The sequence below is a fragment of the Methylobacterium sp. HJ2 genome (genome assembly GCF_056431005.1).
In genome coordinates this window covers 1-109753 of sequence record NZ_JBWJYM010000004.1, presented here as the reverse complement: position 1 = coordinate 109753, position 109753 = coordinate 1, and the positions used below count along the sequence as shown (strand labels likewise).

The following is a 109753-nucleotide window of genomic DNA, read 5'->3' as shown; positions in this document are numbered from 1 at the left end:
CGATGACGCCCGACGAGCGCAAGCTGCGCGGGCCCCTGATTAACGGTCTGCGCGACCGGGTGCAGACTGCGCTCGCCCGGCGGCGCGAGGCGCTGGCGGAGGCCGCGCTTGAGGCCCGGCTCGCGGCCGAGCGGATCGACGTCACCCTTCCGGTGCGGGAATCGCCCGAGGCGCGCGGCCGGATCCACCCGATCTCGCAAGTGATCGATGAGGTCACGGCGATCTTCGCCGACATGGGTTTCGCGGTGGCCGAGGGCCCCGACATCGAGACGGACGAGCTGAACTTCACCGCGCTCAACTTCCCGCCCGGCCATCCGGCGCGTGAGATGCACGACACCTTCTTCCTGGCGCCCGACCGCGACGGGAAGCGCAAGGTGCTGCGCACCCACACCTCGCCGGTCCAGATCCGCACGATGCGCTCCCAGGAGCCGCCGATCCGGGTGATCATCCCGGGGCGGACTTACCGGCACGATTCGGACCAGACCCACACGCCGATGTTCCATCAGGTCGAGGGGCTGGTGATCGACAAGTCGGCCACCATCGCCAACCTGAAATGGGTGCTGGAGGAGTTCTGCAAGGCCTTCTTCGAGGTGGATGCCGTGAAGATGCGCTTCCGCCCCTCGTTCTTCCCCTTCACCGAGCCCTCGGCGGAGGTCGACATCCAGTGCGCGCGCAAGGGCGGCGAGATCCGCTTCGGCGAGGGCACGGATTGGCTGGAGATCCTGGGCTGCGGCATGGTCCACCCGAACGTGCTGCGCAATTGCGGCCTCGATCCCGACACCCACCAGGGTTTCGCCTTCGGCGTCGGCCTCGACCGCATCGCCATGCTCAAATACGGCATGCCGGACCTTCGCCCGTTCTTCGAGGCCGACATGCGCTGGCTGGAGCATTACGGCTTCCGGCCGCTCGACGTGCCGAGCCTGGTCGGCGGGCTGACATCCTGATTCCATCGGCGGCCGCGTCCGGCCGCCCGCGCATCCTGAACGGCGCGCCGACCTGCGGGGCGCGAGCCGAGGGACATCCCCGATGAAATTCACGCTCTCCTGGCTCAAGGACCATCTCGATACCGGCGCCGCGCTCGACGAGATCGCCGAGACGCTGACGCGGATCGGGCTCGAGGTGGAGGGCATCGCCGACAAGGCCGCGGACCTGAAGCCCTACATCGTCGCGAAGGTGCTCAGCGCCGAGCAGCATCCGAACGCCGACCGCCTGCGGGTCTGCTCGGTCGATACCGGGACCGGAGCGCCCGTGCAGGTCGTCTGCGGCGCGCCGAACGCGCGGGCGGGCATGAAGTCCGTGTTCGCGCCGCCCGGCACCTACGTGCCCGGCAAGGCCATCACCCTATCGGTCGGCACCATCCGGGGCGTCGAGAGCCGCGGTATGCTCTGCTCGGGGGCCGAGCTCGGCCTCGGCGACGATCACGACGGCATCCTCGACCTGCCCGAGGACGCTCCCGTCGGCACGCCCTACGCCCTCTATGCCGGGCTCGACGATCCGGTCATCGAGATCAACCTGACGCCGAACCGGCCGGATTGCACGGCCGTCTCGGGGATCGCCCGCGATCTGGCGGCGACCGGGATCGGCACGCTGAAGCCGGTGCCCCGGCCCCCCGTGCGCGGCGAGGGCCCCTGCCCCGTGCCGGTGACGCTCGCGTTTTCCGAGCACGATCGCGATCTCTGCCCGCTCTTCGCCCTGCGCCTCGTGCGCGGCGTCCGCAACGGACCCTCGCCCGAGTGGATGCAGGCGCGGCTGCGGGCGATCGGCCTGCGCCCGATCAACGCCCTGGTCGACATCACCAACTACATGACCTTCGACCGCGGCCGGCCGCTCCACGTCTTCGATGCCGCCAAGGTTGCGGGGGGATTGGTCGTGCGCCGGGCGCGGGAGGGCGAGAGCCTGAAGGCGCTCGACGGGCGCGTCCACGCGCTGAGCGCCGAGATGGTGGTGATCGCCGACGGGAACGGCGTCGAGTCGATCGCCGGCATCATCGGCGGCGAGGCGTCCGGCTGCGACGAGGGCACGACCGACGTGCTGATCGAATCGGCGCTCTGGGATCCGGCCAACATCGCCCAGACCGGCCGCCGGCTCGGGGTGGTGACCGATGCCCGCTACCGATTCGAGCGCGGCGTCGATCCGGCCTTCGCGCTCCCCGGCCTCGACCACGCCACCCAACTGGTGATGGACCTTTGCGGCGGCAGCCCGAGCGAGGCGCTGATCGCGGGCGAGCCGCCCGAGAGCGAGCGCACCATCGACTTCCCCTGGACGGAGGTGCGTCGGCTCGCCGGTATCGAGATCCTCCAGCCCGAGATGCGGGCGATCCTCGAGGCCCTCGGCTTCCACGTGGCGGGCTCGGGCGACCGGGTGACGGTGCTCACGCCCTCGTGGCGCCCCGACATCGAGGGCAAGGCCGATCTCGTCGAGGAGATCATCCGCATCGCCGGTCTCGACCGGATCGAGCCGAGGCCCCTGCCCCATTCCGCGACCGTGACGCGGCCGGTGCTGACGCCGATCCAGAAGCGCACCCGGCTCGCCAAGCGCGCGCTGGCGAGCCGCGGCCTGATGGAGGCCATGACGTGGTCGTTCATCCCGCACGCGGATGCGGTGCTGTTCGGCGGCGGCGGCGCGGATCTGGTGCTCGCCAACCCGATCGCCTCGGAGCTCTCTGACATGCGTCCGAGCCTCGTGCCGGGTCTGGCGCGCGCGGCCCAGCGCAACGCCGACCGCGGCTATCCCGACGTCGCTCTGTTCGAGGTCGGCCAGTGCTTCGGCAGCGATCAGCCCGAGGGCCAGAGCATCCGGGCGGCGGGCCTGCGCCGCGGCAGCGCCGGCTTCACGGGCGCGGGCCGCCACTGGGACGGCACCGCACCGGCCGTCGACGCGTTCGCGGCCAAGGCCGACGCGCTGGCGCTCCTCGCCGGCCTCGGCATGCCGACCGGCGGCCTGCAGGTCGTCGCGGGCGGCCCGGCCTGGCTGCATCCGGGGCGCTCCGGCACATTGCAGTTCGGGCCGCGGAACCCCGTCGGCTATTTCGGGGAGCTACACCCCCGGGTCGTCAGGGCCCTCGACCTCAAGGGCACGCTGGTGGCCTTCGAGATCGATCTCGGCGCCCTGCCCCTGCCGAAGCATCGGCCGACCAAGGCGAAGCCCGCCCTGGCCCTGTCGGACTTCCAGCCGATCGCGCGCGACTTCGCCTTCGTGGTCGGGCGCGACGTGCCGGCGGGCGAGATCGTGCGCGCCGCGCAGGCGGCCGAGCGCAAGCTCATCGCCGGGATCGACGTGTTCGACGTCTACGAGGGCACCGGCATCCCGGAGGGCTCGAAATCCGTGGCGATCGCCGTGCGCCTCCAGCCCGTCGAGCGCACGTTGACTGATGCCGAGATCGAGGCCGTCAGCGGCCGGATCGTCGCCGAGGTGGCGCGCAAGACCGGCGCCAGCCTGCGGACCTGACATACGGCCGGTCGATCGACAGGGCGACGGGATCGGTGGGCCGGATCGGGCATGAGGCCCTGCGGCAGGAGGCGAGCATGGACGACGCGGCCCTGATCGAGCGTCTGGCGACGGCGCAGCATCTCCCGACGGAGGCTCTGCGCGCGGCGCTGGCACGTCCGGAGGCGATCGCGCCCGAGACGCTGCGGCTCCTGGAGGCGGCGGCGTCGGGCGCGGATCTCGACGACGACCAGCAGAGCCTCCTGTTCTGGGGCCTGCATGTCCTGGCCCATGCCCGCGACACCCGGGCGCTGTCCCCGCTGCTCCGCCTGCTCCGGCAGGACGAGGAGACGGTCGATTCCTATCTCGGCGATGCCGTCACCACGACCCTCGCCAAGATCGTGGCGAGCCTGTTCGACGGCGCGATCGATCCGATCTACGCCCTGATCCTCGACAGCACGGCGGACGATGCCGTCCGCCAGGCGCTGTTTGCCGCCTGCACCACCCTCTGCCACACCGGGCGGATCGACCGGGAGGGGCTGCGGGCGCTGCTCGTGCGCTTCGACGAGGCCAAGGCCGCCGTCGAGGAGGGCGTGGCCTGGATCGGCTGGGAGGAGACGATCGCCCGGCTCGGCTTTCGCGATCTCGCCCCGCGGGTCGAGGCCGCGCGGCGGGACGGCCGCATCACCGACGAATTCAGCGACCTCGCGTGGTTCAAGGAGACCCTGCGCTTCGCCGAGCGGCATCCGGGCGATGCGAGCCGCTTCGATCGCTGGAGCTACGGCACGCTCGACGACCCGCTGGCCGATCTCGCCTGGACCGAGGAGGGTGCGGGCGAGCCCCAGCGCAACCCCTACAAGAACGTCGGGCGCAACGACCCCTGCCCCTGCGGCAGCGGCAAGAAGTTCAAGAAATGCTGCCTGCCGCGGGTCGAGGTCGCCTGATCAGGCCGCGGCCGAGCCCGTCCCGCTGAGGGGGTTGGCCTCGTCCCAGGCGTAGTGCAGCGTCTCGAAACGCATCGAGCGGGCATCGACCATCAGCAGCCGCCCGACCAGCGGCTCGCCGAAGCCGGCGACCGCCCGGATCACCTCCATCGCCATCAGCGAGCCCATGACGCCGGCGAGCGCGCCCAGCACCCCCGCCTCGGCGCAGGGCGGCACGCTGCCGGGCGGCGGCGGTGCGGGGAACAGGCAGCGATAGGTCGGGTTCGGGCGCCCGTCCGGCCCGGTCTCGTGGGCGCGGATCGTGGTGAGCGAGCCGTCGAACTGGCCGAGCGCCGCGGTCACCAGCGGTCGCTGCGCCGCGAAGCAGGCGTCCGAGACGGCGTAGCGCGTCGCGAAATTGTCGGAGCCGTCGGCCACCACGTCGTAGCCCGCGATCAGCGCCGCGGCGTTCTCCGGCGTGATCCGGAGCGGATGAGCGAGGACCTGCACGTGCGGATTGAGCCGTGCGACGGCGTCCGCCGCACTGTCGACCTTCGGCCGTCCGAGGTCCGCGGTGCCGTGGATCACCTGCCGCTGCAGGTTCGAGAGCGAGACCGTGTCGTCGTCCGCGATGCCGATCGTGCCGATCCCGGCCGCCGCGAGGTACTGGATCAGCGGCGCCCCGAGGCCGCCCGCCCCGACGACCAGCACGCGGGCCCGCTTCAGCCGGGCCTGTCCGGGTCCGCCCACCTCGCGCAGGACGAGGTGGCGGGCGTAGCGTTCGATTTCTGCGGGGTCGAGGGCCATGGCGGTGAGATAGGCGTCCCTGCGCGCAAACGAAAGCGCCGCCCCGGAGGAGCGGCGCAGGCGTCTCGACGGATCCTGTCGCGTTAGCGCGGAGCCAGGATCATGATCATCTGGCGGCCCTCGAGCATCGGCTCGCTCTCGACCTTGGCGATCTCGGCGGTCTCGTGCTTGACCCGCTCGAGCAGGCGCAGACCGATGTCCTGGTGCGCCATCTCGCGGCCCCGGAAGCGCAGGGTCACCTTGACCTTGTCGCCCTCCTCGAAGAACCGCTGCACGGACTTCATCTTGACGTCGTAATCGTGCTTGTCGATGCCGGGGCGGAGCTTGATCTCCTTGACCTCGACCGTCTTCTGGCGCTTGCGGGCCTCGTTCTGCTTCTTCTGCTCGTTGAAGCGGAAGCGGCCGTAATCCAGCAGCTTGCAGACGGGCGGGACGGAGTTCGGTGCGATCTCCACGAGATCGAGACCGGCCTCTTCGGCCAATTGGAGAGCATCGAAGAAGGGCACGACGCCACGGTTCTGCCCGGTGTCGTCGATCAGCTGCACTTCGCGGACGCCGCGAATGTCCCGATTGGCGCGCGGCCCGTCCTTCTGCGGGGCCGGCATGGCTCTCATAGGTCTACGAATGGCTACTATCTCCTGATGCAACGACGAAACGGCGATCCGGGACCCTCATCCGTAGATGGCCCGACCGCCGACCGCACCGGCCATATCCGGGCTTTACTACCTTGGCCGAAGTGGGGCGCAAGTCAACACCTGGACCGTTCTGCGAAGTGCCGTTCCGGCCGAATGGTTCCTGAAATCTCGGTCTCACATGTGAGAGTGCGGCGTGTTTCCTTCAAGGTCGGTGCGCCCACCCCGCGGCCCGGACGTCAGGGCGCGCGGCCGAGAAGACGGGCGTAGATCGCAAGGGTGTCGCCGACCATGCGCTCCAGGGAGAAATGCGCCTCGACATGGGCGCGTGCCCGCCGCGCCAGCGCGTCCCGGGCGCTGGCGCCGAGCGCCAGGGCCTCGGTCAGGGCGCCGGCCAGCGCCGCGGCGTCGCCTGCCGGCACCCGCCAGCCCGTGCGCTGCCCGGGATCGACGTCGGGCGGGCTCAGCACCGTCTCCGGCACCGCGCCGAGGTCCGACACCACCACGGGCGTGCCGAGCGCCTGCGCCTCGACGGCGGACCGCCCGAAGGCCTCGGGCTCGACGGACGGGACCGCGACGGCCGAGGCGGCGCGGAAGGCCGCCGGCATGTCGGTGCAATGGCCGACGCGGCGGACCAGGCCCTGGAGCCCGCGCGCCCCGATCAAGGCGTCGATCTCGCGCTCGTAGGCGGCGCGACCCTGCGGGTCGCCGGCCAGCACCACGGCGAGGTCCGGCACGCCCCGGTCGCGCATCAGCGCGGCGGCCTCGATCAGCACGCGGTGGCCCTTCCACGCGGTGAGGCGCGCGGCCAGCAGCACGACGCGCTCGTGCGGGGCGACGCCCCAGGCGCGCCGCAAGGCCTCGACACGGCCGGGACCCACGGCGACGGGCGTGAAGGTCGAGAGGTCGGTCCCGCGATGGATGACTTGGACGCGGTTACCCGCCTGCTCGGCGTGCAAGGTCCGGATCAGGTCGGCAGTGTACGCGGAATTGGCGATCACCACGTCGCCGCGCGCCATCACCGAATTGTAGAGCACCTTCACGCCGGTCCGCCCGGAATAGCTGCCGTGATAGGTCGTCACGAAGGGAAGCTTGAGGTGGCGCGCGGCCCCGAGCGCCACCCAGGCCGGGGCCCGCGAGCGCGCATGGATGATCTGGACTCCCTCGCGGCGGCACAGGCGCGCGAGGCGCGCCACGTTGAGCGCCATCGCCGCCGGGTTCTTCGACGCGGCGGGGAACGGCACCCAGGTGCCGCCCTTGGCCTGCAACTCGCCCACGAGCCGTCCGCCCTCGGTGGCGACCAGGGCCCGGGCGCCCGCGGCCGCCAAGCCGGCGGCCACGTCGACGGCGGTGCGCTCGGCGCCGCCGGCCTCGAGCTCGGGGATGATCTGGAGCACGCACGCGCCGGCGAGCGGCGCTGCATCGGTCGGGAAGCCCGTCGCCGGGCGCGACTCGCTGCTCATCGGGTCTGCCGCGCGCGGGGCAGGAGGATCGAGGGGGGCGCCGGAACGCTGCGCAGCCCGCGACCCACGGCTTCGATTACACACATTGCCAGAGCATCGCCGTCCCGCTTTACGCTCCGGTAAACGGATCGCGAAGCCGAAGCGTTCAGGACGAGAATCGATCCGATCGGAGAATGCGATGACGGAATCCGGAGAGCCCGAATTCATCGAGGTCGGCGCCGACAGGCGCGCGATCGCCGTGCGGGTCCGCGACGGCGCGGGGCCACCCGTCGTCTGGCTGGGCGGATTTCGCTCCGACATGGGAGCGACCAAGGCGACGGCGGTGGACGACTGGGCCGCCCGAACCGGGCGGTGCTTCGTGCGGTTCGACTATACCGGGCACGGCCGCTCGGGGGGCGACTTCGCGGCCTGCACCATCTCGACCTGGCTGGCGGATGCCGAGGCCGTGATCGCGCGCTTCGCTCCGGATCGGCCGGTGCTGATCGGTTCCTCGATGGGCGGCTGGATCGCCTGCCTCGCGGCGCGGGCCCGCCTCCGGCGCGGGGAGACGCCGGCCGCGGGCGTCGTGCTGATCGCACCCGCCCTCGACTTCACCGAGGATCTGATGTGGGCGACGTTCCCGCCCGAGATCCGGGCGACGCTGGAGCGCGACGGCGTCTGGATGCGCCAGAGCGCCTACGCGCCGGAGCCCGACCCGGTCAGCATGGCGCTGATCGAGGACGGGCGCCGCAACCGCCTGCTGACCGGGCCGCTCGAACTCGGCTGCCCGGTCCATATCCTGCAGGGCATGCGCGACCCGGACGTGCCGCACCCGCACGCCTTCAAGATCCTGGACCGTCTTCCGGCCGAGGGGACGGTCATGACGCTGATCGCTGACGGCGACCACCGGCTCTCGCGACCCGAGGACATCGCCCGCCTCGTCGCGGCCGTCGCCGAGATGGCCTGATCCGAGAGGGGAAGTCTCGCTCCCGGCTGCGTCGCGGCCGGGAGCGGATCCTGGCTTATCGCCTGGGCTGCCCGGGGTGATCCCGGGCGCCGCCGGCGCCCCGTCAGTGCAGGCTGACGGGCTGCAGATCGTGCGCGAAGGCGTTCGCCAGCACGACCTCGCGGGAATCCGCGAGCAGGATCGGCGCGCCGCTGGCGGAGAGCAGGGCGAACAGGTCGAGACCGGGGGTCAGGTCCGGTGCCTGCGGAAACATCCGCTTGACCTCGTCGGAGCGGATCGGGCGCACGTAGGCGATGTGCCCCTCGCCCAGTGCCGCGAGATCGGCCGCGTTGAACTCGGCCGGATCGAGATCGGCCGGGGTGAGGGGAGACGAATTCAGATCGGTCATTGCTGGCCCTCCTTCCAAGGCAGAGCATCACGCCCCGGGTGTCCCGAAGCGACTCCGGAGCCTGAACAGGATGTGGGTATCGGCCGCCCCGCAATCAATCGTGCGCGAGGATCGCGCTCGGTCCCGTGCTTCGACGGCGTGCGCGGTGATCAGTCGCGCGCGATGATCGCGATCCTGCGCACCACGCGCTCCGGCTCGGGGCGCACGAGGTCGATGGAGAGCAGCCCGTTCGCCAGGTCGGCGCCGAGCACCTCCATGCCGTCCGCGAGCAGGAAGGCCCGCTGGAACTGGCGCGCGGCGATGCCCCGGTGCAGGAACTGGCGCTCGCGCTCGTCGACCTGCCGGCCACGCACCACGAGCTGGTTTTCCTCCAGCATCACGTCGAGCTGATCGCTCGTGAAGCCCGCGACCGCCAGCGTGATGCGCAACCGCTCGGGCTCCCGGTCGGTGCGCGCCACGCGCTCGATATTGTAGGGCGGATAGCCGTCGTTGGCGGCCTTGGACACCCGGTCGAGGGCCTGCTCGATCTCGTCGAAGCCGAGCAGGAACGGGTGGCCGAACGGAGAGGGACGGGTCATCGTCGGCAAGCGTCCTTGAAGCGGGGCCCCGGAACCTCGCGGTCGTTGGGCGCCCCGTCGCCGTGGAGCCCGCGCGATGCAGCGCTCCCGCCCCGCGGATCTGCCGGGACGGCTCAGATATGGCGGACCCGCCCGCGGCCATCAAGGGACGGCGCCCGGCTCGGCGCGGGCCGTCGCGGACTCTGACAGAGCGAGGACTAGGCTGGCGCCGGGTCCAGGAACAACTGGCAAGCGGACGCGGGGAAAACCGGCAACGGTGCGACCCAGGACTTCACAATCTCTCAATAACAGTTTGGAATTGCTCTGATTTTCTCGCAGAGCCTTGATCCGATGGGGTGTCCCGCGATATCGCCCCGGTCGGGTTGGCTGGACGAGTGGGCGAGAGCCCGACCGTCCGGACCGCCGCAGCGGAGGCAGCATGACCGAGTCGTCCCATCCGCCGGGCCACAACGCTCTGCCCCGGGTCGCGGACGTGTGCGGGGACGATGCGGATGTCCTCGCGCTCTCGGTCGTCCGGTTCGTGGCGGCGGGCTACATGACGCGCGACGTGGCCTGCTGGGACGCCGCCTTCGACGGGGCCGAGCGCCTGCTCGGCGTCGATGAGGGCGCGCGGTTCGTGTCCTGTGCCGTCGCCCTGATCCGGGCGCTGCGCGCGGAGCGGGAGGGCGACTGGTCGTTCATGCCCGCGACCTGCTGCCGCGTCACCGGGCACGAATGCGCCCTGGTGGCGCTGATCGATTGCGGCCGCCGTCGCCTCTGGGACGAGGCGGAGCGTCAGGCCGCCGCGATCACCGGCCAGGCGCAGGCGCCTCGCCTGGTCGCGGCCTTGCGCGCGGCGAGCGCCGTGATCGAGGCGGCTTCGCAGCGCCTCGACGGCCCGGGCAGGCCGCGCGGCGCCGCTTTGCACTGAGGGGGGATCCCACGGGATCGGGACGACCGGCCGTTCGCCGGAACAGGAGAGGGAAACCGGATCGTGATGGGGAGCATGGAGATGTGGATGCGGGGCGTGCCCCTGCACCGTCGACGGATCGGCCGGCTGGCGCTCGACCTGGCGGCCTGCCTCCTCCTGTCCGGGCTCTCCAGCATGTCCGCACTCGCGCAGGACGCGGCGTCCGAGAAGCTGCCCCTGAAGCTCCAGCTCAACCGGCTCGAGCCCGCCGGCGAGGCCTGCCGGATCACGATGCTGATCGACAATGCCCGCGGGCCGGCCCTGAAGACCTACAAGGTCGATCTCTTCGCCTTCGACACCGAGGGCGTCGCGCAGAAGCGCGTCGGCGTCGAGCTCGGACCGATCCCGGCCCGCAAGACCACCGTGAAGCTGTTCGAGTTCCCCGGCATCGCCTGCCCGAAGATCGGCCGTGTCCTGCTCAACGACGTGATCGCCTGCGACGGCGGTGACGCTGGCCGCGAGGCCTGCCTCGACCGCACCGAGACCGAGACCAAGGGCACCGTCCCGTTCGACCGCTGAGCGCGGTCGCCCGATCCGTCCCCGGACGCGGCGCCTCGTCTGGACGACCGTCCGGGCCGGCCTCGCCCGGGGCGCCGGACCCGAACGAACCCCGCTCCCCGGTGGATCCGTCCGCCGGGGAGACCACGCCGTTGCCGCGCGCGAGCGCCTGACACCGAGGAGTCCGACATGGATCCGACCGCCGCCCCGATCGACGCCGCGCACGACTTCTCCTTCCTCGGCCTGTTCCTGCAGGCCGATCCGATCGTGAAGGGCGTGATGATCCTGCTCGCGGTCGCTTCGATCGCCTGCTGGACCGTCGTCTTCGAGAAGGTCGTCCGGCTGTCCGCGGCAAAGCGGCAGGCCAAGGCCTTCGACACGCTCGTGCGCTCGGGCGGCAGCCTGGAGGCCGGGGGGAAGGGCATCGCCGGGCATGTGGTGGCGGCGGCCATCGAGGCGTGGCGCGACCAGGACGCGAGCGAGACCCGGGCCGAGCGGCGCGACCGCATCGAGCGGGCCATGCGCGCCGCCCTCGGCCTGGAGATCAAGCGCCTGCAGAACGGCCTTTCCCTGCTGGCGACCTCGGGCTCGACGGCCCCCTTCATCGGCCTGTTCGGCACGGTCTGGGGCATCATGAACTCGTTCTCGTCGATCGCCCGCAGCCAGGACACCTCGCTCGCGGTGGTGGCGCCCGGCATCGCCGAGGCGCTGTTCGCCACCGCGATCGGCCTCGTCGTCGCGATCCCGGCGGTGATGGCCTACAACAAGCTGAGCGGCGACATCGCCCGCCTCCAGAGCGGCTTCGTCTCCGGCATCGGCATCCTCGGCAACCGGCTCGCCCGCGACCGCGCCGGCCCGCACCGCGCCGCCGCCGAGTAGTCCCGCCGCACCGCCACGCCGCGGCGCAAGCCCGCTCGATCCCTCCGCCCTGCGGACGGGAGGCCGGGAGCGCCGCCCACATTCCGGAGGCCGCCACATGGCGATGGGTTCGATCCGTTCTGGCGGGGGCGACGACGAGGACGGCCTCGACGCGACCCCGATGTCCGACATCAACGTCACCCCGATGGTCGACGTGATGCTCGTCCTGCTGATCATCTTCATGGTCGCGGCGCCGCTGATGACCACGGGCGTGCCGGTGCAGCTTCCGAAGACCGCGGCGGCCAAGGTCGGGCAGGCGAAGAAGCCGCTGGAGGTGACGGTCGACAAGGACGGCCAGCCCTCGATCGCGAAGGAGATCTTCACGGTCGAGAGCATCGCTCCGCGCCTGCGTGCGCTCGCCGAGGAGAACAAGGATCAGGTCGTGCTGGTCCGCGGCGACCGCGACGTCCCCTACGGCAGGATCATGGAGGTGATGGGCCTCGTCGGCCAGGCCGGGTTCTCGAAGGTCTCGCTGATCGCCCAGGCGCCCGGCGGCTCGACCGCCTCCCCGGCGCCGGCGGCGCGCTGAGTTCGAGAGCGGATCCGATGGCAGCGGGACTCCACGCCGACGCGACGGCACCGTTCACGGAGCGGCGCGGCTCTTCCGGGCTCGTCGCGGCCTTCCTGGTGGCGCTCGCGCTCCACCTCGCCGTGCTCCTCGCCGTGGCCTTCCTGCGCCTGACGGCGCCGCAGCCGCCGGGCGAGCAGCAGGTCACGATGGACTTGGCGCCGCTGATGACGGAATCGCCGACCGAAGCGCCGAGCATCCAGCAGCAGCAGGCGGAGATGCCGCCCGAGGCGAACCCGGTCGAGAAGCCGACCGAGGCCGAGACGCTGCCGCCCCCGCCCGACGTCGCCGCGGAGAAGCCGGTCGAGACCGCGACCGAGGCGCCGCCGCAGACACAGGCCCTCACCGAGGCGCCGCCGGACGCCGTGCCGGTGGAGCCCGAGAGCCAAGTGATCACCTCGACGGCGCCGGAGGCCGAGGCGCTGGCGCCGCCGCCCCCGGTCAAGGCCGAGGAGCCGAAGCCGGTGGAGCTGGAGAAGCCCAAGCCCGATCTCGCCAAGCTCAAGGCCGAGCGCGAGGCGAAGCTCAAGGCCGCGCGGGAGGCCAAGCGCCGCGAGGAGCTCGCCGAGGAACGGCGCGAGGCTCTGAAGGAAGCGAAGCTCAAGGCCGCGCGGGAGGCGAAGGCGCGCCAGCAGCGCGCGGTCGCCGGCGAGACCCGCAGCTCGGCCGCCTCCTCCAGCCAGAACGCGGCCGGGCGCGCGGCCTCCGGCAACGACCCGAGCGCGATGCGCCAGTGGACGGGCGCGATCAGCTCCGCGATCCACGGCCGGATGAGCACCAGCGCCGCGACCGGCACCGCGGGCGGCACCGCGCTCGTGCGGTTCACCGTGATGCGCTCGGGGCAGGTGACCGGCGCCGGGCTCGCGCGCAGCAGCGGGATCGGGCCGATCGACAGCGCCGCCCTCGCCGCCGTGCGGGGCAGCCTGCCCGCCGCCCCGCCCGGCGTCAGTCAAGCGAGCCTGACGGTGACCATCCCGCTGAACTTCCGAGTGCGCTGAGCCGGCCCGTGCGACAGGTCGGGGTTTATCGCTCGCGCAAGGCATATATCAGGAGTTGCAGAAGCCTATTTCACAGGTGATGTGCAGGCCGAACGTTCGCCTTTTCGGTCATCTGTGCTACGTCATCTCTGAACGATCCCGCGAACGTGCCTCGGCGCTGTTTGCCGGGACGGAGCGACGGCCCCCTCCCCCCTCCCCAGGGCCGGACCCGCATCAGCCGGCTTGTCCCGCGCATCCTTCGCGCGCCGGATCTGCGGCGGGCAGAAAGGGATACGATGAGCCAAGAGACCGAGACAGAGATCGAGATCGAGGACGACGAGAACGAAGTCCGCGACCTCGAGGCTGAGGCGAAGGCGAAGGCCGAGAACCGCGCCGAGCGTGCGGAGCGGGCCGAGCGCATGGCACGTGAGGGCGCCCAGGCGATGGCCGAGCACCATGCGCAGATCAAGGCCGTGGACGAGCGCACGGTGCGCCTCCGGTCGCTGCGTCTCGCCCGGGAGGCTGCCGAGGCCCAGGCCAAGACGGCCAAGGCGGCGGCCGCCGCCACGGCCAAGAAATCCGCGTCCAAGGCGAAGCCGTCCTCCAAGAAGGCCTGAGGTCCGACCGATGGCAGACCTGCGCAACCGCCGCGGCTCCGATCCGAGGCAGACCGCCGAAGCCGCGTTCAAGGCGGTGACGACCCGCAAGCCGGACGCGCCCGCCGCCCCCGCAGCGGTGGCGCCGCCGCCGCCGGGCGCCCGCGAATCCGTAACGCTCCGTCTGGACCGCGCCGTGCTGGAGCATTTCCAGAAGGACGGCCCGGGTTGGCAGGACCGGATCAACGCCGCCCTCAAGGCGCTCGTCGCCGTCTGAGCCTGCTCCTCTCGCGATCAGCGCAGGCCGCGCCGGGCGCGGTTCACCGCCCGGTCGAGGGCGCCCAAGAAAGCCGAGCGATCGCGGGCGGTGAACGGCTTGGGGCCCCCGGTGACCATGCCGGCCTCGCGGAGATCCTGCATCAGGTTGCGTGTGGCCAGCGCGAGGCCGACGCCGGCCTCGCTGAACGGCTTTCCGTTCGGCGCGAGCGCCGCCGCGCCGGCCTTGACGCAGCGGCTCGCGAGCGGAACGTCCGAGGTCACGACGACGGCGCCCGGGCCTGCGCGCTCAGCGATCCAGTCGTCGGCCGCATCGAAGCCGTCGCTCACCACCACGAGTTCGATCCAGGGCTCGCGCGGCAGGTTGAGAAAGCTATTGGCCACCACGTAGACGTGAACGCCGTAGCGCCCGGCCACGCGGAAGCACTCGTCCTTCACCGGGCAGGCATCGGCATCGATGTAGAGCGCGGGGTTCGCCGCGACGGCCTCGGTCGTCATGATCCTAGTCCTTCGGAACGAGGCGGGCGGAAAAGTTCAGCCCGATCAGGATCGCACCGAGGGCGAATTGCCACTTTTCGATGTCGCCGCCGATCGAGATGACGACGGCGTGCCCGATCACGATCAGCCCGGCGAGCGGCAAGCCGAAGCGGAGGGCGCCGCGCAGCACGCGCAGCCCCGGCGCAGGACGATCGGCCCGAGGTTTTGCCATCAGCTCCGGCCTGCCGTGACGATCTCGGGGACCGGTCGCGCCGGGGCCGACGCGTCGAACGTCGCCGCGGCCGGCCGTTCGAGGGTCGCGATGGCCAAGGGCTGGCCGCGCCCGCGCAAGGCGTGCGCGCCGAGCGAGCGCGCGGCGATGCCCGCCGGCAGCGCGGGCAGCCGGTCGAGCAGGTCCTGCGAGATCAGGATTCCGGTGCCGAGCGGCCGGCACAGCGCCTCGATGCGTGCGGTCACGTTCACCGCGTCGCCGAAATACGCGATCTTGTGCCGGTCGACCCCGACCTCGGCGGTCACCACCGAGCCGCCGTGCAGGGCCGCGCGCAGCCGCGGCACCGTGCCGAAGCGGCCGATCCAGGCATCGGAATCCGCCTCGATCCTGTCGAGCACGTCGAACACGCAGGCCACGCAGCGGGCCCGTTTGAGACCTCGCTCCATCGGCCAAGTGATCATCGCCAGGTCGCCGATATAATCGTCGATCGAGCCGACGTTGCGCCGGACCGGCTCGGCCAGGGCCGTGAAGATCGCGCTGAGATATTCCTGCGCCCGCAGGTCGCCATGCGCCTCGGCGAAGGCCGTCGAGCCGACGACGTCGAGGAACAGGAAGATCCGCTCCTCCTCGACCGGCCGGTGATAGCGGCCGGCCATGAGGTTCACGAAGACCTCGGCGCCGATCAGGTCGCGCATCCGGATCACGAAGACGAGCAGCGCCGAGACGGCCAGCGCGTAGGTGAGCATCCGCGGCGTGGTGCGCACGGCCTCGTGGAGGGGGTCGCTGGTCAGGCCGAAGGTCCAGACCACGAAGCCGCCGACCGCGGTGCCCGCGACGATCATCGCCACGTAGGCGAGTTCGGCCGCCGGGACGAACAGCAGGGCCGGCAGGCGGCGGATCCGTGCCTGCAGGCCGGCCAGGATCAAGCCCCGGTCGAAGGCGAGGGCCGTTCCGCCGACGCACAGGCCGTAGGCGAGCCCGGCCAGCGGCGAGGTGCCGGCCACGAAGATGATGTTGTAGACGAGCCCCGCGCCCGCCGCCGCGAGGAGGATCAGCGCCCAGAACCAGCGATGCTGCGGCAGCATCCTACGCCCCCCGTGCCCCAAGCGGCGACAGCCGGTTCCGCCGAGCGCCCGGACGGAGGCGCGGCCCTGGCCAAAAGTCCAACGCCCGCGGCGCGTCCCGCCCCATTGCTCATAGCCCCTTGATGGCGTGAATAAGGCGCCGCACGTGCCATGCCGGGTCCGCGACGTCGATCCGGTGCGGGGATCGGCCGGGCCGGCGACCTCGCGCGGCGTCCGGGCGACCGACACCAAGGAGTTCCAAGATGCACGCCAGAAGCTTCGGCTCGACCGGCGTCAGCGTTCCCGTCATCGGCCAGGGATCGTGGCGCATCGACGTGACGGCGCGCGCTGCCGCCGTCGAAGCCCTGCGGGCCGGCATCGACGCGGGCATGACGCATCTCGACACCGCCGAGATGTACGGCGACGGCGAGGCCATCGTCGGCGAGGCGATCGCGGGCCTGCGCGAGGAGGTCTTCCTCGTCTCCAAGGTGGTGCCGGGCAACGCGACGCGCCGGGGCACGGTGCGGGCCTGCGAGGCCTCGTTGCGCCGGCTCGGCACCGACAGGCTCGACTGCTACCTGCTCCACTGGCCGGGCCACCATCCGCTGGAGGAGACCATCGCGGGGTTCGAGGACCTGCGTCGCGACGGCAAAATCCTGTCCTGGGGCCTCAGCAATTTCGACGTGGACGATCTGGAGCGCGCCCTGCGTATCGCCGGGCCGTACCGCATCGCCTGCAACCAAGTGCTCTACCATCTCGGCGAACGGGCGATCGAGCACGCGGTCCTGCCCTGGTGCACGCGCAACGGCGTCGCCCTCGTCGGCTACTCTCCGTTCGGCAGCGGCGATTTCCCCGATCCGGCGAGCGTGGGCGGCCGCGTGCTCTCGGGCATCGCCGAGGCCCACGCCACCACCGCCTACGCGGTCGCCCTCGCCTTCCTGACCCGGCTGGAGAACACCTTCACGATCCCGAAGACCGGCCGTGCCGCGCGCGCGATCGAGAATGCCTCGGCCGCCGACCTGCATCTGAACGCCGCCGAGATCGCGTTGATCGAAGCGCATTTCCCGCGCGGGCCCCGGCCGCGCGCCCTGCCCATGCTGTGAGCCGCGGCAGGGACCGCGCTAGTCTCCGATCCCGAACAGCTTCTCGATGAAGTTGCGATCCTCGCGCGGGGCGGCCTCACGCCGGCGGGGCGGCGGTGCCGACGCGGGCGCCGGCGCGGTGCCGAAGATCTGGCCCAGAACCGTCTCCGGGCCACTCGCGCTCGCCACCGCCGAGGTCGTCTCGGGTGCCTTGCGCCAGCGGTTCAGGCCCGGCAGCGGAACCGGCGCCTGGCCCTTCAACGCGGTGGTCATGTAGGTCTTCCAGATCTCGACCGGCAGGTTGCCGCCTGACGCCTTCTTGGTCGGCTCCCCGTCGTCGTTGCCGAGCCAGATTCCGGTCACGAGGCTGCCGGAATAGCCGATGAACCACGCGTCGCGAAAATCCTGGCTGGTGCCGGTCTTGCCCGCGAGGTCCCAGCCGGGGATCTCCCCCTTCTTGGCGGTGCCGATCACGAAGGTCTCGTGCATCATGGCATTCATCATGCCGACCGCGTTCGGGTCGATGACACGGCCGAGGCCGCCATCCGTGCGCTTGTAGAGGACCTTCCCGTCGGGGCCCTTCACCGAGGCGACCACGTAGGGGATCACCCCGGTCCCGCCATTGGCGAAGGCCCCGTAGGCGCCGACCATCTCCAGCGGGGTCACCTCCGAGGTGCCGAGCGCGATCGAACCGTTGGCCTGGAGCGGCGACGAGATGCCGAGGCGCTGCGCCGTCTGGACCACGGCCTTCGGGCCGACCTCCTGGCCGAGCCGGACCGCCACGGTGTTCAGCGAGAGCGCCAGCGCGGTGCGCAAGGTGACGGGTCCCTCGTAGCGGTGCGAGTAGTTCTCCGGCTGCCAGGTCCCGATCTTGATCGGCGCGTCGTCGCGCACGCTGTCCGGCGTGGCGCCGCGCTCGACGGCCGCGAGGTAGACGAACGGCTTGAAGGACGATCCGGGTTGGCGCTTGGCCGTGGTGGCGCGGTTGAACTGGCTCTGCGCGTAGTCGCGCCCGCCGATCAGCGCCCGGATCGCCCCATCCGGCCGCATCGACACCAGGGCGCCCTGGCCGACGTTGTAGCGCCCGCCCTGCTTGTTCAGCTCATCGACGAGCGCCTTCTCGGCCGCCGCCTGCAGCCCGGTATCGACCGTGGTCTGCACAACGATGTCGCTCTCGAACTTGCCGACGAAATCGTCGAGCACGTCCATCACGAGATCGGCCACGTAATTGGCGGAGCCGCCGCCGCGCGCGTTGGCGGGCCGGGCCGGCTGGGCCAGCGCGACCTTGGCGTCCTGAGCCGGGATGAAGCCGAGCTCCTGCATCGCCGCCAGAACCTGCGCCGCCCGCACCTGCGCGGCCGGCAGGTTGCGGTTCGGCGCGAGGCGGGACGGTGCCTGGACGAGGCCGCCGAGCATCGCCGCCTCGGCGAGGCTGACGCTCTTGGCGGGCTTGCCGAAATAGCGCTGCGCCGCCGCCTCGACGCCGTAGGCGCCGGCGCCGAAATAGACCCGGTTCAGGTAGAGCTCGAGGATCTCGTCCTTGCTGTACTTGTGCTCGAGCCAGAGAGCCAGGATCGCCTCCTGGATCTTGCGCGACGCCGAGCGCTCGGGCGTCAGGAACAGGTTCTTGGCGAGCTGCTGGGTCAGGGTCGAGCCGCCCTGCGCCACGCCGCGGCGGGTCAGGTTCTGGCCGATCGCCCGCAGGATGCCCACCGGATCGACGCCGAAATGGCTGTAGAAGCGCCGGTCCTCGATCGCCACGAAGGCGCGCGGAAGGTAGGGCGGCAGCTCCTTGATCCCGACGACGCGTCCGCCCGTCTCGCCGCGATTGGCCAGCAGCGAGCCGTCGCTCGCCAGGATCGCGATGTTGGGCGGGCGCTTGGGCACGCTGAGCTGATCGATCGGCGGCAATTGGGAGGCGTGATAGGCGACGAGGCCGGCGATCCCGATCACCGCCCAGAGGCCGAGCACGACGCCCGCATAGACCACGCGCCCGAGCACCGAGGCGCGGCGCTTGGGCAGCTTGCGCGTCGCCGCGCGGCGCTCCTTCGGCGCCGCGCCGGCACCGGGCGCCGTCTTTCGCTTGCTGCCGCCCGCCACGCCGCCTCCCGCCCGATCCCGTTGCGACAGCCTCAGGTCGAGGGCGCCGGGTGCCGAGACGCGCCCCTCGGGCACGTCGAAATTCGGCTCCTCCCGACGATCCCGTCCGCGTCCCTTCGCCATGCGCTCGTCTGATCCTGAGGCTGCACCGGATGGGCCGGCATTCCCCTGGGGCGCCGCCGGCTCTCGTGCACCCGCAACGGCACCGTAAATGCGGCGGGTTTAAGGGGCGTTAACCTGCTGTTTCCCAAGGTCTTGAAGGGGTTATCGATTTTGCGCACCCCGCGCGGCCGTCACCTCGGGTGTGCGGCTCGCCGAGGCCGGCCGCCGCGCCGGTCACACCCCGAACCGGGGAATTCGCTAAATTGCGAGGCAATTCCGGAAGACGATCTTTCGAGGGGCATGCTTGGGTGTCGTCACGAGGTGAAACGATGATCAGCGCATTGCAGATTGCGGCCCGCGGACTGCGCGACGCCGAGACACGCTTCTCCGCCGCCAGCGGCGACTTGGCCCGTCTCGGCACAGGGCCGGCCCAGCCCGGCTCTCCCGGCGCCGGCTCGGTCGATCCCGCCGGGACGGTGGTCGATCTCGTCGCGTCCCGGGCAACCTTCGAGGCGAACGCAGCGGTGCTGCGCAGTGCCGAACGGATGTCGCGCTACCTCCTCGATATGCGGGTCTAGGATCATGTTCCACGAACGGCGTTCGGTCCCGCGCGCGCGGATCGAAGAGAGCGGGCTGATCACGATCGACGAGCACACGTCGATCCCCTGCCTGATCTACGACCTGTCGGAACGCGGGGTCCGTCTGGTCTCCCTCGACGCCACCGCCGTGCCGGCGACCTTCCTGCTTGCAGCGACCCGGTTCGCCGAGGCCGTGGTCTGCAGCGTGGTCTGGCGGACCCAGGAGGAGATCGGCGCCCGCATCGACGGCGAGGCCGCCTGAGCCATGCGACCCAGATCCATCCCAAGCCCGATGCCGGTCGCTGTCCCCCGACCCGAGCCGCGGAACGCGGACCTGCCGGGGCGGCGGCGGATCCGCCGCCGCGACGTGCTGCGCTTCGGTACGCTGATCGTCCAGCCCGACGGCACCACCCGCTCGTGCCTCGTCTGGGACGCGTCCGAGACCGGGGCAAGAATCGAGATCGAGGGCCTTCCGGACCTGCCGGTGGGCCTGCAGATCGCCCTCGGCGAAGAGCCGCCCCGGGTGGCCACGGTGGTCTGGCAGGAGGGGCGGACGCTCGGCCTGCGCTTCGACCAGGAGGAAGGCGCGACCTGAGGGGCCCCGCCGCGCGGCCGGCTCGACCGCCGCGGCCGATGAACCGATCGCATGCGGGCGGGTTCTCAGGGAGCCCCGCCCTCGCCGAGACGCGCCCGATGCGAAGCCCGATCGCCCTTCTGCTGATCCTCGCGGCCGTACCTGCCGAGGCGCGCCCCGACACGACGGCCATGACCTGCGGCCAAGCCCGCGGCGCGGTGCAGCGCTCCGGCGCCGTCGTCCTCGGCACCGGGGGCCCGACCTACGACCGCTTCGTGCGCGATCGCGGTTTCTGCGAGGCCACCGAATTCACGAAGGCCGGTTTCGCGCCGACGCGGGATAACCCGCGCTGCTTCGTCGGCTATACCTGCTTCGAGCCGGGCGCGAGCGACTGGCCCGGAGAGTATTGAGGCTGCGCACAAGAACGCCCCGGCGATCGGCCGGGGCGCTCCATGCTTCGGCAAAGGACCGATTTTACGCGGCCTTCTGCACCTCACCCTCGATCGCCGGGGCCTCACCCGAACGGCCGGTCGCGATCTGGATCTGACGCGGCTTCTTCGCCTCCGGGATCTCGCGGACGAGATCGATGTGGAGGAGGCCGTTCTCCAGCACCGCACCCGTCACCTGGACGTAGTCGGCGAGCTGGAACCGGCGCTCGAAGCCGCGGGCGGCAATGCCCTGATGCAGGACCTCGACGCGCTTAGCGGCATCGGGCTTGCGCTCGCCCTTCAGCGTCAGCGCATTCTCCTTGACCTCGATCGACAGATCGGCGTCCGTGAAGCCGGCAACCGCGACCGTGATCCGGTAGGCGTTCTCGCCGGTGCGCTCGATGTTGTAGGGCGGGTAGGTCGGCACGCTGTCGGCGGCTACGAACTGGTCGAGGGCCGAGAACAGGCGGTCGAAGCCGACGGTGGAGCGATAGAGGGGGGCAAGATCGAACTGACGCATAACATATCCTCCGGAGAGCAACATGCTTCTCTGCATTGGTGCTGGTCCGCCCGAGGGCCGGACCGTCCTCGTGCCGCCGACTGGCCGGCACGGTCGGAATATCGGTGCGGCCGAAAACTGCTTCAAGACCCGCAACCGCCTCTCCTGGGGCGCCGATACGATTTTTTTGTCCCCGCAGCCGTTGTCGCCGCGAACCCGACCTTGAGGCCGACGAACCGATGCTGACTCTCGACTCGACGCCCGGCAACCCGGTGCCGCCCTACGGGACGCTGATCGCGGTCCAGACCCGGGACGGCTGCGCTCTGCGCGCCGCCTATTGGCGCGCGTCCGCCCGCAGCCGAAAGGGGACCGTCTGCCTGCTCCAGGGCCGGGCCGAGTTCATCGAGAAGTATTACGAGACGATCGCCGAGCTGATCGCGCGGGGCTTCGACGTGGTGGCGTTCGACTGGCGCGGTCAAGGCGAATCCTGCCGGCAGGTCGACGATCCGCATAAGGGTCATGTCGCCCGCTTCGACGATTACCGCCTCGACCTGAAGGCGATCGAGGACACGATCCTGCTCCCGTTGATGCCCGAGCCCTATTTCGGCCTCGCCCATTCCATGGGCGGCTGCGTCGCGCTCACCGGAGCGCTCGAGGGCTGGCTGCCCTTCGCCCGCCTCGTCACGGTGGCCCCGATGCTGTCGATCCGGATGGTGCGCTGGCCGGCGACCGCCTCGGCGCTGGCGCGGCTGCTGCAGCGTCTCGGTCTCGGCCGGGCCTACATCCCGTTCGGCAAGCCGGTCTCGATCGCGACGAACCCCTATCCCGGCAACCGGCTGTCGCGCGATCCGGCCCGCTACGCCCGCAATGCCGCGGCCGCCCGGAGCGTCGGGGCCGGTGCGGTCGGCGATCCGACCGTGGCGTGGCTGGCCGGCGCCTTCCGGGCGATGGCGCGCCTGCGCGATCCGCGCGCCGCGCCGCGCATCGCCACCCCCACCCTGATCGTGGCCGCAGGCGCCGATCCCGTCTGCGGCACGCCGGCGGCCGAGCGCTTCGCGGCGCGACTGAAGGCGGGGTCGATCCTCGTCCTGCCCGATGCCCGGCACGAGATCCTCACCGAGCGCGATCCGATCCGTCAGGATTTCTGGGCCGCCTTCGACGCCTTCGTGCCGGGAAGTCCCGTGCCGGGCATCCCGGTGGCGGCAGGTCCCGAACGCCGACGGGAGGGCGTGGCGCGCCACCCCGTACCGGCCGAGATGGCGTGAGGCTCAATCGTCGCTCTCGGCGCCGAGATCCTTCGGTCGCACGAAGCGTTCGATCCGGCCGGATCCCCAAGGCATGTCGGCCCAGGATGGGACGTCGAGATCGATGACGGCGAGCGACGCGGTCGGGAACTGCGTCTCCAGCCGCGCGCGCACGTCGCTCTCGCCGCTTCCCGTCAGGTCTACCGCGAAATCCTGCAGCCCGGGGTTGTGGCCGACGACGAGCAGCGTCGCGGCGGCGTCCGGAGCGGTCCGGATCGCATCACGGATGCGGCCCGCGCTCGCTTCGTAGATCATCGGGACGATGTCGCGTGGGATGTCGCCCAGCACGTCGCGCACGGCGTCCCAGGTCTCGACGGTGCGCCGCGCGGGAGAGACCAGCGCGTGGTCGGGACGCAGGCCCGCCTCGGCCATGTAGGCGGCGATCCGCGGAGCGGTCTGGCGCCCGCGCGGATTGAGCGGCCTGTCGGGATCCGCCACTCCGGGCGGCCGGTCGGACTTGGCGTGTCGCAGCAGGATCAGGCGGCGCATCAGCGGAACCCGACAACGGCGTGCGGAACGTAGGACGCCTCGAGGGCGGCGATCTCGTCATCCGTCAGGGCCAAGTCGAGAGCCGCGACGGCGTCGTCGAGATGCTGCGGCTTGGACGCCCCGACGATCGGAGCGGCGACGCCCGGCTGCGCCGCGACCCAGGCCAGCGCCACCTGCGCCCGCGGCACCCCGCGCGTCGCGGCGATCCGCGCCACGGCCTCGACCACCTGCCGGTCGGCCTGCGCGGTCGCGCCGTAGAGGGTCTCGCCGAACGTATCGGTCTCCTGCCGGGCCGAGCCCGCGTCCCAGTCGCGGGTCAGGCGTCCGCGGGCGAGAGGGCTCCAGGGGAGGAGGGCTATGCCCTGGTCGGCGCAGAGCGGCAGCATCTCGCGCTCCTCCTCGCGGTGCAGGAGGTTGAGGTGGTTCTGCATGGTCGAAAACCGCGTCCAGTTGTGCCGATCCGCGGTGAAGAGCGCCTTGGCGAACTGCCACGCAAACATCGACGAGGCGCCGATGGAGCGGGCTTTCCCGGCCTTCACCACGTCGTGCAGCGCCTCCAGCGTCACCTCGATCGGCGTGTCGTAGTCCCAGCGGTGGATCTGGTAGAGGTCGACGTAATCGGTGCCGAGGCGCTTCAGAGAGGCGTCGATCGCCTGGAAGATCGCCTTGCGCGAGAGCCCTCCCGCATTCGGCGCGTCGGTCAGCGGGTAATAGACCTTGGTGGCCAGCACGATCGCGTCGCGATGGGCGAAGTCCTTCAGCGCGCGGCCGACGATCTCCTCGGAGGTGCCGTCCGAGTAGTAGTTCGCCGTGTCGAAGAAGTTGATCCCGAGATCGAGCGCCCTGCGGATCAACGGCCGGCTCTCGGCCTCGGGCAGCGTCCAGGGATGGGGGCCACGCTCGGGAACGCCGTAGGTCATGCAGCCGAGGCACAGGCCCGACACGTCGAGGCCGGTCCGGCCGAGCTTTCTCATCTTCATGCCGCGCGCATCCCGCTCCCGCCCCCGTCGCCCCCTATCTGGGCCGGCGGGGCGCGATGGCGAGGCCGTTCAGCCGCCGCGGCCCTCGCGCCGCATCATGAAGGCGAGCTTCTCGAACAGGCTGACGTCCTGCTCGTTCTTCAGGAGCGCGCCGTGCAGCGGCGGGATCAGCTTGCGGCCGTCGCGCTCGCGCAGCGTCTCCGGCGAGATGTCCTCGGAGACGAGGAGCTTGAGCCAGTCGAGCAGCTCCGAGGTCGAGGGCTTCTTCTTGAGGCCCGGCACCTCGCGGGTCTCCAGGAAGACGCGCAGCGCCTCCTCGACCAGCCGGTGCTTGATGCCTGGATAATGCACCGCGACGATGCGCTGCAGCGTCTCGGCGTCCGGGAACTTGATGTAGTGGAAGAAGCAGCGCCGCAGGAAGGCGTCGGGCAATTCCTTCTCGTTGTTCGAGGTGATGATCACCACCGGGCGCCGCTCGGCCCGCACGGTCTCGCCGGTCTCGTAGACGTGGAACTCCATCCGGTCGAGTTCGGTCAGGAGGTCGTTCGGGAACTCGATATCCGCCTTGTCGATCTCGTCGATGAGCAGGACCGGGCGCTGCGGCGCGGTGAAGGCCTCCCAGAGCTTGCCGCGCCGGATGTAGTGGGCGATGTCCGACACGCGCGGGTCGCCGAGCTGGGAATCGCGCAGGCGCGAGACCGCGTCGTACTCGTAGAGGCCCTGCTGCGCCTTGGTCGTCGACTTGACGTTCCAGGTCAGGAGGGGCGCCCCGAGGCCGCGGGCGATCTCCTCGGCCAGAACCGTCTTGCCGGTGCCGGGCTCGCCCTTCACCAGCAGCGGGCGCTCCAGCACGATCGCGGCGTTGACGGCGGCGGTCAGGTCCGGGGTCGCGACGTAGGTCTCGGTTCCGGCAAAGCGCATCGTGGGCCTTCCTGATCAAGCGGTGCGGGCGAGGTAGGCTGCGCCGCGCGTCCGGGCAAGCGGGGCCGCGCGCGGGCCCATGCGAGGCCCGGCCCGGCTCAGACCTTCTTGGGATCGAACCAGATGCAGCTCTTCGAGAGCTGCTGCAGGTTCAGCTCCGAGCTGGTCTGCGGCGCCACCTGGCCGTTGATGGCGATGTTGACCTGGGTGAGCACGTCGCTGCCGAACTTCTGCGGGTGCGAGTAGTAGCAGTACTGCGATTCCGGGACCTTCTCGTCGCCCTTGAACTGCCAGCCGGTGACGATGTTGCCGTCGAGGTAGGGCACCGCCTTGAACACCGTGAAGGTGGTGCGGACCGCGGCGTTGCCGGCCTCGCCCTTGGACTGGTTGGCGACCACCGAGGCGAAGTCGGGCTTGGAGGGCGCGGCGATGGGCTGGTCGAGCTTCAGCACGTTGTCGGTCAGGGTGACCTCGCCCTTGGTCTTGATCGTCACGTCCGAGAGCGCCGCCTGCATCGCCTGGGCGATGCGCTCGGCCGCCGACTCGTACTGGTTGAGATAGGCCCAGCCATAGGCGCCCGCCCCGATGCCGATGCCGGCGAGCGCCGCGAAGGCCCCCGCCCCGAGCGCCCGGTACAGGAAGGCGCGCGCGGCCACGATGCGGGACTCGGCGCGCAGGCGCCCGTTGACGTTCTGGGCCAGCACGATGTTCTCGGGCGTGCCCGGCGTGTGGATCGTCATGCCCCGGCTCCGGCGCTGGCATTGGCGGGCGCGGCGCTCGGCACCGCCACCGGCGCCGCCTGCACGGGCTGGCGCCGGTCGAGCGGGATCACCGCGCCGGTCGCGGCGACCTCACGCGGCTTCTCCTGCACGAGGCCGATCTCCTGCCGCAGCCCGTCGCCGAGCTGCGCGATCAGGTAGGGCGTGGCCGCCGGGTCGATCGTCGCGCCGAGATCGTCCTCGTCCATGAAGGTCTTGCGCACCGAGACCGCACAGAGGGCGAGGATGGTCGAGGCGAAGGCGGCGCAGAGCGCGGGCACGAAGACGAAGATGCGCAGGAAGGCATGGACCTGGGCGTCGGTCACCTCGATCGGGTCGACGCCGTAGACCATCGCGGTGAAGGAATGCAGCTGCGAGCGGTTGACCGCGTTGCGGTAGGCCTGCTCGGCATCGGCCACGCGGCGCTCGGCGGCGCCGCGGTCGAGCTGGGCCCGGGCCTTGCGCGCCTCCTCCAGCTCCTTCGTCACCGCGCTCCGGTCAGTGCCCGCCTTGGCGACGCTGGCCGAGAGGGTCGCGGTGCGGGGATCGGTGACGCATTTCAGGTTCTGGTAGCGCACGCCGCGGCTGTTGGTGCCGAACACCTTCTCGCAGCGCTGGGCCGGGAGCGAAGAGAGCTGCGCGGCGTTGTCGGCGGCCCGCTTCTCGATCTGATCGAGCTCGGTCGTGTATTGCTGCACCCGGGCGTCGGCCGAGGCGATGCGGTTGTCGATCGTGCCCCGGTCGGCCTGCGCGTCCTTCAGGGCGGTCTTGGTCTTGGCGGCGTCCATCAGGCGGGGATGGAACATCATCTCGCCGAGCTGCGACACCGACTTGGTGGTCACCCCCGCCGCGAACAGGATGCCGAGGATCGCCAGCCCGCGGATGACGTAGGAGCGCTGCGTGCGCGCCAGGATGCCGAGCGGCACGCGGCAGAGCTCGACCGCCGCGTAGACGACGGGCGCGAGCAGCATGAAGTAGAAGGCGCGCGAATCCCCGTCGCTGTAGACGGAGGCGAACAGCCACGCCCCGGCGAGCGAGGCGCCGATGACCATGAACTCGACGAGATAGGCGATCCCGACGTAGCCCCACTTGATGCGGTAGCCCCGCTCGACGTCGCGCTCGTGCTTCCACCGGACGGACTCGAGAGACCAGGCGCGACGCTCGCGCTGGACCTCCCGGCTCGGAGGTGTGTTTCGCATGGGGGTCTCGTGGCTCTTAACGACGCGACGGAAGGTGGGAGCGTTACCCTTCGTTAACCGTCGCGTGTATCCACATAATGTGCCGTTTTTGCGCCGATTCGGTTCGATCCACCGAATCCCCGCCCGGTGGCGCAAATGCCTCACCCGGGGCCGCCGCCGGGCTCGGTCCGGCTTGCTCCGGGGCGCCCCGCATGGGATGGGCGGGGGAGCCCGCCGCGGTATCCGCGCCGTCCGGGCCTTCCTGAGACGAGGATCGAACCGGCCCGACATGCCCGAGGTCCATACCGGTTCCTACAAGGAGGCGATCCTGTTCCTCGTCACGGCGGGGATCGTGGTGCCGCTGTTCCACCGGCTGAAGCTCAGCCCCGTGCTCGGCTTCATCGGGGCCGGGGCGCTGCTCGGGCCGTTCGGGCTGGGCCGCCTGGCCGAGACCTATCCGTGGGTCGCCCTGTTCACCATCGGCAACCGGACCGAGATCGCCCACCTCGCCGAGTTCGGCGTGATCTTCCTGATGTTCATGATCGGCGTCGAGCTGTCGTGGGAGCGCCTGCGGACGCTGCGCCGCCTCGTCTTCGGTCTCGGCTCGATCCAGGTGGGCTGCTCGGCGCTGATCCTCGGCGCCATCCTGTTCGGCCTCAAGGTGCCGCTGGCCGGCGCCGTCATCGTGGGCATCGCGCTCGCGCTCTCCTCGACGGCCGTGGTGCTCCCCGTGCTGGCCGAGCAGCGGCGCCTCAACACGCCCGCGGGCCGCGCGAGCTTCGCCGTGCTGCTGTTCCAGGACCTCGCGGTGGCCCCGGTGCTGTTCGCCATCGCGGTCCTCGGGCGCTCGGACGGCGCCAACATGGGCGTGGCGCTCGCCCTGGCGCTCGCCCAGGCGGCGGTGGCCCTCGTGCTGATCGTGGTGGCCGGCCGCCTCGCGCTGCGCCCGCTCTTCCACCTCGTGGCCCGCACCAAGTCCACCGAGCTGTTCATGGCGGCCTGCCTGCTGGTGATCGTGGCGACCGCGCTCACGGCGGCCGCGAGCGGGCTGTCGATGACGCTCGGCGCCTTCGTGGCGGGTCTGCTGCTGGCCGAGACCGAGTACCGCCGGGCGATCGAGGCGACGATCGACCCGTTCAAGGGGCTCCTGCTCGGCGTGTTCTTCGTCTCGGTCGGGATGAACCTCGATCCGGCCCAGCTCGTGGCCGCGCCCGGGGCGATCCTCGGCCTGTCGCTCGCGCTGCTGCTGATCAAGGCGGTCGTGGTCCTGATGGCGGCGCCCGTCCTGAAGATCGCCCGACCCGTCGCCATCGAGGCGGCTCTGCTGCTCGGGCCGGGCGGCGAGTTCGCCTTCGTGCTGATCGGCGGCGCGCTCGCCACCGGGCTGGTGCCCGAGGAGGTCGGCGGCGCGGCGCTCATCGTCACCACCGTGACCATGATCGCGATCCCGGGCCTCGCCGCGCTCGGCCGCCAGATCGGGCGGCGCGCGGCCCGCGGCCATCTCGGCCGCGCCCGGGCGGAGCCGGTGCCGGATCCGCTCCAGAACCGGGTCATCGTGGCGGGCTACGGCCGCGTCGGCCGGCAGGTCGGCGAGATGCTCGCCCGCCACAAGATCCCCTACATCGCCCTCGACGCGGACGCGGCCCGGGTCGCCGAGCAGCGCCGCCTCGGCAAGCCGGTCTATTTCGGCGATTCGAGCCAGACCGAGCTGCTGCGCCGCTGCGACATCGCCACGGCGCGGGCGCTGGTGGTGACCCTCGACAACGCCCGCGCGGTCGAGGCCGTGGTGATGGCCGCGCGCGCGGAGCGGCCGGACCTCACCATCGTGGCCCGGGCCCGGGACGCCCGGCACGCCACCGCGCTCTACGAACTCGGCGTGGACGACGCCGTGCCGGAGACGATCGAGGCCTCGCTGCAGCTCTCCGAAGCGGTGCTGGTGGATGTCGGCGTGCCGATGGGCCTCGTCATCGCGTCGATCCACGAGCGACGGGACGAGTACCGCGCCATGCTCAAGCGCAAGGAGACCGATACGCGCCCCGTCTTCCGGGCGCGCCGCACGGTCGGCAAGCAGGTCGAGGCGCGCGAGGCCCCCGCCAAGGACGAGGCGGCGAGCGTCGGCAAGCGGGCCTGAGCCCGATTGCATGCCTGGGGCGGGGTGCGCCCGATGCGGGGCGCCCTCCCCCGCGGCGCTGTGGGAGTCAGGCCGGCTGGGGCATCCCGAACAGGTCGGTCGACGGCGCGGCCCGCCGGACCGTTCGGCGCGCCGCCGGCTCGTGGCCCGGCGCGTAGCTGCAGCGGTAGGTGATCGCGTCGGGCGGCCCCGTGCCGGTCTGGAGCGGCACCGTGACGGTGTCGTCGGCGAAGTGCCAGCCGCGGGCGCCCTTGTCCCAATAGAGCCAGACCGTGCCGGGATGGCCCGCGAGCGTGAACACCGCCGCCTGCCGCGTCAGCGCGGTGACGTGGCGCGGCGCGTACATGCCCTTGTCGCGATAGGCGGCCTGGGTCGCCGCCGGCTGGCGGTCGATGAAGGTGTTGCGCACGATCTGGATGGTGGCGCCCGGCCGCCCCAGAAACCGCTTGAAGTCGCGCATGCTGCGAAGGACGACGGCCATCGCAATTCTCCTGTCGGCGGCCCGGCCGACCGGTCGCCGGACGGCCAGGACTCCACCAAGACTCGGTGCATGCAAACTGTGTGTACGGCTCGACAGTTTTCATGACCGTGACCGTCACGATCGGGCATCTATCAACAGTTTTCCGGTTCCATACCCAGGATTCGCACGCAAAATTGGCGTTGCGGCCCGTCTCCGGGGTCCTGCGCGCCGCGCCAGGGCGGGCCGCGCCGGCTTGACCCGGAGGACCGGGATGCGCGTTATCCGCCCATGCTGCTGCACTTCTTCACCGCCCTGCGCGACGCGAAGGTGCCCGTCACCTTGCGCGAGTACCTGACCCTGCTGGGAGCCCTCGACCGGGACCTCGCCGAGAAACGCGTCGAGGATTTCTATTTCCTGGCCCGCACCGCGCTCGTGAAGGACGAGAGCCATCTCGACCGCTTCGACCGGGTGTTCGGGCAGGTGTTCCGCGGCCTGGAGAGCGTCGGCGAGGCGGTGCAGCCGGCCGCGATCCCCGAGGAATGGCTGCGCAAGCTCGCCGAGAAGTACCTCACCGACGCCGAGAAGGCGGAGTTGCAGGCGCTCGGCTGGGACAAGCTGTTCGAGACCCTGAAGCAGCGCCTCGCCGAGCAGACCGAGCGCCACCAGGGCGGCTCGAAATGGATCGGCACCGGCGGCACCTCGCCCTTCGGCGCCTACGGCTACAATCCGGAGGGGATCCGGATCGGCCAGGACGGCAACCGCAACTTCCGCGCGGTGAAGGTCTGGGACAAGCGCGAGTTCCGCGACCTCGACGACACGGTGGAGCTCGGCGCCCGCAACGTCCGCATCGCCCTGCGGCGGCTGCGCCGCTTCGCCCGCACGGGCGCGGCCGAGGAACTCGACCTCGACGGCACCATCCGATCGACGGCGCGCCAGGGCTACCTCGACTTGAAGCTGCGGCCGGAGCGGCGCAATGCCGTGAAGCTCGTGCTCCTCCTCGACGTCGGCGGCTCCATGGACTGGCACATCGAACTCGCCGAAACGCTGTTCTCGGCGGCGCGCTCGGAGTTCAAGCACCTCGCGCACTTCTATTTCCACAACTGCCCCTACGAGGCGGTCTGGACCGAGAACCGCCGCCGCCACGAATCCGGCACGCCGCTCCTCGACGTGATCCGAACCTACGGCTCGGATTACCGGCTGGTCTTCGTCGGCGACGCCTCGATGAGCCCCTACGAGATCGCGATGGCGGGCGGCTCGGTGGAGCATTGGAACGCGGAGCCGGGCGCCGCCTGGATGGGGCGCCTGCTCGACCATTTTCCCAAGGCGGCCTGGCTCAACCCGGTGCCGGAGGCGCGCTGGGACTACACCCAGTCGATCGGGATGATGCGGCAACTGCTCGGCGGCCGGATGTTCCCGCTGACGCTGGAGGGGATCGACCGGGCGACGCGGGCGCTGCTCCGATAGGCCCCGCGTTCCTCAGGCGAAGGGCGAGGGCGGCGACGAGCGGAACCGCCCGAGGAAGAGCGGGGCCAGCAGCGGGCTGCCGTTCGGCGGGGTGGCGAACTTGATCGAGAGGACCAGCATCGGATCGCGCGCCACCGAGATCGACTCCCAGAAATAGCAGGCCACGCCGCGCATGTCGGCGTCGCGGGAATTGTCCTTCTCTCTGCGGTACTCGTCCGCGAAGCGCTCCCCGAGCCCCGCGCTCGACGCGAGGTGGAAATCCGACAGGCCGAGCACGCCCTTCACGATCGTCAGGGCGTTGCGGGCGCGGGCGGCCGAGACCGCCATGTTGACCGTCTCGCTCCCGGTCCGATCGGTGACGCCGTAGAATTCGAGCACGCCCGAATCCCGGCCGAAATTGGCGATGACCTGCGCCACCGCGAACTTGATGCCCGTGTTGTGCCCGGCGCTGATCGTCGTGCTGTTGTTGGCGAAGCGGTTCAGCACGAGAAGCGCGCCGTTCCCAAACGGCGAGGCCTCGGAGAACAGGCTCGACGGCATCGGCGTGAAGGAGAACAGCCCGTTCGGATCGACGAAGGGGGTGAACATGGGCCGCGCCTCCCCTCGAACGACGCTCGATTCGAGTCGCGCTCAAGATGAAGCGGCAGGGCGCCCGGTGCAAGATCAGTCCTCGGCGCCGTCCCGTCGAGCACAAGTACTAGGCGGGACTGGCTTCGGCCCGCGCGGTTTGCCCGTCACGAGCGGAAGAGCCGTGTTCGCTGAGGCCGATCGAAGCGGCGGGCCGCGCGCTCGTCTCCGCGCAGGCCGAGGGAAGGCCGGCGCGGTCGGCAGGTGGTCCTATCAGCCCTGCTGCTTGGGCGTGGTCACCGTGAGGCCGTCGAGCTCCGGCGTGATCTTGATCTGGCAGGAGAGCCGCGAGGTGGCGCGCACGTCGGAGGCGAAGTCCAGCATGTCCTGCTCCATGTCCTGGGCCGGGCCCACCGTCTCGGCCCAGTCGTCCGAGACGTAGACGTGACAGGTGGCGCAGGCGCAGGCGCCGCCGCACTCGGCGTCGATGCCCGGGACGTTGTTGCGCAGGGCCGTCTCCATCACGGTCGCGCCGACGCTGCCCTCGACGGTCCGGGCCGTGCCGGCGGCGTCGATGTAGGTGATCTTGGGCATTGCGGGCTCCGGGATCGTAAAGGCAGGTCTTGCGCGTGCGGGATCTTACGCGGGCGATGATGCGCGCCTGCTTGGCCGTGCGGGGACCGGATTGCAAGCGTGCGATTGGCAGGACGCGCAGATAGGCCGGCCTGTTCCCGCGCGGCGCCCCCGCGGGGCTGCGCCCTCACGCCGCGCGGCCGATCTCCGCCAGCGTCTCGGCCGCGGCGCGGGCGAGCGCCGCGAGGTCGGCCTCGGGCTCCGTCCCCTGCCGCAGGGCGGTTTCGACGCGCGCGGCGAGCGGGCCCACCCGGCAAGCCCCGACGCCGAGCGCCGAGCCCTTCAGGGTGTGGGCAAGGTCCGCCCGCTCGCCGGGGTCTCTAGCGCGGTCCGACAGGGCCGGGACGAGGCGGCGGCACTGCGCGGCGAAGAGGTCGAGGAGCTCGGCGGCGAGGTCGTCGTCGCCTGCCGTCTGCGCGAAGAGGTGCGCGCGGTCGATGGCCGGTGTGGAGGTCGACTCGGAGGCCGTCATGGCTGCCCTCGTTCACGCTCGTCCGGGGTCGCGCCCCGTCCTGTCCACAGGCGAGGTCCCGCGCCCTCGCCTCCGCTTAACCCTTGGGGCATCATCGAATCACCCCGCCGGGGGGCGATCTGGCGCGGTGTGGTAACCATTCCGTTAAGGTTTTTGCGAGCGCTCGGGCGGCTCGGGTATCCGGGCCCCGCCGCGACGTCTAAACTTAGTTGGTAAACGGGTAATCGCGCCCGGAGGGTCGGACGGGACCCTGCCGGATGCGAAGCGTAACGGGGCTTTCATGGCGACGGACAAGAAGCTCAAGGACCCGGCCGAGGCGGCCCTGTCCGCGATCGAGCAGGCGCTCAACCTCGACGCCCTGTCGGCGCCGGGCGTCGAGTCGCGGTCCGAGCCGCGGCTGCCCGACGTGGGCGATGTCGAGCCGCTGATGGACCCGGTCGGCCGCCAGATGCCGCCGCGCCTCGATCTCGACGCCCCGATCCCGTCCGATCTGCCCCCGCCCGGCCGCGAGCGCACCCGCCGCGAGGGCGGCCTGCTTCCCCCCGACCGCTCGCTCGTCGCCAACGACGACCGCCGCAACATCGGTATCCTGCAACAGACCCTGCGCGTCCGTCCCTCGCGCAAACCCTACCTCCTCGCCGGGCTCGCCGCCCTGGTCTGGCTGAACGGCCTCGTGCTGATCGCCTGGACCCAGAGCGGCGGCGACCTCAAGGGCTTCCTCACCGGGCTCACCGCCCTTCAGGCCACCGTCGGCGCGGCGGCTTTGGCCGGGCCGATCTTCCTGTTCCTGATCGCCGGCATGCTGGTGGTGCGCGCCCAGGAGATGCGGCTGGTGGCCCGCGCCGTGGGCGAGGTCGCGATCCGGCTGGCCGAGCCCGAGAGCTTCTCGACGGACGCCGTGCTCACCATGTCGCAGACGGTGCGGCGCGAGGTCGCCGCCGTCGGCGACGGCGTCGAGCGGGCGCTGGCGCGGGCCGGCGAGCTCGAGACCCTGGTGCGCGGCGAGATCGCCACGCTGGAGCGGGCCTATTCCGACAACGAGATCCGGATCCGGTCCCTGGTGGACGAGCTGGTGGCCCAGCGCGAGTCGATCGTGGCCAATGCCGAGCGCGTGCGCGGCGCCATCGCCGGATCGCACCAGAGCCTGAGCCAGGAGCTGGAGGGCGCTTCCGAACGGATCGTCGCGGCTATGACCGGCGCGGGCGACCGCGTGACGAGCGCCCTGGACTCGCGCGGCGAGGCGATCACCGCCTCGCTCAGCGAGGCGGGCGAGCGGGTCGTCGGGGCGATGACGGGCCGCGGCGACGACCTGATCGGGCGGCTCGTCGCCACCAGCGAGGAGGTTCGCGCGAGCCTCGGCGAGGTCGGCGACGCCCTCGGCCGGACGTTCGAGACGCGGGCCGCCGAGGTGACCCGCGTGTTCGACGCGGCGGGCAGCGCCCTCACCGACCGGCTCTCGGAGAATGCCGGCGTGGTGACGCGCTCGCTCGCCGAGACCGGCACGGGCGTGCTCGAGGCGCTGGAGCGTCAGGGTGGCGCCGTGCGCGCGAGCTTCGAGCGCTCGGCCGAGGCGCTGGAAAGCGCCTTCCTCGCCCGCGGCGGCGAACTCACCCAGTGCTTCGCCAGCACCGGCCAGCAGATCACCGCGCGCTTCGCCGAGACGGGCGCGGCCTTCACCGACAGTCTCGCCAGCCGCGGCGCGTCGTTGCGCGGCGAGATCGAGAGCGCCGGCAACGGCGTCGCCGACACCATCGAGCAGCGCGGCCGCGAGGCGCAGGCCGCCCTGGCGCTCGCCGCCGGCGGCATCGTGGAGACCTTCGCGGCGCGCGCCGGGGCGCTGCGCGACGATCTCGTCGGAACGGCCGACCGGGTCGCCGGCACCGTCGCCGAGAGCGGCGCCGCGGTGAGTGAGCGCCTGGACGGCATCGCCGCCCGCCTGCACGAGACCATCGTGGTGCGGGGTGCCGACCTCGAGACCCGCCTCGACGCCGCGGGCGAGCGGGCCGGCAGCCTGGTGACGCGCCAGGCCGAGGCCGCCGCGACCACCCTGGAGACCACCTTCGCGGGCCTCGGGAGCGGCTTCGAGAACGGAGCCGCCCAGGCGGTCGAGGCCCTGCGCGGCTCGGTCGAGACCCTCTCGGCCGAACTCGGCGCCCGCACCGCGCAGACGGTGGAGGCGATCCGCGGCAACGTCGCGGAGACCGCGGCGGCCCTCGACAGCGGCAGCGCCGAGGCCGCGCGGGCCCTGCGTCAGGCCGCGGGCGGCACGGTCGGCGAGCTGGAGGCCCGCACCGTCGAGGTGGTGCAGATCTTCGAGCGCCGCCTCTCCGAATTCGCCGCGCAGCTCGACGCCCGCTCCCGCGAGGCGACCGAGACCCTGCGCGTCTCGGCCGAGGACGCGCACGGCGCCACCGCGGCGCGCACCGCCGAGATGACCGCGGCGATCGCCGCGAGCATCGCGGCGCTGCAGCGCATCTCCTCCGAGGTCGACGAGGCCATCGAGTCGCGCGCCACCGGCACCCTGCGCCAGCTCGAACAGGCCTCGGAGCGGACCGGCGGCGCCTTCGGCAGCAGCGCGGATGCGGCCATCGCCGCCCTCCGCCGCGCCATGGAGGGGCTCACCACCGAGGTCGCGACCCGCACGGAGGACAGCACCGGCGCCCTCGCCCGCACCGCCGCCCAGGTCGGGGGCGAGCTCGCGGCCCGGATGAGCGACCTCGAAGGGGCCTTCAGCCACCACGGACGCGGCGTCGCCGACCTGCTGGCGAGCCATGCCGAGGAGACGCATGCCCGCATCGCCGGCACCGGCCGCGACATCGTGCTCGCCGTCGCCACCCAGGGCGCCCGCATCGCCGACACGCTCAGCCAGACCGGGGCCAGCATCGCCGAGACCGCCGATATCCGCGTCAAGGCGATCGACGAGACGCTGGGCAGCCGGCTCGCCACTCTCCAGGAGACCATCGCGCGCGGCGACATCCTGGCCGACCGGATCGGCCGCGACACCTCCGCCCTCGGCGACACCGTCGGAGCCCGGCTCGCGGAGATGGATCGGATCGTCAGCGTCGCCGGTCCGGCGCTCGCCGACCGCATCGCCGAGCGCACCCGCGACGCCCAGGCCGCGGTCGACACCCATCTCGGCGCCCTCGAGGAGCGCTCGGCCAAGCGCTCCAGCGAGATCGGCGAGACCTTCGCCTCGCTCGTCAGCCATATCGACGGCCATCTCGGCGCCCGCGCCACCGCCCTCAACGAGGCGCTGATCGTGCGCACCGGCGAGATGGCCCGGGTGATGGCCGAGGGTGGCCGCGACATCGTCGGCACCCTCGACGCGCGCACCGGCGCCCTCGCCCAGGACCTCGACGCGCGCACCGGCGCGCTCGCCCAGGACCTCGAGGCACGCACCGATCGGATCGGCGAGCGCCTCGCCGCCCGGGCCGAGGACATCGCCGGACGTCTCGAGCGGCAGACCGCCGAGCTGGCGCGCCAGCTCGACTCCGGCGCGGAGCGCTTCGATACCGGCGTGCTCGCCCGCATCGAGGTGATCGGCACCGCGATGGAGGAGCGCGGCCGACTGATCGACGAGCGCTTCGGCGCGCAGGCCTTCGAGGCGATCCGCCTGATCGAGAGCCGGTCGCAGGCCGTCGATGCGGATCTGGCCGCCCGCGCCCGCGAGCTTGCCGAGATGATCGAGGCGCGCACCGGTGGTATCGACGCCGCGCTCAACGAGCGGATCGCCGCCCTCACGGCGACCATCGCCGATCGGGCCGGCAGCCTCGACCGGACTTTGGGCGACCGGGTCCAGGCGCTCATCGCGGCGATCGAGGCGCAGAGCCGCATCGCCGAGGCGGATCTCGCCGGCCGCACCGAGTCGGTGCGCGCGGCCTTCGCCGAGCGGGCGGAGAGCCTCGCCCACCTCATCGACGAGCGCACCGCCGCGATGGCGGCCGAGCTCGACGACAAGGGCCGCGCCGTGTTCGGCGCCGTCGGCGGCCGGATCACCGAGCTCGCGCGCCTGTTCGACCGCGGCGGCTCCTCGCTCGCGGCTCTGATCGATCAGCGCGGCGAGAGCGTGCTCGCCAAGCTGCAGCAGACCATCGCGGATGCCGAGCGCATGCTCGACGACGGCGAGGGCCGGCTCGGCCGGACCCTGTCCAACCGCACCTCGGACATCAGCGGCCTGCTCGACGAGGGCGTGCGCACGGTCCACGACCTCCTCGACGACCGCATCCGCCAGATCCGCGTCATCGTCGACGAGCACGCCAGCACCTTGTCGAGCACCCTCGACGGCCGGATCGCGCCCCTGCACGACGCCCTGGAGGAGCGCGGGCGCGCGCTCGTCGCCACGGTCGAGAGCTCAGTCGGCACGGCCGACGCGGCGCTGGAGGCACGCACCCGCGCCCTCGGCGCGCTGTTCGACGGCCGGCTTCAGACCCTCGAATCCCTGGTGGAGGGCCGCGGCGACCGCCTGGCCGAGGCCCTCGACACACGCGCCCGCGACCTCCGCGCCCTGTTCGAGGAGGCGCATGCCGCCCTCGACGGCGCGGTCGCGGCGCACAGCACGCAGCTCAGCGGCTCGATCGACAGCCGCGTCGAGGCTCTGCGCACCCTGTTCCAGGAGGTCCCTGCGGCGATCGTCGGCCTGATCGAGGCCAGCGAGCGCGAGATGGCCTCCAGCCTCGAGGCCCGCACCCAGCGCCTGCGCACCCTGATGGAGGACGCCCGGGCCGGCCTCGACGCCGCCGTGGACGATCACGGCAACCGCATCGCCGGCACCGTGGACGAGCGCGTCCGTGCGTTGCGCGACCTCCTGCATGAGGCGCCGCAGGCGATCGCCGGGCTGGTGGACGCGAGCGAGCGCCGCCTCGCCCAGAGCCTCGACGGCCGCATGGACCGCCTGCACGGCCTCTTCGAGGAGGCGAGGACCGGCCTCGACACGCTGGTCACCGGCCACGACGACCGGATGGCCGAGGCCGTGGACGCCCGCATTCACGCGCTGCGCGGCCTGCTCGACGATGCGCCGACCGCGATCGGCGGCCTGATGGAGACTCGCGAGCGGGCGCTCGCCCAGAGCCTCGATGCCCGCGTCGGGCGCCTCGATGCCCTGTTCGAGCAGGCCCGCGCCGCCATCGAGGGCGCGGCCGACGATCAGGGCCGGCGCTTCGCCGGCCAGATCGACGGGCGCGTCGAGGCCCTCCGAACCCTGCTGGAGGAGGCGCCGACCGCGATCCTCGGTCTGCTCGAGCGCCGCGAGCGCGAGCTGGCTGAGAGCCTGGAGACGCGCACCGAGCGCCTCGATGCCCTGTTCGCGCAGGCCCGCGCCGCCATCGAGGGCGCGGCCGAGGATCACGGCCAGCGCTTCGCCGGCCAGATCGACGGGCGTGTTGAGACCTTGCGGACTCTGCTGGAGGAGGCACCGACCGCGATCCTCGGCCTGCTCGAGCGCCGCGAGCGCGATCTGACGGAGAGCCTGGAGACGCGCACCGAGCGTCTGCGCACGCTGTTCGAGGAGGCCCAGTCGGGCCTCACCGAGGTCGTGGAGGGCCGCGGCCGCGAGTTCGCCGCGACCGTCGACGCGCGCGTCGACATGCTGAGGACCCTGTTCAGCGAGGCCCGCGACGCCGTCCAGGGCCTGCTCGACGGGCGCGCCCTCAACCTCACGGATGCGGTCGAGGCCCGGGCCCAGGCGCTGGCCGCCGCCTTCGACGCGCGCCTGCGCGACCTCGACGCCCTGGTCGAGGGCCGCACCAACGCGCTGGCCGAGCGTGTGGCCGAGCGCGGCACCGCTTTGGTCGAGGCAGTGGACGCCCGCAGCGAGGCCTTCACCGCCCGCATCGACAGCCGCATGAAGCTGTTCGCCACCCTGGTCGCGGCCCGCGGCGACGCCCTCGCCACGGCCTTCGACGATCGCCACGACGCCTTCGCGAACCTGGTGGACGAGCGCCTGGGCGGCATCGTCGCCGCCCTCGACGAGCGGGCGCGCAACCACGCCGCGCTCGCCGAGGCCCACACGGCGGCGCTCGCCGCCGCCCTCGACCAGCGCAACGCGACGATCGCCCGGATCCTCGACGAGCGCACCGGTGCGATGTCCACGGGCTTCGAGCGCCGCGCCACGGCGCTCGGAACCCTGGTCGATGCCCGCGGCGAGGCCCTGTCCCGCCGCCTCGCGGAGAGCGCCGAGGCGCTGGTCCGCGCCATCGAGGAGAAGGGCGGCGCCCTCGTCGCCCGCGTGGACGAGCGCGGCGGCGCGGTGGGCGCGGCGATGGAGCGGCAGGTCGAGCGCCTGCGCGCCACGATCGACGGGCCCGTGCTCGAACTCGCCGACACGCTCGGCGAGCGCGGGCAGGCCATCGAGCGCGCCCTGGCCGAGACCGGCGCGCCGCTGATCGAGGCCCTGCGCGAGCGCACCGAGGCGCTGGCCGCCCAGTCGCGCGAATCCGCCGACGCTCTGCGGACCGCCGTCGAGGAGGGCGCCGCCGGCGCGATCCAGCGGCTCGGGGAGACGAACGAGCGCCTGCGCCGCGATCTCGGCGGCGTGCTGATGCGCATCGACACCGCCAACGAGGCCCTGCGCGAGCTCTTGGGCAGCGCCGGCGGCAACCTCAACGCCGTCGAGCATGGCCTCGCCGCGCGCGTCGGCCAGATCCAGGAGGCGCTCGACGCGATCGCCCGCGAGACCGGACAGGCCAGCGACGGTGTCGCGGCCCAGGTCGCGGCCCTCCAGGCTGTCGCCGAGGGCGCCGTCCGGGAGGCCGCGGGCCTCGCGGAGGCGCTCGACGGGCGCGGGCGCTCGCTCACGGAGCAGTCCCGCAGCCAGGTCGCGGCGCTCGACGGCGCCGCGCAATCCCTCGCGGCGATCGAGGAGCGGCTGGCGGCGACGCTGGCCGGGCGCGAGGGGGCCGTCGAGGCGGCGCTCGCCGGCCTGGAGGCGCGCTCGGACACGCTCGAGAGCCGCACCCGCGCCTTCGCGGACAGCATCGAGCAGAGCCTGCGCGCGGCCGAGGCCCGCGCGGAGGGCGTCGGCGACAGTCTGACCCGCTCGGCACGCGAGGCCGGCAGCGCGGTGACCGAGGCCTTCGCGGGCCTCAACACCGAGGCCGGCGCGGAGGCCGAGAAGGCGACCCAGGCCGTCCGCACCGCCCTGGAGGGCGCCGCCGCGGAGATCCGCAGCGGGTTCGAGGCGGCCCAGGCCCGCTTCGGCGAGTCGGTGGCGGGCCTGCGCGAGATGGCGAGCGCGATCCGCACCGAACTCGACGCCACCCGCGCCGACCTCGCCAAGGGCGTGCTGGAGATCCCGCAGGAGACGCAGGACGCGGCCGGGGAGATGCGTCGCGTCGTCTCCGACCAGATCAAAGCGCTCAACGAGCTCTCGGCCCTCGTCGCCCGCAGCAACCGCGCGGTCGATGCCGTCCAGCCCGTCGCCCAGCCGGTCGAGCAGCGCCGGACCGCGGAGGGCGGCTCGGCGGGCCGCGCCGTGGCCCAGTCGGTCATCGCGCCGCCGGCCCCGACGGTGACCCCGTCGCCGGCCGCCCGCCCCGCCGCGACCCCCGAAAGGGCCGCGGCCGACCGTCCGCGCGCCACGACGGCGCCGACGCGCGCCGACGGGCCCCGGCCCGCGAGCCGGACCGGCGCCGCGGCGATCCCGGGGGCCGACAAGCGCGGCTGGCTGTCGGACCTGCTGACCCGCGCCTCCCTGGACGAGGAGGAGGATGGCGCGCCCGACGCGCCCGCGGCCCAGCCGGCACCCGTCAAGCCGGCCGGTGCGACCAATGCGACGAACGCGGCCGAGCCTGCCAGGTCCCTCGAGCCCGCCAAGACGCTGGAGACGATCTCGTCCGACATTTCGCGGATGATCGACCACCGCACCGCCGTGGACCTGTGGGAGCGCTACCGCCGCGGCGAGCACAATCTGTTCGACCCGCGCATCTACACGGCCCAGGGGCGCCAGACCTTCGCGGAGATCCAGCGCCGCTACCGGGCCGACGCGGAGTTCCGCCGGGCGATCGACCGCTATGTCGGCGAGTTCGAGCGCCTGCTCGGCGACGTGATGAAGAACGACCCGGATTCGCGCCGGGCCGACGCCTACCTCACCTCCGAGACCGGCAAGGTCTACACCATGCTGGCCCATGCCAGCGGGCGCTTCGAGGGGGCCTGATCCCGATGCGTGCCGGGCGCGGTCGCCGCGCCCGGCCTCAGAGCAGGCCGAGGCCGACGAGTTCGCGGCGCAGCGTCTCGGGCATTTCTGCGAGGTCGCCCGCCGCGGCGGCGTCGAGATCGACGGGGGCGTCCTTCGCCGGGAGGTAGCGCCAGCCCTGGAACGGGCGGCACGGCCGGGGAGCCACGGGGACGAGCCGTTCGTGCAGGACGAGGCGGCAGCGCGGGATGCCGTCCGCACCGGTGACGGGCTCGATCGCGGTGATCGCCTGCCGGCAGCACAGCGTTCCCTTGATCACCCAGTAGATCGAGCCCTGCCCGGCGATCTCGCCGCGCCGCGTCGGGATCATCCGGGTGACGTGGATGGGGGATCCGTCGCGGCCCTGGCGCAGGGCCTCGGCGCGGAAGCCGGCCTGCCGCGCCTCCAGCTCGGCGATCGAGGCCGGACCGACGCAGAGTTTGAGCAGGTGGAGCGGGATCGGGGCCAAGGCGGGATGCGTGCGCTGGGAGGGGCGGGGAAGCCCCTACCCTATCCGTCCGCGGCCGCGGGCGCGACCGATCGTCCGCTCAGGAGAACAGCGCCAGCTTCTCCTCGATGCTGAGCAGGTCGATGTCGACGAGGCTCAGATCCGCTGCGCCGGACCGCGGCGGCAGGGCCGACCCCGACGCGGCGAGCGCGGGAGCGACCTTCGGCTCGGGCGCGGCGGCGAGCTTTTCCGGCGCGTCCTCGGTGTCGTGAGCGGCCTGCGCGCCCGGCGCGGCGTCGGGGGCCTCCGTCGCCTCCGGCCAGGATCCGGCGAAATCCGCTTCGGCGAAATCCGCTTCGGGGAGGTCTGCGACGACGGATTCTTCCTCGGCGTGAGCCGCTTCGTCGAGGGCGAACGCTTCGAGACCGGGCTCGCCGACCTGGTCCGGCATCGCGGCCGGCGCGGCCTCGTCCGACTGGTCGAAGGCGTCGGGCTCGGCGGTCGCGGCGGCCGGTTCGGCTTCGTCCTCGACCGGATCCGCATTCTCCTCCGGAGCCGAAACCGCCATCGGGTCGGCGGCCTCGGCCGTCTCGTCGGCGAGGCCGAGGGCCGCGTCGGCCGCCGCATCCTCGGCAGCCTCTTCGGGCACCGCGGCCGAGGCGGCTATCCCCGCGGGCGCCGCGTCGTCGGTCGCGTCGTCGGTCGCGTCCCAGGCCAGATCGTCGGTCGCCTCGGGCGCATCGGCGTGCGGCGCGAAATCCACGGCGTCGTCGAGGGAGGTGATGTCGAGGGACGTGCGCGGCGCCTCGGCTGCGGGCGTCGCCCGGTCCATCTCGATGAAGAGATCGACGTCGCTCTGCGAGAGATCGGCCGGCTCGGCCGCTGCCGCGGCCCCGGGCGCCGTCGGGACCGGCGCGGCGTCGCCGTCCCAGATCGCGATCATCGCCGTCAGGCGGGTCTCGAGATAGCGCAGGGTGTTGACGATCCGAACGATGCGCTGGGCGGTCAGGTCCTGGAACGAGCAGGCGGTGTAGATCTGGGTGGCGTGCCGGTCGAGACGGTCGCACAGCTCCGCCTCGACGCCGCGCTCGCGCAGCGTCCAGGCCGCCTCCTGGACCTCCTCGGCCGCGCCGAGAATGTCGGATGTGGCGCGCTCCGTCGTCCGGACGATCGCGTCGAGGGTCTCGGACGCGACGCCGAGGCGGCTCTGGTCGGTGTCGGGCGGGCTGATCGCCGCGATCTCGGATTTGGTCCGGCTGATCGCCCGGGCCATGTCGAGGAGGTTGCCGCGCAACTCGGTCAGCTCCTCCGGCTGACGCTGGGCGGTGACGGCGCTCTCCAGCCGTCCGATCGCGCCGAGCAGCATCTCGGTGTCGGGGCCGCGGTTGCGCCGGGCGTGCTCGGCCAGGAACCAGCGCCCGCGCTCGCTCTCCTCCATCGCCCGCGCGATCGTCTCGTAGGCGTCGGGTTCGAACGGGATCAGCGACTGGATGCCGGACATGGTACGCGTCCCCGAAGACTCTGTGCACGACGCGCGCTGTGCGAAACCGTCATGTACGGCCAGTGACGTTGACAGATGCTGTTTAACGCGCGCTTACGGCGCCCCTCCTCTCGCGCGGCCGAGACTCGTGTCCCCCATCCGAACCCTTGAGCCCGAACCCGGGGCCCTGCGCCTCGCCCTGCTCTACGCGGTCGTCTTCGTGGAGATCGGCATCGCCATGCCGTTCATGCCGGTCTGGCTCTCCGCGCTGGGGCTCGACGCGACGATCATCGGCGTGCTGCTCGCCCTGCCGATCGCCACCCGCATCGTCGCGACCGCGCCGCTGATGAGCCTGATCGACCGGGGCGTGGGCCCGCGCGCCCTGCTGCTCGCCGGCAGCCTCGGCCTCGCCCTGACCTACGGCCTGATGCCCGGGGCCGCTGGCCTCGGCTGGCCCCTCCTCGCCGGGCTGGTGGTCCTGAACGCGGTGGCCGGCGCGCCGCTGGTGCCGAGCATCGACTACCTGACCCTCGCCGCCGTGCGCCGTCGCCCGCGCCTCGACTACGCCCGCATCCGCATGTCCGGCTCGATCGCCTTCCTGGCGGCCAACCTCGCGGGGGGCGCCCTGCTCGGCGCGCTCGGCGGCCGGGTGGCGGTGCCCCTCCTCCTCACCGGCCTCGCGCTCCTCGCCAGCCTCGTGGCCCTCACCAGCCGCGACATCGCCGCGGCGAGGCCCGCGGCCGACAGGGGCGCGCGACCGCGCATGCCCGCGCGGCTCCGGCTCTGCATCGGCGCCGCCGCCGCGATCCAGGCGAGCCATGCCGCGATCTACGGCTTCGGCAGCATCTACTGGATCGGGCTCGGATTCTCGGCGGAGACCGTCGGGGCGCTCTGGGGCGTGGGCGTCGTCTCCGAGATCCTGCTGTTCGCGGTGATCGGCCGCTTGCCGGCCGGCGCCCGCAGCCCGTTCCGGCTCCTCGCCCTCGGCGCGACCGCGGCCCTGCTGCGGGCCGTCGGGCTCTCCCTCGTCGGCGACACGCTGCCCGCGCTCGTCGCGCTGCAGGCGCTGCACGGGTTCACCTTCGGGGCGACGCAGCTCGGCGCGATGGCGGCCGTCTCCGCCTTCGCGCCCGACGGGGCCCGCGGACGCGCCCAGGGCACCCTCAGCGCGGTCAACGCCTCGGTCTCGGCCGCGGCCACGATCCTGTCGGGGTTCGCCTATCGCGCCGGCGGGCCCCTCGCCTTCGCCCTGATGGCGCCGCTCGCGCTCACCGGCCTCGGCCTCGCGGCGGCCGCCGCGCGCCGGGTGCGCCAGGACACACACGCGGCGGTGGATACCGCTCCGTAACCCTAATCTGGACATAGACGCGGCGCAGCATGGGCAGCGTGATGGAACCAGAAAACCGCGGAGGCCGGGCGTGCCGAGCGCCGTGATGCCGGCGCGAGCCGCTCTCGCGGACCGGGACGGCGCGCGCGTCGAGCCGGCGGCCGACGGCCGCCTCGCGCTCGCCGGCCGCTGGACGGCGGACGAGGGCGCCGCCGTCGAGGCGGCGGCCCGGCGCATCGCCGCCGCCGGAACCGGCCGGGCCGTGACCGTCGATCTGACGGAGGTCGCCCGCCTCGACACGCTCGGCGCCTGGGTGCTCGAGCGGACCCGGGGCGAGGTCGAGGCCGCGGGCGGCAGCCTGACCTACGGCGGCGCCAAGCCGGAGCACCGGATCCTGCTCGGCGAGGTCGCCCTGCGCGAGCCCGAAGCGCCGCGCCCTGCCGCGGGCGGCCGGATCCACGCGGCCCTCGACGGGCTCGGGCGGCGGGTGGCGCAGGCCGGAGCCGACGTGGTGACCGGCATCGCCTTCCTGGGCGAGGTGGTCACGGCCTGCGGGCGCGTCGCCGCCCGGCCGGGCACGTTCCGCAGCAGCGCCTTCGTCAATCAGGTCGAGCAGGTGGCGCTGCGCGGCACCCCGATCATCGTGCTGATCTCGTTCCTCGTCGGCGGCATCGTCGCCCAGCAGGGCATCTTCCAGCTCCAGCGCTTCGGGGCGCAGACCTTCGTGGTCAACCTGATCGGCCTGCTGATCCTGCGCGAGCTCGGCGTTCTGCTGACCTCGATCATGGTCGCCGGCCGCTCGGGCTCGGCCTTCACCGCCGAGATCGGCTCCATGCGGATGCGCGAGGAGGTCGACGCCCTCCGGGTCATGGGCCTCGACCCGATCGAGGTGCTGATCGTTCCGCGCATCCTCGCCCTGATGATCGGCCTGCCGATGCTGACGCTGGTCGGCGCGCTCGCCGCGCTCGCCGGCGGCGGCCTGACGGCGATGCTCTACGGCGGGCTCACCGTGGAGCAGTTCCTCGCGCGGCTCCAGGCGGCCGTCGGGCTGCATCACGTCTTCGTCGGGCTGATCAAGGCGCCCTTCATGGCGCTCACCATCGGCATCATCGCGACGATCGAGGGCTTCGCGGTCGAGGGCTCGGCCGAATCGCTCGGGCGTCACGTCACCGCGTCGGTCGTGAAGTCGATCTTCATGGTCATCGTTCTGGATGGCCTCTTCGCGGTGTTCTTCGCCGCCATCGACTTCTGAGGCGCCCGTGCCGATCCCCGCCAGCGCCGCCGCCGCCGCGATCTCTCCTGCGCCCGACGACGCGATCATCCGGGTGCGCGACCTCGTCGTGGGCTTTCGCGACCGGACGATCCTGAAGGGCCTCGACCTCGACATCCGCCGGGGCGAGATCCTGGGCTTCGTCGGGCCCTCGGGCCAGGGCAAGTCGGTGCTCACCCGCACCATCCTCGGGCTGGTGCCCAAGCGCTCCGGCACGATCGAGGTGTTCGGCCGGGATATGGACGGCCTGAGCCTCGCCGAGCGCCGGCGGGTCGAGCAGCGCTGGGGCGTGCTGTTCCAGCAGGGCGCCCTGTTCTCGGCGCTCACCGTCAAGCAGAACATCCAGGTGCCGATGCGCGAGCATCTCAAGCTCTCCGAGCGCCTGCTCGACGAGTTCGCCCGCCTGAAGATCGAGTTGGTCGGCTTGAAGCCCGATGCGGCGGACAAGTTCCCGTCCGAGCTCTCGGGCGGCATGATCAAGCGCGCGGCGCTCGCCCGCTCCCTCGCCCTCGACCCCGAGATCCTCTTTCTCGACGAGCCGACCTCAGGCCTCGACCCGATCGGGGCGGGCGAGTTCGACGAACTCGTCGCGACCCTGAAGCAGACGCTCGGCCTCACCGTCTTCATGGTGACGCACGATCTGGACAGCCTCTACACCGCCTGCGACCGCATCGCGGCGCTCGGCGACGGCCAGATCATCGCGGTCGGTCCGATCGACCACATGCTCGCCCACGACCACCCGTGGCTGCGCTCCTACTTCCACGGCAAGCGCGCCCGCTCGATCGTCACCGGAGGCCCCGCGCATGTCTGACGGACAACGCAATCCCCTCGCCGCTCCGCCCCTCGCCGCCCCGCCCCTCGCCGCCCGGGCCCGGGCGGCCGGGACCCGGTCGGGCGCGCGCGAACGGGCGGAGGGCTGAGCCGTGGAGACGCGCGCGAACTACGCCCTCATCGGCGTCTTCACCCTCGCGGTGATCCTGGCGGGCTTCGGCTTCGTGTTCTGGCTCGCGGGCGGCTCGTCGCGGCAGGTGAGCACGGGCGTCCGCATCGTGTTCTCCGGCAGCGTCGGCGGCCTCTCGCGCGGCTCCAGCGTCACCTTCAACGGCATCAAGGTCGGCGAGGTCTCGGATGTCCGCCTGCTGCCGCAGGACCCGCGCCGGGTGGTCGCCACGATCAAGGTCGAGCCCTCGACGCCGCTGCGCGCCGACACCCGGGCCCGCCTCGACTCCGCGTTGCTCACCGGCGTCTCGGTGATCGCGCTCTCGGGCGGGAACGCCGACGCGCCCGCGCTGACGCCGGGCTCCGGCGACCAGATGCCGACGATCTTCGCCGATTCCTCCGACATCCAGGACATGATGGCGGCGGCCAAGCAGATCGCCCAACGCGCCGACGACGTGCTGCAGCGCCTCGACAAGGTGGTGGCGGGCAACGAGGGCGCGATCAACCGCACGCTCGCCAACGTCGAATCCTTCTCCAAGACGCTGGCGGAGGCCGGGCCCTCCATCGCCGGCCTCGTCAAGGCGGTGGACGGCCAGCGCCTCAACCACGTCATCGAGAACGCCGACCGGTTCTCAGGCGCGCTCAGCGCCGCGAGCCCCGACATCGAGGCGGGCCTACACGACGCGCGGGCGCTCGCCGCCAAGCTCAGCGCCTCCGCCGACCGCATCGACGGCGTGCTCAAGGGCGCCGAGGGCTTCCTCGGTTCCGCCTCGGGCCAGCAGGGCTCCAGCACTTTCACGGAGGTCCGCGAGGCGGCGATCTCGGTGCGCGACGCCGGCCGCGCCTTCCGGACCCTGTCGGAGAACCTCGACAAGCGCACCGCCGGCATCGCCACCAGCTTCAACCGGCTCAGCGGCAGCGGGCGGCGCGAGGTCGAGGCCCTGGCGACCGACGGCCAGCGCACGCTCGGAACCCTGAACCGTACGGTCAAGAGCTTGGAGCGCGATCCCTCGCAGGTGATCTTCGGTGGGAAACCGTCGTTGCCCGAATACAACGGTGGGCGGTAGAACCGTCTTATCCTGGGTGTATGTGCCTCGCCGCACGGCACGAATCGCCGGGCCGTGTCGTTTAAGCGGAGCCATTCCCTCCGCGCGCCGGGCACCGGTCCGGATCAGCCAAGGGCAGCGTCCGATTCCCAGGATGACCAAGATCACGCCCGCTCTCGCGCTCGCCGCAGCGCTGGCCGTCTCCGCCCTCGGCGGCTGCGGCGGCGGCGGCGCGCCCCTGACCTTCGACCTCGCCGCGCTGCCGCCCTCCGGCCGCCCCGCGGCGTCGGCGCGGGCGATCATGGTCGCCGAGCCGGTGGGCCTGCAGCCCTTCGAATCGGACCGCATCATCGTGCGCGAGCCCTCCGGCTCGCTGTCGTTCCTGGGCGGCGGCCAATGGGCCGACCGGCTGCCGCGGCTGATCCAGACGCGGCTGATCCAGAGCCTCGAGAATTCCGGCCGCCTGCGCTCCGTCACCCGCCCGGGCGACAAGGTCGTCACCGATTACCAATTGATCAGCGAGATCCGGGCCTTCGACATCGCCGCCGGCTCGGGCGAGGCGGTCGTCGACCTGTCCGCGAAGCTGATCGCGGAGGGCACCGGCAAGGTGGTGTCCGCCAAGGTGTTCCAGGCGCGCGTGCCGGTGAAGGCCGTGGACGCGGGCAATGCCGCCCTCGCCCTCGACGCGGCGCTCGCCAGCGTCCTCGCCGACGCGGTGCGCTGGGTGAATTCGGGGCGGTGACCGGGGCGCTGCGGCGCCTCAATCCATCACGGCGGCCTTCATGATCACCACCATCGTGGCCCGTCCGGGCAGCGCGCCGGTGCAGCGCACGGCATGGGGCCGGTCGCAGCGGTAGCGCAGCGTCTCCCCTGCCCGCGCCACCTGCACCACGCCGCCAACCTCGACCTCGAAGACGCCCTCGCTCACGGAGAGGGATTCGACGGAGCCGCGCTGGTGCGGGTCGGAATCGAGGACGCCGCCCGGATCGGCCGAGACGTCGTACCATTGCAGCCACTCGATGGTCTTGACCCAGCCGATGATGGCGAGCCGGACCTTGCCGTCCTCGGAGACCAGGATCGGCGTGTCGGCGCGCGAGGCCTTCTCGATGAACGGCTCGTCGTCGCCGGCCGCGAGCACCCGCTCGATCGAGACGTCGAGCGCTTGGCTCAGGCGCCAGATCGTCGCGAGGGTGGGGTTGGTCTCGTTCCGCTCGATCTGGCTGATGATCGACTTGGCCACGCCCGATTGCTCGGCGAGTTCCGAGAGCGAGAGATTGTAGGCCTTGCGCAGCCGCTGGATCGTCTTGCCGAGCTGGCCCGACAGCACCTGGGCCCCGGTGAGCAGGTCCCGGGACCGCACCCGTTCGATCCGTTCCGCTTGATCCTGCATCCGTCCCGCAACCCGACTCTCGCGCGCTCGCGTTCCATTATCCGAACGAACGTACGCTAATTCAAACGCAAATCCGGGGGGGACGCAAGGCGGTCCACGGTTTCCCGCTCCCGCTTTCGGGCTCCCAGCCGGGCGACCGCCGCGCTCGGTCGCTCAACGCCACTGGGCGAAGAAGTGATGCACCGGGCCGTGCCCGTGGCCGATGGCGAGCCGGTCGGCGGCCGCGATGGCCGCGCCGATATAGGCCTTCGCCTGCCCCACGGCGTCGGGGAGTTCGAGACCGCGCGCGAGGCCCGCCGCGATCGCGGCCGAGAGGGTGCAGCCGGTGCCGTGCGTGTTCCGCGTGGCGACCCGCGGGGCGCGGAAGCGCTCGACCCCCGCTGCGCTCACCAGAAGGTCGATGCTCTCGGGCCCGTCGCCGTGCCCGCCCTTGACCAGCACCGCCCGGGCCCCGAGGGCGAGAAGGGCGCGCGCCTGGGCCTCGATCTCGGCCTCGCCGCGGGCGACCGGCGCGTCGAGCAGCGCGGCGGCTTCCGGCAGGTTCGGCGTCACGAGGTCGGCGCGGGGCATCAGCCGCGCGCGCAGCGCCGCGACGGCGTCGGCCCCGAGCAGGCTGTCGCCGCTGGTGGCGACCATCACGGGGTCGAGCACCACCGGGATCGCGGCTGCGTGCCGGTCGAGGACCGCCAGCACCGCGTCGATGACGGGCGCGCGGGACAGCATCCCGATCTTCACCGCCCGGACCGCGAGATCGGCGAACACGCTCTCGCATTGGGCGGCGACGAACTCCGCCGGCACATCGTGGATCGCCTGGACGCCGCGCGTGTTCTGCGCGGTCAGCGCCGTGATCGCGCTGGCTCCGTAGACCCCGAGCGCCGAGAAGGTCTTGAGGTCGGCCTGGATGCCGGCGCCGCCGGAGGAATCCGAGCCCGCGATGGTGAGCGCGATCATCGGCCGGCCCCGCGCTCGGCCAGAGCCGCGTCGACGCGGGCCCGGAGGTCGCGGGCGCGGCCCTCGATCGCCTCGGCGCCGAACAGGGCCGAGATCACCGCGATCCCGTCCGCGCCGGCCGCGATCACCGCCGCGGCGTTGCTCGAATCGATGCCCGCGATGGCGCCGACCGGCAGGGCCTGGCCGCGGGCGAGCCGAGCCCGGAACAGGATGCGCGCGAGGCCGTCGAGCCCGACCGGCGGATCGGGATTGTCCTTGCTGGTGGTGGCGAAGACGCCGCCGATGCAGGCGTAGTCCACCGGCATCCGGTAGAGCTCGTCGGCCTGCGCCGTGGTCTTCAGGGTGAGGCCGATGATCGCGCCGTCGCCGAGGAGGCGGCGCGCATCGGCCGGATGCAGGTCGCTCTGGCCGAGATGTACCCCCTCGGCGCCGGCCGCGAGGGCGAGATCGATCCGGTCGTTGACGAGGAGCGGCACGCGGCCCGCCACCGCGTGGCGGATCGCACGGATCCGGGCGAGCGCGGCGCGCGCGTCGGGGATCGCCTTCTCGCGGTACTGGAGCAGGGTGCAGCCGCCCGCGACCGCCTCCGCGGCCATCCGGGCGAGCCGCTCCGGGTCGGTGCCGCAGACGGCGGTGTCGAGGATGCCGTAGAGCCGATGATCGACCCGGGGGGACGCATCGCTCATCGGGCCGATCCCGTTCCGGTGCTGGACATCGCGTCTCCCCGTCTCTCGGCCGGCGCCGGGCCGGCCCGACGGGTTTGAGTGCGCCTCCGCCGCTTGGCAAGCCGGAAGACCCGCCGCTTCGGACCGGTCGCGGGCGCGCTTGCTGGCCCGTCGCTGTGACGCCCTGTCCGAGGCCGGGCCGGTCCCCGAGGCGGGCAAGGATGTTATGGACGGGGCAAGATCCCGGCGCGCCCGCGGACACAGGCCCTATGTGGTTGACGCCGCATGATGATTTCCGATCATCGGTTTTTACATTTTTGCGTCATGCTCTAAAGCGAGCGCGATCCGGGTCATCGGGCGCATCCGCACTGCGATCATCATGTCAGGCATGCCAAGCGTCGACGCGACGGAACTCATGACGGATGTGCAGGCGGCGCGAAGCGTTGGCCGGCCGGATCCCTCCAGCGTCGGGCTCGTCGCGGTGATCGTCGCCGCGACGGACGGGGAGCCGCGCGCGCTCACCGTGCGGGTGGCGGACCAGGCCCCGGGCCGCGGCGAGGGCCTGCCCGCCGGGCCGCTGGTGTCGCAGCACCCCACCCTGGAGCGCGGATTGCGGGCCTGGGTGGAACAGCAGACCCATCAGCGCCTCGGCTACGTCGAGCAGCTCTACACCTTCGGGGACCGCGACCGCTCGGGCGATGCGCGGGCGGGGATCCACTCCCTCTCGGTCGCCTATCTGGCGCTGGTGCGCGAGGAGCGCTCGGCGGGCATCGCCGAGGCCGCGTGGCAGAACTGGTACCGCTACCTGCCCTACGAGGATTTCCGCCGGGGCCGCCCGCCGCAGCTCGACGCCATCGCCGAGAAGCTCGCCGCCTGGGCCGCGGAGCCGGCCGACGCCAAGCTCCGCCGCATGCGCGCCGACCGCCTCGGCCTCACCTTCGGCCTCGGCGGCGGCACCTGGAACGAGGAGCGGGTGCTGGAGCGCTACGAATTGCTGTTCGAGGCGGGGTTGATCCCCGAGGCGCAGGGCAATGGCGGCGCCGCGCGCCCGGGGGATCCCACCGGCGTGCCGATGGCCTTCGACCATCGCCGGGTGCTGGCCACGGCGATCGGCCGGATGCGGGGCAAGATCAAGTACCGCCCCGTGGTGTTCGAGCTGATGCCGCCGGCCTTCACGCTGCTCCAGCTCCAGCGCACCGTCGAGGCGCTGTCCGGCACGCAGCTGCACAAGCAGAACTTCCGCCGGCTGGTGGCGCAGCAGGGGCTGGTGGAGGAGACGGAGAGCGTCACCAGCGGCAAGGCCGGGCGCCCGGCCCGTCTCGTGCGCTTCCGGCGCGAGGTGCTGCTGGAGCGCCCCGCGCCCGGCCTCAGGCTGACCCCCTCGCGCCGGGCCTGATCAGCGATCCGCGTAGGTGTGGGCATCCTCCGGGAAGCGCCCCGCCCGGACCTCCTCGGCGTAGGTCCGCACCGCGGCCTCGATATGGGCGCGCAGCGAGCCGAACTGCTTGACGAATTTCGGCGTGCGCTCGGAGAGGCCGAGCATGTCCTCCAGCACCAGGATCTGCCCGTCGCAGAACGACGAGGCGCCGATCCCGATCGTCGCGGCGGTGACCTGGGGCGAGCGTGCGATGGCCCGCGCCACCGGCTCGACGATGCCCTCGAGCACGATCGCGAAGGCGCCGGCCTCGCTGATGGCCCGGGCATCCTCCAGGAGGACGCGCTCGCCGTCCGGTCCCTTGCCCTGCACCCGGAAGCCGCCCATCGTGTTCACCGATTGGGGCGTGAGGCCGATGTGGCCCATCACCGGCACGCCGCGCTGGGTGAGGAAGGCCACCGTCTCGGCGAAGCGCGCGCCGCCCTCGAGCTTCACCGCGCCCGCCCCGGTCTCCTTCAGGATCCGCGCCGCGCTCATGAAGGCCTGCTCGCGGCTCGCCTCGTAGGAGCCGAAGGGCATGTCGACGACGACGAGCGCCCGGCTGGTGCCCCGGATCACCGCCTGCGCCTGGAGGATCATCATCTCGAGGGTGACGGGCAGCGTCGATTCCATCCCGTGCATCACCATGCCCAGGGAATCGCCGACGAGGATGAAGTCGCAATAGGCGTCGAGGATGCTCGCCGTGTGGGCGTGATAGGCGGTGAGCGAGATGATCTTCGCGCCCTCCGCCTTGCGCTTGGCGATGTCGACGGCCCTCAGGCGGCGGGACTGCACGACCTGCGACATGGCACGGCTTCCTGTTGGCGCGGGCCGCGGAGCCGGCCCGGTGGAGGGGGGCCTTATATACCCGACGCGCGCACGGAAAACCTCACGGGCGCGGTGACGATCCCGCCGTGGTGTCGACGGCCCGTCAGGGCGCGCGCAGGATCAGCCGGTCGCCCCGGACCTCGTAGCCGGACAGCCGGGTCAGGAAGCTCTGCCCGAGCAGGTTCTGCCGCAGGGCCCCGGGCTTGGCGATCAGCGCGGAGACCCGCCGCTCGGTGATCGGCCCGATGCCGACCGAGTCGAGCAGGGCGGGCGCGGCGTAGGCCGTGCCGTTGGCCGTGGAGACCGGGACCGTGAAGGCGTCGTCCCGCGGGCGGATGCCGAGGGCCTCGGCCGCCTGAGCCGTGAGCACGACGGCGCTCGCGCCGGTATCGAAAGCGAAGCTCTGCGCCTGCCCGTTCACGGCCGCCTCGATGCGGAAATCGCCGTCCTGCCGCCGCGTGATGACGACGCTGCCGTCCGGGCCGGTCGCGGCCGATCCGGGCCGCAGATCCCCGACGACCCGGCTGGCGACGCCCTGAAGCTCGGGCCGGTAGGCGTAGCCGACGAGGCAGGCGAGGCCGAGCGCAGTCCAGATCGCGAGGGCCCGCAGGCTCGCCCCGAGGTTGAGCCCGTACTGGCGCCAGTAGCCGCTGGCGACGAGGATCAGCATCGCGGTCCCGAAGGCGAGGCCGGCGATCTGGTCCGGCTCGATCCCGACCGCGGCCGTCTGCCAGCCGCCGCCGAGGACCAGGACGGCGACCGCGACGAAGATCGCTCCGAGCGCCAGATAGGTCATCATGGAGCCGCCCTCATCCTCGCCCGAGGCGCGGGCGCCCTAGCGCGACGGCCCCGCGGGATCCGCGCCCGCCTCGGCCGGCAGATAGGCATCGCGCAGCCGCGCTTCGAGGCCGGCCATGATGGCGCGGCGCTGCGGCTCGGAGAGCGAGCCCCACAGGGCGATCTCGTCGCGGGTGCGCCCGCAGCCGAGGCAGAGCCCGGCCGCGTCGTCGAGGACGCAGACCTTGGTGCAGGGGCTGGACGGCTTGGACGGAGCGGCGCGCATCCGGGCTCCTTGCCCGTCCGGGCCCGGGGAGATCAAGCGGCACGGGGTCACGCCGGCAGGCAGGCGACGAGGCCGACGAGGCTCGCGATCTCGGCGGCCTGCTGGCAGGCGCCGACGACGTCGCCGGTCTGGCCGCCGATCCGGGCCGCGGCCAGGCGGGTGAGGCCCAGGGAGGCCGCCGTCGCCAGCCCGATCATCGCCATCACCCCGCCGAACGGCAGGCCGAGCGGCAGGGCGAGCAGGGCGAGGACGAGGCCGAAGCCGGACGCGACCCCGAGCGTCGCGCCGCCGGGGCGCCCGACCGCAGCGCTCAGCCCGTCGCGGCGGGCGGGGGCGAGCAGCACCAGCGGGGCGAGCGCCGCGACCCGCGAGAGGATCGCGGCCAGCACCAGCGCCGTGCCGGCCGCCGCGCCGGTCCGGTCCAGCAGCGTCGCCAGCGCGCCGATTCGCAGCGACAGTCCGAGGACCAGCGCGACGGCCCCGTAGGCGCCGATCCGGCTGTCGCGCATGATCTCGAGACGCCGCTCCGGGGTGGCGCCGCCGAACCCGTCCGCCACGTCGGAGAGGCCGTCCTCGTGCAAGGCGCCGGTGAGGACCACGGAGGCGGCGAGGGCCAAAGTCGCGGCGAGGAACGGCCCGAGCCCGAGCCGCCACCCTGCGAGCAGCACCAGGGCGGCCGGCAGCGCCAGGATCAGCCCGGCCACCGGCAGCATGCGGGGCACGCGGGTGAAATCCGGCGCCCCGTGCGGGTCGGGCTCCCCGGGCAGGCGGGGCACGGGCAGGCGCGAGTAGAAGCGCAGGCAGGCGGCGAGATCGTAGAGCAGCCCCCGGCCCGGCCAATCGGATTCGCCGCCCGGGATGCGTCCGTCGGAGGATTGCCCACCCATGACCCGGCCTTCACCCGCTGCCCCCGCGCCACTATAGCGTGCGGGACGGGTCGGCCCTTCGCGCTTGCGGGGCATCACCCACAGGATTGCGCGCCCGACCGATGACCGACAGCCCCTTCGCCGACATCCGCCGCCTCATCGAATCGATCCCCGACGCCGACGCCGACGCGGTCGCCGCGATCGCCGCCCGCGACGCCCTGCTGACGAAGCCCGCCGGCGCGCTCGGGCGGATGGAGCGCCTCGTGGCCTGGCTCGGCGCGTGGCAGGGCACGGCCAAGCCGACGCTCGACCGGCCGCTGGTCTGCGTCTTCGCCGGCAGCCACGGGGTGACGCGCCGCGGCGTCTCGGCCTTTCCGGACGCGGTGAACCGGCAGATGCTCGACAATTTCGCGGCCGGCGGCGGGGCGATCAACCAGATCTGCGCCGCCTACGGCCTCGGCTTCAAGGTCTTCGACCTCGCCATCGACCTGCCGACGGGCGACATCACGGAGGGCCCGGCCCTCGACGAGAAGGCGACGGTGGCGACCATGGCCTTCGGCATGGAATCGGTCGCCGCCGGCACCGATTGCCTCGGCATCGGCGAGATGGGGATCGGCAACACCACTGTGGCGGCGGCGCTCTACGCCGCCCTGTTCGGCGGGGATCCGGCCCATTGGGTCGGGCACGGCACCGGGGTCGACGCGGAGGGCCTCGCCCGCAAGGTCGCCGCGGTCGAGGCGGCGCTCGCCCGCCACGCCGACCATCTCCACGATCCCCTCGAGGTGCTGGCCCGGCTCGGCGGCCGCGAGATCGCCGCGATGGCCGGAGCGATCCTGGCCGCGCGGCTGCAGCGCGTGCCGGTTGTGCTCGACGGCTACGTCTCGACCGCGGCGGCGGCGGTGCTGCATGCCCTCGACCCGCACGCCCTCGACCATTGCCTCGCCGGCCACGTCTCGGCCGAGGGCGCGCATGCGGAGGTGCTCGGGCGCCTCGGGCTCGAACCGCTGCTCGACCTCGGCATGCGGCTGGGCGAGGGCTCCGGCGCCGCGATGGCGATCGGTGTCCTCAAGGGCGCGCTGGCCTGCCACCGCGACATGGCGACCTTCGCGCAGGCGGGGGTCTCGCAGCGCGCCTAGCGCCCGCGCTGCACGATTTGGCCGTCCGTCGGCCGGACCGGCGGCCCGCGGACGATCGCCCGGTGGATGACGGCGCGGGGTCGGATGCTCTAAGGGCAGGGATCGGGCCGGGCGCCCTCCCCGGCCGTCATCGACGCTGCGACCCCATGAAGATCACCCAAGCCTTCACCTTCGAGGCGGCTCACCGGCTGCCGAACGTGCCCGAGACCCACCGCTGCCACCGCATGCACGGGCATTCCTACCGGGTCGAGCTCACGGTCGCCGGGCCGGTCGATCCCGAGAGCGGCTGGGTCGTCGATTTCTTCGATGTCGAGGCAAGCTTCCGTCCGCTGCTCGAGCGGCTCGACCACCATTGCCTCAACGAGGTCGAGGGGCTGGAAAACCCCACCGCCGAGAACATCGCGGCCTGGATCTGGCATCGGGCCAGGGCGGGTCTGCCCGGCCTCGCGACGGTCCGGGTCTACGAGACGCCGATGTCCTGGGCGGAGTATGCGGGTGACTGAGATCGGGGACGATAGCGCGCTGGTCCTGTTCTCGGGCGGCCAGGATTCGGCGACCTGCCTCGCCTGGGCCCTCGACCGCTTCGCCCGCGTCGAGACCCTGGGCTTCGATTACGGCCAGCGCCACCGGATCGAGCTCGACCGCCGCGGGCGCCTGCGCGAAGGCATGGCCCGCCTGGTCCCGGCCTGGCAGCGCCGGCTCGGCGAGGACCATACCCTCCCCCTCGACGCCCTGGGCCAGGTCTCCGATACGGCGCTGACCCGCGAGGCCGAGATCGGCTACGCGGCCTCCGGCCTGCCGAACACCTTCGTGCCTGGCCGCAACCTCGTGTTCCTGACCTTCGCGGCTGCGCTCGCCTATCGGCGCGGCCTGCGCCACATCGTCGGCGGCATGTGCGAGACCGACTATTCGGGCTATCCCGATTGCCGGGACGACGCCATCAAGGCGCTGCAGGTGGCGCTCAACATCGGCATGGAGCGCCGCTTCGTCCTGCACACGCCGCTGATGTGGATCGACAAGGCCCGGACCTGGCGCCTCGCCGAGGCGCTCGGCGGCAAGGGGCTCGTCGACCTCATCGTCGAGGACAGCCACACCTGCTACGTCGGCGAGCGCGGCACCCGCCACGCCTGGGGCTACGGCTGCGGCACCTGCCCGGCCTGCCGCCTGCGCGCGGAGGGCTGGAACCGCTACGTCGCCGACGAGCCCTGAGGCGCGAGCCCGGCGACGAGCGCCTGCAGCGTCCCCGCGAAGGCCTCGGGGCCGCCGAGCAGCCGCTCCATCAGCAGCGCGCCCTCCAGCGTCGCGACGACGAGGCGGGCCTGGGCCGCCGGGTCGATATCCGCCCGCACGGTTCCGGCCGCCACACCCGCGCGCAGCACGGCCTCGAGCCACGCGATATGCCGCTCGAAGAAGCGGGCGACCGTCGCGCGCAGGCTCGCCGGCAGTGCCTCGCCCTCGATCGCGAAGGCCGCGCAGAGGCAGCCGAGCCCCTGCTCGACCCCGCCGAGATAGAGCCGCCCGTAAGCCGCGATCCGCGCGCGCGCCTCGCCCTGCCCGTCCAGGATCACGGCGAGCGCCGTCTCGTAGCGCTCAGCATAGGCCGCCATCAGCGCGGCCGCGAGGTCCGCCTTGGTCGGGAAATGATGGTGGATGCTGGCCTTGCGGATGCCGACCACGTTCGCGAGATCGGCGTAGCTGAAGCCCGCATAGCCGCGGGCCCGCACGAGGGTCTCGGCCTGCAGCAGCAATTCGGCCCGGGTATCGCGCATCGCCCTCGTCGCCCTCCTGACCCGGACCGGATCGCGCGGATGTGTAGGCCGAGCCCCGACCTGCGCGGATCGTCCGGTTGACGGAGGAGTTCTCTACCTACTAAATGGTTGGCAATCAATCGGGAGGAAACGCATGCGGGCGCCGGACGCTGCCGCGCGTGGATTCGGTGGACGCGCCGCGCTCTCGCGCCGCGAGGCCGTGTTCGGCGGATTCTGTCTGTGCTGCCTGCCCCGCATCGCCCGCGCCGAGTCCGTCGCGATGGAGGAGGTCGGTCCCGGCATCTTCATCCGGCGCGGCCCCAACGCCGAGGCGACCGCCGAGAACGCCGACGCCATCGCCAATACGGGCTTCGTGATCGGGCGCGACGGGGTCCTCGTCACGGAGAGCGGCGGCAGCCTCGCCGACGGACAGTGGCTCCGCGCCGAGATCCGCAAGCGCACCGACAAGCCGATCCGCCACGTGGTGATGACGCATGTCCATCCGGACCATTGCTTCGGCGCCGCCGCCTTCGCGGAGGACAAGCCGAACTATATCGGCCACGCCGCCCTGCGCGAGGCGCTCGATGCCCGCGGCGAGTTCTACCGCCAGCGCCTCGCCGACATCCTCGGCGCCGACAAGGCCGGCAGCGTGGTCTACCCGACCCAAAGCGTGACGGACGGAGCCGAGATCGACCTCGGCGACCGCGTGCTGCGCTTCACCGCCCACGGTCCGGCGCACACGCCCTGCGATCTCTCGATGCTCGACACCGGCAGCGGGCTGCTGTTCCCGGCCGATCTCCTCTTCGTCGGCCGCATCCCGTCCCTCGACGGCAGCCTCGTGGGCTGGCTGAAGGAGGCCGAGCGGCTGAAGGGCATGGGCGCCACGCGCGCGGTACCCGGCCACGGCCCGGTCAGCGTCGATCTCGTCCCGGCGCTCGGCGACCTCACGCGCTATCTCGGCGCGCTCCGGGACGAGACCCGCGCGGCGATCGCCGCCGACGTGCCGATCGACAAGGCGACGCGCACCGTCGCCCAATCGGAGCGCGGCCGCTGGGACCTGTTCGACACCTATAACGGCCGCAACGCCACCGTGGCCTACAAGGAACTTGAGTGGGAATAGGCCGGATCGGACTTATTTTGCATCGACACGGAGGAACGCCATGACATTCGCCCCCAGATACGTCCTCGGCCTCGCGCTCTCGGCCTCCCTGCTCGGGGGCGTCGCCCACGCGGCCGGCGCCTCGGACACCGATGCGGAGCGGGCCGCCCGCTGGAAGGAGATCTCGGCCTCGATCTTCGGCGACCGCAAGATCGAGCCCACCACCACCCTGGTGACGGTCGACGCGCCCAAGCGCGCCGAGGACGCGGCCCTGGTGCCGCTGACTTTGGACATGCCGGAGCCGGACCGGATCAAGGCCGTCCATCTCGTGATCGACGACAACCCCTCCCCCTACGCCGCCCACGTCACCTTCGGCCCGGCGGGCGATCCGCGCGAGCTGAAGCTGCGGGTGCGGATCAACAACTACACCAACGTCCACGCCGTGGCGGAGACGAAGGACGGCAACCTCTACGAGGCGACGCAGTTCGTGAAGGCCTCGGGCGGCTGCTCCGCCCCGATGGGCATGAGCGACGAGGAGGCGATGAAGGGCATGGGGGACATGCGCCTGAAGTTCGGCGGCGAGGCGCAGGCCGGCAAGCCGGTCCAGGCGACGCTGATGATCCGCCACCCGAACTTCTCGGGCATGCAGATGAACCAAGTGACCCGCGAGTACACGCCGGCGCGCTACATCAACAAGGTCGTGGTGAGCTACGGCGACAAGACCGTCTTCACCCTGGATGGCGACATCTCGATCGCCTCGAACCCGGTGATCAACTTCGCCTACAAGCCGGAGGGCAACGGCCCGATCAAGGTGGCGGCGACCGACAGCCAGGGCGGCCATTGGGAGCGGACCTTCAACGGGCCGACGGCGAGCAACTGAGCATGATCCGGCGGATCTTAGGGGCCCGTCGGGGCGGCCGGAGCGCGGCGGGGCGGATCTGCGCCGCGCTGGCCGCGACGCTGCTCCTCGCGGCGGCGACGCCGGCGGATTCGCCCATCAACGTGCCGGAGCCCGACGGGCTCTGGACCGGACCCCAGCGCGGATACACGCCCAAGACCCTGACGGGCGCGACCGTCATCGACGAGACGGGCCTCGCCGCGCTGATCGCGAAGGACCGGCCGCTCCTACTCGACGTCGTGCTGGCCGACCGGAAGCCCGCCGGGTTTCCGGCCGACCGCCCCTGGCTGCCGACCCACCGCTCGATCCCCGGGGCGGTCTGGCTCCCGGGCGCGGGCGTGGCGCCCCTCGCGGCGGAGCGAGAGGCGCTGTTCTTCGCCCGCGTCGAGGCGCTGACGGGAGGCGACAAGGCGAAGCCGATCGTCACCTTCTGCAGGCCGGAATGCTGGGGGAGCTGGAATGCGGGCCGCCGCCTCGTGATGCGCGGCTACACCAACGTCCACTGGTTCCCGGAGGGCGTCGAGGGCTGGCAGGACGATCACGACACCGCCGTGGCCAAGCCCGATCCGGTCTGGGCCGCGGCCGGGGATGCGCCCGAGCGCTGATCCGCTCAGGCGGCCTCGGCCTCCGGCAGCGCGCGCGAGACCAGCGCCACCGCCTGCCGCAGGGTGTCGAGATTCGCATCGGCCCGCATGCCGGCCGTCGACAGGTGCCGGCGATAGGCACGGGCGCCCGGCCTTCCGTTGAACAGGCCGAGCATGTGTCGGCTGATCGCGTGCAGGCGCTCGCCGCGGGCGAGTTCGGCCGCCACGTAAGGCTCGTAGGCCTCGATCGCGGCGAACGCGTCGGCGCAGGGGGCGGGCTCGCCGAAGAGCGCGGGATCGACGCCGAGCAGCAGCGCCGGATCGGTGTAGGCGGCCCGCCCGATCATCACCCCGTCGACCGCCTCGAGCTGCGCCCGCGCCTCGCCGAGGCTGCCGATCCCGCCGTTAATGGCCACCGGGAGATCCGGCCGCGCCCGCTTCAGGCGGGCGACGCGGCCGTAATCCAGGGGCGGCACGTCCCGGTTCTCCTTCGGCGAGAGACCCTGGAGCCAAGCCTTGCGCGCATGCACCACGAGCGCGTCGACGCCTGCCGCGACGACGGCCTCCGTCAGCGCGTCCAGCGCGGCTTCGGGATCCTGATCGTCTACGCCGATCCGGCATTTCACCGTGACGGGCACGCGCACCGCGCCCTTCATGGCGGCGACGCATTCCGCGACGAGCGCGGGCTCGCGCATCAGGCAGGCGCCGAAGCGACCCTCCTGCACCCGGTCCGACGGGCAGCCGACATTGAGGTTGATCTCGTCGTAGCCGAAATCGGCGGCGATGCGCGCCGCGTCCGCGAGCGCGCCGGGATCCGATCCGCCGAGTTGCACTGCCACCGGATGCTCGACCGGCGAGAATCCGAGCAGGCGCTCGCGCGGACCGTGCAGGATCGCGCCGGTGGTGACCATCTCGGTGTAGAGCCGGGTGCGGCGCGACATCACCCGGTGGAAGGCGCGGCAATGACGATCCGTCCAGTCCATCATCGGCGCGACGGAGAAGCGCCACGCATCGCTCGGCCCCCACCCGGACACGGATTCCTCCGACCTCAACGCCTCGCCCTCTCCGATATCGAGTCCCAGCCGGATCGCCCGTCGCCGAGGGCGGGCCGAATGATCCGGAGGATCTCAGGGATAGAGCGGGCGGATACCATGCCGTCGGGTCCGCGCCAAAACGCGGCCCGCATCAGCTTCGACCGCCGCCGCGGCGAGGGGGCAGGCTCGTCAGGGACCGGCGCGGGGTGGCGAGCGAGGCCGACGACCGGATGCGGGGAGGATGCGTGTCGAGGCTTAAGCCGCGACCGGCCGGTCAGTGCAGTTCCGCCACGCGCGCATGGGCGGCCGACAGCGCCGCTTCGACCGAATCGTAGATGATCGCGGAGGTCTCGTGGAACATCGACGCGGTCCCATTGACGGCCCAGACATAGCGGGACCGCCGGCCGAAGACCGGCTTGATCTGGATCAGATACGCATCGTTCCTGGCCGCCATGGAATCCTCCCGCCCGTCCGCCGCTCGGATCGAGCTTAGGCATATCGCAGAAGGGTGGGTTTTGGTTCCCAATACAGGAGCCATTCAGTCGTAGTCTGCCCGATCGCGCGCAACTCAGAATGATGAGGCGGGCGGACGCTCTGTTCGGCGCCTGGCGGCTCGGCATCGCGACCCGATCTCAACCCGGTCCGACCCGCGCCGGGACGCCCCGTGGAGCAGCCTGGATCCCGACCGCGCCGTCGCGCTCCGCGGGGCGGCCCCGCGCTGGCCCGGCGGCATGCCCGCGTGCCGGGCGGGTGCGGCGGGGACCGGAACGTCCTATATGGCTTCCCGATTCCCAACGGATTTTCGCATGCAGACCGACCCCGCGCCTCCGGTCGCGCCGGAGCGCCCCGGCCTCGTCGCCACCTACCGACGCCTCTGGCCCTATCTCTGGCCCCACGGCCGGCCGGACCTGCAGCGCCGGGTGTTCCTGGCCTTCGGCCTGCTCCTCGTCGCCAAGCTCGTGACGATGGTGACGCCCTTCACCTTCAAATGGGCGACGGATGCCCTGGTCGCGGCGGCCGGCGGCCGGAGCGAGGGCGTGCCCAGCGGGATCTTCGCCGCCCCGATGCTCTTGATCGGCATCTACGGGCTGTCGCGCATCCTGATGGCCGGGCTGACACAGGTCCGCGACGGGCTCTTCGCCAAGGTGGCGATGCATGCGGTCCGCCGCCTCGCCCTCCAGACCTTCGAGCACATGCACCGGCTGTCGCTGCGCTTCCACCTCGAGCGCAAGACCGGGGGGCTCACCCGCGTGCTGGAGCGCGGGCGCGGCGGCATCGAGGAATTGTCGCGCCTGATGGTCCTCACACTGGTGCCGACCATCGTCGAGTTCCTGCTGGTCCTCGGCGTGCTCGCCTACGAGTTCGACTGGCTCTACTCGGCCGTCGTGTTCGTGATGGTGTCGGCCTATCTCGCCTTCACCTGGAAGGCGACGCAGTGGCGGATCGAGATCCGGCGCCGGATGAACAATTCCGACACCGACGCCAACACGAAGGCGGTGGATTCGCTGCTGAACTACGAGACCGTGAAGTATTTCGGCGCGGAGGCACGCGAAACCGCCCGCTACGACGTCTCGATGGCGAAGTACGAGAAGGCCTCGACCCAGACCTACGTCTCGCTCGCCGTGCTGAACGCCGGTCAGGCCGTGATCTTCACCCTCGGCATGACCGCGGTGATGTGGCTCGCCGCGCGCGACATCCTGGCCGGGCGCACCACGATCGGCGGCTTCGTGCTCGCCAACACCATGCTGGTGCAGCTCTCGATGCCGCTCAACTTCATGGGCATGATCTACCGCGAGATCAAACAGGCGCTCATCGACATCGACGACATGTTCCGCATCCTCCACCGCAACCCGGAGATCGCGGACCGGCCGGACGCCGCCCCGCTCGCCGTCGAGCGGGCCACCGTCCGCTTCGAGGACGTGCAGTTCGCCTACAACCCCGACCGGCCGATCCTGCGCGGCGTCTCCTTCACGGTGCCGTCGGGCAGGACCGTGGCGATCGTCGGCCCCTCGGGCGCCGGCAAATCGACCCTGTCGCGCCTGCTGTTCCGCTTCTACGAGCCGCAGGGCGGCCGCATCCTGATCGACGGGCAGGACATCGCCGCCGTGCGCCAGGATTCGCTGCGCGCGGCCATCGGCATGGTTCCGCAGGACACGGTGCTGTTCAACGACACCATCGGGTACAACATCCGCTACGGCCGCTGGGAGGCGTCCGAGGCCGAGGTGCGGGAAGCGGCGCGGCTCGCGCAGATCGACCGCTTCATCGCGGCGCTGCCGGAGGGCTACGAGACGCCCGTCGGCGAGCGCGGCCTGAAGCTCTCGGGCGGCGAGAAGCAGCGGGTTGCCATCGCCCGCACCATCCTGAAGGGACCGCCGATCCTCGTCCTCGACGAGGCCACCTCGGCGCTCGATTCCTTCACCGAGCGCGAGATCCAGGACGCCCTCGACACGGTCAGCCAGGGCCGCACGACGCTGGTCATCGCCCACCGCCTCTCGACGGTCGTCAACGCGGACGAGATCCTCGTGCTCGACAAGGGCACGATCGTCGAGCGCGGCGACCATGCGGGGCTCCTGCGCGAGGGCGGCGTCTACGCGGCGATGTGGAACCGCCAGCGCGAGGCCGATGCCGCGCGGGAGGCCCTGAAGCGGGCGGAGGCGCAGGCCGAGCGCCCGGACGCGCCGCGCCGGGCGCCGGAGCCGGTCCCGGCCGAGTAGCGCCGCGCCGGACGATCCCGGGCCGGGCGCGCACCGGCCCGGAGCGCGGGCAGAATGGCGAATATTTGAGCAAGCCCTGAGATCTCAACAGATGAGACCCGCGGAACTGTAGGTTGGCCGTCGAGTTGAGTGCTCGAACCGCGACGACGCGGGGCGACATCTCAGACCAGACTTGATCATGCACATTCGCACCGGCTTCACCATCGCCTTCGACACCTTCGGCCCGACGCCGATGAACCTCCTCTTGAGCGTGCAGCCGGATCGCCAGGCCGATCTGGTGACCCCGGAGGTCATCCGCTTCGATCCGCCGGTGCCCGCGAGCCAGCACATCGACGGTTTCGGCAATGTCTGCACGCGCATCGTCGCGCCGGGCGGCCGCATCGTGATGGCGGCCGATTTCGTCGTCGCCGATTCGGGCGAGCCAGACGCCTTCGCCCCCTACGCCCGGCAGATCCCGGTGCAGGACCTGCCCGACGACGTGCTCGTCTACCTGCTCGGCTCGCGCTACTGCGACACCGACAAGCTCGCCCCGACCGCGTGGTCGCTGTTCGGCAACACGCCCGAAGGCTGGGCCCGGGTCCAGGCCATCGTGGACTACGCCCACAACCGTCTGCGCTTCGACTACCAGATGGCGGACGCCACCCGCTCCGCTCATGACGGGCACAGCCAGCAGGTCGGCGTCTGCCGCGACTTCGCGCATCTCGCGATCACGCTCTGCCGCTGCATGAACATCCCGGCGCGCTACGCCACGGGCTATCTCGGCGATATCGGCGTGCCGAAGGATCCGGCGCCGATGGACTTCTCCGCCTGGTTCGAGGTCTATCTGGAGGGGCCCGAGGGCCCGCGCTGGTACACGTTCGACGCCCGCCACAACACGCCCCGCATCGGCCGCATCGTCATGGCGCGCGGGCGCGACGCCACCGATTGCGCCCTCACGACGAGCTTCGGCACCGCCTACCTCGTGCAGTTCGACGTGCACACCGACGAGGTTCCGGCCGAGGCGCCGTCCCTCCTCCGGGCGGCCTGAGCCGCGCCGGGTCCACGCGCGAGACCCGGCCGCGCGTCGCCGCGCGGCCGGGCGCCCGGTTGACGGGAGCCTGCGGGACTGCCATCCGCGCGGCCTGATCCCCACCGGGATCGCCCGCGCAGGAGAAGACCCGAGCCCCATGACCGATCTCTTCGAGACGATCCGCCGGGTGCTGGTGCCCATCCACAAGGAGGGCTACCCCTTCATCCTGATCGGCATCGTGCTGACGGTGCTGGCCGGCTATTTTTCCCAGTTCTTCGGCTGGATCTTCCTGATCCTGACCCTCTGGGTCTGCTATTTCTTCCGCGATCCCGAGCGCGTCACCCCCGTCGCCGACGGCCTCGTGGTCTCGCCCGCGGACGGGCGCGTCAACCTCATCGCCACCGTCCTGCCGCCGCCGGAGCTCGACCTGCCGTCGGTCCCGATGACGCGCATCTCCGTGTTCATGAACGTCTTCGACTGCCACGTGAACCGGGTCCCGGTGACGGGGCGGATCGGGCAGATCCACTACACGCCGGGCCTGTTCCTCAATGCCGAGCTCGACAAGGCGAGCGAGGACAACGAGCGCAACGGCCTCGTGATCGAGACCCTGCATCGCGGCGCGGCGCTTCGAATCGGCGTGGTGCAGATCGCCGGCCTCGTGGCGCGCCGCATCGTCGGCTTCGTCAGCGCGGGCGACCAGCTCAATGTCGGCGAGCGCTTCGGCCTGATCCGGTTCGGCTCGCGGGTCGACGTCTATCTCCCCGAGGGCACGCGCGTGCTGGTCGGCCTCGGCCAGAAGGCGGTCGCGGGCGAGACGGTGCTGGCCGATCTCGGCGGCGGCCCCGAGCGTCAGTTCCGGCGAATCTGAGCGGGGGCCCTGGCGATGGACGATCTCTTCCCGCCCTTCGAGCCGGACGCCAACGAGCCGCGCCCGCGCCGGTTCAAGCCGGTGCCGTTCCGCATGATCGCCCCGAACATGATCACCCTGATGGCGCTCTGCCTCGGGCTGACCGCGATCCGGCTCGCCTTCGAGGGCCGGTTCGAGCCGGCGGTGATCGCCATCGTGGTGGCGGGCGTGCTCGACGGCATCGACGGGCGCGTCGCCCGGCTCCTGAAGGGCACCTCGCGCTTCGGGGCGGAACTCGATTCCCTCGCCGATTTCGTGAATTTCGGCTGCGCGCCGGCGCTGATCCTCTACGGTTTCTCGCTCTTCAATTTGAAGTCGATCGGCTGGATCGTGGCGCTGATCTTCGCCATCGCGATGGGCCTGCGGCTGGCCCGCTTCAACGCGATGCTGGACGACCCGAGCCGGCCCGAGTGGAAGAAGGACTTCTTCGTCGGCATGCCGGCCCCGGCCGGCGCGCTCACCGCCATGCTGCCGCTCTACCTGCATTTCCTGGGCTTCACCTTCGAGGCCTGGGCCGCGCCCGCGATCCTGTTCTACGTGCTCTGCATCGCGCTCCTCGTGGTCTCCACGGTGCCGACCTTCTCGGGCAAGACCATGGGCAAGCGCGTGCCGCGGGCCTGGGTGCTGCCGATCTTCCTGCTCGGGGTCGCCGTCTTCGGGATCGTGATCAGCTTCCCGTTCGAATCGCTGGTGGCGATCAGCATCTGCTACCTCGCGACCGTCCCGGTCAGCGCGGCGCAGTACCGCCGCCGGCAGAAGCTCGAGGGCTCCGTCGTCCGGGCGGAGCCGCCCGAGACCCCCCTCGGCACCGCCTGATCCCGCATCGCTGGTGGACAGAGCGGTCCGCCCCCTGGCGGCGCCGGCCCCGGCGCGCCACCCTGCCCGGGGCGCAGGCCCGCGACGACAGGGGGCGGCAGGATGCTCGAAGAGTTCAAGAAGTTCGCGTTGCGCGGCAACGTCGTCGATCTCGCGGTCGGCGTGATCATCGGCGCGGCGTTCGGCGCGATCGTCACCTCGGCGGTGCAGGACGTCTTCATGCCGATCATCGGCGCGGTGACCGGCGGGCTCGATTTCTCGAACTACTACATCCCGCTCTCGGCCAAGGTTCAGGCCGGCCTGCCCTACGCCGAGGCGAAGAAGCAGGGTGCGGTGATCGGCTACGGGCAGTTCATCACCGTGGCGCTGAACTTCCTCATCGTCGCCTTCGTGCTGTTCCTCGTCATCCGGGCGATGAACAAGCTCCAGCACGCCGAGGAGAAGAAGCCCGAGGCGGTGGCCGAGGTGCCGGCCGACGTGAAGCTCCTGGGCGAGATCCGCGATATCCTGGCGGCGAAGCCCGCGGTCTAGCGTCAGGCGCCGGGGATCTTGCCGCCCGGTTTGGCGGCTCCCGGTGTCGCGCCGCCGGGCGTCTTCGCGTCCGGATCGATGCCGAAGGCGTCGAGGATGCGTCCGAGGGCGCTCTCGACCGCCTCGGTCCCCTCCTCGTGGGTCTTCAGCCGCGTCTCGAGCTTGCGGATCTGCGGGGCGAAGGCATCCGAGACCGGATCGTCGCCGAGGAATTTCGGCTTGCCGGCATCCACCGGCAGGATCCCGCGCAATTGCTGCCCGAGGTGATCGCGCACCGGCTCCGGAAGTTGAGCCGGGTGATCGCCCTCACCGTCCTGCATGTCCGCCTCCTGCTGCTGGCCGAGGTAACGGCGGCCCGTCCCCGTCGGTTGCCGCGAGACGGTATCATGGGGACCGATTTCCGCTCGCCACAAGCGCCGAAAATGCGAACGGCCCCGGAGCGTGTGCTCCGGGGCCGCCCGATCGGGCGCCGGACGAGGCCGGCGCCCGGAGAGATCAGTCGATCACCTCGACGATGCGGTGGCTGCGATCGACCAGCACCGGACGGTCGTTGACGACGGTGTAGCGGTAGCCCGGACGGACGCGGTACTCGTCCGGCACGTCGTAGTAGGTCACGCCCGAGGACGGCAGCGTCGAGCCGACGACGACGCGGCCGTCGTAATCGTAGGAGCGCACGTTGCGCTCGCGGACGTAGCTGCGGAAGCGCGGGGCCATGTCGACACCGAGGATGCCGCCGACGGTGCCGGTGGCCGCGCCGACCGCGCCGCCGACGATGCCGCCGATCGGGCCGGCCGCATCCGCACCCGCCGCCGCGCCGCGCTCGGCACCCGGGATGGTGCCCTGGGCCTGAGCCGCCAGCGGCAGCGAGAGGGCGAGGGCCGAGGCGGCCAGAAGGGTCTTGAAGGTCATGGGGAACGTCTCCGGTTTCGGACATCCGCCGCGCCCGGGGGCGCAGCGAAGCTCGGGCCGGTAACGCACGACCCCGCGAAACGGATGCGTCGAAAAAGCAATTGGCGTGACCTGCACGAGATTTGTGCAGGCCCCAGCGGCGCCTGCGGGCTCAGCCCTCGCCCGGCATCGCCGACTTGATGAAGCGGTCGGATCCCAGATCCTCCTCGTCGTAGCCGAGGAGCTCGGCGAGCCGTCCGCGGGCACGGCTGACGCGGCTCTTCACGGTGCCGACCTTGCAGCCCATGATAGCAGCGGCCTCCTCGTAGGAGACGCCCTCGGCGCCCACGAGGACCAGGGCCTCGCGCTGGTCCGGCGGCAGCTTGGCCAGAGCGCTCTGCAGGTCCTCGACGTCGAGCCGGTCTCCCTGATGCGGCGCGGTAGCGAGGCGGGCCGCGTAGGAGCCGTCCTGATCCTCGACCTCGCGCACCCGCTTGCGGTGATCGGAGTAGAAGATGTTGCGCAGGATGGTGAACAGCCACGCGTTCAGGTTCGTGCCCGGCTGGAAGCGAGCGCGGTGCTGCCAGCCCTTGAGCAGCGTATCCTGCACGAGGTCGTCCGAGCGGGCGGGATTCGAGGTCAGCGACAGGGCGAAGGCGCGCAGCGAGGGCACCGCCGCCAGCAGGCCGTTGCGGAATTCCGGCTCGATCGCCTCGCCGCGCGCGCGCAGCGCCGCTTCGAGCTTCTCGATCAGCTCCGCGAAGCGGCTCGGCATCTCGTCGGCGCCGAGGCGCTCGTAGGCGACGCGCAGATGATCGCCGAGATGGGCGCGGATCGAGTGGGGCAGGTTCGGGCGCGCGGAACTCTCGCCGTCATCGGCGGCGGTCAGGACGGTGTCGGTCTCGTCGCGGGTCATGCTGTGTCGCTTTGTTGCGCGGGCTGGGCTCGCCGGCGGTCCGGTTCCGGCGAGGCGGACCGGTTGGCGGCGCTCGCGGCCGCAGCGATCCTGATTGATCTCTGTTGTAGCGCATCGGGCCCGGCCGCGCACCTTCGCGCGCTGAACACCCCGTGAGCGTCGCCACCGTCAACAGGATCCGGATCGCGCGGCGGCCGGTTTTCGGGGCTTGATCAGCCGGATATCGCCGTCCCGAAGCGTGAGCACGTCGCCCCGCTCCAGGTCGGTCCAGCACTCGTCCCGCGTCAGCGCCTTGGTGGCCACCACGGTGACGACGTCGCGCTCGGTCGTCTCCTGCGCGAAATCGACCCGCCAATCCTCGTCGACGAGCGTCGCGGTGCCGAAGGGCGCGCGCCGCGTGAGGTAGCACAGGCGCTTGCCGCAATGGGCGTAGAGCGTGCGGCTGTCGGTGAGCAGCATGTTGAAGACGCCGAGCGCGTGCAGCTCGGCGCAGAGGTCGGCGATCGCGCGGTCGAGGGTCGGGGCGGCCGGGAGCCGGGCGAAGCGGGCCTGGAGCCGGCCCATCATCCAGCAGAAGGCGTGCTCGCTGTCGGTGGAGCCGATCGGCGCGAAGGCCCCCAGCGGCAGGCGCTTCACGCCCTTGAGCTGGCCGTTATGCGCGAAGGTCCAGGCCCGGCCCCAGAGCTCGCGGGTGAAAGGGTGCGTGTTCTCCAGGCTGACGCGGCCGCGATTGGCCTTGCGCACATGCGCCACCACGATCCGACTCTTGATCGCGGCGTTGCGCAGGAGCTTGGCGAGCTCCGAGCGCGCCGAGGGCTCCGGCTCGTGGAAGCTGCGGTGGCCCCGCCCCTCGTAGAAGCTGATGCCCCAGCCGTCCGCATGCGGCCCGGTCTCGCCGCCGCGGCGCGCGAGCGCCGCGAACGAGAAGCGGATGTCGGTAGGCACGTTCGCGCTCATGCCGAGCAATTCGCACATGGTGTCGGATGCCCGCCCTCGCTCCGCCCGCGCCGGCGGGAGGGCCCGCGTGTAGAGGCGAATCCCGCGGCGAACAACCGTCCGGGTCAGCGTGCGAGGTAATCCGTCAGCGTCATGCCCATCAGGATCGCGACCCAGAAGAAGCCGAGCCCCGAGAACAGCTTCACCAGCGGCGGCTCGTGCCACACCTCCATCGAGACGAGCAGGACCAGCGCCGCCATCAGGGCGACGACCAGAAGCTCGGCGATCCAGGCATGGGCGAAGGGCTGGGTCGCGCCGAGCGCGACATTGACGGCGAGCAGTCCGAGCAGGGCCGCGAAGGTGAGGACCGGCGTGCGCAGGCGGCGCACGAGGAGAGCGCGGTCGGCGTCGCCGAGGCTTGAGAGCGGGTTGCGCATCGGGGCCCCTACCGGTTGACCACGTAGAGGATCGGGAAGGCGAGGATCCAGATCAGGTCGATGAAGTGCCAGTAGAGGCCGTAGACCTCGATCCAGTTCTGGTGCCGCGCGAGGAAGCCGGCCTTCGCGGCCATCCAGGTCATGCCGAGCAGGATCGCGATGCCGGTGAACAGGTGCAGGGCGTGGAGCAGCGTCGCGACGTAATAGAGGTTGACGAAGAGGCGCGAGGCCGGGCTCTCGGCGAGCTCGTAGGGCCGGCTCGCCAGGAAGGGCATCATGTGCTCGGCGTAGTCGGCGTAATACTCGTAGCCCTTGAGCACGAGGAAGAGCGCGCCGAGCCCCGCGGTGGCGAGCATCGCCCGCACCATCGCCCGCTGCCAGCCCATGCGCGAGAACTCGATCGCCGCCGACATGGTGAGGCTGGAGCAGATCAGCACCACCGTGTTGGTCGCGCCGATCCAGAACTTCAGGTGCCGCGCGGCGGCGACCGTCGCCTCCGGGTGCAGGATGCGGGTGATCAGTGCCACCAGGAAGAGGGCGGAGAACAGCAGCAGCTCGGTGATGAGCCAAGCCCAGATCCCGAGGGTGGCGGCGTAGCGCTGCTGCGCCACGGACTCGAAATGCTCGGCGCGCGCGACGCCGACGCCCTCGGCGAGCGCCTCGCTCATCGGTGCTGGCTCCGCGATTCCCGCGGCTGGATCGGATAGGCGTACGGGATGTCCGGGACGGTCGGGCTCTCGAAGAAGTTGTGCGTCGGCGGCGGGGAGCTCGTCTCCCACTCGAGCCCCTTCGCGTCCCAGGGATTGGCCGGCGCCTTGCGGCCGAACCACAGCGAGTAGATCAAATAGAGCATCGGGAAGAGGTAGCCCGCCGCCAGGATCGTGGCGCCCGCGGAGGACAGCACGTTGAGAAGCTGGAACTCCGCCGGATAGGTCGCGTAGCGCCGCGGCATCCCGAGATAGCCCAGGATGAATTGCGGGAAGAAGGTCACGTTGAAGCCGAGGAAGATCAGCACCGCCGAGATCCGGCCCCAGGCCTCGACGTACATCCGCCCGGTGAATTTCGGCCACCAGAAATGCAGCCCGCCGAGGAAGGCCAGCACCGTGCCGCCGACCATGATGTAGTGGAAATGCGCCACCACGAAGTAGGTGGCGTGGATGTGCTGGTTGATGGCCAGCGTCGCCAGATAGAGACCGGTGAGCCCGCCGAGCACGAACAGGCCGATATAGCCCATCGCGTAGAGCATCGGCGTGTCGAGCCGGAGCCGGCCCTTATGGATCGTCGCGGTCCAGTTGTAGACCTTGACCGCCGAGGGCACGGCCACCGCGAAGGACAGCACCGAGAAGGCGAGGCTCGCGAGGTCGCTCTGCCCGTTGACGAACATGTGGTGGCCCCAGACGAAGAAGGTCACCGAGGCGAGCCCGATCGCCGCGTAGGCGACGAAGCGGTAGCCGAAGAGCTTCTTCTGGGCGAAGGCCGGCACGATCTCCGAGATCACCCCCATGCCGGGCAGGACCATGATGTACACGGCCGGGTGCGAGTAGAACCAGAACAGGTGCTGGAACAGCACCGGATCGCCGCCATAGGCCGGGTCGAACACCCCGATATGGAAGCCCCGCTCCATGATCAGCAGGATCAGCGCCGTGGTGATCACCGGGGTGGCGAGGAGGAAGATCAGGCTGGTGGCGTAGTGGGTCCAGACGAAGATCGGCAGCCGGAACCACGTCATGCCGGGTGCCCGCATGGTGTGGATCGTGACGACGAAGTTGAGCCCCGTCAGGATCGAGGAGAAGCCCACGATGGTGACGCCGATCAGCGCCGGCAGGACCCAGGTGTTGGAGAAGGCGGTGGAGAGCGGCGCGTAGAAGGTCCACCCGGTATCGACCCCGCCGAGCACCAGCGAGACCATGGTGAACAGCGCGCCCGCCATGAAGACGTACCAGCTCGTCAGGTTGAGCTTCGGGAAGGCGAGGTCCTTCGCGCCGATCATCAGCGGGATCAGGAAATTGCCGAACGTCGCCGGGATCGAGGGGATCAGGAAGAACCACACCATGACCACGCCGTGGATGGTGAAGGCCTTGTTGTAGGTGTCGTTCGTCATGATCGCGCCGTTGGGCACGATGAGCGCGAGGCGGACCACGCCGGCGGCGACCGCGCCGATCACGAAGAAGGCGGTGATCGAGGCGAGGTAGAGGATGGCGATGCGCTTGTGGTCGGTGGTGAGGAACCACGAGCGCAGGGTCGAGTGCGCGTGCAGGTAGTCGGCCGGGCGCCCGAGCGTGGCTTCGGGGGCGTGCGGCTCGCGGTCCGCGACGCCCGGTTCGACGGTGCCGGATGCGCTCATCGCGTCGCTCCCTCGCCGGCGGCCTCGGCCCCCCGCATGTCGGATTTCAGGTAGTTGATCAGGCGGGTGAGGTCGTCGTCCGGGATCACGCCGGCGAAACTCGGCATGACCTGCTTGTATCCCTCGGCGAGGCGGTCGCCGTTCGGGTTGAGGATCTTGCGCCGCAGATAGGTATCGTCGGCCACGATCCGGCTCCCGTCGGCGAGCGCCACCTCGCGGCCGTAGAGCCCGGCGAGCTTCGGGGCGCGGATCCGCGCATCGGCGTTGTGGCAGGCGCCGCAGCCGTAGGCGTTGTAGACCGCGAGCCCCGCGGCGGCCCCCGATTGCTGCGCGCCCGCGTGGGTGAGCCAGTCCTGGTAGTCGTTGGGCTGCATGAAGGTGATGTTGCCGTCCATCCGGGAATGGTCGGTGCCGCAATATTCCGAGCAGTAGAGATGGAAGGTGCCGGTCCTGTCGGCCTTGAACCACAGCTCGGTGTAGCGGTCGGGCAAAGCGGCGACCTGCATGCGCACCGCCGGCAGGTAGAGGGCGTGGATCACGTCCTGGCTGATGATGCGGATCTTCACCGGCTGGCCGATCGGCACGTGCAGGTCGTTGATCTCGGACTGGCCCGTGGGATGCTGGAACTTCCACATCCATTGCCGGCCGATCGCCTCGATCACCATCGCGTCCGGCGGGGCGTTCTTCGACTCCACGAACAGGCGCGCGCCCCAGGCGAAGAAGATCAGGGTGAGAAGGAAGGGGATCAGCATCCAGCTGATCTCGATCAGGTTCGAGCGGATGCCGCTGGCGTCGCGGTCGGCCTCCTGCCCGTCGCGGTAGCGCAGGGCGAACCACGTGATCGCCAGGAAGACCGGCACGGTGAGGAGCAGCGTCAGCACCGTGAAGGCGAGGATCAGGTAGTCGGTCTCGACGGCGGTCGCCGAGACCGCGGCCGGCCAGAGCTCCAGGGCTGCTTGATGGGAGGTCATCGACTCACGGGATCCAGCGACCGGCCGACCGTGAGGCTCATCGCCCGGTCGAGGGGGATGCGCGCGCGCGCGGCATCGATGCGGGCGTAGCCGTCGAGCTGCGCCCGCTCGGCGGCGCGCGCGCGGGCGAGGTCGGCGTAGGGATCGGCCTGCAGGTTCGGCGGGGGCGGGCTCAGCCGCGCGGTCTGCTGCGGCGTAAGGTCGGGCAGCGCGCGGCGCTGCTCGCCCATGTAGAGGTGCATCAGCCACAGCATCAGCCCCACGGCGGCGAGCACGGAGACCATCAGCCCGGCCATCACGAGGCCGGTCTTGCGGACGTCGACGTCCTCAGTCTCGTGGCCCGGGCCTTCGCGCGGCGCCTCGGGCCAGTGCGGGGCCTCTGGGGCGGGCGTCGGTTCGGCCGTCGTCGCGGCGGCGTGGCGGCGCAGGATCAGGCTCGCGATGAGCGCCGGGATCAGGCCGCCGGTCGGGGTGTCGCCGGACGCGCTCATGCGGTGGCCCTCCCGCCGCCGGTGCCGGTCCGGGGCAGCCCGAGCGGGAGCAGCGCGCGGGCGAGGCAGAGCACGGCGACGCCCGCGAGCAAATCGGCACAAGTGAGGGTGAAGCGGTCGCGCAGGGCGGGGGTCACGAACCAGAGCATCTCGAGGGCGTGGAGGGCGACGACGAGGCCCGCCAGCGCTCGCGTGGTGGCGCGGCCCGGCCGCAGGGTGGCGACCGCCCCGTAGAGCACCAGGGCGCCCCCGAACAGCGCGAGCGCCCGCCCGAACCCGCCGCCGCGGGCGAGGTACCAGCGCACCTCCTCCGGAAGGTTCGCCGACCAGACGATGAGGAACTGCACGAAGTGCAGGAAGGCCCACAGCACGAGCAGCACCACCAGCGGCACGAGGCGGTCCTGGCCCGCCACGGCACGGCCGCGCCCGACCGGGTTCGGCTCCTCGGGCGCGAGCAGGGTCGCCGCCGCGAAGGCCAGCCCGCTCCAGGCGGTGAGCACCAGAAGGCCGAGGAGGCTCGAGCCGAGCCGCGGGTCGAGGGAGCCGACGAGGTCGGTCACCGCCAGCGTGCCGATCACCGCGTGCAGGCCCACGCCCGCCGCGGTGCGGCCGTCGCCCGGCACCCGCGCCCCGTCGCGGAAGCGGGCGGCGAGCCAGAGCCAGGCGCCCAGATAGGCGACGAGGCGCAGGACGAAGAACAGGGGCGTGAACCAGACCCGGCCGAGCGGCGTCTCCGGGATGCCGGCCGCGACCGGGGCGCCGTGCTGCGCCCAGGGATAGATCAGGCCGAGCCCGATCAGGACCGGGACCGAGAGCACGGCGGCGGCCGGCATCAGGCCGAGCAGCCGGCGCAGGCTGAGGGCGATCTCGCCGACGCCGCGATCATGCGCGCGCAGGCCGAAGCGCTCGAGCGCCACCGCCACCGGCAATGCCCCCGCCGCGAGGCCGAGCAGCACCAGCCACGCGGCGAGATAGGAGGCGGCCGCGCCCCGCCAGCCCCCGGCGGCGGCCGCGAGCGCGAGCGCGGCGAGGCCCGCCACGGCGGCGAAGGGCGGCCGCCATGCGCCGCCACGCCTCATCGCGCGGCCTCCACGCGGGCCCGGTCCGCAGGCGGCAGGTCGGCCGCCGCGGCATTGCGGCTGAGCTGGAGCGCCCGCAGGTAGGCGACGATGGCCCAGCGGTCGTCCGAGGGGATCATCTGCGCCATGCCGAACATCGCCCGATGGCCCTCGCCGATCGCCTGATAGAGCGCGCTCGCGGGCGCGCGCACCAGGTGGTCGGCGGCGAGGTCGCCCGCGTGCGGGAAGCCGCGCTGGACCACGATGCCCGCCCCGTCGCCGGCGGCGCCGTGGCAGGGCGTGCAGAAGATGGCGTAGCGCTCGCGCCCGCGCTCGAGCAGCGCCTCGGTGATCGTCGCGGGCTGCGGCGCCGGGCGGGCCGGATCGGTGCGCGGCACGGTGCCGGCCACCGGGTCGCGCATGGTCATGCCCTTCTGGAAATAGGGGTTGCGGTCCCAGGTCTTGGCGCGGGGCTGCTCGGCCATGTTCGCCGCGTCGCAGGCCCCGAGGCCGGCCAGGGCCCCCGCAAGGGCGAGGATCCGCACCGTCGCCGCCGCGCTCATCGGGGAATCCGCCGGATCTCGAGGGGCCGGCCGGCCTCCGCGCCGAGCGTGGCGAGGCGCCGCTCGATCCGCGCCGTGTCGAAGCCCGTCCCGCGCGCCTCCGCGGTGAGGAAGAAGCGGTCCTCGCTGGCGCGCAGGAAGCCCGGGATGTTGAAGGCCGGGTGGTTCAGGCGCGGCAGCCGGTTAAGGATCAGCAGGGCGAGGTGGATCGCGATGACGCCGCTCATCATCGCGACGGAGAAGGCCGGAACCACGAAGGAGGCCCAGGAGAAGCGCGGCCGTCCGCCGATCAGGAAGACGTAATCGTAGGCGCTCGCCCAGACGCAGAGCCCGTAGAAGCCGAGGCCGCCGGCCAGAGCGCCGCCCAGGGCGTAGAGACGGATCGAGCGCCCCTCCAGCCCGAGGGCGCGCAGCGCCCGGGGCATCGGCACCGGGCCGTGCCCGTCGAGGCGGACGGCCCTGCCGGCGAGGCCGGAGAGCGCCTGCGCGGCGCTCGCGAGCTCCGCCTCCGAAGCATAGGTGGCGCTGACGCCCCAGAGCGGCGTGCCGTCCTGGACGTCCTCGTGCGCGGCCTCGCGCGCGTGCCCGCCCCGGGTCCCGGCCTCCGCCTCGGCGGCCCGCGCGCCCGGCGCCCTCGCCAGCGCGAGCCGACGGGTCTCGGTGATGGAGATCGCCGGCAGGTAGCGCAGGAACAGCAGGAGCAGGGCGAGGAACAGGCCGACCGAGCCGACGAAGGTCGCGATGCCCCAGATCGTCTCGTCGTAGCGCAGATGTGCCGAGGGCAGGAAATCGTGGCTCAGCGTCACCACCAGGACCATGACGTGGTCGGCGTAGGCGCCGACCGCCACGAGGATGCCGACGGCGGCGATCGCCAGCGGCGCGTGGCGGGCGCGCTGCGACCAGAACAGGTGGGCCGGCAGCAGCAGGCAGACGACCACGGTCCAGAACGCGGCGGCGTGCTCGCCCACCATGCGGCGCATCAGCACCGCGCGCTCGTAGCCGTCCCCGTGCAGGAAGGTCGAGAAGAACTCGGTCGCGTAGCAGTAGAGGCTCGCGAGGCCGAGGCCGAGGAGCAGGCGGGCGAGGATCGAGAGGTGGCGCTCGGTGATCAGCGCGTCGAGGCCGTAGACGGCGCGGATCAGCACCACGATCGCCGCGGTGAGGCCGACGCCCGAGAACACCGCGTTGACCAGGAAGGTGACCGGCAGGATCGTGTCGTGCCAGCCCGGCATCACCGAGCCCGCGAACATCACCGAGGCCCCGGTCTGGAGCGAGACCACCAGCATCACCCCGAGGAGCGCGATGGTGCGGTAGGCCTGCCCCCAGATTTGCCAATGGGCGGCCGACCCGCGCCAGCCCGAGGCCGCGATGCCATAGGCCTGGGCCCGCAGCCGCGCGAGGCGCCGGGTGAGCGTGCCCTCGCGTTGCTGGTGCTCGGCCTCGACCGCGGCGCGGTCACGCAGCGCGGCGAGGTCGGGGAGCAGGCCGACATACCAGAGGCTGACGCAGACCACGAGGTAGGAGACGATGTCGATGGCGTCCCAGACCAGGGGCGAGCGGAATTGCGGCCAGAGCGCGAAGGTGTTCGGGTAGGGCAGGTTCCAGTAGAAGTACCACGGCCGCCCGAGATGGATGATCGGGTAGAGCCCCGCCGCGCAGGTGCAGAGCAGCGCCGTCGTCTCGGCGATGCGGTTGATCGCCCCGCGCCACTCGGCGCCGAGCAGCAGCAGCACGGCCGAGACGAGCAGGCTCCCGCTCGCCGCCCCGATCCACCAATCGTAGCTCGCGATGTCGAGGGACCAGACGACGGCGTTGTTGTTGCCCCAGATGCCGACGCCCCTGGCGAGCAGGTAGGCGAGCGCCGCCACGAACAATCCGACGAGGGCCGAGGCGCCCGCGAAGGCGATCCACCAGCGCCGGTTCAGCGGATGCCCGATCGGCACGGCCGCGACCGTGCGGCCGATCCCCGCCAGGGTCTCGTCCGGGCGGATCAGCGCGGGCGGCGGCTCGGCGACGGACCCGGTCATCGGTCCCGGCCTCCCTTCGCGCCGTCGGCGGGCGCGAGGCTCGCGAGGTAGGTGGTGCGCGGGCGGGTGTTGAGTTCGCCGAGCAATGCGTAGTGGCGGGCGTCCTCCCGCGCCCGGGCGACCCGGCTCGCGGGGTCGCCGATGTCGCCGAACACGATGGCCCGGGTCGGACAGGCGCTCTGGCAGGCGGTCTCCACCGCGCCGTCCGCGATCGCGGCATGCGCGTCCTTGGCCGAATCGATGCGGGCTGCGGCGATGCGCTGGATGCAGTAGGTGCATTTCTCCATCACGCCCCGCGACCGGACCGTGACCTCGGGATTGTTGCGCTGCTGCAGGATGGCCGGCTGGTCGCCCGTATAGTCGAGGTAGTTGAAGCGGCGGACCTTGTAGGGGCAGTAGCTCTGGCAGGTGCGCGTGCCGACGCAGCGGTTGTAGACCTGAAGATTGAGGCCCTCGCTGTCGTGCAGCGTGGCCTCGACCGGGCAGCCGACCTCGCAGGGCGCCTGCTCGCAATGCATGCAGGGCACCGGCTGGAAATGCGTCTCGGGCGCATCGAGGCCGCCCGCGTAGTAGCGGTCAACCCGGATCCAGCCCATCCAGCGCCCGCGCGCCACCTCCTCGCGGCCGACCACCGGGATGTTGTTCTCGGACTGGCAGGCGGTGACGCAGGCATTGCAGCCGGTGCAGGCGTCGAGATCGATCACCATGCCCCAGGCGGCCTTCGGGCCGCGGTCCCCGGAGGGCGCGCCGTAGAAGCTCGCCCGCACCAGCGCGGCGTCGTCGCCCGCCGCCGGGGCGCCCTCCCGCTGCACCCGCACGAAGTCGTGGCCCTCCATTGTGCCGAGGTCCTGCGTGGTCGCCGGCATCCGGCGGGCACCGGTCTTGCGCAGGGTGGCCCCCGACAGGCTCCAGGGCGTGTCGGCGGGGCGCAGGCGGTTGGCGTCGTAGCCGAGGCCGCGCGAGAGATGGTCGGGCACGTCCCGGCCGTAGCCGAGGGTGAGCGTCACGGTGTCGGCGGCCTGCCCCGGCGTCACCCAGGTCGGTCCCTCGACGCGTCGGCCGCCTGCCTCCACCGCGACCACGTCGCCGTTGGCGAGGCCCTCGCGCTCGGCGAGCGCCGGGCTGACCGCGACGACGTTCTCCCAGACGATCTTGGTCAGGGGCTTGGGCAGTTCCTGGAGCCAGCTCAGGTCCGCATGCGTGCCGTCCCAGAGCGTGGGATCGGGCCGGAACACCACCGCAAGCCCGGGCGGCGCCGCCTCCGGGGCGGGCGCCGCGCCGACGAGCGCCACGCTCTCGGCGGGCGCCGCGCTGTCGGCCAAAAAGCCCTGGCGCAGGGCCTCGCCGAAGCGGGCCTCGAAGGCGGGGGTGTCCTCGCCGGAGGCGCGCCACTGCGCCTTCAGCAGGTCGAGCCCGTTCTCGACCCGGCCGTCCACCAGGAAGGCCACCATCTCGTCGAGGCTGCGGCCGCCATGCAGCGGCGCGATCGTCGGCTGGATCAGGCTCAGGGTGCCGTCGAGGGCGCGCGCATCGCCCCAGGATTCGAGCGGGTGGGCGAGCGGCAGGTGCCAATCGGCATGCGCGCCGGTCTCGTCGAAATAGAGGCCCGCATGGACCTTCAGCGGCACCCGCTTCAGGCGCTCGGCGAAGGCGAGGCCGCCCGGGGCCTCGTAGACCGGGTTCGTCCCGAGCATCAGAAGGGTCTCGACCGTGCCGGCCTCCATCGCGGCGGCGAGGTCGGCCAGGGTCTCGGTGCCGAGGCTCGGGATCGGCGCCACGTGGCGGAGCGTCGTGCCGGTGTTGCCGAGCGCGCCGTTCAGGCGATGCACCAGCTCGTGCAGGCGGGGCGTCGCGGTGAGACCCGTGGTGACGATGGCCGCGCCGCGGTTCTCGCTCAGCGCCGCGGCGGCGGCGGCGAGCCAGCCCTGTGCCGCCGCGCCGAGGCCCGCATCCCCGGCGCCGCCCTCGGCGCGGCTCAGCAGGCTGCGGGCGATGGCCTCGATCTCGGCCGGCGAGGCGGCGAGCCCGTGATCGGCCTTGGCGCTCGTCAGCGTCGGCGTCGGGGCCGCGGCATGGAGGGCGGGCAATCGGCCGGCGGCGTGGCCGGCCCGTCGCGCCTCGATCCACGCCCGGGACAGGCCGACCTGCCCGGGGCCGAGATCGAGGAAGTCACCGTCGAGGGAGACGATGGCGCGGGCGCGGGCGAAATCCGGAAGCGTCTCGACGGGGCGCCCGTAGGCGCGGCGGGCGCCCTCGTAGAGGTTCTCGCGGGTGGCGCCCGCGCTCGCGTACCAGCGCAGGGCCGGGTAGGCCTGCCTCAGGCGCGCGATGGCCGCGGCCAGCGTCGGCGAGGTCACCGGCCCGGTGAGCAGCGCGACGCCGCGGCCGCCATCGGCCTTCCAGGCGCCGAGCCGCGCCAGCATCGCGCCGCTGAAGGCCGCCCAGGAACTCGGACGTCCGAGGTGCTGCACCGCCTGCGAACGGAACGGATCGTAGAGCCCCAGCACGGAGGCCTGGGCCAGGATGTCGGTGCCGCCGCGGCTGAACGGATGGTCGGGATTGCCCTCGACCTTGATCGGGCGGCCGTTGCGGGTGGTGACGAGGATGCCGTTGGCGAACCCGTCGAACAGGGCCGAGGAAGCGTAGGACAGCGACGTGCCCGGCACGATCCGCTCGGGCTGATTGACGTAGGGCAGCTCGTAGTCGCGCCCCTCGCCGCCGCTGCAGGCCGAGAGGCCGGCGAGCGCGAACGAGGCCGCCATCAGCTTGAGGAAGCCGCGCCGTTCGGGGGCCGCCGCGAGCCGGGACGCGGCCGGGAATTCCGATTCGATGTAGGCGCGGAACTCCGGGGTGTCGGCCACCGCGTCGAGGCTGCGCCAGAAGGCCGGTCCGTCGCCGGCCGCGAGGCGGGCGCGCAGCGCCCCGAGATCGGGATCGCGGCTCATCGGTGGCAGATCCCGCATTCCATCAGACGCTGTCCGCCGCGGATATGGTTCTGGGCCACGAGCCGGGGCCCGAGCGTCGCCTGATCGGCCGGGGGCTTCCAGGTCATGTTCCAGACCTGATCCTGCGTCCGCACGTACCGCTCGGGATTCCTGTGGCAATCGAGGCAGAACGCCATCTCGAAGGCGTTGGCCCGGTAGGTCATCTGCATGGCGGTGACCTCGCCGTGACAGGTGGAGCAGCCGATCCCCTTCGTCACGTGGACGGAGTGGTTGTAGTAGACGTAACCCGGCAGCTTGTTCAGCCGCCGCCATTGCAGCGGCTCGTTGCTGGCGTAGCTGTCGCGCACCGGCTTCAGCATGTCCGAGCCGGCCCAGATCTGGGAGTGGCAGGTCATGCAGGTGTGGGTCGGCGGGATCCCGGCGGTGGCCTCCTTCTCGACGGTGGTGTGGCAGTAGCGGCAATCGATGCCAAGCTCGCCCGAATGGTGCTTGTGGCTGAACGGCACGGGCTGCGGGGGCGCGACGCCGACGCCGGTGACGTAGTCGGAGCGCACCAGCCCGGCGGCGACGATCGGCACGCCCGCGAGGCAGGCGACGCCGGTGAGGAGCAGCAGGCGGTAGATCGCATCGGCGCCGGGGGTGAAGAGCTGCGCCATCAGCCGGTTCCGCCCACCGCGCCGCCTCTGGCCCGTTCCCGCATTCCGTATCGACGCACACCGTACCGCCGCAAGCCGGTCATCCCTCATCACACCGGAACGGAAGATCCGGGACAGATGGAGGGCACGATCCCCCCGGCGGCAATGCGACGGAGCTTCGCGGAGGCGAAAAAGCCGACGATTTCGCGATCCCGTCGCCCATCGGTACGGGAGGTGCGCTGTCGCGCTTTGCCCGCCGGGCCGCGTCCTCTATGCGCAGGTCGGTTACCCGGCGATGACAGAGCGGCATGGAGTCTGATCCGATCGTCCTGACCTGGCGCGCCGCACGGCGCCAGCACGTCCTCGCTCTCGCCCTCACCCTCGGTGTCGGCCTGCCGGTCTGCGCCTTCGCCATCCTCTGCCTGCGCGACCTGCTCACCGTCCTGCCCCGCGACGATGCGCAGGCCCTGCACTTCCTGCGGATGGTGGTGCCGCTCCAGCCGCCCCGGCCCGATCTCGTCCTGTTCCGAGGCTGGACCCTGCGTCCGCCCGAACTCGAACTCGCCGCCTTCCTGGGACTGGCCGCCGCGGCGCTGATCCTGGCGGGCCTCGGCTGGATCGCCGCGCGTCTGTGCTTCTCGGCCCAGGCCCAGGCCACCACGGCGTTCCGCGAGGGCGTCATCGCGGCGATCCTCGGGGCGCCGTCCGGCGCCCGCGACGAGGCGCGCGGCCTCGCCGACCTCGTCGGCCGGGCGCTGGCCCGCATCGACGGTTTCCTCGGCGTCGCGATCCTGCTGCCGGCCCTCACCCTCGCGGCGATCCTCCTCGCGCTGGCGCTGGCGGCCCTCGCGGCGCCCCGCCTCGCCCTGGTCGCCGCGGTCGGGCTGCTCGCCGCGAGCCTCGCCCAGATGCTGCTCTCGGAACGGGCGCGCCGTCGCGACGATCTCCGGCGCGGCGCCGGCGCGCAGGCGCAGAAGACCCTGTCGGACCTCGTGCGCCGGATGCCGGCGGTGCGCGCCCACGGATCGGCGGCCCTCGAATGCGCCCGGATCGGCGCCAAGGTGCGGGCGGGGCGCAGCGCCCTCGGGCTGGCGGAGGCGCGCCTCGCCTACGCCCGCGCACCGGCCCTCGCGCTCGCGGTCCTGCTCCCGGCGTCGGCGGTGGGCACGGCCCTCTGGCGCGGCGGCGGTGCGGGCCGGCTGCCGGCGCAGCCCGTCGATCCGGCGGCCTTCGCCGCCGCGGCGGCGGCGTTCGGGCTCGCCCTGGTCCTGATCGCCGCGAGCCTCGAGCTCCTGGCGCTGCGCAGATCCCTCGTCCCGACCTTCCGGGAGATCGCCCGCAGCGTCGCGGGCCTCGAGCGGCGCGGGATCCGGCCCGGGCTCGACGCCCCGCCCCTGCCGCGCTCGGGCCGGATCGTGGCGCAGGGGGTCGGCGCCTTCGACGCGGCCACCGGCGAGCGCCTGAGCGGCGTCGACGCGACGCTCACGATGCCCGGTCACGTGGCGATCACGGGGGGGCGCGGCAGCGGCGCTCGCGTCCTCGCCGCGGTTCTGGCCGGGCAGGTGGAGCCCACGGCCGGCACCCTCACCTATGCGGGGCACGATCTGCGCAGCTTCGATCCGGCCGAGCGCGCCCGCCGCATCGCCTTCGCGTCCGGCGAGGCCATCCTGATGGAGGGGAGCCTGCGCCAGAACCTGGCCTACGGGGCGGAAACGCTGCCCGGCGACGACGTCCTGATCGAGACCCTGCACCGGATCGCCCTCGACGGGTTCGTCTACGCCCGCGGCCTGACCGGGCGGGTCGATCCGGCCGCGGAGCCGGATCTCGCCCGCGCCGTCGTGGCGGCGCGGCGCACGGTGCGGGACGTGCTGCACGCGGAGCGGGCCGGGCGCCTGGTCGAGGCCTTCGATCCGGAGCTCTACAACCACCAAGCCAATGTCGGGGAGAACATCCTGTTCGGCGAGCCGGTCGGGCCGACCTTCGCGCCGGGCCGGCTCGCCCGCCACCCCTACCTGCGCGCCGTGCTCGAGGCCGAGGGCCTGAGCCGGCCGCTTCTGGAAATCGGGCTCGCGGTGGCGCGCAACTCCGTGGAGATCTTCTCCGAGCTGCCGAACGACCACCCGCTCTTCGATGCGTTCTCGCTGTTTCCCGCGGCCGAGCGCGGCTATTTCGAGGATCTCGTCGTGCGCCAGACGGACACGATCCTGCGCCGCGGCAGTGCCGGCCACAAGGATCGCGACCGCCTCGTCGGGCTCGCGCTCCGCTACAGCGAGACCCGCCACCGCTTCGGCCTGATCGACGCGGCGCTCGAGGCGCGCATCGTCGCGGCGCGCCGGTCCTTCGCCCGCATGCTGCCGCCCGCGCTCCGGGGCGCGGTGGAGTTCCACGACCCGAACCGCGTCAATCCCGCGGCGAGCCTCGAGGAGAACCTGCTTTTCGGCCGCATCAGCGCCGGCGAGGCGGGCGCGGAGGCGCGGGTCCGGGCCCTGATCCGGCGGGTGCTGGCGGAAGAGGGGCTGACGCGCGAGGTCTACCGCCTCGGGCTCGACAGCCGCATCGAGCCGGGCGCCTCGGGCCCGCTGGCCGAGGGCGCGCCCGGACCGCGCGAGCGCGTGGGCATCGACCTGTTTCGCTGCCTGATCCGCGAGCCGGATATCCTCGTGGTGGCGATCCTCCTCGACGCGCGCAAGCCGGACGACCTGCGCGACCGGCTCGACAGCCTGCGCGAGGCCCGCGCCGGCCGCGGTCTCGTCGTCTGCCTGCCGGACGGCACCGACCTCAGCGATCTGCCGAGCTTCGACGCGGTGATCCGGGTCGAGCGCAACGCCGTCGTCGAGGCGCTGGCCGCCTGAGCCGAGGCCTCAGCGCGCCACCGTCCAGGTCGTGCTGCCGTCCTTGTTGTCCTTGACCGCGACGCCCATCGCCGCGAGGGCGTCGCGGGCGCGGTCGGAGGCCGGCCAGTCCTTCGCGGCCCGCGCCCGCGCCCGCTCGGCGATCAGGGCCTCGACCGCGGCCACGTCGAGGCCGGAGGCCTGGACGCTGGCCTCTGCGCGCCCGCTCGCGGTCTGGCCGAGCAGACCGAGCAGGTTCGCGCCGGCCTTCAGGGTCGCCGGATCGTCGAGCCGGTGCAGCTCGGCGAGCGCGGACGCGGTGTTCAGGTCGTCGAGCAGGGGCTCCAGCACGCTTGCCGGCGCGTCCGGCGCGGCGGCGGCGTCTCCGATCGCCCCGTACCAGCGGTCCAGCATCCGGGCCGCCTCCTCCAGACCGCGCAGCGTCCAGTCGATCGGCTGGCGATAATGCGTCTTCAGCATGTTGAGGCGCACGACCTCGCCCGGCCAATCGTTCAGCACCTCCCGGATGGTGATGAAGTTGCCGGCCGATTTCGACATCTTCTCGCCCTCCACCTGGAGGAAGCCGTTGTGCAGCCAGACATTGGCCATCACCGGCGTGCCGAAGCAGCAGCGGGACTGCGCCACCTCGTTCTCGTGGTGCGGGAAGATCAGGTCGATCCCGCCCGCGTGGATGTCGAAGGTCTCGCCGAGATGCTTGGCCGACATCGCCGAGCACTCGATGTGCCAGCCCGGCCGCCCCGGCACCGTGATGCCCGCGGGCGAGGGCCAGGACGGCTCGCCCGGCTTCGAGGGCTTCCAGAGGACGAAGTCGAGGGGCGAGCGCTTGTAGGGCGCGACCTCGACCCGGGCGCCGGCCTCCATCTCGTCCAGCGGACGCTTCGAGAGCGCCCCGTAATCGGGCATCGCCGGCACGTCGAACAGCACGTGGTCGGCCGCGACGTAGGCATGGCCCGCCGCGACGAGGCGCTCGATCATCGCCGCCATCTCGGCGATGTGGTCGGTGGCGCGCGGCTCGATGAAGCGCGGCGGCTGCCCGGCGACGTTCACGTCCTCGGGCATCAGCACGCCGAGGTCGCGAATGTCCCGGTGGAACTGCGCCAGCGTTCCGTCCGTGAGCTCCCGGATGGTGATGCCGCGCTCGGCGGCGCGCGCGTTGATCTTGTCGTCTACGTCCGTGACGTTGCGGGCATAGGTCACGTGCGCGTCGCCGTAGAGGTGGCGCAGCAGGCGGAACAGCAGATCGAAGACGATGATCGGGCGGGCGTTGCCGATATGGGCGGCGTCGTAGACCGTGGGCCCGCAGGCATACATCCGGACCCGGTCCGGATCGATCGGCGCGAAGGGGGCCTTGGCGCCGGTCAGCGTGTTGTAGAGCCGCAACATCCGCGCCATGAAACCCATTCCTCCTGCCGCGCGGCCGAGTCCGCGCCGCGCCGCCGCGCGCGGGGTGGCCCGGGCGAAACTCCCCAGCCCCCTCAAGCACCTGCCCCGCCCGGCGCCGGGCTCCACCGCCCGTCCGCGCCGCGACCGGGCGCGCGCCGCGTGCGGGCCGGCCCGGATCGCTGTTGCGGATCCGCGACGGACCTGCCGCCCGGATCGGGCTAACCCAAAACGGTGATGAATTCGAGAACGCCGACGGCGCCCGCCGCCGCCGGGACGCGGACCATCCGCGAAAGGCTTTGTTTACCGCGCCGTCGGACTTTCGCCGCAGGTGCTCCCTGCAAGCCAAACCGTGACACCAAGGAATTCTCCATGCGCGCCTCGGCCGCCCTCAGCGCCCTTCTCGCCGCTGCCCTGATCACCACGCTCGCCGCGGGCGCGCAGGCCGGCGGCGAAGCGGTCCCGGCCGCGCATGCCGAGAAGACCTTCCTGATCCCGTCGAGCGAGGGCTACGGCGTCGCCGATTGCCTGACCACGCCGGGCAGCGCCTGCGGCCAGGTCGTGGCCGATTCCTGGTGCGAGTCGCAGGGCTTCGCGGCCGCCGGCTCCTTCGGCGTCGCCGCCGCCGAGGAATATACCGGCGCCGTCGACCTTCCGGTCGCCAAGCCGGCCGAGCGCCCCCTGCGCATCACCTGCAAGGATTGAGCGACCGCCAGGATCGAGCGACCGAAGGATTGAACGGCGGCTGCGCGGAGTCCGGCCTCCGCGCCCGTCTGTGGCCGCCCGGATCGGGACTCAGCCCTTGAGGAAATCGCCGCATTTCTGCGGCGGTTCGGTGCCCCAGGGCATCAGCGGCACCGCCGAGGTCGAGTTCTTCGGCGAACCCTGGATGACCTTGTCGGAATAGACCATGTAGATCAGCGTATTGCGCTTGACGTCGCATCCGCGCACGATCTGCATCGACTTGAAGATCAGCGACCGACGCTCGCTGAACACGACTTCGCCCTGGCCGAATTTGCCCTTGAACTGCACCGGGCCGACCTGCCGGCAGGCGAGAGAGATGTCCGAGACGTCCTCGGCGAGGCCGAGCGTTCCCTTGATGCCGCCCTTCTCGGGCTGGGTGTACCAGCAGGCGACCCCCGAGACGCTCGGATCGTCGACGCCGTAGACCACCAGCTTGTCGTTCGGCGTCAGCGGTCGCCACACCGTCGATTTGTCGAAGATCCGATCGGGATCGTCCGCCCGCGCGGGGAACGAGACGGCCAGGGCCGTGACCGCGAGCAGACCCGCTGTGAGACACCGAAACAACATCGCCGTTCAATCCCCCTCTGGAACCGTGGCAGGCATGTAGGAGGGGTGTCGCCGAAGCGCGAGGGTGTTAAAAAATGTTGTCCCCGTGATCGCGCCGACGGCGCCGGGGTCCCACCCCGGGCCGCCCGATCCGGCCCCGAGATCCCGGTTGCCGATGCCGCCGTTGCGTTCCTTCTTCCGCCGGACCCTCCGGGCGTTCGTCCTGGTGCTGCCCTGCCTCGGGGCGGCGCCCGCGATCGCGCAGGGAGTCGCGCCCGATTCGGGCGCGCCGGCGCCCAATCCCGCTTGTCCGCGCTACCGGGCCGAATTGGCGAGCCTGTCGGACGGCGCGAGCGTCAGCCGGGCGCTGCAGGGCGAGATCGGCCGGCTGGAGGCCTATTACCGCAGCTTGAATTGCGAGGGCGGCCGCTTCCTGTTCTTCGACAGCCGCCCGCCGCAATGCGGTGCGGTGGAGCAGCGGATCCGCGCCCTGAACGCGACCTACGGAAGCAGCGTGGGCACGGAGGACCATTCCGCGCGGCGCCGGCAGCTCCAGTCCTTCATCGCGGCGAACTGTGCGCTCGGCAACCGGGCCGAGGGCGGCAGCCGCGAGGCCTATGCCAGCGGCGGGGCGCAGGTGATCTGCGTTCGGACCTGCGACGGCGGCTTCTTCCCGATGAAGAATCTGCCGGAGGGGCGCGGGGGCGCCGACGAGATGTGCCAGGCGCTCTGCCCCGGCACCGAGGCGCTCGCCTACTCGATGCCCTACGGGGACGATGCCCTGCGCCACGCCGCCTCGATCAAGGGCAGCCGGGCCTACGCGTCGCTCGCCAACGCCTTCAAGTTCCAGAAGGCCTTCGTGCCGAACTGCTCGTGCAAGCCGGCGAACCAGACCTGGGCCCAGTCCCTGGTCAAGGCCGAGAGCATGATGGTGCGGCACAAGGGCGACATCTTCGTCACGCCGATGCAGGCGGAGGCGCTGTCGCGGCCGAAGGTGCGCCTCACCCTCGTCGGGCGCGCGGATCGGACGGCGGCCGAGCTGGCGGCCGACGCGGCCAGCCGCGCCACGGCGAGCACCGGAGCGGTTCCGGCCGGGGACGCCGCCACTGCAACGGCCGACAGCGCGCCGAAACCCGAGCGCACCAGCATCCGCATCATCGCGCCCGACATGTTCGCGGCCCCGAAGCGCGACGCTCCCTGACGTCTGCGTGATCGCGCCCCGGCGATCGCGGCCAAAACGGGAACCATCGCGGCGGACGGGGGTTCGGATCGGCCGAACCCTCGGGCCCGCGCCAAGCGTGTCCGGGCGGTCCCTGTCACGCGCGTGTCCGCCGGACGCCTCGGGCGATGAGCCCGAAATCGGCCGAGCGGCGCCGGAGCGAAAGCCGATCGATGCGGAATCTCCGCCTTCTCCTCCTGGCCGGCACGATGCTGCCCGGCCTCCTCGCGAGCCCGAGCGCCGTCTTCGCCGATGCCGGAGGACGCACGCTCCTCGCACAGGGCGGCCCCGAGATGGAGCGGGGCCCGCGCGGCGGGGGTGAGGGACCGCGTGGCGGAGGGGAAGGCCCGCGGGGCGGAGGCGAGGGCCCGCGCGGCGGACCGCGCCCCGAGCGCGGCCCCCCGGAGCGTGCCGCGCCGGCCGAACGGGCTTCGCCCGCCGAACGGGCTGCGCCTGCCGAACGGCCCGCCGCACGCGAGCGGCCGGAGCCGCGGGAGGATCGGGGTCCGCCGCAGCGTCAGCCCGACCGGCAGCCCGAGCGCCCTGCCCGTCCGGAGCGCGAGCCGGCGGAACGGCCGACGCCGCCCGCGGCCCGCGAGCGCCAGCCCGAGAGGCCGGCGGCGCCCGAGCGCCGGGAGGCGCCGGAGCCGAACCGCAGGACCCCCGAGGCCGATACGCCGCAGAAGCCGGTTCCCCGCTCGGAGCCGGGCCGCGCCCGACCGGACGCTGCGCCCGAGCGTCCCGCACCGGCGCCCGAACGCGCCGCTCCGAACCGTGCCGCTCCCGATGCCGGACCGGGCGCGCCGACGCGCCGCCCCCCCGAGCCGCCGGATGCGGGGCCGGAGCGCCGGCCCACGACCCGGCCCGACGCCGCCCCGGGTCAGCCGCCGCAGCGTCCGGGCGCCGCACAGCCCGGGCCGGCCCCGGGCGGCGCCGCGCCCGCTCCCAATCAGGCGCCCGGCGTTCCGGGTCGTCCGGTCCAGCGTCCGGATGCGGGCCCGAACGGGGTGACCGCGCCGAACCAGGCACCCGGCGTGCCGGGCCGCCCGGTCCAGCGTCCCGAGAGCGGCGGCAACGCGGCGCCCGCACCCAATCAGGCGCCCGGCGTTCCGGGCCGCCCGGTCCAGCCGCCCGGTGCGGGCCCCGACGGCCGTGACGCCGCGCCTGTCGGCCGAGGCGACGATCGCCGCGGTCCCGGCGCCGATGACCGCCGCGGTTCCGGCGCCGATGACCGCCGTGGCCCGGGCGACGACCGCCGCGGTCTGAGCGACGACAGGCGCGGCCCCGGTGCCGACGACCGGCGTGGCCCCGGTGCCGACGATCGGCGCGGTCCGGGCGACGACCGGCGCGGTCCGGGCGACGATCGTCGCGGTCTGGGCGACGACCGGCGTGGACCGGGTGTCGACGATCGCCGCGGCTTCAACATTCCGGGCCGACCCGGCTACGTGCCGGGCGGATTCCGTGAGGACGACGAGGACGTGCGCGACTACGACCGCGTCCGCCGCGACCGGCGGGAGTTCAACGAGGACGGCCGGACCTACATCCGCGAGCCCGGCCGCATCATCGTGCGCGACCGCGACAATTACTTCATCCGCCACGACGAGAACGAGCGCTTCCGCGATCTCGACCGGCGCGGCTACCGCAGCGAGCGCCGCGGCAGCGACGTCTACACCTATCTCGACCGTCCCAACGGGGAGCAGATCGTCACCGTGGTCGACGACGACGGCCGCCTGCTGCGCCGCTCGCGCCGCTACCGCGACGGTCGCGAGGTGATCCTGATCGACAACGGCGCCGGTGCGCGCCGCCCGATCTACGAGGACGTCGTCGATCTGCCCCCGCCCGACATCCGGATCCCGCGCGAGCGCTACGTGGTGGAGTACGAGGGTGCCGACGAGCGCAGTGTCTACGAGGCGCTCTCGGCCCCGCCGGTGGTGGCGGTCGACCGGCGCTACACGCTCGATCAGGTCCGCTACAGTCCGCAATTGCGGGCGCGGATGCGCAGCGTCGACATCGATACGATCACCTTCGACACCGGCTCCTTCACGGTGACGTCCGACCAGGCCGCGCGCCTGTCGACCATCGCGGCGGCGATCAACCAGGCGGTGCGCAATAACCCGCAGGAGGTCTTCCTGATCGAGGGCTACACCGACGCGGTCGGGGCCGATGTCGACAACCTGTCGCTCTCGGACCGGCGCGCCCAATCGGTGGCCACCGTGCTGACGCAGCGCTTCCAGGTGCCGCCCGAGAACCTGACGACCCAGGGCTACGGCGAGCAATACCTGAAGGTGAACACACAAGGGCCGTCGCGCGAGAACCGCCGGGTCACTGTGCGCCGCATCACGCCGCTGATCCAGCAGGGTCAGGCGCAGGGTTCAGCCCCGCCGCGGTGAGCCTGCAGCCCTGCCGGCGCGCTTCGTCGAGGCGCGCCGGTCCGCGCCGGCTCAGCGCCGGTCGCGCCCCAGGGCTGCCAGAATGAGGTTGCGTCCGTCCTGGCTCGACCACTCGGCCGGCCCCTTCATCACGCCGATCGTGCAGCCGGCGCCGTCGACCAGCAGGGTGGTCGGCAGCCCGGTCGAGCCGGTATCCCGCTGGATGGCGGGCAGCACCCGGCCGCCGGGATCGGCGTAATAGGCGAGGTCGGCGATGCCGTTGTCCTTCAGCCAGAGCGGCGGCTTCTCGGTGTTGCGGGTGTCGAGGTTGATCGCCACCACGGCAAAATCCGGCCCGCCGAGGGCGGATTGCAGCCGGTCCAGGGCCGGCATCTCGGCCTTGCAGGGCGCGCACCAGGTCGCCCACAGATTCACCAGCAGGGTCCGCCCCCGCAGGGATTCGAGCCGAGTCTCGCGTCCGTCCGGCCCCCGGAAGGCGATGTCGGGCGCGCGGCGGGCCCGTTCCGGCGCCTGCATCGCTGCGACCTCGCCGCGAGCCGCGGCCGAGACCCGGGCCAGCGCCGGGTCGGACCCCGTGCACGGGCCGTCGGCCCCGTTGCCGCCGATGGAGCCGGTCCCGTATAGGGCAAGCCCGGCACCGAGCGCGGTCACGAGGATCGCGCCGAGAGCGAGACGCACGAGTTGGGCGGGCATCAGCCTTGCCTCTTCGGTACGGGCCGCGGAAGGGACGTTGAGAGCATGAGCAACCGGATGTGGGGCGGGCGCTTCGCGAGCGGCCCCGCCGAGATCATGGAAGAGATCAACGCCTCGATCGGATTCGACAAGCGCCTCGCGCCGCAGGACATCCGCGGCTCGCTGGCGCATGTGGCGATGCTCGGACGCGCCGGCATCCTGCCAGCCGACGATGTGGACGCGATTCAGGCCGGGCTCAAGTCCGTCCTGGCCGAGATCGAGGCGGGCCGCTTCGAATTCCGGCGCGAGCTCGAGGACATCCATATGTCCGTCGAGAGCCGCCTGACCGAGATCGTCGGCCCGGCGGCGGGCCGCCTGCACACCGCGCGCTCGCGCAACGATCAGGTCGCCACCGACATGAAGCTGTGGGTGCGCGACACCCTCGACGCCCTCGACGGGCAGGCCGCCGACCTCCAGCGGGCCCTGGCCGCCAAGGCGCTCGCCCATGCGGGGACGGTGATGCCGGGCTTCACCCACCTGCAATCGGCCCAGCCCGTCACCTTCGGCCACCATTGCCTCGCCTATGTGGAGATGCTGGCGCGTGACCGCGGCCGGTTCCGCGATGCCCGCGCGCGCCTCAACGAGTGCCCGCTCGGCGCGGCGGCGCTCGCCGGCACCTCCTTCCCGATCGACCGGCACGCCACCGCGGCGGCCCTCGGCTTCGACCGCCCGACCGCGAATTCCCTGGATTCGGTGGCCGACCGCGACTTCGCCCTCGAATCGCTCGCCGCCGCCTCGATCTGCGCCGTGCACCTGTCGCGCTTCGCCGAGGAGCTGGTGGTCTGGACCTCGGCCCAGTTCGGCTTCGTGCGCCTGTCGGACGGCTACACCACCGGTTCGTCGATCATGCCGCAGAAGCGCAATCCCGACGCGGCGGAGCTGGTCCGGGCCAAGGCCGGACGCATCGTCGGGGCGCTCACCGGCCTCCTCATCGTCATGAAGGGCCTGCCGCTCGCCTATTCGAAGGACATGCAGGAGGACAAGGAGGGCACCTTCGACGCCCTCCAATCCCTCTCGCTCTGCCTCGCTGCGATGACCGGGATGGTCCGCGATCTCGAGCCGGTGGCCGAGGTGCTCAGCCGGGCCGCCGGCTCCGGCTACAGCACCGCCACCGACCTCGCCGACTGGCTCGTGCGCGAACTCGGCCTGCCCTTCCGGCAGGCCCATCACGTCACCGGCCGGCTGGTCGGGGCCGCCTCCGCCCGAGGCGTGGGCCTGGAGGACCTGTCGCTCGCCGAGATGCAGGAGGCGGAGCCGCGGATCACCGACGCCGTCTACGCCGTGCTCGGCGTCGAGAACTCGGTGGCGAGCCGCACCAGCTTCGGCGGGACGGCGCCCGACAACGTCCGCGCGCAGGCGAGCGCGTGGATCGCGCGGCTCGGCGACGGGGCCGCCGCCTGACGGTTCGGGCCCCCGCAAATTCCGTTGTGCGCTGCAACCTATCGCAGCGCCCTCGCGTTCACCGTTCAGCTAAGTCTCGTCTGGTACAAGCTCGGCCTTGTGGATCGGAGAACGCAGCATGCGCGTCGAGAGTTGGATCGAGCCGGACGAAGCCCCCGCCCTCGCGGCGAATGCGACCGCGATGATCGATGCCGCCCTGGTCGGCACCGGCCTGTCCAGCGAGACCTTCTGGGCCGCGGTCCGCAAGGGCTACAACACGCCCTACAACGATCCGGCCCCGCGCCAGCGTCCGGCCGCGGTCGAGCCCGTCCCGGTCACGATCGCGGTGGCGCCCGAGGCCCTGCCCGTCGCCGCCATGGCCGCTGCGAACGCCGCCGAGATCCGCGCGGTCTGATCCGATCCGGCCCCCTGTGCCGGACCGGTCATCGAAGCACCCTCTTGCCGTCTTGATGGTCAAGCGTCACTAGATCCTACGCCCGGCCAAGCTCGGGCGCGGTGATGTAGCCCTCAGGATGTGCCGATGCGCCCTGCTTTCCGCTCGATCCTCGCCTCACTGCTTGGGTCCGTGCTCGCCGTGACGCCAGCATTGCTTCCGATCGGGGGCGTCGCGTCCGTGCTCCTCGTCTCCGGCGGGGCGATGACGGCATCGATCGGTGTCGCCCAGGCCCAGGAGGCCGATCCCGCCGCGGAGCCGACCGGCCGTCGCGGCCGGCGCGGGCGCGAGCGGCCGAAGACACCGAGCACGCCGCCCGGCATGCAGCAGGCGACCCCCGTGGCGGTCATCGGCGACTGGAACGTCTTCACCAACGGCCAGGGCAAGGCCCGGCTCTGCTACGCCATCGCCCAGCCGCAGACCCGCTCGCCCAATACCCTGAAGCGCGACACGGCCTACCTGTTCGTCACCGTGCGCAAGGGCGAGAACGTCGAGAACGAGGTGGCGGTGATGCTGGGCTTCCCGGCCAAGCCGGCCGCCGCCCAGGCGAAGCCGGGTGCGGCCGCGGCACCGACCGATCCGAGCCTCAGCATCGGCACCACCCGCTACGGTCTGGTGATCAAGGACGGCAACGCCTGGCTTCAGAACCCGGCCGAGGAAGGCCGCGTTGTCGCCGAGATGAGCGGGCGGGCTCCGAAGCTGACGATCCGGACGACCTCGATGCGGGGCAAGCCGACCAGCGACGAGTACGCCCTGGCCGGGTTCGCCGACGCGATGAAGCGCACGCGCGAGGAGTGCAGGTAGCGCCCCGCACGGGCCGTCGCCCGGTGGCGCGGCGCCCGGCGCGCTAGCGGGCGATCCGGGTCGCGGAGCCGGCGGCGCGCGCGGCCCGCACGACATGCTGGGTGCTTCCGAAGACGGCTCCGTCGAGGCTGTCGAAGTCGCGGGCCGAGGAGAAGAAGCGCACGCGACCGCCCTCGGGGACGGCGATGCCGGCGACGATCTCGCCGATCTCGATGATCCGCGTGGGTTCCGAGCGGCGCGTCGCCGACGGTTCGGTGGACAGGATGGCTGCGGTGTCGGGCATGGGGAATATCGGTTCCTGGGTCGCCGCTCGCGCGGCCGGCACGGTTGCACGGGATCGAGGCTGGATCTGGCGATCAGCCTCGACAGCGCGCGTTCGGCAGGCGAAGCATCGGCGCCGTGGAAAGCGTGAACCTGACGTTCAACCCAATCATGCGACCTCCCGAGAGGGACCCTGCATCCGGATTTCTAGCATCCGGAATCGCACGGTACTTTAGCGTTTGTTATCGCGGCGCAAGCAACGCTCTCCAAATCACCGCGGTCCCCGGCTGGATACTGAGCCGGGACATCATGAAGATGGTCATGGCCGCCGCAGCCGTCAATGGAACGTTCTTTCGAACTCTTGCCCTTCGGAGGTAGGAAGCCGATCCGGTCGGCGGGCCCGGCAGTCGTCCCGATGCGCGACGGCCGCCTGCCCGGCTCAGGCGAGGGCGGCCGCTCCGCCGAGGATGGTCCGTCGCAGGGCGGGATAGTCCGAGACGACCCGCCGCGCGCCGGCCGCGGCGAGATCGGCGCCGAGGCGGTCGTGGGCCCAGTGCCCGCCGCCGGTGAAGCCGATCACGGGCATGCCGGCCGCGCGGGCCGCTGTCACGCCCGGCACGCTGTCCTCGATCACCAGGCAGGTCTCCGGGTCCGCGCCCATCCGGTCGGCGGCGTGGAGGAACAGGTCGGGGAACGGCTTGCCGCGCGCCACCTCGACCGACGAGAAGACCCGGCCCTCGAACAGCGGCAGCAGGCCGGTGAGGCCGAGGGAATGCCGAAGCCGTACGGGATCGCTGCTCGAGGCGACGCAGCGCGGCAGATCGAGCGACGCGATGGTCTCCGCCGCGCCCGTCATGGCGCGCAGATCCGCATCGAAGGCCCGCAGGGTCTCCCCCTTCACGGCGTCGACGAAGCCCGGCGGCGCCGTGATGCCGTAATCGGCCGCCACGTGCGCCATGATCGAGGGCATGGCCGTACCGGCGAAACGCGCCCGCACGGTCTCGACGTCGATGGCCACGCCGATGCGGTTCAGGGCCGCGGCGAGGCAGGCGAGGCTGATCGGCTCGCTATCGACGAGGACGCCGTCGCAATCGAAGATCACCAGGGCCGGCGGCGCGTGCTCGTCGATGCGACCGGGACGGCCGCCTGCGCTCGAATCCAAGTTGCTGATCCCACCCTTCCGGCCCGACGGCGCCGCTCTGACACGGCCGTTCCGCAGGGGCAACCGCACGCTCCGCCTTGCGCTCGTGCGAGCCCGGCCATAATCCCTGCCGACCGGGCCGGAACCGACCCGCCGGGACATGTCATGCTCCGTTTTCTCAGCCGCCTCGTCGGGTTTCTCTGTCTGGCCGGCGGTTTCGTCGCTCTGGTCTATGACGGCGCCCGCTCGATCGCCAACAACGCCCTGCGCTTCACGCCGGTCTCCGAGGTGATCGGCGCCCTGTTCAAGGACAGGGCCGGCGCGCTCCAGGGAAGCGTCCAGGGCGCGGCACCCTGGCTCTGGGACCTGCTGCTCGCGCCGCTGACCCTCGCGCCCGCCTCGCTGATCGGGCTCGGCCTCGGTGCGGCGCTGATCTGGCTCGGCCAGCCGCCGCGCGAGCCGATCGGCTTCCTCACCCGTCCCTGACGCAAGCCGCCGCGCGTCCGCCGGCAGCCTTGGGCTCGTCGGGCGCGGGCGCAGCGACCGCTGGCACCGGGAGCGCGGCGGACGACCCGGCCTGCGACGCGGTCGCGCTGCCGTTCACGCGGGGCGCGCGGCACCCCATATCAGGGTGGCACCGACGACCGACCGGAGAGACCCGATGTTCCTGTTCCGCAAGCGCCCCGAGATGCCGCAGCCGGACGAGGCCCTGCCGGGTCGGGCGACGCCGCTGCCGACGGCCGAGCGCCACTTCGTCAACGGGCAGCCGCTGAAGGGCCCCTATCCGGAGGGCAGCGCGCGCATCGTCCTCGGGTTCGGCTGCTTCTGGGGGGCCGAGCGCAAGTTCTGGCAGCTTCCGGAGGGCGTCGTCGTCACCGCCGTCGGCTACGCGGGGGGCTACACCCCCAACCCGACCTACGAGGAGGTCTGCAGCGGGCGGACCGGGCACAACGAGGTGGTCCTGGTGGTGTTCGATCCCGCCGTGCTGCCGCTCGAATCCGTGCTCAAGACCTTCTTCGAGAGCCACGACCCGACGCAGGGCATGCGCCAGGGCAACGATGTCGGCACCCAGTACCGCTCCGGGATCTACACCACGGACGAGAGCCAGATCGCCGTCGCCGAGCGGGTGCGCGCCGCCTATGCCGAGGCGCTGGCCCAGCGCGGCTACCCGGACGTGACCACGGAGATCAAGCCGCTGCAGCAGTTCTACTTCGCGGAAGATTACCATCAGCAGTACCTGGCCAAGAACCCGGCCGGCTATTGCGGTCTCGGCGGCACCGGGGTGAGCTGTCCGATCGGGACGGGCGTCGCGGCCTAGCCGCGGTCGCGACCCCGACGATCCGCACCGACCCGCCCGTGTGGCGGATCGGTGCTGCGCCGCATGGCGAGCGCGGCAGGGCGGGTCAGGCGGCTTCCGACGTCGCCGCCCGCTCGCGGGCGAGCTTCGTCACCCCGACCTGATCGACCTTTCCGGTGCCGAGCATCGGCACCCGGTCGAGCACCACCACCTCGGCGGGGATCGCGATGTCGGAGGCGCCGCGCTCCTTGGCGAAGGCTTGGTAGGCGGCGCGCGTCGCGTCCTTGCGCTCGGTGAACAGGATCAGGCGCTCGCCCTTGCGGGCATCCGGGACCGCGGCCACCGCGCTCGGGATCTCCGGCCAGAGCTCGGCCGCGAGCGCCTCGATCGTGGCCAGCGAGACCATCTCGCCCGCGATCTTGGCGAAGCGCTTGGCCCGGCCCTTGATCGTGACGAAGCCGAGCCCGTCGATCGCCACGATGTCGCCGGTGTCGTGCCAGCCCTCCGGCGGCGGCTCCAGCACGCCGGGGCGTTCGCTGCGCAGGTAGCCCAGCATGATGTTCGGGCCGCGCACCACGAGGCGGCCGCCCTCGTCGATGCCGGGCACCGGGTCGAGCCGCCATTCCATCGCGGGCATCAGCCGGCCGACCGTCCCGAACCGGTTGAACATCGGGGTGTTCAGCGCGACGACCGGCCCGCATTCGGTGACGCCGTAGCCTTCGAGGATGCGCAGGCCGAACTTCTCCGCGTAGGTCTTGCGGGTCGAGTCCTTCACGGCCTCGGCGCCGGCCACGACGTAGCGCAGCGAGCGCATGTCGTAGGCGTGCGCGGCCTTGGCGTAGCCGCGCAGGAAGGTGTCGGTGCCGAACAGGACCGTGCTGTTCGAGCCGTAGATCAGCTCCGGCACGATCCGGTAATGCAGCGGCGACGGGTAGAGGTAGACGGGCACGCCCGAGACCAGCGGCAGCACGAGGCCCGCCGTCAGCCCGAAGGCGTGGAAGACCGGCAGCACGTTGAAGACCTTGTCGGTCGGCCCGAAATCGATCCGGGCGGCGACCTGCGCGGTGTTGGCCAGCATGTTGCGGTTGGCCAGCACCACGCCCTTCGGCGCGCCCTCCGAGCCCGAGGTGAACAGGATCGCGGCCGGATCGTCGCCGCGGCGGTCGACGAGGGGCGCGCGGGCGCTCAGGAGCCCGCGGATCTTGTCGCCCGTGCTCACCCCCGCGCGCACGTCCTCGAGATAGACCAGCGTCACCGTGTCCCGGATCGCCTCGACGAGGGCTCCGAGGCGTCCCTTCTCGATGAAGGCCCGCGAGGTCAGGATCGTCGTCACCTCGGCGGCCCGGCAGGCGGCCAGGATGTTGGCCGCGCCGGCCGAGAAGTTGATCATCGCCGGCACCCGGCCCGCGGAGGCGAGGGCGAAGAAGGTGACGGCGGCGCCGTTGGCGTTCGGCAGCATCACGCCGATGGCCTTGCCCGCCGGGCAGAGCGGCATGAGCTTGCGGGCCAGGATGTTGGCCCCCATCACCAGCCGGCCGTAGCTGAGCGTGCCGGCGACCGGATCCTCGATCGCGGTGCGGTGCCAGCCGTGGCGCTCGCCGGCGTCGCAGAGCGCCCGCATCAGGCCGTGGTCGAAATCGGTGGTGCGGAAGACCAGATCCGACATGATGCCGTAGAGCGCCGCGCCCGCCGCCTGCCGGCGCGCCTTGCCCTTGAGCGCCGGATCGACCTCGAGCTTCACCGGCTCGAGGATGGTGACGGTGACCTTGGGCCACCAGCGGCGGCGCACCTGCTGGCGCGACAGCCGCGAGAACACCGTGCGCTCCAGGCCCTCGATCCGCACCGGCACCACCATGGCGCCGGACTTGTCGGCGATCAGGCCCGCGCCGTCATAGACCTTCATCAGGCTGCCGGTGACGGTGAGCCGGCCCTCGGGGAAGATGATCAGCGTCTCGCCGCCCTTGACCGCGTTGATCAGCGTCCGGGTGGCGAGCGGGCGCGTCGGATCGAGCGGCATCGCCTTCGTCACCTTCAGGAACGGCCGAACCCACCAGCGCTGAGCGATGCCGTGGTCGATGGCGAAGACCGGCTCCGCCTCGAGGAGCGAGAGGGCGAGCGGCGCGTCGAGGAACGAGACGTGGTTGAGGGCCACGATGGCGTTGGGACCGGCCTTCTCGACGTTCTCCAGGCCCCGGATCTCCAGCCGGTAGAAGGCGCGGAACAGGATCGAGAGCGCGTCCCGGAACGGGCTCGTCGGCAGGGTCATGAACACCACGACGCCGACCACGAGGTTGAGCACGCCCACGATGGCCAGCAGGCTGGCGATCGAGAAGCCCGCGCCCTGCAGCACGGCGAGGCCGAGCGTTCCGGCCACCATGAAGGCCGCCGTCAGCACGTTGACCGCGCCGATGACCCGGGCGCGCTTGGCCTTCTCGGTCCAGGCCTGCACCGCCGCGAAGGAGGGCACGATGTAGAGGCCGCCCGCGGCGGCGACGCCGAGGAAGTCGAGGGTGGCGCGCAGGCCCGAGCCGGTGCCGAGGAAGGTGAGCGCGTCGAGCATCGGGCCGGAGGCCGGCGGCAGCTGCCCGACGGTCCAGGCCAGATCGAGCCCGAACACGCCCATCAGCACCGCGCCGACGGGGGTGGGCAGCAGCACGATCCGCCCGCTGGCGAGCCAGGAGGCGAGGCCGGAGCCCAGGGCGATGCCGACCGAGAACACCGCGAGCAGCAGCGTCACCACGGTCTCGGAGCCGTTGAAGCGCTCCTTCACCAGCACCGGCAGCAGGGACAGGACCACGGCACCCACGAGCCAGAACCAGCTCACGATCACCGAGCCGCGCCAGAGGCGGGTATCGCCCCAGATGTCGCGCAGGAGCGCGGCGGTGGAGCGGGCGACGTTGCGGTCCACCGCGAGATCGGGAGCGCCCTCCCCGGTGCGCGGGATCATCCGCGCGGAGAGCCAGCACAGCACGGCGAAGACCATGATCAGCGCGCCGAAGGCGAGGCCGGAGCCGCCCATCGCGCTGGCGAGACCGGCCACGATGGTACCGAGCAGGATCGCCAGGAAGGTCGCGCCCTCGACCAGCGCGTTGCCGGCGGGCAATTCCTCGCGCTTCAGGTGATCGGGCAGGATGCCGTACTTGATCGGGCCGAACAGGGCGGCGATCACCCCGAACATGCCGAGCGCCACGAACAGAACCGGGACCGAATGGAGCACGAAGCCGAGGACGGCCGCGCCCGCGGCGAAGATCTCGGCGAACTTCAGGCGCTTGGCCACCACCGCCTTGTCGTAGCGGTCGGCGAGTTCGCCCCCGAGGCCGGAGAGGATGAAGAACGGCCCGATGAACACGGCGCTCGCCAGCGTCACCAGGACACCCGCATGCGAGCCCCCCTCGTTGCCGACCTTGAACAGGATCAGGAACGCGAGGGCGTTCTTGAGGAAGTTGTCGTTGAACGCCGAGAAGAACTGGCACCAGAACAGCGGCGCGAAGCGCCGCGCGGTCATCAACGTGCGGAACATGGCAGTCTCTCCGGCTCCGCCCTGACTGGACCAGGGGGCGCGCTCGCGTCAAATCTCGGCCGGAACGCCTCAAGATATCCTTGCGGGATCATCGTTGCGGCGCGGTCCGCCCACAGGCGCGGGTGCAACCCTGTCGGGAGGCGCCGCGCTGGCATTTGCACAATGTGCAATTCACGGCCGGCCGGCGGTGCGTGGCCGCACGGGAAGGGGAGCTTTGCGGGTGGCGCAGGCACGGAAGGGGCGGGCGAGCGGGCCGCGGGGCGAGCACGACCGTGCGGGCTTCCGCACGCTCGTGGCCGAGGCGGCGGAGGCGATCGTGCGCCGGGACGGCCTGCGGGCGCTCGGCATGCGCCCGCTCGCCGCCGCGATCGGCTACGCGCCGAACTCGATCTACAACGCGGTGGGCGACCTCGATCAGGTGGTTTTGGCGGTGAACGCCCGGACCCTGGAGCGGCTGCACGCGGCCCTGGCTGCGGCTATCGACCCGGATGCGGGCCCCCGCGCCAACGCGCTCGCGCTCGCCGACGCCTACCTCGCCTTCGTGGCAGAGGATCCGGCGGTGTGGGGCCTCGTCCACGAATACGCGGTCGCGCCGGGCACGATCGCGCCGGCCGAGCACACCGAGGCCCTGGCCGCCGCCACGGGCCTCGTCGGCACGGTTCTGGCGCCGTTGCTGCCGGATGCCGACGAGCGCCGCCGGGTCGTGGCCGCGCTCTGGGCCGCGCTCCACGGCCTCGCCGCCCTGGCCACGACGGGCAAGCTCGCCGCGGTCACCACGGAGCCGCCCAGAGCCCTGGCGCGCATCCTGGTCGGGCGGGTGTTGGGTTGAGAGACACGCCGTTCCTGATCGATGGACGAACCGCCCCGCATCACCTCATCCCGAGGGCGTCACCGTCCGGTCTCGCGAAAACGGGACGGCTGCCTCGCAAGCAATGCGCGCGTGCCCGAGCCCCGGAATGGGATGCTCGAACGGAACTGTCGAACGCATCTCCACGCCTCAAGATTTTGCCATGACGGCTTTCGTCTACATCCTCCGTTGCGCTGACGGCAGCTACTATGTCGGCTCGGCACGTGGGCAGACGCTCGACCGGCGGATGGCCGAGCATCAAGCGGGAATCTACGGCGGCTATACGAGCCGGCGCCGACCGGTCACGCTGGTCTACGCCGAGAAATTCGATCTCATCGTCGATGCGATCGCGTCCGAACGGCGCATCAAGGGTTGGAGCCGATCGAAGAAGGAAGCGCTGATCCGCGGCGACTGGAACAGGCTCGTGGAACTCGCCAAGCGTCCCGGGGCGCGGCTCGTTTCCGATCGCCTCGACGTGGACGGAGAGGTCCGAGGACTTTTACAACCTGCGAAATCCCAACCCCCGACCTCATCCTGAGGCGCCGGAGCGGACGCTGCGGCCTCGAAGGAGGGCTCCAGAAATCGCCGTGCTCTCTGGAGCCCTCCTTCGAGGGAGGCGCTGCGCGCCACCACCTCAGGATGAGGTCGCGGGATGGAAGCTTCCGATCTCAGCTCAGCGGGATCGAAAACGCGGCGTCGGCTTCGCGAGGCGCATCCAGTCCTGAAGCGATAGCGAGCTTGACGACGCGAACCGACAGAGACGCGCTCAATACGAGCGCGGCAGGCCGAGCACGTGCTCGGCGAGGTGGCTGAGGATCAGGTTCGTGGAGACGGGCGCCACCTGGTAGAGCCGCGTCTCGCGGAACTTGCGCTCGATGTCGTATTCCTCGGCGAAGCCGAAGCCGCCATGGGTCTGGATGCAGGCCTCGCCCGCGGCCCAACTCGCCTCCGCCGCCAGCATCTTGGCCATGTTGGCCTCGGCGCCGCAGGGCTCGCCGGCCTCGAACAGGGCGGCGGCCTTCTGCACCATCAGCTCGGCCGCGCGCATCTGGGCGTAGGCCCGGGCGATCGGGAACTGCACGCCCTGGTTGACGCCGATCGGGCGGCCGAACACCGAGCGCTCGCGAGCGTAGGCGCTGGCCTTCTCGATGAACCACTTGGCGTCGCCGATGCACTCGGCCGCGATCAGGATCCGCTCCGCGTTCATGCCCGAGAGGATGTAGCGGAAGCCCCGTCCCTCCTCGCCGACGAGGTTCTCGGCCGGCACGCGCACCGAATCGAAGAAGATCTCCGTGGTGGAGTGATTCATCATCGTGCGGATCGGCCGGATCGTCAGGCCGTTGCCGAGCGCCTCGCGCATGTCGAGTACGAAGATCGACAGGCCGTCGGTGCGCTTGGCGACCTGGTCCTTCGGGGTGGTGCGGGCGAGCAGCAGCATCAGGTCGGAATGCTCGGCCCGGCTGGTCCAGACCTTCTGGCCGTTGACGACGTAATGGTCGCCGGCGCGGACCGCGGTCGTGCGGATCGAGGAGGTGTCCGTGCCCGAGGTCGGCTCGGTGACGCCGAAGGCCTGGAGGCGCAGCGCGCCCGACGCGATCTGCGGCAGGAAGCGCCGCTTCTGCTCCTCCGAGCCGTGCCGCAGCAGGGCGCCCATGATGTACATCTGCGCGTGGCAGGCCGCCCCGTTGCAGCCGGCCCGCTGAACCTCCTCGAGGATGGCCGCCCCACCGGACAGAGGCAGGCCCGCCCCGCCGTATTCCTCGGGGATCAGCGCCGCGAGGTAGCCCGCCTCGGTCAGCGCGCGGACGAAATCGGCCGGATAGGCCATCTCGCGGTCGAGGGCGCGCCAGTACGGCCCCGGGAACTCCCGGCAGAGCGCCCGCACGCCCTCGCGAATATCGGCATAGGGGCCGGACGCGTCGTCGAACATGGCGGGTCTCCTCCGGTTTGGCGCGCCCTGTGAAGGCTGCCGGCGGGCGAAAATCCAATACCGTTTGGCGATGCGGGCGAGACGGTTTCGTTCTGAACCCCGGGGCCGACGCGAATCCCGGAGTGGCGCAGGACGGCACGCCGGCGGGAGGCCCGGCTTAAAGGTCGATTCACGCCGGTCTCGTTAACCTGCGATGACCCAAGTTCCGCGTAACCTGTAGTGCCATGACCTCATCCGTCGACGCTGCGCCGGACCTGTCCGGGCTCATCGAACTGTCGCGCGTCGCGCATCTCGACCTGAAGCCGGTGATCCTGCGGGTCCAGACGGACCTCTTCGTGCAGGCCGAGCGCAACGACCGCGCCGAGCGGGATTCCTTCGAGGCCCTGGCCTGCGGCCTGATCCCGATCGTCGACGACGAGACCGCGCTGATCGTGGCCGACAAGCTCGCGGGCTTTCCCGGGACGCCCGAGGGCGTGCTCGCCGCCCTCGCCGCGCGCGGCGGCGCGGTTCGCGACGCGATCGTGGCCGGCGTGCCCCATCTCAGCCCGCGGCTTCTGGAGGCGGCCCTGACGGACGGCGCCGAGATCGCCGCGGCGCTGGCGTCCCGGTCCGGCCTGGAGCGGAGCGCCGTCGAGGATCTGGCACGCCGGGCCGATCCGGAGATCGACCGGGCGCTCGCCGCCAATACCGGCATCGTGCTGCGCGGCGCCGCCGCCGCGGCGCTCGTCGGCCGCGGCCGGCGCTCTTCCGACCTCGCCCGCCTGCTCCTCGCCCGGCCCGACCTCTCGGCCGCCGAGATGACGCCGCTCTACCTGCATGCCGACCCGATCCGCCGCGAGGCGATCCGCGAGAGCGTGGAGGCGGTCGCCGGCCTGCGCCCCTGCCCGCCCCCGCCGCGCGAGCTCGGGACCGAGCTGACAGGCCTCTCGGCGGCCCACGACGTCCCCGGCTTCGTCGGCACGCTCGCCGACGCGCTCGGCCTGCCGCGCGATTTCCTCACCGTCTCGCCGGATCCGAGCACCCGCTACGATCTGCTGACCCTCTGTCTCAGGGCCGCCGACCTCCACGAGGAGGAGGCGGTCTACGTGTTCCTGACCCTCAACGAGGGCGTCGCCCGGTCGGCCGAGCGCGTCTTCGACCTCGTGCGGCTGTTCCGCACCATCAGCCGCGCGGCCGCGCGCGACCTGATCTCGGCCATCGTCGACCATCCGGTGCGCGAGCGCAGCGCGACCGAGGGCTACCGACCCCATCACGCGCCCGACGCGGCACGGCCCCGCGCCGCCGCTCAGCCGGCCGTCCGACCGAGCCTGCCGGGCCGCAATCGCGCCACCGGCTGAGCGACGCCGCCGCCTCGTTCCGGGCGAGGGCCGACGGTTCGCGACCGTACCCAACCGCCTGGCGGACCACGGCGCTAACATGGGGCAGAGCGCGGCCGCAGCGTTCCCTGCATTGTCGCGCCATGACGTATGAGACATGCCGGTGCGGCCGGTACGTGATCACGGCCAAATCGATCGACAGCCTGGTGCAGCTGACCCGGACCAATGCGGCGAGCGCGGTCGTGCTCGCGCGGACCTGGATCGACCTCGGCTATACCGGCGTGCGGATCGAGGATCCGACCGGGGCGGCCCTGAGTGCCGATTTCGACCGGTTTCGGTTCACCGGCGTCTGGTCCTAGAGCGATCTCCGTGATCCGAGGATCACGCAGACCGTCCCCCTTCTCGGGTCGGCCGCATCGTTCGCCGAACCGGAGGCCGCTCCGGCGGGCGATGCTCGCGACCGCCTGAGCCTCCGGGGCTCGCACCCGTCGATCAGACCAGAAGGCGCTCGAACGCGGCCCGCGTCTCCGCCCGCTCCGCCTCGAGCTGGGCTGCCAGAGTTCGGGCATCGGGCAAGCCGGCCGCGACCGCGATCCGGGCGAGCGCGGCGGGCGGTGCCGCCGCCGCATCGCCCTCGACCATCAGGCGCTGCCAGTGGTGCACGTCGTCGAGCAGGCGATAGGCATCGGCGAGCCGGACCGCGACGTCCGGCTCCAGCAGGCCCTCGGCGCCGGCGCGCCGGAACACCTCCGGCGCATCCTGCCCGACGAGGCCGGGATGCGCCCCCGCGTGACCGAGCACGAGAGCCTGGGCCAGGAAATCGAAATCGAGCAGGCCGCCCGGGGCCAGCTTGAGATCAAGGGGCCCGCCGTCGCCCTTCTCGCGCGCCACGAGATCGCGCATCGCCCGCACCTCGCGGTTGACGGCCGACGGGTCGCGCGGCCGGGTGAGGAGATCCGTGATCGCGGCATCGGCCTCCGCGGCCAGGGAGGCGTCGCCGCAGAGCACGCGGGCGCGGGTGAGCGCCATCTGCTCCCACGGCTCGATCTCCTCGGCGAGATAGCGCCGGAAGCTGCGCATCTGCGTGGCGATCATGCCCTGGCCGCCGCCCGGCCGCAGGCGCAGATCCACATCGTAGAGGCCGCCGCGGCGGGTCGGTGCGGTGAGCGCCGCGACGAGGCGCTGCGTCAGCCGGTTGTAGGCCACCGCCGCGTCGAGGGGGCGCGGCCCGTCGCTGGTGCGCTGCTCGGGGTCGAAATCGTACAGCACCACGAGGTCGAGATCGGAATCGGCGGTGAGCTGGCGTGAGCCGAGACGTCCGAAGCCGAGCACCGCGATGCGTCCGCCCGGAACGGCTCCGTGCTCCGCCGCGAAAGCGGCGGCGACCGCCGCGAGGCTCTCGGCGACGACGGCCTGGGCGATGCCCGCGAAGGCGCGCCCCGCGCCGGCGGGCGGCAGGATGCCGGAGAGCAGGCGCGCCCCGGTGACGAAGCGGAGCTGCCGGGCGGCGTCCCGGCTGCGGTCGAGGAACTCTTCGTGCGCGCCCGGTCGGCCGACGAGGGCGCGATACTGGGCGGCGAGCGCCCCGGCATCCGTGGTCGGCTCGACGAAGGCGGGGTCGATCACCGCGTCGAGGACGTGCGGGCTGAACGCCACGGTGTCGGCGAGCCGCGGCGCCGTGCCCAGGAGATCGGCGAAGAGCAGCCGCAGCCGCTCGTGCGAGCGCAGGATCACCAGCAGCTCGACCGCGGCCGGCATCTGCCCGAAGGCGCGATCCAGCGCCGCCAGGGCGGCGTCCGGGTCCGGCGTGCCGGCGAGCGCCTGGATCAGGGCCGGCACCAGCTCCGTCAGCACCTCGCGCGCGCGCGCGCTGCGAACCGCGGCCCGACGCCCGAAATGCCAGCCGCGCACGGTCTCCACCGCCTGCTCGGGCGCGCGGAAGCCGAGCTGGCGCAGGGTGGCGAGCGTCGCCGGGTCGTCGCCGGCCCCGCTGAAGACGAGATCGCCGATCCCCGCCGAGAGGTCGGGCTCGGCTTCGAACAGAAGGGCGTAATGGGCCTGGACCCGGCGCGCATGCCCGAGAAGCGCGGCCTCGAAGGCGGCCCGGTCGGCATGGCCGCAGAAGCGCGCGAACCGCTCCAGGCCCGCATCGGTGTCGGGCAGGCGCTGCGTCTGCGCGTCGTCCACCATCTGCAGGCGGTGCTCGACCGTCCGCAGGAAGTCGTAGGCGGCGGCAAGCTCGTCCCGGGCCTGCGCGTCGATCCAGCCCTCGGCGACGAGTTCGGACAGCATGTCGAGGGTGCGGCGGCCGCGCAGGCTCGGCCGGCGCCCGCCGAAGACGAGTTGCTGCGTCTGGACGAAGAACTCGATCTCCCGGATGCCGCCGCGCCCGAGCTTGATGTCGTGCCCCGCCACCGCGAGCGTCTCGTGCCCGCGCACCGCGTGGATCTGGCGCTTCATCGCGTGGACGTCGGCGATCGAGCCGAAATCGAAGTACTTGCGCCAGATGAACGGCCGCAGCTCGGCCAGGAAGCGGTCGCCCGCCGCGACGTCGCCGGCGATCGGGCGTGCCTTGATGAAGGCCGCGCGCTCCCAGTTCTGGCCCACCGTCTCGTAATAGCTGAACGCCGAGTTGAAGGAGAGCGCGGTCGGCGTCGAGCCGGGATCGGGCCGCAGCCGGTAATCGACCCGGTGGACGTAGCCCTCCGCCGTGCGCTCCTGCAGCAGCTTGGCGAGCTGCTGCGCCAGCCGGCTGAAGAACGGCGTCGGCTCGAGCCCTTCCTTGAGCGGCGCCGTCTCGGGGTCGAAGAACACGACCAAGTCGATGTCGCTCGAATAGTTGAGCTCCCTCGCCCCGAGCTTGCCGAGGCCGAGCACCGTCAGGCCGCTGCCCGCCTGGAGGCAGCCGGGATCGCGCGGCAGGAAGCGTCCGGCCTGCGCGGCCTGCCCGAGGAGCGCGTCGAGGCCCGCGGCCACCGAGGCATCGGCGAAATCCGAGAGCGCCCCCGTCACCTGCTCAAGGCTCCACAGGCCGCCGAGATCGGCGAGCGCCACGAGCAGCGCGAGTTCCTGGCGGTTCCGCCGCAGGGCGCGCCCGGTCGCCTCGGGATCGGGCGCGGCCCCCGCCTCCGGACGTCCGGCCGCTTGCTGGGCTGAGACCAGGGCCGCGGCATGCGCCTCGGGATCGGCGTCGAGCAGCCGCCCGAGCCGCACGGGATCGCGCAGGGCGAGGCTCCAGAGGAACGGCGCATGCTCGGCAAGGCCGAGGAGAAGCGCCCGGCAGGCCGGGTCGGCGAGCGCCTCCGGGAGGTCGGCCTCCAGGTCGGCGACGCGTTCGGCGGCCGCGCGCGGATCGGCGAGGACCGGCGCCGCGGCCAGCCTGTTCCGCAAGCGCCCACGCCTCTCGGCGCCGCCCGATCCGGCTCCGCTCATGCCGCGTCCTCCTCGCGCGCCTCCGCCAGCGCCGGCAAGGCTATCACGATGCGCAGGCCCGGCGCATGGTCCTCCAGGGCCAGGCTGCCGTGGTAGAGCCGGACCACCGCGTTGACGAGGCTGAGCCCGAGCCCGAATCCCGGGCGCGAGCGTGCATCCTCCAGCCGCACGAAGCGGTCGAGCACCCGCCCGCGCTCGGCTTCCGGGATGCCCGGCCCGCGATCGGCCACGATGAGCCGCACGCTGTCGCCCGCGCGCTCGGCGCCGAGCCGGATCACGCCGTCGCCCTGATGCCGCCCGTACTTGATGGCGTTGTCCACGAGGTTGGCGAGCGCCTGCCCGATCAGCTCGCGGTTGACGCAGGCCAGAAGCCCGTCCGGCGCGTCGACCGTAAGCCGCAGGCCCTGCTCCTCGGCCAGCGCCTCGTAGAGCTCGCCGACGCTCCGCACCACCGGCCCGAGATCGAGCGGCGCGGTGATCGGGCCGGCGCTCCCGGCCTCGAGGCGGGCGATCGTCAGCAGCGCGTTGAAGACCCGGATCAGCCCGTCGCTGTCCTCGATCACGCCCTCCAGCGCCGTCCGCAGGGCTTCGGGGGTGCGCTCGCCGCGCAGGGCCTCGTCGGCGCGGTTGCGCAGCCGCGTCAGCGGCGTCTTGAGGTCGTGCGCGATGTTGTCCGACACCTCGCGCAGGCCGCGCATCAGCTCGCCGATGCGCTCCAGCATCAGGTTGAGGTTGAGCGCGAGGCGGTCCAGCTCGTCGCCGTTGCCCGACACCGCGAGCCGCTCGTCGAGATCGCCCGCCATGATGCCGCGCGTGGTGCGCGTCATCGCATCGACCCGGGCGAGCACCCGGCTCGCCACGAACCAGCCGCCCACCACGCCGAGGAGCACCACCAGCCCGAGCGACGTCGCGAAGGTGTTGCCGATCACCGAGCGGAGCCGGTCGCGCTCCTCGGTGTCGCGCCCGACGAGGAGGCGGAAGCCGCCCGGCAGGGTGAAGATCCGCACGATCGCCCGGTGCTCGCGGTTCTCGGCGCTGCCGCGCACGTAGGTCGTCTCGACCTGACCGGGCCGCGCCAGGATCGCGGCGGGCACCTCCGAGACGTTGCCGACCACGTGCTCGCCCTGCGCCGTGGTGACGAGGTAGAGGGAGGCGCCGGGCTCGCGCGAGCGCCGCTCCACGACGGTGATCAGGCGCCGCAGGCCCCCCGAATTGTACTGCTCCGAGAGCCCGTTGATCTCGGCGTCGATCGTGGACAGGATCTGGTCGTCGAGCACCCGGCGCGCGTTCCAGGCGACGTAGCCGAGCGCCAGGACGGCGCAGGCGGCGAAGATCGCCAGATAGGCGAGCGAGAGCTTGAACGCGGTGGTGCGAAACAGCTTCTGCAGCCGCGCGAAGGCGCTCTCGGGCGCCGCAAGCTCCTGGCTCACGCGCCGCGCGCGTCCTCGGCCCGCAGCATGTAGCCCGCCCCCCGCACCGTGTGGATCATGGCGTGCTCGAAGCCCTTGTCGATCTTGGCGCGCAGCCGCGACACGTGCACGTCGATGACGTTGGTCTGCGGATCGAAATGATAGTCCCAGACATGCTCCAGCAGCATCGTGCGGGTAACCACCTGGCCCGCATGGCGCATCAGGTACTCCAGCAGGCGGAATTCGCGCGGCTGCAGCACGATCTCCTGTCCGGCCCGGACCACCCGGTGCGAGAGCCGGTCGAGTTCGAGATCGCCGACGCGGTAGCTCGTGGCCTCGGCCGAACCCTGCATCGGCGTCCCGCGCCGGGCCAGCACCTCGGCGCGGGCCAGCAGTTCCGAGAAAGCGTAGGGCTTCGGCAGGTAGTCGTCGCCGCCCGCGCGCAGCCCCTTCACCCGGTCGTCGACCTGCCCCAGCGCCGACAGGATCAGGACCGGCGTCGTCACGCCCTGCTCGCGCAGCGAGCGGATCAGCGACAGGCCGTCGAGCTTGGGCAGCATGCGGTCGACGATCAGCACGTCGTAACCGCCTTCCTGCGCCAGCGCGTAGCCGTCGAGCCCGTCCGTCGCCGGGTCGGCGACGTGCCCCGCCTCGCGAAACGCCTTGGTGAGGTAGGCGACCGCCTCCCGGTCGTCCTCGATGATCAGAAGCCGCATGGCCTCGGTCCATACAGCGGACGGGGCGTGCGGGGAACGGTTCGTCTGCGGAACGGCCAAGGTCCCCTCCCCTGTCGAGACAGGGGGAGAGCCTGCACCACCGCCGATTGCCGGAGCCTTCCCGGCGTATGACGGTTCGGTAAGGGACCGTGCCGGATAGGTCACGGACCGCACCGGTCCGGTCACGGACCCCAGAACGCGAAAAGGCCGCCTCCTTGCGGAAGCGGCCTCATCGGATCCGATATGGTGTCGAGGGAATGGGTTGGCATCCTGTGGATGCGTGCCTGCGCTGTGCGGGTCTGGCGGCGACCGACTCTCCCGTGTCTTGAGACACAGTACCATGGGCGCTGGTGCGTTTAACGGCCGAGTTCGAGATGGGATCGGGTTCTGGGCACACCGCTCAG

Annotated in this window: 105 protein-coding genes and 1 rRNA gene (1 of these 106 cut by a window edge); 50 read left to right on the top strand and 56 right to left on the bottom strand. The window is 72.0% G+C overall.

All coding sequences use genetic code 11. The features are described 5' to 3' along the window. From pheS to ACS5RC_RS11700, 3 genes are all read left to right on the top strand, one after another. Window positions 1-944: the 3' portion of a phenylalanine--tRNA ligase subunit alpha gene (pheS, locus tag ACS5RC_RS11710; RefSeq protein ID WP_478344037.1), read on the top strand. The gene continues 139 nt to the left of window position 1, outside the view; only the last 944 of its 1083 coding nucleotides appear in the window; its start codon lies beyond the left edge, outside the window; it ends in the stop codon at window positions 942-944. An 82-nt stretch (window positions 945-1026) separates the two neighbouring features. Next, window positions 1027-3447: a phenylalanine--tRNA ligase subunit beta gene (pheT, locus tag ACS5RC_RS11705; protein WP_478344036.1), complete on the top strand. Its 2421-nt coding sequence runs from the start codon at window positions 1027-1029 to the stop codon at window positions 3445-3447. 77 nt (window positions 3448-3524) lie between these two features. Then, window positions 3525-4370, top strand: a complete 846-nt coding sequence (locus tag ACS5RC_RS11700; RefSeq protein ID WP_478344035.1) for a DUF1186 domain-containing protein — start codon at window positions 3525-3527, stop codon at window positions 4368-4370. Here ACS5RC_RS11700 and ACS5RC_RS11695 read toward each other — a convergent pair whose 3' ends face one another. The 3 genes from ACS5RC_RS11695 to ACS5RC_RS11685 form a co-directional block, all read right to left on the bottom strand. Continuing rightward, window positions 4371-5156 (bottom strand): HesA/MoeB/ThiF family protein, encoded by a 786-nt coding sequence (locus tag ACS5RC_RS11695; RefSeq protein WP_478344034.1) that lies wholly within the window; start codon window positions 5154-5156, stop codon window positions 4371-4373. An 83-nt stretch (window positions 5157-5239) separates the two neighbouring features. Further along, a complete protein-coding gene (gene infC / locus ACS5RC_RS11690; protein WP_478344033.1) occupies window positions 5240-5761 on the bottom strand; it encodes a translation initiation factor IF-3 in 522 nt (173 codons plus the stop codon). Between the two features lie 266 nt (window positions 5762-6027). Further along, complete coding sequence (locus ACS5RC_RS11685; RefSeq protein ID WP_478344032.1) at window positions 6028-7251, bottom strand: glycosyltransferase; 1224 nt, start codon at window positions 7249-7251, stop codon at window positions 6028-6030. A 178-nt stretch (window positions 7252-7429) separates the two neighbouring features. Between ACS5RC_RS11685 and ACS5RC_RS11680 the strand changes: the two genes are divergently transcribed. Further along, a complete protein-coding gene (locus ACS5RC_RS11680) occupies window positions 7430-8197 on the top strand; it encodes an alpha/beta hydrolase (protein ID WP_478344031.1) in 768 nt (255 codons plus the stop codon). A gap of 103 nt (window positions 8198-8300) precedes the next feature. Here the strand turns inward: ACS5RC_RS11680 and ACS5RC_RS11675 are convergent, their stop codons facing one another. Next, complete coding sequence (locus ACS5RC_RS11675; protein ID WP_478344030.1) at window positions 8301-8585, bottom strand: BQ00720 family protein; 285 nt, start codon at window positions 8583-8585, stop codon at window positions 8301-8303. A 149-nt stretch (window positions 8586-8734) separates the two neighbouring features. After that, the gene (locus ACS5RC_RS11670; protein WP_478344029.1) at window positions 8735-9163 is read right to left on the bottom strand and encodes an Hsp20 family protein; all 429 of its coding nucleotides are present in this window, start codon (window positions 9161-9163) and stop codon (window positions 8735-8737) included. A gap of 418 nt (window positions 9164-9581) precedes the next feature. On the opposite strand from ACS5RC_RS11670, the gene ACS5RC_RS11665 reads away from it, so the two are divergent. From ACS5RC_RS11665 to ACS5RC_RS11635, 7 genes are all read left to right on the top strand, one after another. Continuing rightward, a complete protein-coding gene (locus ACS5RC_RS11665; protein WP_478344028.1) occupies window positions 9582-10073 on the top strand; it encodes a hypothetical protein in 492 nt (163 codons plus the stop codon). Window positions 10074-10139: 66 nt separating this feature from the next. Continuing rightward, window positions 10140-10631: a Tat pathway signal protein gene (locus ACS5RC_RS11660; RefSeq protein ID WP_478344347.1), complete on the top strand. Its 492-nt coding sequence runs from the start codon at window positions 10140-10142 to the stop codon at window positions 10629-10631. Between the two features lie 168 nt (window positions 10632-10799). Further along, window positions 10800-11489, top strand: coding sequence for a MotA/TolQ/ExbB proton channel family protein (locus ACS5RC_RS11655; RefSeq protein ID WP_478344027.1), 690 nt, complete (start codon window positions 10800-10802; stop codon window positions 11487-11489). Window positions 11490-11586: 97 nt separating this feature from the next. Continuing rightward, window positions 11587-12057 (top strand): protein TolR, encoded by a 471-nt coding sequence (tolR, locus tag ACS5RC_RS11650; RefSeq protein ID WP_478344026.1) that lies wholly within the window; start codon window positions 11587-11589, stop codon window positions 12055-12057. A 17-nt stretch (window positions 12058-12074) separates the two neighbouring features. Beyond that, window positions 12075-13094, top strand: coding sequence for an energy transducer TonB family protein (locus tag ACS5RC_RS11645; protein ID WP_478344025.1), 1020 nt, complete (start codon window positions 12075-12077; stop codon window positions 13092-13094). A gap of 275 nt (window positions 13095-13369) precedes the next feature. After that, window positions 13370-13690, top strand: coding sequence for a hypothetical protein (locus tag ACS5RC_RS11640; protein WP_478344024.1), 321 nt, complete (start codon window positions 13370-13372; stop codon window positions 13688-13690). Window positions 13691-13700: 10 nt separating this feature from the next. After that, window positions 13701-13946: a BrnA antitoxin family protein gene (locus ACS5RC_RS11635; protein WP_478344023.1), complete on the top strand. Its 246-nt coding sequence runs from the start codon at window positions 13701-13703 to the stop codon at window positions 13944-13946. Window positions 13947-13963: 17 nt separating this feature from the next. On the opposite strand, the gene ACS5RC_RS11630 is transcribed toward ACS5RC_RS11635, so the two are convergent. Genes ACS5RC_RS11630 through ACS5RC_RS11620 form a run of 3 tightly spaced genes read right to left on the bottom strand, consistent with a single transcriptional unit; the run spans window position 13964 to window position 15739 of the window. Beyond that, on the bottom strand, window positions 13964-14443 hold the full coding sequence (locus tag ACS5RC_RS11630; protein ID WP_478344022.1) for a YaiI/YqxD family protein: 480 nt from the start codon (window positions 14441-14443) through the stop codon (window positions 13964-13966). 4 nt (window positions 14444-14447) lie between these two features. After that, the gene (locus tag ACS5RC_RS11625) at window positions 14448-14654 is read right to left on the bottom strand and encodes a hypothetical protein (RefSeq protein ID WP_478344021.1); all 207 of its coding nucleotides are present in this window, start codon (window positions 14652-14654) and stop codon (window positions 14448-14450) included. Continuing rightward, on the bottom strand, window positions 14654-15739 hold the full coding sequence (locus ACS5RC_RS11620) for an adenylate/guanylate cyclase domain-containing protein (RefSeq protein ID WP_478344020.1): 1086 nt from the start codon (window positions 15737-15739) through the stop codon (window positions 14654-14656). Before ACS5RC_RS11620 ends, ACS5RC_RS11625 begins: the two co-directional genes overlap by 1 nt. A 242-nt stretch (window positions 15740-15981) precedes the next feature. Between ACS5RC_RS11620 and ACS5RC_RS11615 the strand changes: the two genes are divergently transcribed. Continuing rightward, window positions 15982-16821, top strand: a complete 840-nt coding sequence (locus ACS5RC_RS11615) for an aldo/keto reductase (RefSeq protein WP_478344019.1) — start codon at window positions 15982-15984, stop codon at window positions 16819-16821. An 18-nt stretch (window positions 16822-16839) separates the two neighbouring features. Here the strand turns inward: ACS5RC_RS11615 and ACS5RC_RS11610 are convergent, their stop codons facing one another. Then, complete coding sequence (locus ACS5RC_RS11610; RefSeq protein ID WP_478344018.1) at window positions 16840-19023, bottom strand: transglycosylase domain-containing protein; 2184 nt, start codon at window positions 19021-19023, stop codon at window positions 16840-16842. 308 nt (window positions 19024-19331) lie between these two features. On the opposite strand from ACS5RC_RS11610, the gene ACS5RC_RS11605 reads away from it, so the two are divergent. From ACS5RC_RS11605 to ACS5RC_RS11590, 4 genes are all read left to right on the top strand, one after another. After that, a complete protein-coding gene (locus ACS5RC_RS11605) occupies window positions 19332-19580 on the top strand; it encodes a hypothetical protein (protein WP_478344017.1) in 249 nt (82 codons plus the stop codon). 4 nt (window positions 19581-19584) lie between these two features. Then, window positions 19585-19842, top strand: a complete 258-nt coding sequence (locus ACS5RC_RS11600) for a PilZ domain-containing protein (RefSeq protein ID WP_478344016.1) — start codon at window positions 19585-19587, stop codon at window positions 19840-19842. Window positions 19843-19872: 30 nt separating this feature from the next. Next, window positions 19873-20175, top strand: a complete 303-nt coding sequence (locus tag ACS5RC_RS11595) for a PilZ domain-containing protein (RefSeq protein ID WP_478344015.1) — start codon at window positions 19873-19875, stop codon at window positions 20173-20175. Between the two features lie 98 nt (window positions 20176-20273). Next, complete coding sequence (locus ACS5RC_RS11590; protein WP_478344014.1) at window positions 20274-20564, top strand: hypothetical protein; 291 nt, start codon at window positions 20274-20276, stop codon at window positions 20562-20564. A 64-nt stretch (window positions 20565-20628) separates the two neighbouring features. On the opposite strand, the gene ACS5RC_RS11585 is transcribed toward ACS5RC_RS11590, so the two are convergent. After that, a complete protein-coding gene (locus ACS5RC_RS11585) occupies window positions 20629-21102 on the bottom strand; it encodes an Hsp20 family protein (protein WP_478344013.1) in 474 nt (157 codons plus the stop codon). Window positions 21103-21320: 218 nt separating this feature from the next. On the opposite strand from ACS5RC_RS11585, the gene ACS5RC_RS11580 reads away from it, so the two are divergent. Beyond that, entirely contained in the window at window positions 21321-22346 is a 1026-nt protein-coding gene (locus tag ACS5RC_RS11580) for an alpha/beta fold hydrolase (RefSeq protein ID WP_478344012.1), read from the top strand. Window positions 22347-22349: 3 nt separating this feature from the next. Here ACS5RC_RS11580 and ACS5RC_RS11575 read toward each other — a convergent pair whose 3' ends face one another. From ACS5RC_RS11575 to ACS5RC_RS11555, 5 genes are all read right to left on the bottom strand, one after another. After that, complete coding sequence (locus tag ACS5RC_RS11575; RefSeq protein WP_478344011.1) at window positions 22350-22874, bottom strand: SixA phosphatase family protein; 525 nt, start codon at window positions 22872-22874, stop codon at window positions 22350-22352. Beyond that, window positions 22874-23854, bottom strand: a complete 981-nt coding sequence (locus tag ACS5RC_RS11570; RefSeq protein ID WP_478344010.1) for an aldo/keto reductase — start codon at window positions 23852-23854, stop codon at window positions 22874-22876. The genes ACS5RC_RS11575 and ACS5RC_RS11570 overlap by 1 nt, the downstream gene beginning before the upstream one ends. Before the next feature lie 69 nt (window positions 23855-23923). Beyond that, window positions 23924-24775, bottom strand: coding sequence for an AAA family ATPase (locus tag ACS5RC_RS11565; RefSeq protein ID WP_478344009.1), 852 nt, complete (start codon window positions 24773-24775; stop codon window positions 23924-23926). A 98-nt stretch (window positions 24776-24873) separates the two neighbouring features. Continuing rightward, the gene (locus ACS5RC_RS11560) at window positions 24874-25515 is read right to left on the bottom strand and encodes a hypothetical protein (RefSeq protein ID WP_478344008.1); all 642 of its coding nucleotides are present in this window, start codon (window positions 25513-25515) and stop codon (window positions 24874-24876) included. Beyond that, window positions 25512-26732 (bottom strand): ATPase, encoded by a 1221-nt coding sequence (locus ACS5RC_RS11555; protein ID WP_478344007.1) that lies wholly within the window; start codon window positions 26730-26732, stop codon window positions 25512-25514. The genes ACS5RC_RS11560 and ACS5RC_RS11555 overlap by 4 nt, the downstream gene beginning before the upstream one ends. 268 nt (window positions 26733-27000) lie before the next feature. Between ACS5RC_RS11555 and ACS5RC_RS11550 the strand changes: the two genes are divergently transcribed. Then, window positions 27001-28842, top strand: a complete 1842-nt coding sequence (locus ACS5RC_RS11550; protein ID WP_478344006.1) for a cation:proton antiporter domain-containing protein — start codon at window positions 27001-27003, stop codon at window positions 28840-28842. 67 nt (window positions 28843-28909) lie between these two features. Here the strand turns inward: ACS5RC_RS11550 and ACS5RC_RS11545 are convergent, their stop codons facing one another. Continuing rightward, window positions 28910-29323 carry a hypothetical protein gene (locus tag ACS5RC_RS11545; RefSeq protein WP_478344005.1) on the bottom strand — a complete coding sequence of 138 codons (414 nt, stop codon included), beginning with the start codon at window positions 29321-29323 and terminating at the stop codon, window positions 28910-28912. A gap of 267 nt (window positions 29324-29590) precedes the next feature. On the opposite strand from ACS5RC_RS11545, the gene ACS5RC_RS11540 reads away from it, so the two are divergent. Then, on the top strand, window positions 29591-30766 hold the full coding sequence (locus ACS5RC_RS11540) for a vWA domain-containing protein (RefSeq protein WP_478344004.1): 1176 nt from the start codon (window positions 29591-29593) through the stop codon (window positions 30764-30766). 12 nt (window positions 30767-30778) lie between these two features. On the opposite strand, the gene ACS5RC_RS11535 is transcribed toward ACS5RC_RS11540, so the two are convergent. The 3 genes from ACS5RC_RS11535 to ACS5RC_RS11525 all read right to left on the bottom strand — a co-directional run bounded on the left by ACS5RC_RS11535 (window position 30779) and on the right by ACS5RC_RS11525 (window position 32438). Then, window positions 30779-31354, bottom strand: a complete 576-nt coding sequence (locus ACS5RC_RS11535; RefSeq protein ID WP_478344003.1) for a hypothetical protein — start codon at window positions 31352-31354, stop codon at window positions 30779-30781. Window positions 31355-31606: 252 nt separating this feature from the next. After that, entirely contained in the window at window positions 31607-31927 is a 321-nt protein-coding gene (locus ACS5RC_RS11530) for a 2Fe-2S iron-sulfur cluster-binding protein (RefSeq protein WP_478344002.1), read from the bottom strand. Between the two features lie 166 nt (window positions 31928-32093). Beyond that, window positions 32094-32438 (bottom strand): Hpt domain-containing protein, encoded by a 345-nt coding sequence (locus tag ACS5RC_RS11525; protein ID WP_478344001.1) that lies wholly within the window; start codon window positions 32436-32438, stop codon window positions 32094-32096. 280 nt (window positions 32439-32718) lie between these two features. On the opposite strand from ACS5RC_RS11525, the gene ACS5RC_RS11520 reads away from it, so the two are divergent. Next, window positions 32719-40587, top strand: coding sequence for an apolipoprotein A-IV repeat region-like domain-containing protein (locus ACS5RC_RS11520; protein ID WP_478344000.1), 7869 nt, complete (start codon window positions 32719-32721; stop codon window positions 40585-40587). 37 nt (window positions 40588-40624) lie between these two features. Here the strand turns inward: ACS5RC_RS11520 and ACS5RC_RS11515 are convergent, their stop codons facing one another. Together ACS5RC_RS11515 and ACS5RC_RS11510 are read right to left on the bottom strand one after the other, a co-directional pair. Then, window positions 40625-41065: a DUF1489 family protein gene (locus ACS5RC_RS11515; RefSeq protein ID WP_478344346.1), complete on the bottom strand. Its 441-nt coding sequence runs from the start codon at window positions 41063-41065 to the stop codon at window positions 40625-40627. 88 nt (window positions 41066-41153) lie between these two features. Then, on the bottom strand, window positions 41154-42554 hold the full coding sequence (locus ACS5RC_RS11510; protein ID WP_478343999.1) for a hypothetical protein: 1401 nt from the start codon (window positions 42552-42554) through the stop codon (window positions 41154-41156). A gap of 127 nt (window positions 42555-42681) precedes the next feature. Here ACS5RC_RS11510 and ACS5RC_RS11505 point away from each other — a divergent pair, with 127 nt between their 5' ends. The 5 genes from ACS5RC_RS11505 to ACS5RC_RS11485 all read left to right on the top strand — a co-directional run bounded on the left by ACS5RC_RS11505 (window position 42682) and on the right by ACS5RC_RS11485 (window position 47857). Further along, on the top strand, window positions 42682-43881 hold the full coding sequence (locus tag ACS5RC_RS11505; RefSeq protein ID WP_478343998.1) for an MFS transporter: 1200 nt from the start codon (window positions 42682-42684) through the stop codon (window positions 43879-43881). Between the two features lie 85 nt (window positions 43882-43966). Then, window positions 43967-45112: an MlaE family ABC transporter permease gene (locus tag ACS5RC_RS11500; RefSeq protein ID WP_478344345.1), complete on the top strand. Its 1146-nt coding sequence runs from the start codon at window positions 43967-43969 to the stop codon at window positions 45110-45112. Window positions 45113-45176: 64 nt separating this feature from the next. Then, complete coding sequence (locus ACS5RC_RS11495) at window positions 45177-45941, top strand: ABC transporter ATP-binding protein (RefSeq protein WP_478344344.1); 765 nt, start codon at window positions 45177-45179, stop codon at window positions 45939-45941. 112 nt (window positions 45942-46053) lie between these two features. Next, window positions 46054-47136, top strand: a complete 1083-nt coding sequence (locus tag ACS5RC_RS11490; protein ID WP_478343997.1) for an MlaD family protein — start codon at window positions 46054-46056, stop codon at window positions 47134-47136. Window positions 47137-47269: 133 nt separating this feature from the next. Beyond that, entirely contained in the window at window positions 47270-47857 is a 588-nt protein-coding gene (locus ACS5RC_RS11485; RefSeq protein ID WP_478343996.1) for an ABC-type transport auxiliary lipoprotein family protein, read from the top strand. Between the two features lie 18 nt (window positions 47858-47875). Here ACS5RC_RS11485 and ACS5RC_RS11480 read toward each other — a convergent pair whose 3' ends face one another. The 3 genes from ACS5RC_RS11480 to thiE form a co-directional block, all read right to left on the bottom strand. Then, window positions 47876-48505: a helix-turn-helix domain-containing protein gene (locus ACS5RC_RS11480; RefSeq protein ID WP_478343995.1), complete on the bottom strand. Its 630-nt coding sequence runs from the start codon at window positions 48503-48505 to the stop codon at window positions 47876-47878. Window positions 48506-48658: 153 nt separating this feature from the next. Next, entirely contained in the window at window positions 48659-49456 is a 798-nt protein-coding gene (gene thiD, locus ACS5RC_RS11475; RefSeq protein ID WP_478343994.1) for a bifunctional hydroxymethylpyrimidine kinase/phosphomethylpyrimidine kinase, read from the bottom strand. Next, window positions 49453-50142, bottom strand: coding sequence for a thiamine phosphate synthase (gene thiE / locus ACS5RC_RS11470; protein WP_478343993.1), 690 nt, complete (start codon window positions 50140-50142; stop codon window positions 49453-49455). Before thiE ends, thiD begins: the two co-directional genes overlap by 4 nt. A 394-nt stretch (window positions 50143-50536) precedes the next feature. On the opposite strand from thiE, the gene ACS5RC_RS11465 reads away from it, so the two are divergent. Further along, on the top strand, window positions 50537-51517 hold the full coding sequence (locus ACS5RC_RS11465) for an NUDIX hydrolase (RefSeq protein WP_478344343.1): 981 nt from the start codon (window positions 50537-50539) through the stop codon (window positions 51515-51517). Here ACS5RC_RS11465 and panB read toward each other — a convergent pair whose 3' ends face one another. From panB to cobS, 4 genes are all read right to left on the bottom strand, one after another. Next, a complete protein-coding gene (gene panB, locus ACS5RC_RS11460) occupies window positions 51518-52342 on the bottom strand; it encodes a 3-methyl-2-oxobutanoate hydroxymethyltransferase (RefSeq protein ID WP_478343992.1) in 825 nt (274 codons plus the stop codon). Between the two features lie 124 nt (window positions 52343-52466). Next, window positions 52467-53159, bottom strand: a complete 693-nt coding sequence (locus tag ACS5RC_RS11455; RefSeq protein WP_478344342.1) for a retropepsin-like aspartic protease family protein — start codon at window positions 53157-53159, stop codon at window positions 52467-52469. 39 nt (window positions 53160-53198) lie between these two features. Beyond that, the gene (locus tag ACS5RC_RS11450; protein WP_478343991.1) at window positions 53199-53426 is read right to left on the bottom strand and encodes a DUF1289 domain-containing protein; all 228 of its coding nucleotides are present in this window, start codon (window positions 53424-53426) and stop codon (window positions 53199-53201) included. A gap of 47 nt (window positions 53427-53473) precedes the next feature. Beyond that, window positions 53474-54313 carry an adenosylcobinamide-GDP ribazoletransferase gene (gene cobS, locus ACS5RC_RS11445; protein ID WP_478343990.1) on the bottom strand — a complete coding sequence of 280 codons (840 nt, stop codon included), beginning with the start codon at window positions 54311-54313 and terminating at the stop codon, window positions 53474-53476. A gap of 101 nt (window positions 54314-54414) precedes the next feature. Between cobS and cobT the strand changes: the two genes are divergently transcribed. The 3 genes from cobT to queC all read left to right on the top strand — a co-directional run bounded on the left by cobT (window position 54415) and on the right by queC (window position 56637). Then, window positions 54415-55428, top strand: a complete 1014-nt coding sequence (gene cobT, locus ACS5RC_RS11440; protein WP_478343989.1) for a nicotinate-nucleotide--dimethylbenzimidazole phosphoribosyltransferase — start codon at window positions 54415-54417, stop codon at window positions 55426-55428. A gap of 146 nt (window positions 55429-55574) precedes the next feature. Further along, the gene (gene queD / locus ACS5RC_RS11435) at window positions 55575-55931 is read left to right on the top strand and encodes a 6-carboxytetrahydropterin synthase QueD (RefSeq protein ID WP_478343988.1); all 357 of its coding nucleotides are present in this window, start codon (window positions 55575-55577) and stop codon (window positions 55929-55931) included. Between the two features lies 1 nt (window position 55932). Beyond that, window positions 55933-56637 carry a 7-cyano-7-deazaguanine synthase QueC gene (gene queC / locus ACS5RC_RS11430; protein ID WP_478344341.1) on the top strand — a complete coding sequence of 235 codons (705 nt, stop codon included), beginning with the start codon at window positions 55933-55935 and terminating at the stop codon, window positions 56635-56637. On the opposite strand, the gene ACS5RC_RS11425 is transcribed toward queC, so the two are convergent. Further along, on the bottom strand, window positions 56616-57197 hold the full coding sequence (locus ACS5RC_RS11425; RefSeq protein ID WP_478343987.1) for a TetR/AcrR family transcriptional regulator: 582 nt from the start codon (window positions 57195-57197) through the stop codon (window positions 56616-56618). The genes queC and ACS5RC_RS11425 overlap by 22 nt on opposite strands. Before the next feature lie 133 nt (window positions 57198-57330). Here ACS5RC_RS11425 and ACS5RC_RS11420 point away from each other — a divergent pair, with 133 nt between their 5' ends. The 3 genes from ACS5RC_RS11420 to ACS5RC_RS11410 are packed head-to-tail and all read left to right on the top strand — an operon-like array spanning window position 57331 to window position 59778. Beyond that, window positions 57331-58296 (top strand): quinoprotein relay system zinc metallohydrolase 2, encoded by a 966-nt coding sequence (locus tag ACS5RC_RS11420; RefSeq protein WP_478343986.1) that lies wholly within the window; start codon window positions 57331-57333, stop codon window positions 58294-58296. 40 nt (window positions 58297-58336) lie between these two features. Beyond that, the gene (locus ACS5RC_RS11415; RefSeq protein WP_478343985.1) at window positions 58337-59155 is read left to right on the top strand and encodes a quinoprotein dehydrogenase-associated SoxYZ-like carrier; all 819 of its coding nucleotides are present in this window, start codon (window positions 58337-58339) and stop codon (window positions 59153-59155) included. Between the two features lie 2 nt (window positions 59156-59157). Next, a complete protein-coding gene (locus tag ACS5RC_RS11410; protein WP_478343984.1) occupies window positions 59158-59778 on the top strand; it encodes a rhodanese-like domain-containing protein in 621 nt (206 codons plus the stop codon). A gap of 5 nt (window positions 59779-59783) precedes the next feature. Here the strand turns inward: ACS5RC_RS11410 and dusA are convergent, their stop codons facing one another. After that, window positions 59784-60791, bottom strand: coding sequence for a tRNA dihydrouridine(20/20a) synthase DusA (gene dusA / locus ACS5RC_RS11405; RefSeq protein ID WP_478343983.1), 1008 nt, complete (start codon window positions 60789-60791; stop codon window positions 59784-59786). 274 nt (window positions 60792-61065) lie between these two features. Beyond that, window positions 61066-61245 (bottom strand): hypothetical protein, encoded by a 180-nt coding sequence (locus ACS5RC_RS11400; RefSeq protein WP_478343982.1) that lies wholly within the window; start codon window positions 61243-61245, stop codon window positions 61066-61068. Window positions 61246-61597: 352 nt separating this feature from the next. On the opposite strand from ACS5RC_RS11400, the gene ACS5RC_RS11395 reads away from it, so the two are divergent. From ACS5RC_RS11395 to mscL, 5 genes are all read left to right on the top strand, one after another. Then, window positions 61598-63505, top strand: coding sequence for an ABCB family ABC transporter ATP-binding protein/permease (locus tag ACS5RC_RS11395; protein WP_478343981.1), 1908 nt, complete (start codon window positions 61598-61600; stop codon window positions 63503-63505). A 178-nt stretch (window positions 63506-63683) separates the two neighbouring features. Continuing rightward, on the top strand, window positions 63684-64532 hold the full coding sequence (locus tag ACS5RC_RS11390; protein WP_478343980.1) for a transglutaminase-like domain-containing protein: 849 nt from the start codon (window positions 63684-63686) through the stop codon (window positions 64530-64532). Window positions 64533-64671: 139 nt separating this feature from the next. After that, complete coding sequence (locus tag ACS5RC_RS11385) at window positions 64672-65382, top strand: phosphatidylserine decarboxylase (protein WP_478343979.1); 711 nt, start codon at window positions 64672-64674, stop codon at window positions 65380-65382. Between the two features lie 15 nt (window positions 65383-65397). Further along, window positions 65398-66237, top strand: a complete 840-nt coding sequence (locus ACS5RC_RS11380; RefSeq protein ID WP_478343978.1) for a CDP-alcohol phosphatidyltransferase family protein — start codon at window positions 65398-65400, stop codon at window positions 66235-66237. Window positions 66238-66339: 102 nt separating this feature from the next. Next, window positions 66340-66768: a large conductance mechanosensitive channel protein MscL gene (gene mscL, locus ACS5RC_RS11375; RefSeq protein WP_478343977.1), complete on the top strand. Its 429-nt coding sequence runs from the start codon at window positions 66340-66342 to the stop codon at window positions 66766-66768. Between the two features lie 2 nt (window positions 66769-66770). Here mscL and ACS5RC_RS11370 read toward each other — a convergent pair whose 3' ends face one another. From ACS5RC_RS11370 to ACS5RC_RS11305, 14 genes are all read right to left on the bottom strand, one after another. After that, on the bottom strand, window positions 66771-67088 hold the full coding sequence (locus ACS5RC_RS11370; RefSeq protein ID WP_478343976.1) for a hypothetical protein: 318 nt from the start codon (window positions 67086-67088) through the stop codon (window positions 66771-66773). Window positions 67089-67263: 175 nt separating this feature from the next. Continuing rightward, window positions 67264-67677, bottom strand: a complete 414-nt coding sequence (locus ACS5RC_RS11365) for a DUF1236 domain-containing protein (RefSeq protein ID WP_478343975.1) — start codon at window positions 67675-67677, stop codon at window positions 67264-67266. A gap of 151 nt (window positions 67678-67828) precedes the next feature. After that, complete coding sequence (locus ACS5RC_RS11360) at window positions 67829-68572, bottom strand: sigma-70 family RNA polymerase sigma factor (RefSeq protein WP_478343974.1); 744 nt, start codon at window positions 68570-68572, stop codon at window positions 67829-67831. Window positions 68573-68740: 168 nt separating this feature from the next. After that, complete coding sequence (locus tag ACS5RC_RS11355) at window positions 68741-69547, bottom strand: class II glutamine amidotransferase (RefSeq protein WP_478343973.1); 807 nt, start codon at window positions 69545-69547, stop codon at window positions 68741-68743. Window positions 69548-69633: 86 nt separating this feature from the next. Then, complete coding sequence (locus tag ACS5RC_RS11350; RefSeq protein WP_478343972.1) at window positions 69634-69945, bottom strand: oxidase; 312 nt, start codon at window positions 69943-69945, stop codon at window positions 69634-69636. An 8-nt stretch (window positions 69946-69953) separates the two neighbouring features. Continuing rightward, entirely contained in the window at window positions 69954-70613 is a 660-nt protein-coding gene (locus tag ACS5RC_RS11345) for a cytochrome c oxidase subunit 3 (RefSeq protein ID WP_478343971.1), read from the bottom strand. Continuing rightward, complete coding sequence (locus ACS5RC_RS11340; protein WP_478343970.1) at window positions 70610-72289, bottom strand: cytochrome c oxidase subunit I; 1680 nt, start codon at window positions 72287-72289, stop codon at window positions 70610-70612. Before ACS5RC_RS11340 ends, ACS5RC_RS11345 begins: the two co-directional genes overlap by 4 nt. Further along, window positions 72286-73260: a cytochrome c oxidase subunit II gene (gene coxB / locus ACS5RC_RS11335; protein WP_478343969.1), complete on the bottom strand. Its 975-nt coding sequence runs from the start codon at window positions 73258-73260 to the stop codon at window positions 72286-72288. Before coxB ends, ACS5RC_RS11340 begins: the two co-directional genes overlap by 4 nt. Further along, window positions 73257-73751: a hypothetical protein gene (locus tag ACS5RC_RS11330; RefSeq protein WP_478343968.1), complete on the bottom strand. Its 495-nt coding sequence runs from the start codon at window positions 73749-73751 to the stop codon at window positions 73257-73259. The genes coxB and ACS5RC_RS11330 overlap by 4 nt, the downstream gene beginning before the upstream one ends. Continuing rightward, a complete protein-coding gene (locus tag ACS5RC_RS11325; RefSeq protein WP_478343967.1) occupies window positions 73748-74830 on the bottom strand; it encodes a hypothetical protein in 1083 nt (360 codons plus the stop codon). The genes ACS5RC_RS11330 and ACS5RC_RS11325 overlap by 4 nt, the downstream gene beginning before the upstream one ends. Next, a complete protein-coding gene (locus tag ACS5RC_RS11320; protein ID WP_478343966.1) occupies window positions 74827-75372 on the bottom strand; it encodes a c-type cytochrome in 546 nt (181 codons plus the stop codon). The genes ACS5RC_RS11325 and ACS5RC_RS11320 overlap by 4 nt, the downstream gene beginning before the upstream one ends. Then, window positions 75369-77399 (bottom strand): quinol:electron acceptor oxidoreductase subunit ActD, encoded by a 2031-nt coding sequence (locus ACS5RC_RS11315; RefSeq protein WP_478343965.1) that lies wholly within the window; start codon window positions 77397-77399, stop codon window positions 75369-75371. The genes ACS5RC_RS11320 and ACS5RC_RS11315 overlap by 4 nt, the downstream gene beginning before the upstream one ends. Next, window positions 77396-80344, bottom strand: coding sequence for a TAT-variant-translocated molybdopterin oxidoreductase (locus tag ACS5RC_RS11310; protein WP_478343964.1), 2949 nt, complete (start codon window positions 80342-80344; stop codon window positions 77396-77398). Before ACS5RC_RS11310 ends, ACS5RC_RS11315 begins: the two co-directional genes overlap by 4 nt. Continuing rightward, window positions 80341-81000: a cytochrome c3 family protein gene (locus tag ACS5RC_RS11305; RefSeq protein ID WP_478343963.1), complete on the bottom strand. Its 660-nt coding sequence runs from the start codon at window positions 80998-81000 to the stop codon at window positions 80341-80343. The genes ACS5RC_RS11310 and ACS5RC_RS11305 overlap by 4 nt, the downstream gene beginning before the upstream one ends. A 287-nt stretch (window positions 81001-81287) precedes the next feature. Here ACS5RC_RS11305 and ACS5RC_RS11300 point away from each other — a divergent pair, with 287 nt between their 5' ends. After that, a complete protein-coding gene (locus ACS5RC_RS11300) occupies window positions 81288-83831 on the top strand; it encodes an ABC transporter ATP-binding protein (protein ID WP_478343962.1) in 2544 nt (847 codons plus the stop codon). Between the two features lie 9 nt (window positions 83832-83840). On the opposite strand, the gene cysS is transcribed toward ACS5RC_RS11300, so the two are convergent. Further along, window positions 83841-85223: a cysteine--tRNA ligase gene (gene cysS, locus ACS5RC_RS11295; RefSeq protein ID WP_478343961.1), complete on the bottom strand. Its 1383-nt coding sequence runs from the start codon at window positions 85221-85223 to the stop codon at window positions 83841-83843. A gap of 360 nt (window positions 85224-85583) precedes the next feature. On the opposite strand from cysS, the gene ACS5RC_RS11290 reads away from it, so the two are divergent. Continuing rightward, the gene (locus tag ACS5RC_RS11290) at window positions 85584-85916 is read left to right on the top strand and encodes a hypothetical protein (RefSeq protein WP_478343960.1); all 333 of its coding nucleotides are present in this window, start codon (window positions 85584-85586) and stop codon (window positions 85914-85916) included. A 90-nt stretch (window positions 85917-86006) separates the two neighbouring features. Here the strand turns inward: ACS5RC_RS11290 and ACS5RC_RS11285 are convergent, their stop codons facing one another. Then, the gene (locus ACS5RC_RS11285; protein ID WP_478343959.1) at window positions 86007-86522 is read right to left on the bottom strand and encodes a CreA family protein; all 516 of its coding nucleotides are present in this window, start codon (window positions 86520-86522) and stop codon (window positions 86007-86009) included. A 154-nt stretch (window positions 86523-86676) separates the two neighbouring features. Here ACS5RC_RS11285 and ACS5RC_RS11280 point away from each other — a divergent pair, with 154 nt between their 5' ends. Together ACS5RC_RS11280 and ACS5RC_RS11275 are read left to right on the top strand one after the other, a co-directional pair. After that, window positions 86677-87702, top strand: coding sequence for a DUF2865 domain-containing protein (locus ACS5RC_RS11280; protein ID WP_478343958.1), 1026 nt, complete (start codon window positions 86677-86679; stop codon window positions 87700-87702). A 191-nt stretch (window positions 87703-87893) separates the two neighbouring features. Further along, window positions 87894-90110, top strand: coding sequence for an OmpA family protein (locus tag ACS5RC_RS11275; protein ID WP_478343957.1), 2217 nt, complete (start codon window positions 87894-87896; stop codon window positions 90108-90110). A gap of 51 nt (window positions 90111-90161) precedes the next feature. Here ACS5RC_RS11275 and tlpA read toward each other — a convergent pair whose 3' ends face one another. Then, window positions 90162-90803, bottom strand: coding sequence for a thiol:disulfide interchange protein TlpA (gene tlpA, locus ACS5RC_RS11270; protein WP_478343956.1), 642 nt, complete (start codon window positions 90801-90803; stop codon window positions 90162-90164). A 45-nt stretch (window positions 90804-90848) separates the two neighbouring features. On the opposite strand from tlpA, the gene argH reads away from it, so the two are divergent. From argH to ACS5RC_RS11255, 3 genes are all read left to right on the top strand, one after another. Continuing rightward, window positions 90849-92243, top strand: coding sequence for an argininosuccinate lyase (argH, locus tag ACS5RC_RS11265; protein WP_478343955.1), 1395 nt, complete (start codon window positions 90849-90851; stop codon window positions 92241-92243). Window positions 92244-92361: 118 nt separating this feature from the next. Beyond that, window positions 92362-92637, top strand: coding sequence for a hypothetical protein (locus ACS5RC_RS11260; protein WP_478343954.1), 276 nt, complete (start codon window positions 92362-92364; stop codon window positions 92635-92637). A 243-nt stretch (window positions 92638-92880) separates the two neighbouring features. Continuing rightward, window positions 92881-93480 carry an invasion associated locus b family protein gene (locus ACS5RC_RS11255; protein WP_478344340.1) on the top strand — a complete coding sequence of 200 codons (600 nt, stop codon included), beginning with the start codon at window positions 92881-92883 and terminating at the stop codon, window positions 93478-93480. Window positions 93481-93523: 43 nt separating this feature from the next. Here ACS5RC_RS11255 and ACS5RC_RS11250 read toward each other — a convergent pair whose 3' ends face one another. Both ACS5RC_RS11250 and ACS5RC_RS11245 read right to left on the bottom strand, forming a co-directional pair. Next, the gene (locus tag ACS5RC_RS11250) at window positions 93524-93763 is read right to left on the bottom strand and encodes a hypothetical protein (RefSeq protein ID WP_478343953.1); all 240 of its coding nucleotides are present in this window, start codon (window positions 93761-93763) and stop codon (window positions 93524-93526) included. 417 nt (window positions 93764-94180) lie between these two features. Further along, window positions 94181-94903: an HAD family hydrolase gene (locus ACS5RC_RS11245; RefSeq protein ID WP_478343952.1), complete on the bottom strand. Its 723-nt coding sequence runs from the start codon at window positions 94901-94903 to the stop codon at window positions 94181-94183. Between the two features lie 144 nt (window positions 94904-95047). Between ACS5RC_RS11245 and ACS5RC_RS11240 the strand changes: the two genes are divergently transcribed. Then, window positions 95048-95368, top strand: a complete 321-nt coding sequence (locus tag ACS5RC_RS11240; RefSeq protein ID WP_478343951.1) for a PetM family of cytochrome b6f complex subunit 7 — start codon at window positions 95048-95050, stop codon at window positions 95366-95368. Window positions 95369-95543: 175 nt separating this feature from the next. Then, window positions 95544-96200 (top strand): peptide-methionine (S)-S-oxide reductase MsrA, encoded by a 657-nt coding sequence (gene msrA, locus ACS5RC_RS11235; protein WP_478343950.1) that lies wholly within the window; start codon window positions 95544-95546, stop codon window positions 96198-96200. 85 nt (window positions 96201-96285) lie between these two features. Here the strand turns inward: msrA and ACS5RC_RS11230 are convergent, their stop codons facing one another. Further along, window positions 96286-99699: an acyl-[ACP]--phospholipid O-acyltransferase gene (locus ACS5RC_RS11230; RefSeq protein ID WP_478343949.1), complete on the bottom strand. Its 3414-nt coding sequence runs from the start codon at window positions 99697-99699 to the stop codon at window positions 96286-96288. 316 nt (window positions 99700-100015) lie between these two features. Here ACS5RC_RS11230 and ACS5RC_RS11225 point away from each other — a divergent pair, with 316 nt between their 5' ends. Together ACS5RC_RS11225 and ACS5RC_RS11220 are read left to right on the top strand one after the other, a co-directional pair. After that, window positions 100016-100528, top strand: a complete 513-nt coding sequence (locus tag ACS5RC_RS11225) for a WHG domain-containing protein (protein ID WP_478344339.1) — start codon at window positions 100016-100018, stop codon at window positions 100526-100528. A gap of 181 nt (window positions 100529-100709) precedes the next feature. Beyond that, entirely contained in the window at window positions 100710-101084 is a 375-nt protein-coding gene (locus tag ACS5RC_RS11220) for a GIY-YIG nuclease family protein (protein WP_478343948.1), read from the top strand. A 228-nt stretch (window positions 101085-101312) separates the two neighbouring features. On the opposite strand, the gene ACS5RC_RS11215 is transcribed toward ACS5RC_RS11220, so the two are convergent. Further along, window positions 101313-102476 (bottom strand): acyl-CoA dehydrogenase family protein, encoded by a 1164-nt coding sequence (locus ACS5RC_RS11215; protein WP_478343947.1) that lies wholly within the window; start codon window positions 102474-102476, stop codon window positions 101313-101315. 224 nt (window positions 102477-102700) lie between these two features. Between ACS5RC_RS11215 and ACS5RC_RS11210 the strand changes: the two genes are divergently transcribed. After that, window positions 102701-103813, top strand: coding sequence for a DUF2336 domain-containing protein (locus tag ACS5RC_RS11210; protein WP_478343946.1), 1113 nt, complete (start codon window positions 102701-102703; stop codon window positions 103811-103813). A 155-nt stretch (window positions 103814-103968) separates the two neighbouring features. Then, entirely contained in the window at window positions 103969-104151 is a 183-nt protein-coding gene (locus ACS5RC_RS11205) for a hypothetical protein (RefSeq protein WP_478343945.1), read from the top strand. A 133-nt stretch (window positions 104152-104284) separates the two neighbouring features. Here the strand turns inward: ACS5RC_RS11205 and ACS5RC_RS11200 are convergent, their stop codons facing one another. The 4 genes from ACS5RC_RS11200 to rrf form a co-directional block, all read right to left on the bottom strand. Further along, window positions 104285-107224 (bottom strand): bifunctional [glutamine synthetase] adenylyltransferase/[glutamine synthetase]-adenylyl-L-tyrosine phosphorylase, encoded by a 2940-nt coding sequence (locus ACS5RC_RS11200; RefSeq protein WP_478343944.1) that lies wholly within the window; start codon window positions 107222-107224, stop codon window positions 104285-104287. Then, window positions 107221-108654, bottom strand: coding sequence for a sensor histidine kinase (locus tag ACS5RC_RS11195; protein WP_478343943.1), 1434 nt, complete (start codon window positions 108652-108654; stop codon window positions 107221-107223). Before ACS5RC_RS11195 ends, ACS5RC_RS11200 begins: the two co-directional genes overlap by 4 nt. Beyond that, entirely contained in the window at window positions 108651-109349 is a 699-nt protein-coding gene (locus tag ACS5RC_RS11190; protein WP_478343942.1) for a winged helix-turn-helix domain-containing protein, read from the bottom strand. The genes ACS5RC_RS11195 and ACS5RC_RS11190 overlap by 4 nt, the downstream gene beginning before the upstream one ends. Before the next feature lie 297 nt (window positions 109350-109646). Next, a 5S ribosomal RNA gene (gene rrf, locus ACS5RC_RS11185) occupies window positions 109647-109753 on the bottom strand; the annotation flags it as partial.

Excerpts from the sequence above, each read along its gene's own strand:
- ACS5RC_RS11665 (WP_478344028.1), top strand. The coding sequence starts at position 9,582 with ATGACCGAGTCGTCCCATCCGCCGGGCCACAACGCTCTGCCCCGGGTC.
- ACS5RC_RS11330 (WP_478343968.1), bottom strand. The coding sequence starts at position 73,751 with ATGAGCGCGTCCGGCGACACCCCGACCGGCGGCCTGATCCCGGCGCTC.
- queD (WP_478343988.1), top strand. The coding sequence starts at position 55,575 with ATGAAGATCACCCAAGCCTTCACCTTCGAGGCGGCTCACCGGCTGCCG.
- ACS5RC_RS11310 (WP_478343964.1), bottom strand. The coding sequence starts at position 80,344 with ATGAGCCGCGATCCCGATCTCGGGGCGCTGCGCGCCCGCCTCGCGGCC.
- thiD (WP_478343994.1), bottom strand. The coding sequence starts at position 49,456 with ATGATCGCGCTCACCATCGCGGGCTCGGATTCCTCCGGCGGCGCCGGC.
- ACS5RC_RS11200 (WP_478343944.1), bottom strand. The coding sequence starts at position 107,224 with ATGAGCGGAGCCGGATCGGGCGGCGCCGAGAGGCGTGGGCGCTTGCGG.
- tlpA (WP_478343956.1), bottom strand. The coding sequence starts at position 90,803 with ATGCCCGCCCAACTCGTGCGTCTCGCTCTCGGCGCGATCCTCGTGACC.
- tolR (WP_478344026.1), top strand. The coding sequence starts at position 11,587 with ATGGCGATGGGTTCGATCCGTTCTGGCGGGGGCGACGACGAGGACGGC.
- ACS5RC_RS11480 (WP_478343995.1), bottom strand. The coding sequence starts at position 48,505 with ATGCAGGATCAAGCGGAACGGATCGAACGGGTGCGGTCCCGGGACCTG.
- ACS5RC_RS11580 (WP_478344012.1), top strand. The coding sequence starts at position 21,321 with ATGCTGACTCTCGACTCGACGCCCGGCAACCCGGTGCCGCCCTACGGG.
- ACS5RC_RS11560 (WP_478344008.1), bottom strand. The coding sequence starts at position 25,515 with ATGACGATCCACACGCCGGGCACGCCCGAGAACATCGTGCTGGCCCAG.
- ACS5RC_RS11250 (WP_478343953.1), bottom strand. The coding sequence starts at position 93,763 with ATGCCCGACACCGCAGCCATCCTGTCCACCGAACCGTCGGCGACGCGC.
- ACS5RC_RS11255 (WP_478344340.1), top strand. The coding sequence starts at position 92,881 with ATGACGGCATCGATCGGTGTCGCCCAGGCCCAGGAGGCCGATCCCGCC.
- ACS5RC_RS11695 (WP_478344034.1), bottom strand. The coding sequence starts at position 5,156 with ATGGCCCTCGACCCCGCAGAAATCGAACGCTACGCCCGCCACCTCGTC.
- ACS5RC_RS11700 (WP_478344035.1), top strand. The coding sequence starts at position 3,525 with ATGGACGACGCGGCCCTGATCGAGCGTCTGGCGACGGCGCAGCATCTC.
- ACS5RC_RS11420 (WP_478343986.1), top strand. The coding sequence starts at position 57,331 with ATGCGGGCGCCGGACGCTGCCGCGCGTGGATTCGGTGGACGCGCCGCG.
- ACS5RC_RS11300 (WP_478343962.1), top strand. The coding sequence starts at position 81,288 with ATGGAGTCTGATCCGATCGTCCTGACCTGGCGCGCCGCACGGCGCCAG.
- ACS5RC_RS11360 (WP_478343974.1), bottom strand. The coding sequence starts at position 68,572 with ATGACCCGCGACGAGACCGACACCGTCCTGACCGCCGCCGATGACGGC.
- ACS5RC_RS11680 (WP_478344031.1), top strand. The coding sequence starts at position 7,430 with ATGACGGAATCCGGAGAGCCCGAATTCATCGAGGTCGGCGCCGACAGG.
- ACS5RC_RS11340 (WP_478343970.1), bottom strand. The coding sequence starts at position 72,289 with ATGAGCGCATCCGGCACCGTCGAACCGGGCGTCGCGGACCGCGAGCCG.
- ACS5RC_RS11575 (WP_478344011.1), bottom strand. The coding sequence starts at position 22,874 with ATGCGCCGCCTGATCCTGCTGCGACACGCCAAGTCCGACCGGCCGCCC.
- infC (WP_478344033.1), bottom strand. The coding sequence starts at position 5,761 with ATGCCGGCCCCGCAGAAGGACGGGCCGCGCGCCAATCGGGACATTCGC.
- ACS5RC_RS11535 (WP_478344003.1), bottom strand. The coding sequence starts at position 31,354 with ATGTTCACCCCCTTCGTCGATCCGAACGGGCTGTTCTCCTTCACGCCG.
- ACS5RC_RS11355 (WP_478343973.1), bottom strand. The coding sequence starts at position 69,547 with ATGTGCGAATTGCTCGGCATGAGCGCGAACGTGCCTACCGACATCCGC.
- ACS5RC_RS11275 (WP_478343957.1), top strand. The coding sequence starts at position 87,894 with ATGCGGAATCTCCGCCTTCTCCTCCTGGCCGGCACGATGCTGCCCGGC.
- ACS5RC_RS11525 (WP_478344001.1), bottom strand. The coding sequence starts at position 32,438 with ATGACGGCCTCCGAGTCGACCTCCACACCGGCCATCGACCGCGCGCAC.
- ACS5RC_RS11390 (WP_478343980.1), top strand. The coding sequence starts at position 63,684 with ATGCACATTCGCACCGGCTTCACCATCGCCTTCGACACCTTCGGCCCG.
- ACS5RC_RS11280 (WP_478343958.1), top strand. The coding sequence starts at position 86,677 with ATGCCGCCGTTGCGTTCCTTCTTCCGCCGGACCCTCCGGGCGTTCGTC.
- cobT (WP_478343989.1), top strand. The coding sequence starts at position 54,415 with ATGACCGACAGCCCCTTCGCCGACATCCGCCGCCTCATCGAATCGATC.
- panB (WP_478343992.1), bottom strand. The coding sequence starts at position 52,342 with ATGTCGCAGGTCGTGCAGTCCCGCCGCCTGAGGGCCGTCGACATCGCC.
- ACS5RC_RS11230 (WP_478343949.1), bottom strand. The coding sequence starts at position 99,699 with ATGTTCCGCACGTTGATGACCGCGCGGCGCTTCGCGCCGCTGTTCTGG.
- ACS5RC_RS11385 (WP_478343979.1), top strand. The coding sequence starts at position 64,672 with ATGACCGATCTCTTCGAGACGATCCGCCGGGTGCTGGTGCCCATCCAC.
- ACS5RC_RS11285 (WP_478343959.1), bottom strand. The coding sequence starts at position 86,522 with ATGTTGTTTCGGTGTCTCACAGCGGGTCTGCTCGCGGTCACGGCCCTG.
- ACS5RC_RS11320 (WP_478343966.1), bottom strand. The coding sequence starts at position 75,372 with ATGAGCGCGGCGGCGACGGTGCGGATCCTCGCCCTTGCGGGGGCCCTG.
- ACS5RC_RS11465 (WP_478344343.1), top strand. The coding sequence starts at position 50,537 with ATGACGGATGTGCAGGCGGCGCGAAGCGTTGGCCGGCCGGATCCCTCC.
- ACS5RC_RS11620 (WP_478344020.1), bottom strand. The coding sequence starts at position 15,739 with ATGCTGCCGCAGCATCGCTGGTTCTGGGCGCTGATCCTCCTCGCGGCG.
- ACS5RC_RS11670 (WP_478344029.1), bottom strand. The coding sequence starts at position 9,163 with ATGACCCGTCCCTCTCCGTTCGGCCACCCGTTCCTGCTCGGCTTCGAC.
- msrA (WP_478343950.1), top strand. The coding sequence starts at position 95,544 with ATGTTCCTGTTCCGCAAGCGCCCCGAGATGCCGCAGCCGGACGAGGCC.
- ACS5RC_RS11520 (WP_478344000.1), top strand. The coding sequence starts at position 32,719 with ATGGCGACGGACAAGAAGCTCAAGGACCCGGCCGAGGCGGCCCTGTCC.
- ACS5RC_RS11415 (WP_478343985.1), top strand. The coding sequence starts at position 58,337 with ATGACATTCGCCCCCAGATACGTCCTCGGCCTCGCGCTCTCGGCCTCC.
- ACS5RC_RS11220 (WP_478343948.1), top strand. The coding sequence starts at position 100,710 with ATGACGGCTTTCGTCTACATCCTCCGTTGCGCTGACGGCAGCTACTAT.
- ACS5RC_RS11565 (WP_478344009.1), bottom strand. The coding sequence starts at position 24,775 with ATGCGCTTTGCCGGAACCGAGACCTACGTCGCGACCCCGGACCTGACC.
- ACS5RC_RS11190 (WP_478343942.1), bottom strand. The coding sequence starts at position 109,349 with ATGCGGCTTCTGATCATCGAGGACGACCGGGAGGCGGTCGCCTACCTC.
- ACS5RC_RS11365 (WP_478343975.1), bottom strand. The coding sequence starts at position 67,677 with ATGACCTTCAAGACCCTTCTGGCCGCCTCGGCCCTCGCCCTCTCGCTG.
- ACS5RC_RS11660 (WP_478344347.1), top strand. The coding sequence starts at position 10,140 with ATGGGGAGCATGGAGATGTGGATGCGGGGCGTGCCCCTGCACCGTCGA.
- ACS5RC_RS11605 (WP_478344017.1), top strand. The coding sequence starts at position 19,332 with ATGATCAGCGCATTGCAGATTGCGGCCCGCGGACTGCGCGACGCCGAG.
- ACS5RC_RS11570 (WP_478344010.1), bottom strand. The coding sequence starts at position 23,854 with ATGAAGATGAGAAAGCTCGGCCGGACCGGCCTCGACGTGTCGGGCCTG.
- ACS5RC_RS11530 (WP_478344002.1), bottom strand. The coding sequence starts at position 31,927 with ATGCCCAAGATCACCTACATCGACGCCGCCGGCACGGCCCGGACCGTC.
- ACS5RC_RS11325 (WP_478343967.1), bottom strand. The coding sequence starts at position 74,830 with ATGAGGCGTGGCGGCGCATGGCGGCCGCCCTTCGCCGCCGTGGCGGGC.
- ACS5RC_RS11585 (WP_478344013.1), bottom strand. The coding sequence starts at position 21,102 with ATGCGTCAGTTCGATCTTGCCCCCCTCTATCGCTCCACCGTCGGCTTC.
- ACS5RC_RS11600 (WP_478344016.1), top strand. The coding sequence starts at position 19,585 with ATGTTCCACGAACGGCGTTCGGTCCCGCGCGCGCGGATCGAAGAGAGC.
- cysS (WP_478343961.1), bottom strand. The coding sequence starts at position 85,223 with ATGGCGCGGATGTTGCGGCTCTACAACACGCTGACCGGCGCCAAGGCC.
- ACS5RC_RS11485 (WP_478343996.1), top strand. The coding sequence starts at position 47,270 with ATGACCAAGATCACGCCCGCTCTCGCGCTCGCCGCAGCGCTGGCCGTC.
- ACS5RC_RS11210 (WP_478343946.1), top strand. The coding sequence starts at position 102,701 with ATGACCTCATCCGTCGACGCTGCGCCGGACCTGTCCGGGCTCATCGAA.
- ACS5RC_RS11315 (WP_478343965.1), bottom strand. The coding sequence starts at position 77,399 with ATGACCGGGTCCGTCGCCGAGCCGCCGCCCGCGCTGATCCGCCCGGAC.
- ACS5RC_RS11425 (WP_478343987.1), bottom strand. The coding sequence starts at position 57,197 with ATGCGCGATACCCGGGCCGAATTGCTGCTGCAGGCCGAGACCCTCGTG.
- ACS5RC_RS11305 (WP_478343963.1), bottom strand. The coding sequence starts at position 81,000 with ATGGCGCAGCTCTTCACCCCCGGCGCCGATGCGATCTACCGCCTGCTG.
- ACS5RC_RS11455 (WP_478344342.1), bottom strand. The coding sequence starts at position 53,159 with ATGACCTATCTGGCGCTCGGAGCGATCTTCGTCGCGGTCGCCGTCCTG.
- coxB (WP_478343969.1), bottom strand. The coding sequence starts at position 73,260 with ATGACCTCCCATCAAGCAGCCCTGGAGCTCTGGCCGGCCGCGGTCTCG.
- ACS5RC_RS11640 (WP_478344024.1), top strand. The coding sequence starts at position 13,370 with ATGAGCCAAGAGACCGAGACAGAGATCGAGATCGAGGACGACGAGAAC.
- ACS5RC_RS11240 (WP_478343951.1), top strand. The coding sequence starts at position 95,048 with ATGCTCCGTTTTCTCAGCCGCCTCGTCGGGTTTCTCTGTCTGGCCGGC.
- ACS5RC_RS11610 (WP_478344018.1), bottom strand. The coding sequence starts at position 19,023 with ATGGCGAAGGGACGCGGACGGGATCGTCGGGAGGAGCCGAATTTCGAC.
- thiE (WP_478343993.1), bottom strand. The coding sequence starts at position 50,142 with ATGAGCGATGCGTCCCCCCGGGTCGATCATCGGCTCTACGGCATCCTC.
- ACS5RC_RS11370 (WP_478343976.1), bottom strand. The coding sequence starts at position 67,088 with ATGCAGGACGGTGAGGGCGATCACCCGGCTCAACTTCCGGAGCCGGTG.
- ACS5RC_RS11500 (WP_478344345.1), top strand. The coding sequence starts at position 43,967 with ATGCCGGCGCGAGCCGCTCTCGCGGACCGGGACGGCGCGCGCGTCGAG.
- ACS5RC_RS11555 (WP_478344007.1), bottom strand. The coding sequence starts at position 26,732 with ATGCGAAACACACCTCCGAGCCGGGAGGTCCAGCGCGAGCGTCGCGCC.
- ACS5RC_RS11540 (WP_478344004.1), top strand. The coding sequence starts at position 29,591 with ATGCTGCTGCACTTCTTCACCGCCCTGCGCGACGCGAAGGTGCCCGTC.
- ACS5RC_RS11410 (WP_478343984.1), top strand. The coding sequence starts at position 59,158 with ATGATCCGGCGGATCTTAGGGGCCCGTCGGGGCGGCCGGAGCGCGGCG.
- ACS5RC_RS11545 (WP_478344005.1), bottom strand. The coding sequence starts at position 29,323 with ATGGCCGTCGTCCTTCGCAGCATGCGCGACTTCAAGCGGTTTCTGGGG.
- ACS5RC_RS11400 (WP_478343982.1), bottom strand. The coding sequence starts at position 61,245 with ATGGCGGCCAGGAACGATGCGTATCTGATCCAGATCAAGCCGGTCTTC.
- ACS5RC_RS11685 (WP_478344032.1), bottom strand. The coding sequence starts at position 7,251 with ATGAGCAGCGAGTCGCGCCCGGCGACGGGCTTCCCGACCGATGCAGCG.
- ACS5RC_RS11635 (WP_478344023.1), top strand. The coding sequence starts at position 13,701 with ATGGCAGACCTGCGCAACCGCCGCGGCTCCGATCCGAGGCAGACCGCC.
- ACS5RC_RS11260 (WP_478343954.1), top strand. The coding sequence starts at position 92,362 with ATGCGCGTCGAGAGTTGGATCGAGCCGGACGAAGCCCCCGCCCTCGCG.
- ACS5RC_RS11630 (WP_478344022.1), bottom strand. The coding sequence starts at position 14,443 with ATGACGACCGAGGCCGTCGCGGCGAACCCCGCGCTCTACATCGATGCC.
- ACS5RC_RS11345 (WP_478343971.1), bottom strand. The coding sequence starts at position 70,613 with ATGAGCGAGGCGCTCGCCGAGGGCGTCGGCGTCGCGCGCGCCGAGCAT.
- ACS5RC_RS11590 (WP_478344014.1), top strand. The coding sequence starts at position 20,274 with ATGCGAAGCCCGATCGCCCTTCTGCTGATCCTCGCGGCCGTACCTGCC.
- ACS5RC_RS11655 (WP_478344027.1), top strand. The coding sequence starts at position 10,800 with ATGGATCCGACCGCCGCCCCGATCGACGCCGCGCACGACTTCTCCTTC.
- ACS5RC_RS11625 (WP_478344021.1), bottom strand. The coding sequence starts at position 14,654 with ATGGCAAAACCTCGGGCCGATCGTCCTGCGCCGGGGCTGCGCGTGCTG.
- ACS5RC_RS11350 (WP_478343972.1), bottom strand. The coding sequence starts at position 69,945 with ATGCGCAACCCGCTCTCAAGCCTCGGCGACGCCGACCGCGCTCTCCTC.
- ACS5RC_RS11450 (WP_478343991.1), bottom strand. The coding sequence starts at position 53,426 with ATGCGCGCCGCTCCGTCCAAGCCGTCCAGCCCCTGCACCAAGGTCTGC.
- ACS5RC_RS11380 (WP_478343978.1), top strand. The coding sequence starts at position 65,398 with ATGGACGATCTCTTCCCGCCCTTCGAGCCGGACGCCAACGAGCCGCGC.
- ACS5RC_RS11645 (WP_478344025.1), top strand. The coding sequence starts at position 12,075 with ATGGCAGCGGGACTCCACGCCGACGCGACGGCACCGTTCACGGAGCGG.
- ACS5RC_RS11395 (WP_478343981.1), top strand. The coding sequence starts at position 61,598 with ATGCAGACCGACCCCGCGCCTCCGGTCGCGCCGGAGCGCCCCGGCCTC.
- cobS (WP_478343990.1), bottom strand. The coding sequence starts at position 54,313 with ATGGGTGGGCAATCCTCCGACGGACGCATCCCGGGCGGCGAATCCGAT.
- ACS5RC_RS11615 (WP_478344019.1), top strand. The coding sequence starts at position 15,982 with ATGCACGCCAGAAGCTTCGGCTCGACCGGCGTCAGCGTTCCCGTCATC.
- mscL (WP_478343977.1), top strand. The coding sequence starts at position 66,340 with ATGCTCGAAGAGTTCAAGAAGTTCGCGTTGCGCGGCAACGTCGTCGAT.
- ACS5RC_RS11290 (WP_478343960.1), top strand. The coding sequence starts at position 85,584 with ATGCGCGCCTCGGCCGCCCTCAGCGCCCTTCTCGCCGCTGCCCTGATC.
- argH (WP_478343955.1), top strand. The coding sequence starts at position 90,849 with ATGAGCAACCGGATGTGGGGCGGGCGCTTCGCGAGCGGCCCCGCCGAG.
- ACS5RC_RS11550 (WP_478344006.1), top strand. The coding sequence starts at position 27,001 with ATGCCCGAGGTCCATACCGGTTCCTACAAGGAGGCGATCCTGTTCCTC.
- ACS5RC_RS11595 (WP_478344015.1), top strand. The coding sequence starts at position 19,873 with ATGCCGGTCGCTGTCCCCCGACCCGAGCCGCGGAACGCGGACCTGCCG.
- ACS5RC_RS11215 (WP_478343947.1), bottom strand. The coding sequence starts at position 102,476 with ATGTTCGACGACGCGTCCGGCCCCTATGCCGATATTCGCGAGGGCGTG.
- ACS5RC_RS11510 (WP_478343999.1), bottom strand. The coding sequence starts at position 42,554 with ATGTCCGGCATCCAGTCGCTGATCCCGTTCGAACCCGACGCCTACGAG.
- pheT (WP_478344036.1), top strand. The coding sequence starts at position 1,027 with ATGAAATTCACGCTCTCCTGGCTCAAGGACCATCTCGATACCGGCGCC.
- ACS5RC_RS11675 (WP_478344030.1), bottom strand. The coding sequence starts at position 8,585 with ATGACCGATCTGAATTCGTCTCCCCTCACCCCGGCCGATCTCGATCCG.